The sequence below is a fragment of the Streptomyces canus genome (assembly GCF_030816965.1).
In the GTDB taxonomy this organism is placed as follows: domain Bacteria; phylum Actinomycetota; class Actinomycetes; order Streptomycetales; family Streptomycetaceae; genus Streptomyces; species Streptomyces canus_E.
In genome coordinates this window covers 10,381,050-10,492,800 of record NZ_JAUSYQ010000002.1, presented here as the reverse complement: position 1 = coordinate 10,492,800, position 111,751 = coordinate 10,381,050, and the positions used below count along the sequence as shown (strand labels likewise).

Here is a 111,751-nt window from a genome sequence, read left to right as displayed (position 1 = left end):
GTCGGCTACTCGATCTGGCGCGACATCCCGGGCCACCGCATCAAGCGGGCCCTGTGGCGGCTGCGGGCCCTGCAGCGGGATGGAAGCGGCCCCGGCGCACTGAGCTGATCTTCAACCCCGCTGTCACCTTCCAAGCGCCGGTGCAGTTCGGGAACGACGGCGCGAGCGTTGAGCTGCCCTTCGTGCTGAAGCCCGGCTCCATGCTGTCTCTCCCCCTCATGGGGATGGAAGTGCCCAACCGGATAGGCCGCCAGCTGCGGGTGTCGCTGCATCTGGGGACCGGCCGCATCATCCGGGCCGACGTCCAGGAGGCCAATGCGCTGGAGCCGCTGCGGATCGACCTGGACGAATTCACCGGGCACTGGTCGCTCCACATAGGGCCGCCCACGGACGACTGACCCAAGCCGTAGCTGCACCGCATCCTCGATCACGCCGCCGTCCGTCAGCGCCCCGGCGCGGCGGCGGCGCCGCCGCGCAAGACCGGCAAGCGCACCCCGATCCCCGGCAGCGCCCGCGCCGCCCATCCCGCCCCTCCCTCATCCTCAACTCCAAGCAGGGCAGGGGCGAAGGGGGTCGCAACGGGGATGTCAGCGGTCCGACCACACCGTACGCCAGTGTTGACCTGGACGGACCTCGGGGCGCTGTGGAGGCCGGCGCAACACCTACCGCAACACTTGGCGCAACCTCTACCGCAACACCTAGCGCAACACCGGGCCTTATGAGGTGAAGCGGCGGGGAGGCGGGCTGGTCACGGTGTCGCCCTGCGATCCGGTGCCCACGATCTGGAGCCAGTCGCCGGTCGCGCGCACGACCAGGTCCAGGACGTCGTCCAGAGCAAGCCGCAGTCCGCGTCCGTCCTGCGACGCGGCACGGGTCGGGGAGGCCAGGATCGCGGCGCACCGCGCTGCGACCGGAGCGAGCCGCCCGTGGGAGACCTCAGGGCCGGCCGCGCGCAGCCCGACGCGTACGGCGTGGGCGCTGGCCGCCCTCGGGCTCAACTGGTCGGCATCGTGGCGCTGTCGGGCGGCCCCGGGCGCTGTGTGCACCCGGGGCCCATCGCTGTCCCGGGCCTGCGGCATCGCACGGCGTCGGCCCCGTGCTGGCCCAGCACATCGTCGACTACCGGACCCAGCACGGCGGCTTCCGCTCGGTGGATGAACTGCACGAGGTCAACGGCATCGGCGAGTCAACGTTGACGGGCTCACCTCGCGCGTGACGGGGCCTCTCTGTTGCCCTCGTCTAGCACTGACGCACCGTCACCGTCGGCGTCGGCGTCGGCGTCGGCGTCGGATCTCCATTACCACCGTCCCCGACCCCGATATACGGCTCGCACTTTGCCGTTGCCGTTGCCGCATTGTCGTTGCTGTTGTGGTTCCTGTTGTCGTTGCCGTCGCCAGGGAAGCCAGCCGACTGGACGCTGCGGAAGCCCAGATTCTCGGCTCCGGCGGTGGATGGAATGGCCAGCAACGCACCGGAGGCCAGCAAGGCACCGGAGGCCAGTAGCGTTGCTGCGGCCGTGCGACCGGCTTGGGACGAGAAGGGCATGGGCACCTCGTTCGTTTGGGTGTGTGGTGTGACGCCCCCCCGGGCAAACACTGACACCGCGCAAAGCGGCCGGGCTACTCGACACGCTCGACCAAGGCGAACGACGTGCAGATGCGCCGGAAGCCCTGGTGTCCCGTCCGGCCCTATAGCCCATGCACTCGACGTCCACGGCCGCGCCGTCCGTCGAGGGCGTCGCCGTCCACTCGCACTTCAACCACTCGGCCTCAAGGGTGATGTCCGTGTCCGGATGCTGCATGATGCGGTGCTGCACATATCTCAGGACCGACCGGGTCACCGTCGCCCCCTCGTGCGGTGCGGGTGGTTGCGGATCTCCACATCGGCGTCGGTCGCGGCCGACAGGTCGCCTCTGTCCCGTGCTTCCTGCCCCTGCTTGGCCAGCGCGGCGCACACGTCACAGTTCGGCCTCGGCTGTGGGGGCTCCGGAGGAAGTTGCAGATTCACCGGTCCGCTCATCGTCGTCTGCTGTCGCATGAGACCCAGGCTGCGAGCGGCGGCAGTCCGTGGGCTACGGAATTGCACGCGATTGCAAGGCAATCACCGGAGCGAGTCCATGGCCGCCCTGATCAGGGCGCGGGCCTTAGCACCGTAGACCGCGTTGTCGGCCAGCTCGGCGAACGTGTCGGCGTACATGGCCACCTCCCGGGGCTGTGTGATCGTGAGGTAGCCGGAAACCAGCTCGACGTTGACCTGTGCCTGGTCGTAGATCCAGAAGCCCTCTACCGGCATCCGTGTCCGGCCCATCCGTGTGCGGACCACGCCCAGGCTGACGTTGGGCAGTGCGGCGACCGTCAGCAGATGCTCAAGCTGCTCCTGCTGCGTGTCCGGCTCACCGGGCGCGTTGGACAGGGTCGACTGCTCGACCAGGAACGCGAAACGGCGGTACCCCTCGTACAGCACGCGCTGGCGCTCCATCCGCGCCGGCACGGCATCGGCCACGTCGTCGATTTCGACGCGCCGCCGCTGGACGGCCCGCAACACGTCCTCCGTGTAGCCGTACGTCTGGATCAGTCCGGGGATGAGCCCCGGCGAGAGGGACCGGAACCAGCGTGTCCACTCATACAGCGGCAAGCGGGCTTCCTGCGCCTGCCGGAGCCCGGCGCGCTCCATCTTGCGCCACTCCACCCACATGCCCTCCACGGCCCGCAGAGAGGCGATGAGGTCATCTGTCTGGTCGTCCGCGCCGCATGCCTGGCACCACACCCGGATGTCGTCGGCGGACGGCGAGGTCTTCGCGGTCGATATCCGCGACACCTTGGACGGATGCCACCCGCACGCCTGGGCGAGCTGTTTGCCGTCCAGTCCGGCGTCCGTCACTCCTCTGCTTGCCGCAGCACAGCGTTACCTGACAGCGGGGTCCATCCCTCTCCAATGGGTGTGAGGGCATCGACGGGAGCAGGCGTGCCAACGGGCGCGCTGTACACCCGCCCGGTGTGCTCCCACGAGGTCGCCTGCAGCACCACTTCTTGATCGAACACCTCAGGCTGGAGCTCAAGGGCTCCGCATTCCTGAAGGGCTCGAACGTAGTTGAGCAGTTCGATCGCTCTGACCATGACCCAGGCGACCAGAGGCGCTGCGGCGCGAAATCGTTCGGTCAGGCCAAATGGGTCAGTTTCCTTGAGCCGTTCCGTGTCGTGGTGAACGACATCACCGTAGATCCACGCCATCGCCAGGCGCTGGTCATCCAGATCGGCAGCCTGGCTGGTGACGGCGTTGCCGATCATGACTTGGTACCCGCTCCCCCTCGTGGGTGCGGATCCTGTTCTCGCTCGCCACTCAGCCCGTGCTGTCCTCACCCACGTCTGGTCGTCCGGCATCGACCGGCAGAAGAACCCCACCCCGGCTAGCGCCTTCAGGTACGAGCAGGCGTCAGTCTCCAAGAGGAGTGGCCTGATCCTCGCGGCAGCAGATTCCACTACCTCTTCGGCCGGAAGATCCTGACGAAAACGCGCTTCCCCATTTTCAAGCACAGTCACTGTGTACGGGGCCCCAGCCAAAGCCACCAGCTCGTCCCACTCGGCCGCCAGCGAGTGCGCTTCCACCCGGCGTGCCCGCAGCACGAACGCCTCAAGGTTGGCACGGTGCCGCGCCAATACTTCTTCCTGTGACCGCACACCCGTCGTTGCCACGTGTCTCTCCAACATCTCGACCGCGACAGTTCCAAGCCGCGCGACGAAAGAAGCATGACGTGCCCAGCACATGGGCATCAACGCGTTTCAGCCGCGGGCACTACAGCTTGATGGCCTCGAGAGTGGCGAGGGCGCTTTTCACAAGGGGGAGAACGGCCTCGCCAGCCGGGGTGAGGCGGATTTGACGACCGGAGCGGTCGAGCAGTTGTTGGCCCAGCTCCAGCTTGGCCACTTGGGTGCTGATGCCGGACTGGCTGACGTGCAGGCGATGGGCGGCAGCGGTGAAGGTGCCCTCGTCCACGATGGCGGCGAAGTAGCGCAGTTGGTGCATCTCCATGCCCAATGACGATAGATGCCATCTGATCCATCTGTTGGACGGATGGATCGGATGATTGAAGGATGGAGGCATGACGACCAGGACTGCGCGAGAGCTTGCCGAGACCTACTTCACCGCCTGGGAGGCGGGCGACTTCGATACCTTGCGGGGGGTGCTGGCCGAGAATGTCGACTTCGTCGGAGCGCTGGGAACGGCATCGGGGGTAGACGAAGCGCTCGCTGGACTGAAGGGGCTTGGCCAGGTGCTGGAGAAGATCGACGTGAAGATGCGGGTGGCGGAAGGTGGTGAAGTGATCACCTGGTTTGACCTGTGCACAAGCGTTGCGCCACCTACCCCGACGGCGAACTGGATGCATGTCGAGGACGGGAAGGTCACCCGCATCCGGGTGACCTTCGACCCCCGGGCACTCCTGTCGGGATTCGAGGCGCAGAACTGATTGGCAGACGCCATGACGGCTGGTGCTGCCGTGCGCGCGCATGCGGGGCAGACGGGCGGCTCGTGGGCTGATGCCGGCGCGGGCCAGGGCACGGTGCGCTCATGACGGTGCACGGTCTGCTCCGGGTGCTGGTGACGGTGGCACAAGAGAGCGGCCCGGTGTCCGGCCTGCCGGCTCTGGCCAGGTCACATGGCGGCCGTCCGGCTTTTGACGGATACCGGCGCCCGCAGGCCAGACAGGGCGGGCTCGGCCGTACGAGGGAAGCGGGAGTAGCCAAAGAGTGACCGGCCTCCCGCTCCCAGCGTGTCGGGCCCAGCGCTGCTACATGTGTGCGCGTGATGACGACTCGCACACGCACGGTCCTGGCGGCAGCCGCCGTCCTCGCTCCGCTGCTGATGACCGCTCCCACTGCCGATGTCACCCCCCGCCCCGTGCAGGCGGCCGGCATCGACTGCCCGGACGGCTACGTCTGCATCTACCGCGAGATCAACTTCGGCGGCCAGCCCTGGGTGAAACGGGCCGTCGACGGCAGCGTCAAGGACCTGCCCTCCGCCATCCGCGACCGCGGCAGCTCCATCCGTAACAACTCCGAACGCACCGCCCGCGTCTACGAAAAGCGCAACTACGCCGGAGGCTGGGTCTGCGTCACCAAGAGCGGCGGCTCCCTCCACGACCTGCGCGGTTACAACCTCAACGACCAGACCCGCAGCCTGAAGATCAACCGCAACGACTGCGGGTGACACCGCATCCAAGATGCCCTGGCCGGTTGGCGAGCTGGGTTGACGCGGACGGTGGCGTGACTGTTGCATCCGCCGACGGCACAAGCAGGTGACGTCGGCCGAAAGCGCAGACGTGTTCGGTGATCGCCAAGCGGATCGGCTGCAAGAGGGGCATGACCTCCTCAAGGACGGATCCGGGACTGGCGGCCGGCCTATGTCCCATCGATCCGGTCTCGCGCACGGTTTATCGGCCCGTCGAACTGGTCCAGCGGGACGTGTGCAAGCTGAAGTTGCTGGTCACAGGGCTGGTGTGCGTGGGGATCGGGATGCTCGCGCTGGCAGGCGGCAGGTGGCAGGTGGCAGGTGACTTTGGTGAAGATCGTCGGTTATCGGGCGACTTCGCGGTTCGTGAGGACCAGCAAGGCCCTGCCATGGGCGGTCGCCCAGGCGGGGTCGGTGCGCACCTTGCTGAGGACGCGCCAGGACCGCCCCCGCTTACTCACCGTAAAACCACCGGCTGAGCACTGTCACGTTGGTTGGCCGGGGGGATGATCTTCTGGTTGATCGTGCTGGAGGGGGCTGTCGGTGGGGGCCGTGTCGCTGTCGTACAAGGGGCACCGGTACCCGGTCGAGGTCATCTCCCACTGTGTGTGGCTGTACTTCCGCTTCCCGCTGTCGTTCCGCGAGGTCGAGAAGCCGATGCTCGAGCGCGGGATCGCCGTCTCGTACGAGACGGTGCGCCGCTGGTGCGCGAAGTTCGGGCAGAACTACGCCACGCGCTGCGCCGCCGGCAGCCGCGGCCCCGGGACAAGTGGCACATGGACGAGGTCTTCATCAAGATCAACGGGGAACAGAAGTACCTGTGGCGGGCCGTCGACCAGGACGGCAACGTCCTGGACATCCTGGTGCAGAACCGGCGGGACAAGGCCGCGGCCAGGCGCTTCTTCCACAGGCTGATGAAGAAGAGCCGAACGGTGCCGCGGGTGATCGTCACCGACAAGCTCCGCTCCTACGGCGCCACCCACCGCGAGGTCCTACCCTCCGTCGAGCACCGCCAGTCGAAGAACCCGAACAACCGGGCGGAGAACAGCCACCAGCCCACCAGACAGCGCGAACGGCCGATGAAGGGCTTCCGCTCAGTGAGCGAGGCCCAGCGGTTCCTGTCCGCGTTCAGCGGCATCTCGCCCCACTTCCGACCCCGCCGCCACCTGATGCCCGCACGCACATGCGCCGTGGTCAGCGCCCCGGCCGCCTCGAGCTCCAGCAGCCGCGCCACCAGCACCGGTCTGGACACCCTCAGCCCCGCCGCGACCTCACCCCACGCGCCCGGCTCCCCCACCCCGCCCCCTTCCGCCCGCGCAAAAACCGACACGGACCACCGTGCAGCCCCTCGGAAGGATCAGAAGTGCCGTTCTCAAGACAGTGGAGCGGAGTGGGGTGTACCGCCCTATGCCAGCCACGCCCGCCCCAGGTACCGCCCCGTGTCAGTGACCACGCCCTCGCTCAACACCCGATCAGCGACAACGCACCGGCCTAACACACCGTCACTGACATCCCCCCACTGACACCAAACCGGCACATCGCACCGACCGTGCCGGAAACACCTCACCGATCCAGCAGGTGGCGTTGCCGCCGCTGCCGTGAGAACAGTGAAGGATCTCCGTCTCAGCCGCGTTCCCGCACCTCACCGTGCTCGGCAACGTCATGGAGGGGCCGGTGCGCGTGCACGCCTCCGGCTGGCGCGCCCGGCGCTGCACCGTGGAGCACGCGCACCACGTGGCAGATACCACCTTCGGTACCGGCGAGTTCAGCGGGCCCGGTCCGCGACCGATGGTGGTGCCACGTCATGCCGTCGGTGACCGAAGCCGTTTTGACAGCGGCGTCAGGCAGCGATGCCGCGGTTGTCCATGGAGTCCTCGACTATGCGCAGCCCGTCCATACCCGGCAGCTTCGCGATGTGCGAGTCGATGTCACGGATGAGTTTGCGGCCCTCGGAACCCGCGAAGAGGTGCGTCATGACGTGAGTGATCTCGTCCTCGGACATGACGCCCGAGCCGACCGGGCCCCAGGCCTTCTCGAGCGCAAAGCGGGCGATCACGCGGGCCTTCTTGCTTGCCGCGAGCCGGTCACGCGCCTGCGACGCGTAGAACGCGACGTGCTTCGTCTCCTGCTGTGCGATCCGCCTCAGCAGCGGTACCAGCACCGGGTGGCTCTCCAGCGCCGCGAGCCTGTGGTACGCCGCGGTCGCCGACCACTCGTTCGCCGCGCCCCACGCCATGTGCACGGCGACGAAGTCGTTTCCGACCAACCGACCCATCGCCGTCAGCTTCACCGGCGCCAAGCGATCCCTCCAGCCGAGCTTCAGACGGGTCGCCTTGAGCTCGTCGAAGTCGACTCGGATGCCGTGGCGCCCCAGCACGGCCGCGAGCGCTTCGCCGTGCCAGAACTCCTCGCGGTTCCACATCGTCATGAAAGCGCCCACCGCGGGCTCGTTGTGAGACGGGGTCGTCAGCAGGTCACGCATGTAGCAGACCGTGTGGTATTCGACGTCGCACATGTAGCGCAGCGTGCGCAGCGTCTCCTCGGACAGCGGGTCGCGCTCGAACTCGTCGAAGTCGAGGTCGGCCCACTGCACGCCGGTGGAGTTCTTCGTGTACTTGTCGATGTCGAAAGCCATCAGTCACTCTTCTCGTCGGTGCGTGTCGGAATCGTCGCCCGTGCCGCGATGACGTCGCGGCGCACGCCCGAACCGCCGCTCTTCCAGCGGTAGATGTTCCAGTTTCTCTTGTGCGACTCGCGCGCCAGTTCGGCGTCGGGGTTGATCGCCGAGGGCTTGCCCAGCAGTGACAGCCACGACAGGTCACAGTGGCTGTCGCCGTAGCCGTAGGAGGCCGCGAGGTCGTAGCCGCCCTCCTCGGCGTACCGCTGAAGCCACGCGGCCCTCGCCTCGCCGACGAGCGGCGGCTTCCCGAGGTAGCCGGTGAGCACACCGTCCTTCACGTGCATGGAACTCCCGACGACCTCGTCGAACAGGTCGGCGAGCGGAGCGGCGAGCAGGCCGACGGAGCCGGTGACCAGGACGGTGCGGTGACCCGCCGCACGGTGCTCGCGGATGCGCGCCACGGCGTCTGCGCTCGTGTGCCGCAGCATCGTGTCGGCGTAGCCGCGCCGCACGACCTCCTCGAGACGGGCGATGGGCATGCCGCGGTAGCGGCGCAGGAACGCACGGATGAACTCGCCGCGGTCACGCTTCTCGGCGCGGAGGTAGCCGGGCAGCGAGGCGAGCAGGTCCGCTGCCTCCTTCGGCCAGGCCGCCTTGCGGAAGCCGGAGGTGCGCACCCATAGGTACTGCTCGACGATGTTGGAGTCGACGACGGTCCGTTCGAGGTCGAAGACGGCGAGTACGTCGGTACGTTGAGGCAGTTCGCGTGCCGGGCGGGCGTTCGCCGGCCGGGCGGCCGCGGCCTTCCGGCGACGGTAGGCCGCTGTCAGCTCGCTGATGGCGGGGAGGTGCACCTTCTGCAGGTACTCTTCCCAGTCGATCCGCTCCACATCGAAGCCACGGTCCTCGCGCACCTCGGCCGGAAGGGCGTTGTTCAGCGCGCGGGCGTTGCGGTCGTCGAAGATGATTTCGGTCTGCGCATATGCGCGGTAGAGGTCGATGAAGTTGCCGAGGGTGGCGATGCCGGCGCGCAGCTTGGCGTTCTCGGTCGCGAGAGCGCGCTTACGCTCGTCGTTCGGCATCAGCCGCAGAGCGGCGTCCCACAGGTCGGCCTTTCTCTTCGCCAGCAGTAGACCTCGGTTGAACTTGCGCTCGCCCGCGAACTTCCAGGTCGGTACTTTGACGAATCCGCCGTCCTTGGGTATCGGGTGCTGCGTGAAGTAGTCGCGTACGTTCTCGTACATGCGGTGGAAAGGCAGCGGATTTGACGCGCCCGAGGCGATGTGGAAGTACTTCGGCTCGTCGACAGGGGTCAGGTTGGCAGCCGCGGCCAGGATGGCGTTGACGACGAAGTCGACGGGGATGACATCGAGGATCGAGTCGGGCAGCCCCGGGAAGTCCGGCAGCTGGCCGCGGCCGTAGGCGAAGATCAGCGGGTCGGCGACCTTGAAGCCGTCGATCCAGCCGGGGAACGGATGCTGGAGGGCGCTCTCGATGATCGCGGGCCGGACCACCGAAAGCCGGTGTCCGGCCTCGCCCCAGAGGTCTTCCGCGGCACGTTCGGCGAGTGCCTTCGTCAGCGTGTAGACGTCGGTCCACCCCAGACTCTGCGCGCGCCGCCGGCCGGCGGCGACGAGCTGGGAACGCACCCACTCGCGCCGCGCGTTCTCGCTCGCGCGGGCCGCCGCGATCGGTCCCTCCTTGCCGTGGTTGCGGCGGGCGCGGGACATGAACCGCTCGAGCATCGCCGGCTCCCGCGAGGTGAGCTCGGTGCGCTCGTGGGTCTGCGTCGCCAAGGTCCACTCGGTGCGCCAGTCGGCGTCGTGCAACAGCTTGGCCTCGGGTACCACGCCGCGACGGAGCCCCCCGACGTAGCAGGTCGACACATGGACGACGTGTGGATCCGATCCGGAGGCGAGCAGGGCCTCGTACAGGCTTACGGCACCGTTGACGTTCGTGTCGAACGCCTCGTGAATGGGCGGGTCGAACGAGACGGTCGACGCCGAGTGGATGACGACGTCAAGGTCGGAAGGCAGCTCAGGAATGCTGGTCATGCTGCCGTCGAGCACGGTGATCCGCTCACGGACGTTGCGCTCGGACTCTTCGGCGCCCACAGCATCCCGCCAGCGCTCGAACACGGGTTTACGCAGAAGCTGCCGGAGCCGGTCCTGCCCGGTCTGGCTGCCCTTCCCGCGCACGAGGAGCGAGATGCGGGTGGCGGGGTGATCGGTGAGCAGCCGCTCAAGCACGGCCTGCCCCACGAAGCCGGTCGCGCCGGTCAGCAGGACGTGCGCGTTGCCGAGTTCGGTCTTGGCACGGTGCGCTGTCACGGAAGGAGCCTCGATTCCACGTTGGATGCGACACCGGGACCGATGCCGGGGAGCGCGGCGACCATCGCGCGGATACGGCCCGCCTCGGCTCGTCCGCTCTGGTCGCCGAAGACATGGCGTTCGAAAAAAGTGCGCTCGTGCTTGGAGCGATCGACCGAGCCGAGCGGCCAGGCGGCGTGCCGGAGGGCGCGACGGGTGATGCGCTGGGCGCGGGCCGAGCGCCCAAGGCGCCGCTCCGCCTCCTCGGCGAGGAAGCGGATGTGACGATGCTTGATCTCCACCACGGGGTTGATGATCGACGCCATGAGGGAGGACACGTCGGCCAGACGCCGGTAGGCCGCCTGCGTGATCCATTCGTCCACCAGGCCCGTCGTCACGTGTTCGGCGACGATCTGCGTACCGGTGATGTTGGCGATGAGGGCGTGACGGATCGGGCCACGGCGCTTGCGGCGCTCCGCCAGTACCCACCGTGCCGGACCGGCGCTCGAAGGGAGGTCGCGGGTGGCGGGAGAAACATCCAGGACGGCGTCGAGGGCGTCGGCGATCCAGAACCTCTCGAACATCCACGTGGTGAGGAACGCGGTGACCCGGGCGTCCTGGTGAGTCGCCGTGAGGAGCAGGTCGCTCATGCGGGGCAGCGTCGCACGTTCCAGGTCGCGCAGCGCGCGAACGAGCCGGACGGATTCGGCGTCGAGCGGCTCTTCGGCGAGCGCCCCGAGATCGAGCGTTTCGCGGTGGCTGCCGTGTGCCGTACGGGCGAACTCACGCACGTCGAAGCCCGCTGTCCCGGGCGGCGCGGTCGTCGCCTCGTCGTTTGAGTTCATGCGTCGGCTTTCTGGGGCGGGAGTGGGAGTGACTCTGCGGAGGCCCCGGAACGTGCGAAAAACTTGTCGGGGTGCCGTCACGTCAGACCGAGCAACCGGCGCATGTGTGACACATGGCCTGAGGCCTGTCCGGTGGATCATGTCGCGGAGGCGGGCTGGCCGACGAGACCGCGCAGCCGTGGTCGTGCAGCTCGCGGTGGGGATTGTGCCGGGGGCGGTGAATCTCTCGGACTGGGCAGTTGCAGGCCCACCACCAGGGTTTGTTCGGGCCGGCGGTGCCCGACTCGACCACCCGCCGGACACTACAGCTGATGGACGCCGTGGTCCTGGCGAGGGTCGCCAAGGCACGGGCGCGGGTACGCCGGCACGCGTGGTCGCTGCTGCATCTGCGGCCGGGCGGCTTCCCCTGGCCGGCGGTCCCCGGGAAGCGGCTGCATGACTGGGTAGTGACCGACATGGACGCGACGATCATCACGGGGACGCTGAGCGCGAACCTCGCCGCCGACCTGGACGCCTGGCTCCGCCCGCACACCCTGCACGATCAGCAAGACCTGGATGACGCCGAGACGGACACCATGCGCTTTTGGCTCTGCCACCTCCCGGCCCGCCGCGCGAAACACGCCCGTCGCCGATGACTGCGGATCGAACCCCCTGGCCATGGGCCGACGCGTTCACCACCGCCTTGGGGCGACTGACCGCCCTCCCAGCCATCACCTGACCACCCATCATCCGCCCCAGCGAGGACCGAAAAGGAGAGGACCGCACCAGCCCGGGAGACGTGGAACCCCGGCGCACCCCGCAGCGTCACGCGACGGCCCACTCTCGAACGGCGGAGGCCATGACGGGCGAACCACCGAGCCGGTCAACGACCTGCCCCAGCTGACGGATCGAGGTCAGAGAGCGATTCCTGAGTCCGTATGAGCACGTGCGGAATCTGGTGTCACAAGACGGATGCGTGCCCGGTCTAACGGGATGAGCCGAGTAAGGAAAGGGGTGTCATGCGCGAGGACTCAGCCGTCGGCGACTGCACGACCGGAGCCATTCACCTGGGTTGGCTCGTCGGTCGGCGAACTCGGAAGGCCGGTGTCGGGTTCGACGACGTGGACCCGCTCACCACCCCAGGCAATAGCTGTGAGCGGGGAACTCGGATGTCGAGTGAATGGCAATGAAACTGTGCTGAGCCGTATAAGGGTCGCACTTGTCACCGGCGCTACGTCGGGTATCGGAGCGGCGTTCGCGCGCGCTCTGGCGGACCGTGGATGGGACCTTGTCCTGGTGGCGCGCGACAGGGAGCGGCTCGGCCGGATGGCGGTCGAGCTCGAGTCCCGGGGCCGTGCCGTCGAAGTACTGCCCGCCGACCTGTCCGATCGCGCCGACGTCGAGCGTGTCGTCGCCCGGCTGGAGGACCCCGCCCATCCGGTGGACATGCTCGTGAACAACGCCGGTTTCGGCGTGCACGCGCCGATAACCTCGGCCGACACCGCTCCGCACGACCGGGCGATCGAGGTCATGGGGCGCGCGGTGCTGGTGCTCGCGGGCGCCGCCGGGCGGGCCATGCGCGAACGCGGGCACGGTGCGATCGTCAATGTGTCGAGCACGGCTGGGTTCGTCACGATGGGGAGTTATTCGGCAGTCAAGGCCTTCGTGACCTCGCTCACGGAGGGGCTGGCGAACGAGCTCCATGGAACGGGCGTCACCGTGACGGCCCTTTGTCCGGGCTGGGTCCGCACGGAGTTCCATGCGCGGGCCGGAATCCGGTCGTCGAGCATTCCGAACTTCCTCTGGCTCGACGCCGAGCGACTCGTCGAGGCGAGTCTGCGCGACGTGCGCCGCGGACGGGTGATCTCCATGCCGAGCTTCCGGTACCGGTTGCTCATCTGGTTCGCACGTCATCTTCCGCGCCACACGGTGCGGTGGATCTCGCGACGGATCTCGTCCAACCGTAATGACAGTCTCATTCACTGAAAGAAGCAGTGCGGGCGAGCCCGCACCGGAAGGAAGCGGATGCATGCGACGATGCGCGACCGTTTCACGTCACGCTCTCACGCCGCGGCGCGTTTCGTCGCGCAGCGGGGGCTGTTGAAGCCCGTCGTCTGGAGCGTGACCAGCGTCACGGTACTTGGGCGCGAGCGCTTGGCGAACGTCGAGGACACCTATGTCGTCGTCGCCAATCACAGCTCGCACCTCGACACACCACTCATCATGGGCGCGCTGCCCCGCCGATTGGCGCGCTACCTCGCGGTGGGAGCCGCCGCCGACTACTTCTTCGACGTGTGGCAGCGGCGCGGCCTCACGGCTCTCTTCTTCAACGCCTTCCCGGTCGACCGCAGCGGAGCGAACACGCGCGGAGTGAGCGCCAAGGCTTTGCTGAACCGGGGAGTGCCGCTCCTGATCTTTCCCGAAGGTACCCGCTCGCGCGACGGATCGCTCGGGACGTTCAAGCCGGGGGTGGCGGCGCTCGCCTCGTCAGCCGAGGTGCCGGTGCTCCCCGTCGCGGTCATCGGCGCGCATGAGGCGCATCCTCGCGGATCGAATTGGCCGAAACCGGGCCGCCTGCCGGTCGGGGTTGTCTTCGGCGAACCGCTCACTGCCCGTCCCGGGGAGTTGAGGAGCGACTTCACCGAACGCATCCGCTCGGCGATCGTCGCCCTGGCCGAGGAGCACTCCGACCACATCCTCGGCGCGAATACCACCTCACGTCGTGTACTTGAAGGAGACCGTTCGTGACCGAATCCCCCCGCCGCACCGACGCGATGCGCACCGGTGAGGTGAAACACATGAAGTGGTGGGGCTGGGGCGTGGAAGGCGTCGGCTTCCACCACGAGGACAAGCCCGGGTTCGCGCCGTTCGTACAGAAGGCCGTCGGTCTCGACCTCTTGGCGGCCGAGCGCACCGAACGGCCCGACTTCTCGCAGTTGAAGGTGCCGGATTCGACGGCACCGGAGGAGTTCGTCACCGTCCTGAGCGGCATCGTCGGAGCAGAGAACACCGTCGTCGACGACCTGTCCCGGGTCGTCCACACGTACGGCAAGAGCCTGCGTGACCTGGTCCGGATCCGAGCAGGCGAGATCGCGCGCAGTCCCGATGTGATCGTCTACCCGGCCGACGAGGCGGAGGTGCAAAGCGTCGTCGACGCGGCCGTCGAGGCGGACGCCGTGATCATCCCCTTTGGGGGCGGCAGCAATATCGCCGGCAGCCTCGAACCGCACCCGGACGAGTCGCGGGTGGTCGTCTCGCTCGACCTCGGCCGCCTCAACCGGGTGCTGGAGATCGACGCCGACTCCGGCCTGGCGCGCATCCAGGCCGGAGCGCTGGGCCCCGATCTTGAGGCTCAACTCAACCGGGACGGCTGGACGATGGGGCACTTCCCCGACTCGTTCACCCACTCGACGCTCGGCGGGTGGGTCGCCACGCGCTCGTCCGGCATGCAGTCGGACAAGTACGGCGACATCGCGGACATCGCCAAGGGACTGCGTGTCGTGCGGGCCGGTGGGATCCTCGTGATCCGTGCCGTTCCGAGTGCGTCGACCGGGCCGAGCGTGCGGGAGATGGTGGTGGGCTCAGAGGGGCGGCTCGGCGTCATCACCGAGGTCACGGTGCAGGTGCACCGGCTCCCCGAGAAGCGTGCCATCTACGCCTACTTCTTCAAGAATCTCGACCACGGCCTCGCCGCGATGCAGGAGATCGCCGAGAGCGACGTCTCGCCCACGGTCACCCGTATCTCGGACGCGCACGAGACCGGCTTCTCGCTGGCGACGGGCAAGGAGTCGAAGGGCATTCAGAAGAAGGCGCAGGCCGGCCTCATGGCGTATCTCAAGAGGCGTGGCTGGAACCTCGACGAGATGTGTCTCTCCTTCATCGGCTTCGAGGGCGGCAAGGCGCACGCGAAACGGCAGAAGTCGCTCGTCGACCGGATCGTGCGCAAGCATCACGGCATCGGCGTCGGCAAGGGACCCGGTGCGCTCTACGACCAGAAGAAGTTCGACACGCCGTACATCCGCGACTTCCTGCTCGACCGCGGTGCCGCCGGCGACGTGAGCGAGACCGCCGGTCCGTGGTCGAAGCTGCGTGGCATCCACGCGGCGGTCTACGAGGCGGCCGACCGTGCCTACGAGAAGATCGGCCGCACGGGCTGGACGATGTCGCACATGTCGCACTCGTACCACTCTGGAGCCTGCCTCTACTTCACTTTCGCCTTCGTGTTTGGTGACGACCCGCTCGGCGAGTACGACACGGTCAAGCGCGCGATCCAGCAGGCGTTCATCGACGCCGGCGGCACCATCTCACACCACCACGGGGTGGGACTGGAACACGCGCCGTGGCTGGAGGAGGACATCTCGGCGCAGGGCGTCGCGGTCATGTCGGGCCTCTTCGACGCTGCCGACCCGGGCGGCAACTTCAACCCGCGCAAGATCGTGGTCTGAGCGCCGCAGGGACTCTCGGGTCTGTCGGGTCTCGTCGAGGGCACGGTGGATTGAGGGCGCGGACGCGGCCGTGTTCCCGAGCGGGCCTGTCTTCGCGTCCGCGGGTCTGGGGGACCCTGCCTCACGCACGTGGGGAGGGGCAGCCGGGGCGGTCGTCCCCGGCTGCCCCTCCGGCGGGCATACTGGCTTCAGTTCGGGGCGCCCACTCCGAACCGCACCCGCGTCAAAGCAGAGTGTAGGCAAACGGCGGCGCCCGGACCCACCAGGAAGCCCGGCCGAGCCACAGCTCCGGTTTCAGTGAGCACCGCTGCTGGATGGTGCTCTGCCAGCACGGCTACTGCTGCCACGAACACGTCTGGATCCATGCCCGCCCTCTGCGTCATCCCGAAACGTCCTCACTCACCGTACTCAAGCTCCTTTCGGCGTGTACCGGCTGGCAGCGGCCCGCAACGGGGAGCGGTTGCGCCGACAGATCTCAGAGAGCGGCCCTGTGCGGCAGCTGCCGCACGGGGCGAGCCGAAAGGCGCCGTACAGTTCGTGCAGTTGACACAACCCCGGCGTTGAAGGTCCTTCTGGATCTTCAACGCCGGAGCCTCCGTCTCGCTGCGGCCGCAGGCCCTGGCTCAGTCACCCCCGATAGCATCGGGCCGGGGCATGGTCCAGGGCCACGCCAAGCGCCGAGCCGGAGCGCCGTAGTGCTGATCGGCAGGTTCGGCTCTGCGTCGGTGCCCGCACACGGGTTCCAAGGAGTCGCATGGAGTTTCGTCCGGTCAAGCGTGCCCCAGGAGCGTTCCAACAGTCGCTGGCCCCGACGAGATCAAGGCGGTGTGCCGCCGGGCCGGCCTTCGGAACCGAGACCCGCCCGCTGTCCGCCGTCGAGTTGGGCATGGGCATGTACAACAGCACGTACAAGGTCGACTGGCCTGCCAGGACAGACCGGTGATATTGCGGCTGGCGCCGGAGCCGGGCAGCCAGTTCCGTTCCGAGGCAGCAGCTGATGCACAACGAATACGCCTCCGTGCCGTGGCTGGCAGTGATTGCGCCGCTTATGCCGCGGGTGATCGCGGCGGACTGGTCATCCCGCACCGCCGCGAGAAGGGCCAGGCCGAACCCCCCGCCTGGAAGGAGGAACACAACACCTCCCACCGCAAGGTCCGCGCCCGCGTTGAGCACGCCCTTGCCCGGATGAAGGCCTGGAAGATCCTCCGCGACTGTCGTCTGAAGGGCGACGGTGTTCACTACGCCATGCTCGGCATCGCCCGCCTCCACAACCTCACCCTGACTGGCTGACGAAGAAGAGGTTGGTCAACGAACACGTCGTCGATCATTTACAGGGACAACTCTTAGGAGTGGCGCCGGTCGCAGGCCTTTTCACAGGCGGGACGTACCTCTTGTCGCGTTGATCGGCGACCGGTACAACGGGAGCGTGACCGACCCTTTCGCGCCATCCCCGGACGGCCAACTCACCCGACCACCCGCGTCCGTCCCGACGGGCAGGAGGCGGCGGACCAAAGAGTCGGACGGAGGCATGTTCGCGGCCTTCGCGGCTTTCTGGTGCACTCAAATGCTGGTCTTCCAGCCTGTCAGCCAGTTGCTTCCGGAATACGAGCACGTAGTCACCGCCCTGACGGGACTCCTTGCCGCAGCAGCTGCCTATCCGCTCGCGATCTGGTGGCTCAAGCGCCTACCTTGTCAGACTCATCCAACCGGCAGGCAGTAGCACAACGACAAGTCGACGGGCCCAGGAACCAGTACGACCACCGCAGCTGTGGACCGGCCGACCCGAGCCGTGGCGACCGCGCCCGCCACCGCACACGCCATGGCTCCAGCCGGCAGTCCCGTCGAAGTGAAGTTGGCTGTGGATCTCGCTCTGAGCTGCAGGTTTGCCAGTTGGTGCGAGACTGCCATGGCTCGGGATTCTCACTGCACCTGCTTCTGTGGAAGTCCAGCGTGGCATGGGTGCGTTTTAGCCCAAGTCGAGGAGATTGTGCTTCGCCGTAGGTGGTTCTTGGCTGTCCATCAGGTGGCGTCGGCTGAGGCGGGTGAAAGCGGTGGGGTTGGGGCGGTGCGGGAGAACCTCCTTGATTCGCTGAGCGCATGCGCGTGGGCCTGCCGTGCTGGTGTCGCACTCCAGGTCGTAGTCGCCGTGGGCGTGAACCAGGTCGTATTGGTGCGCCGCGAGGCCCGGAGGACGGTCGCCCCGGGCCAGCTCGCGGCGGGCCAGCTCGTCCGGCTGGCAGTGGACGCCGACAAACAGTACGTCCTCGGGCGGCAGCACTGTCAGGCAGTCGAGCAGTCGCCACGGCTCGCTCAGCACATGGTCGACCACGATGTCGTTGCCCACCTCAGCCATGGCCGCAATCGAGCGGTGGAAGCCCATCCTGGTCCGCCGCAGCGCGGCGTCGAGTTCCTCCGCCTCGAGCTCCCGCTTACTGCGCATCGCATTGAAGCTGTCGACCGCCAGGTGGAAGAAGACGCCGTCGTCGAGGATGTCCAGAAGCTCCCGAGCGATGCTCGACTTCCCCGAACTGGAGGTGCCGTTGAGGAAGATGATGCGACCAGATGCCATATCGGCATGATCACATGGTGCCGCTCCGGTTCCGCTTTGAGGGTGGGCGGGCAGGCTCCCAAGGGGGCTCAACGGCCTCCCCGAAGGCAGGGCCAAGCACAGATTGTGAAGCCTACGAGGGCGTTCAGCAGGAACCGCGTGGGGCTACCAGGCCGGATTCGTAGGCGAGGATGACGAGCTGAGCGCGGTCGCGGGCGTGGAGCTTGGCCATGGCCCGGTTGATATGGGTTTTCGCGGTCGTCGGGCTGATCACCATGCGGTCGGCGATCTGGCCGTTGGACAGGCCATGCGCGACCAGGGCGACGGCTTCGCGTTCGCGGTTGGTGAGCCCTTCCAGCCCTGTGCCGATGCTGGTGCCCTGCGGCTGGGTGACGTACGTGTTGATGAGCTTGCGGGTGATCGAGGGTGAGAGCAGGGCGTCGCCGCGTGCGGCGACGCGGACGGCGTACAGGAAGTCTTCCGGCAGAATGTCCTTGACGAGGAATCCGGCAGCGCCGGTGCGCAGCGCGGCGAAGACGTATTCGTCCAGGCCGTAGTTGGTCAGGATGACCACGTGCATGGCAGCCAGGTTCGGGTCCGCGGCGATGCGCCGGGTCGTCTCGATGCCGTCGAGGACCGGCATCTGGATGTCGACAAGAGCGACGTCGGGCAGGTGTTCTCTGGCCAGTGCCAGGCTCTCCTGCCCGTCGGCGGCCTCGGCCACCACCTCGATGTCATCTTCAAGGTCGAGAAGCGCGCGGAATCCGCTGCGAATGAGTGGCTGGTCGTCAACCAGCAGGACACGGATCATGCCGTCTGGTCCACGGGAAGCTCGGCCTGAACGGTGAAGCCGCCGCCCTCGCGGCGCGGTTCGGCGCGCAGCCGGCCGCCGAGGGCGGTGACTCGTTCGCGCATGCCGAGCAGCCCGACGCCGGGCGTCGGGGTGGTTTCCGGCGCGGCCTTGCCGTCGTCATCGATGCGGATCACAAGGGCGTCCGGACGGCAGTGGATCCGGACGGAGGCGGTGGCAGTGTCCGCGTGGCGGGCGATGTTGGTGAGCGACTCCTGAATGATCCGGTAGGCGGTCCGTCCCACCGTGGTCGGCACGTCGTGCCGCTGCCCTTCGATCGTCAGCGTCGCGTCCAGGCCCAGGGCACAGGCCCGTTCCACCAGTACCGCCACGTGGTCGAGGCCATGCGGCGGGGTCGTATCGTCGTCGCGCAGCGCCTGAAGGGTCGCTCTCAGCTCCCGGGTCGCCTCGCGTCCGGCCTCCCGGATGGCGAGCAGGGCCTGCGGCACCTGCTCGCCACGCCTGCGGGCCACATGGACGGCGACTTCGGCCTGGACCTTGATGACTGAAATCTGGTGGGTGAGCGCATCGTGCAGCTCCCGCGCGATGCGCAGCCGCTCCTCGTCGGCGCGGCGCCGCGCAGCCTCCTCCCTGGTGCGCTCGGCCTCGTCCGCCGTGTTCTTGCGGTCGCGCAGGAAGCGGTCTTACCTGAGTACCGACTCGCGGGCCTGGGTGGCGGAGATGAGCCCGGCCAGAGAGGTGCGGGTTTCCGACAGTGAGCAGATCCGGTCGTCCAGACCCTGGAGGTGTTCTTGAAGGGTCTCCAGCTTGCATCCGGCGACCGTGCCGTCCTGGCGAACGCACGGCAGCAGGTCGCGGATGACCCGCGTCGGCAGTCCGGCATCCAGCAGCGCGCGAATACGGCGGACCACGGCGGGGGCGCTGTCTTCGTAGCGGCGGTGGCCGCTGTCGAGGCGGTAGGACTCCAGGAGGCTCTGCTCCTCGTAGTACCGCAGCAGTCGGACTGAGGTCCCCGTCGCGGCGGCGAGCTCGCCGATCTTCATGTGGTGCTCCTCACAACCCCTTGAACCTCACATCGGTGTGAGATCCTAGCCTGACGGTCATGCCGAACACAGATCGCCCCATCGCCCTCTACGGTTTCCTGCGGCCCAGGCCGGAACGCGCGGACGAGGTCCGGCGCACCCTCTCCTCCCTCGTGGAACCCACCCGGCAAGAGCCCGGCAACCTGCAGTACCACCTTCACGAGCACGAGGACGGCCGCTTCTTCCTGTACGAGGTCTGGCGCTCCCAGGAAGACCTGGACCGGCACAACGCGACGCCCCCGCTGCGCGCCTTCCTGGAAAACCTGTCGACTTTCCTGGAAGAAGCCCCGGAGGGCCACTTCGACACCATGCTCAGCCCGTACCCCGACACCGAACCGGCTCCCGCCTGAGGGGATGCCCGCGACAGATGCCGTTGTCCTCTGACACTGAACCTTGACCGATTGCCACTGAAGGCTGACCTCTGCGTGAGCAACAGCCCTCGTCTGTTCCCCTTCAGGCCCGCGGATATCCTCGCGTCATGCGACGACAGGGACGAATGATCAAGGCGGCTCGTTGGCTGGTGGTTTGGGCCGTGTTCACCGTCGTCATGCGCTTTGTCACCGGCCTCGCGGACATCTACAGGGGCTGGTTGTCCACTGCGGTGACGTCCGCGTTGGTGGTGGCCTCCTGGTACCTGGTCCCGTGGTTGCGGTCCCGCAGGGAGCGCAAAGCCACAGCACAGTAGCCAGACGACGGGCCCGGAGCGTCGTACCCCCGGATGAAACTCACCGGTCAAGGTTCAGTGAGCTTCTTCGAGTTGGCCACCGATCAGGAGACGGTCCATGCAGCGCAACGAGCGAGGCTCCCGGGCTGTTGATCGAGATGTCTGACGTCTCAACCACGCTGCTCGGGGGCCTCGTTGGTCATCTATCATGCCGCACTCGACCTGCCGCATGCGCTCGTGGAATGGGTGACCATGCTCGTCGTCACCCGCGAGGGTGACCGGCGCTGCAAGCTCCGCCCGTCCCGGCGTGCGATGGTGGCACTGGTGTACCTGCGCGAACACACCACCCTGGCGAAGATCGCCGCCGGGTTCGGGATCAGCGAGTCCACCGCCCACGCCTACACCAGCGCGGTCATCCATCTGCTCGCAGAGAGTGCGCCGGGCCTGTTGAAGGTTCTGCGCGAGGCCGACCCCGACTTCGCCCTGCTGGACGGCACCCTGGCCGAGTGCGACCGGGTCGGCGACGGGCGCGCGGACTACTCGGCCAAGCACCGTCGCACGGCGTGAACGTGCAGGTGGTCACCGATCCGGGCGGCCGGCTGCTGTGGCTCTCACCCACACTGCCGGGCCGCACTCACGACCTGACCGCCGCCCGCACCCACCGAATCATCCGCATCTGTGAGGGCCAGGGCGTCCCCATCCTGGCCGATCTCGCCTACAGGGTGGCGGTCCCTGGGTGAGTACGGGCATCAAGCGCAAGCCCCTGCAGGAACTCACCCTTACCGAGAAGACCCTCAACCGGGCACTGTCCGCGGCACGGGCACCGGTCGAACGCGGTGTTGCGCGGCTGAAGTCCTGGCGGATCTTCGGCAGATCCCGGTGCAGTCCAAACCGCATGACGTCAATCGCGAAAGCCGTCCTCACCCTGGAGCGGCAACGCTGAAGAAGCTCACTGAGTGACGGTGAACGCCCCTTCGATGAGGACGGGAACCGCGGTGCAGGCGTCCAGTTCGGTGGCGACAACGACGTCCTCGACAAATCCCCCGCCGATGAGCTCCCGCCCGGAGGAGCTGGCGGCCACTGCAGCGCTGACGTCCGAGGTCGCCTGGAAGCTGGCCGCTGCCACGGCGGCTTCCGGCGAGAGCGTGTCGCTGAGCCGTTCGTGCAGCGCGGCAACGATGGCTCCCGCGCCGAGCAGGTCTTCCATGGCGGGCCGCAGGCTCCCGTCGGGCCAGCGCTCGCCTGAGGCGATCACCGCGACGGGGCGGTCGGCGGTCCCGTAGCCCTGGCCAACGAGCCAGTGCGCCGCGGCCGTCGCGTTTCGGAGGGCCCCGGCAACCACAGCTTCGTCGATCTCGACCTGACGCAGGACGGCTTCCAGATACTGTTCGAGGCGCAGTGGATCCACCGCCCGGCAAGTGCGCCCGCCCTGGCGCCGGATCTTTCCTGGGATGTGGCGGGCGATCCGGACGCGCTGCGCGCTTGGGCGCTCGCCTGGGACGACGCGGACGGCAACGCGGACCTCTTCCGGCCCGAACTACTCGACGACCCAGCTACCTTCGTGCTCGCCGGACAGTCCACCGACGGTCGAGTGGTCGCCGGAGCAGTGGCGAGCTGCAGTGACCAGGTGGTCGGAATCTCCAATATCTCCGCGCTGGACGGCGGCCCTGACGTGGCCTGGCCGGTAGTACTGGACGCCGTGAACAGGCTGTTCCCCACCCTGTCGGTGGTCGGCTACGAGCAGGGCGAGGACCTGGCGGCTGCCGTCCGCCATGGCTTCGATCCGGTCGGTCCGCTGCGGATCTGGCTGCACGGCCAGTAGCCAGACCGGCTCCAGGGCCGCCCGAGCCCCCTGACTCTTGACCTGCCCCGGAACCAGGCACCTTCGGTGAGAACTCTGGACGCAGCCATCTCACCGTCCTGACACAGCCCAGCTCAGGACGCATCAGCGTCGTAATGATCGACGAGACACACGCCCGGCATCGCCAACACGACCCCCCAAGCACCCCGACAGCCCCGGCGGAAATCCCACTCCTACCTGTCACACCCCAGGTCAGCAGCCCGCCTTCTGCAAGATCTAATGAGAAGGGACACTTGCGACCGCACTCACTTGGCCCGGGGGCGTCTCACGCGTCTCAGGTGGTACTCGGACTTTTGGGGGGTCAAGGAACATCCATGTCGGATCGGGCGCCAATCCTCGTCCGTCCTGGATCTTTGGTCCTGGCCGCCGTCGGGTTCTGGCCCGGCTTGCGGTGGTGAGTGTTCCGGGCAGTTTCGCCCGGAACACTCACGACACCCGAGCAGCAGCTGGCTTACCTGGCGAGTTCAGCCGGTACGTCCAGTCTCGTCAGCTTCCGCGGGTTTCTCACCAGGTAGACCCGGGTGACCTGCCCGTTCTCCACCACGAGGCTCACCGCCGTGGCCAACTCGCCGTCGATCTCGATCCGGCCGGCAGGTGCGCCGTTGAGCCACACGGTCGTCGTGGCGAGCGCGGCCACTTCCAACCGGTTCGTGCGCGCGAGCACCTTCGCCACGAGCTCGACCCCGTGGATCGGAGCCAGAGCGGCGGCCGCCAGCCCGCCACCATCGGCGATCAAGACCACGTCCGGTGCCATGACCTCCACCAGCTCCTGCAACTGCCCGGTGCGCAACGCGAGCAGGAACCGCTCCACCACGGCCTGCTGCTCCGACCGGCTCACCTGCACCCGCGGACGCCGGGCCGCCACATGCTCGCGTGCTCGCCGCGCGATCTGCCGCACCGCGGCCGCGGACTTCCCGATGGCCTCGGCGATCTCGCCGTACGGCAGCTCGAAGACCTCGCGGAGCACGAACACCGCCCGCTCCGTCGGCCCGAGCGTTTCAAGGACGGTCAGCATCGCGATCGAGACGCTCTCCGCGAGCTCTACGTCCTCGGCGACATCAGGGCTGGTCAGCAACGGTTCTGGTAGCCACTCGCCGACATAGTCCTCGCGGCTGCGTGCCAACGTCCGCAGCCGGTTGAGCGCCTGCCGCGTGACGGTCCTGACGAGGTACGCCCGCGCGTCGCTCACCCGCGACTGGTCGACCTCGGCCCACCGCAGCCAGGACTCCTGCAGCACGTCCTCCGCGTCTGCCGCGGAGCCGAGCATCTCGTAGGCGACCGTGAACAGCAGGCTGCGATGGGCGACGAACGGGTCCTCGGTCATGCCGTCGACGCTACGCCGGACGTCTCAGGACGCGCGGCCAGCGGGATCTCGCAGGCATCGGAGTAGCCCTGCGAGGTGATCCCATGCGCCGTGTTGCACCTGGCCGCCAGGTTGGCGAAGCCGATGAACACGGTGAGCTCGACCAGCGCCGCCGGACCGAGCCGGCCGAGCAGACTCGCCGACAGCTCATCGGTGACGGTCGTCGGCGTGTTCGTCATGGCCTCGGCGTACTCCATCACCTCTCGCTCCAACGGCGTGAACACCTCCGCCTCCCGCCAGCGCGGCACCTGGCTCGCCTTGGCCAGGTCCAGGTTCTGGTTCAGTGCCGCGAAGTAGTTGATGTCGAGGCACCAGCTGCAGCCGACCTGCGCCGCGACGGCCATGTGCGCGAACGTCTTGAGGCTCGCGTCGGCCGCGTCCCAGGTGCCCACCTTGGCTGAGAACTCCTGGTTGGCCTCGGCGAGCTTGGGGTTGTTCCACAGCACCTCGCTGGGCTCGGGCACGGAACCGAGCTGCTTGATCAGATTTTCGCGGAGCTCGGCGGGGAGCTCGGCCTTCGGTACGCGTAGCGCCATGGTGTTCTCCTTGGACGTTTGCCTGTTGGGCATGAAGACACCACCGGGCCCGCGAATGTGACAACCACCATCGCCACTGCGCATCGATCGTCAGCGCGCAAAGGCCGACCCGCGGTCACTCTCAGACGAAGTGACCGGAAGGTCATTCCTCCTCACCTGCGCGTCCGGGTCAACGGCTGCCTCGCGCTGGAAGCGGTCAAACCCAACGGCGGAGCCGGACCAGATCACCTGAGACAACACCCGCCATCCCGACTCCCGGGACCAGATCACCTGAGATTCCCAGCACCCCGGCGTCTCAACCGATTTGGTCGCCGCAAGTCACAGCACTGTCCACGGACCAGATCAACTGAGCGGGGACAGCGGGGCGTACGGGCCTTTGCCGGTGGGCTGGTGCGGCGGGCGGTGGGAGCATGTCGACGGCTGCCCCGCAGGTCAGGGGTGGGCCTCCTCGGCGGGTCAGCTGGTGAGGCGGATCGGCATGAGGAGGTAGCGCAGGGCCTGGTCGTCGCTGCCGCACCCGTATGGCGGCCCGTCCAGAACCCCGGCACCAGAGTCAGCTGGATGGAAGCCTGATGGGTCGGACCGGGGGCGTAAACGACCGATTCCGCCCCCGCACGTTTATGAACCAGGAGGAAGCCAGTCGGTGCGCAGGCGGACCTCGGATGGCACCGGGGTACCGACTGCCGCGAGGAGCCCCACCGGTGCGGGGCCAGCCGTTACCTCGAAGGTCATGCTGCCGCCGGAGAACACCGCGCTGCCGAACTCCACTCTGCCGCCGGAGAACACCGCGCTGCCGAACTCCACTCTGCCGCCGGAGAACCTCGCACCGGTGAAGTCCACGCTGCCGCCGGAGAACACCGCATCGGTGAAGTCCATGTTGCCGTCGATGGTGACCCCGGTGAGATCGAGGTTGCAGCCCTGCCAGGATCGGTGATCGCCCTCGGGGATGCGGTAGGGGTCTCCGATAAGACGCAAGATCGTATGCCGGACCTCACGAAATGCGTGATACCGGTCCCTCTTGTCCTGATGGGCGTCGCGCCGTTCTTCAGAGGGCGATGTGTCGCCGGGCAAGGGGTCGGGCAGGTCGCCGGGGTCGGGAGAGAAGGGCAGTCTCAGGTAAGCGCACACCCAACGTCGATGCACGTCTGGCGCAGGCTGTCGTCGGGGGCGTCGTCGGCGAGTCCGGCCAGGGCGTGGACGCCGCCGAGCCGGACGGCGGGTGAGTCGGAGCCGAGTTTGTCGACGGCCTGGGAGAAACGCTCGGTATGCAGCCGGGTGGCCTCCCGGTGCGCGCCGGCCTCATCGACGCGCTGACGGCGGTAGGCGACGACCAGGGCCACGAGCGCACCGGCCCCGGCGACCACGCCGAAGGAAAGCTTCACCAGATCGAAGAGCGTGCTGGCGTCGAGCTTCACGGTGCGGTCGATCTCCTGGACGTCCAGCAGATACACCAGACCGTAGAAGACGCCCCCGGCGACCACAACCGCCACGGCGAAAGTGACGGGCAGAGCCCGGCCGACCCTCCAGAGCCGCAACTCCCGCTCATCCGGGGCCGATCGCGGCCGTCGGTTAACTGTCACGACGAAGAAGACAAAGCCCGAAGATCAGCGGTTGCGCTGCCCAGACGCCATCCACGCGCACCGGTAAGGATCACCTCTTCTCCCGGCTGTCGCCTACGAAGAGGTGTCGGCGTACGAGGGGGACTTGCCCATGCGGTGCGACCTGGTGAACCCCCGCCGTGATGACGCCGGGGGTGCAACTCTCGGTGGGCTTCCCCGTGCACCGGTCGATGCACCCCCGTCCAGGCACCGGTGGGACCTACGAAGGGAGCAACTCCCGGTCCTGGTCAGCTGTCGTTGGCGCCGGCGTCGCCGATGCGGTCGAAGCCTTTCTCAGCCAGCAGCGCTCCGGCAACGACACGACGGACACTGCGCCGTTGACACGGCGAACACGACGAGACCGCGAGGGTATGTACTGACAGGTGTCTGTCTCGGACAGGCGCTGGCCGCGATGCTCGTGGCATGACCAAAACGAGTGTCCCGATCACCGTCTTCGCCCGTACAACGTCCAGCCCCGCGCACACCTACCAGGTCATCGTGCCGATCGACCTCGCCCAGGTGTTCAAGCCGTGGGGACCGTTCCCCGGCGTCGCGGAAGTGCGTGACCAGACCGGCACCTGGAACCGGCCGGGGACGTCGCGCCAGACCTGGTTCACCGACGGCTCCAAGGCCGACGAGCGGCTTACCGAGATCGCGGAGGGGCACGGGTTCGCCTATGAGCTGAGTGGCTTCACCAACGTGCTGGCCAAGCTGATCTCCGGGGTGCGCGGCGAGTGGTCGTTCCTGCCCGATGGGACCGGCACGTCGATCCGGTGGACGTACGATTTCCGGCCGCTGCCGGGCCGCCGCTGGATCGTCGCGGGGCCGTTCAAGCCGCTCTGGGCCCGCTACATGCGCGCTGCACTCACCAGGATGGTGACCGTGGTGCAGCAAACGCCCGGTGGCATCATGGAGGAGTGAGCGACCTGAGCTTCGGCGCCTTACTGCGCGGCTGGCGCGACCGCCTCGACCCGGCCGATGCCGGCTACGCCCGGTCGGCCCGCCGCCGCGCCCCTGGCCTGCGCCGCGAGGAACTCGCCGAGCTCGCCGGCCTCTCCGTCGAGTACGTGCTGCGCCTGGAGCAGGGCCGGGCCACCAATCCCTCCGCGCAGGTGGTCTCGGCCATCGCCCGCGCGCTGCGGCTCACCCCGGCCGAACGCGACCAGCTCTTCCGCGCCGCCGGCCTGCTCGCCCCGCGCGACCACACCGTCGGCACTCACGTGCCGCCGAGCATCCGCCGCCTCGTTGCCCGCCTCGGTGACCTCCCGATCGGCGTGTTCGCCGCCGACTGGGGCCTGCTGTGGTGGAACGACATGTGGACGGCTCTGCACGGCGACCCGTCCGGCCTGCCGCCCGCCGAACGCAACCTCGCCCGCGCACTCTTCGGCACGGGAGAGGGGCGCTGGCACCTGTACCCCGTCTCATCGGCGGCCGGACAGTACGCGTTCGAGACGGCGATCGTCGCGGACCTGCGCGAAGCGGTCGGCCGCTATCCGGCCGACCCGGAGCTGGCCGCGCTCGTGGACGGGTTGCGCAGGGCCTCGCCGTTCTTCGGTGAACTGTGGGCCGTGGCGGGCATGGAGCAGCTGACTGGGGACCTGAAGACGATCAGCCATCCCGAGCTTGGCGACGTCACCCTGGACTGCGACGTGCTGACCTTGCCGGGAGTCGACCTGCGCATCGTCACCTACACAGCGGCCCCGGGAACCCGCGGCGCCGACCAACTCGATCTCATGCGTGCGTCCCGGCTCAGCGAAGCCCGCTGACAATCGGGGCGCTGAGGAACTCATTCGGCATCTGGCCGTTCATCGCAAGCACCAAGTGGTGTGAAAACGCGGGTCTGTTACAGATTACGAGGGAGTGGTCACGGCAGGTGATGCCGCTGTTCGAATCGAGGTAGGGCACAGGCAATGGCGGTTCGCCACCGTGCCGCGCCCCGGGCATCCTTGGCTCAGCCCAGCGCGTCCATCAGGCCGGTGACATAGGCATCCAGCCGCTGCTCCACGGCTCGCGTCGTCAGCTCGGTCCTCCCTGCCTCCCGCCATGGCTGCGCCACCGACTGGACATCCTCAGAGGACGCCAGCGCGTCCCGCACCTGCCAGTACAGCCGCTCGCTCGCGGCCGCGGCCAGCACCCCGCCGGCCTCCTCATACGCCTCAGCGAACCGCAGACCCCACACCGGGCCGTGCAGCAGCGCGAGATTGGTGGAGCAGTGCGCGACATCGAGATCTGCCGGGCCCCAGGAGGTCGCTGCCCAGTCAACGACGCCGGTGATCCGGGCACCTGCCGACCCTGGGAGCGGCACGTCGAAGAGCACGTTGAGTCTCGTTGACCGACTCGATGACCTGCCGCAACGGCTTGAACAGGGGTCCGCCGGGCCGCTGCCGTTCGCCCTTGCGGGTCGGCCGTCGCAACTGGATGCCCTGCTGGGTGAGTTCCTGTTCGACGTCGCGGCCGAAGTAATTCTTGTCGCCGATCAGCGTCTGGCCGGGCCGGACGCTGATCGGCGAGGTGCGGTTCAGCCGCGAGCAGGTCCCGCAGCGGCTTCCGCACATCGGCCTTGGCCCCGGTGAGGGCGAAGGCGATGGGCGGGCCCTGGAGGGTGCACACCAGGTGCAGCCGCAGGCCCCAGAAGAAGCGGCTGTGACTGGCGCCGTAACCGTACTGGGCCCATCCGGCCAGGTCGGAGCGTTTCACGGTCTCTCGCGAGCGGCCGCATTCCACAGGTGTGGAGTCCACGATCCACACGTCGTCGCTCCACGCCGAGGTGCTGGTGGCCAGGATTCGGGTGACCCGGCGAAGCAGTTCGGCGGCCTTGCGCAGCGCTTGTTGTAGCCGGGTCGCTGCGGTAGGCACGGGAAGAGGTGTCGCAGGTGGAGGCGGGCATGCCGGAGCCACCTGGCCTCGGAGGTGAAACCGAGCATGGCCTGCATCATCGCCAGGGCGACCAGCTCGGGGTCGGTGAGCTGCGGCGCGATTCCCACGGCAGGCCGCCACGGCGCCAAGTCCGGACGCTCCTTCAGCAGTTCGTCTGTTGCCGCGTAGAGTGCTGTCGCGAGGGTGTCCAGGTTGTTCGTCACACACGGTCTTGGATGCCCTCGTTCTCGTCTCCGCAGACACATGACTGAGCGCCACACAGGTGGCCGTTTGAGCACCTTCTGGCATCTCCCTTGATCGCGAGGAAGAACCCGCCGGTAGGGTCGGCTTGAGGACGGTGTCACCTGGGGGGACTGATGACAGCAGCGGATGCAGTGCCCATAGTCTTCGTTCACGGGACGCGCTTCAGCGCGGGACAGTGGAGCATGCAGCTTGCCGCACTCCGGGACGAATTCCCGGTAGTCGCCGTCGACCTGCCCGGCCACGGCGAGCGCTCGGCTCAGCCCTGGAGCCTGAGCACTGCGACGGAGATCATCGCTTCCGCGGTGGACTCGCTCGACCGCGGGCCGGCTCTGGTCGTCGGGCACTCGCTCGGCGGATACGCCTCGCTGGAGTTCGCGCGGCGCTGTCCGGAACAACTGCGCGGGCTGATCCTCGCGGGAGCCAGTGCCTCCACCCGCGGCCTCTGGACAGCACCCTATCGGTGGGTCGCCAGGCTGGTCCCTCATATTCCGGCGGGCCGCCTGGCCCGGTGGAACGACCGGTTGCTGCGGCGGCTCTACCCACGGGAAGTGATAGAAGCGACCATCCGTTCCGGCTACGCCTTCCATACCCTGCCCGCAGCCTGGACTGAAGTACTCGGACGCTTCGACGCGGGGGCGATGCGTTATGTGAAGGCTCCGGTCCTCATCCTGAACGGCGAGAAGGACGCCGTCTTCCGCGCCGGGGAGGCGGACTTCGCCCGCGCGCATCCGTACGCTCGCGTCGAATTGATCCCGCGGGCACGACACCTCGCGAACTTCGACGACCCAGATGCTTTCACTGATGCTGTCCGCCGCTTTGCCCGCCAACTCCCTGCCGCCGGCTGAGCGCGCCACAGCCGGGGTCACCTGGCGCCCCTCAACACTTCGACAGCGACCGAGTACTCAGCTGTGATGCTCAGTCACAAGACGCCCCCTTGGAATTGATCATCTCGCTCGTACTTTGGGCCGGCCCCGGTCTGCCGTCGCCGAGCACCCTGACGCCGTTCGTGCCGTCCGGACTCGCAGCGTCCTTCCCAGCGTGGCGCAAGTTCTCCGATCAAGTCGGCGAGGAGTTGGCAGGAGAGGCCGCAGAAGGCGGGATGCGACATGGCAGCGCGGGCTCGCTTGATGTCCACACCACGAGAACCCGCGCGGCCGGTGTCATGTCACGGCCTGCCAGGCAGGGAGGTCAGACCCGATCGAGAGGCCGGTGCGGCCCGCTGGGAAGCTCCGCTTTGATCGTGTCGCCGGGACGCACCACGCCGCCCTCCTTCACGATGCTCATGATTCCCGCCTTGCGCACGATGGTCCCGGCCTCGTCCCGGCCGACGACCTGCTTCAGTAGCCCATCCTGGAAGTTGTCGATCTGCAGGCAAGGATTCCGCAGGCCGGTCACCTCCAACACCACCGTGTCGCCAATGCGCAGCAGGGCGCCGACCGGCAGGCCAAGCAAGTCGATCCCGCAGGTGGTGATGTTCTCGCCGAGCTCACCGGGCGCCACCCGGAACCCTTCTTCGCCAACCTCGGCGAAGAGCTCCTCATGGATGAGGTGGACCTGACGCAGGTTCGGCTGGGTCGGATCCTGCGCGACGCGCGAGCGGTGCTTGACCGTCACACCGGCGTGTACGTCGCCCTCCACACCGAGCCCGGCGAGCAGCGTGATGCTGTCCCGGTTCGGCTTGGTGAACGAGTACTCGCCGTTGCTGCTGACCGCCGTCACTATCCCGCTCATACCTCGAGACTCCCCTCCTCCGTAACAATGATCAGCCACGACGCTACCCCTCGGACCGCCACGTGCAGCAGCCGCCGGTCAATCGCGGGTCAGGCCGTTAGCCCACGAACGTTGTTGCGTAGAGAAGCCCCAGGACGGCCAGGACCGTCCCGATCAGGCGGAAGGCAAGCGCGTTGGACGCTTCGAACCGCCCATTGGACCGACCGCTAAGCGTGGTCGCCATACGCGGGCCCATGAATGCGGTGATCAGCCCGAAGAGAGCGATGAGAATACCCGCGGCGACGTTCATGTCAGCTCTCCTAATTCAGCGACGACGCTTGGCATACATGACGCCGACGAAGATCGCGGCCACGATGAACAGGCCGATAGCCAGGTAAGGAGACCATGAGGGGCCGTCGGGCCGGTCACTGGCGAGGATGAGACCGCGTTTGAGACACGTCGTAGGACAATCGGGCGGTGACGCGATCCCGAAACCGTGGCCGCTCCCTTGAAGAGCTTGAACGCGACCGCTGGCCAGCTCCGCCGACCGACGCCACCCGTCTTGTCGCTACTGCACACGCCTTGCGGCGTCGGCCGATCGACGAGCTGACAGTCGAGGACTTGCGTCTGTTGATCGGGCAAGACATCGGATTGCCCTACAACCACCTGGGCCACTTCCGGCTTGCCACCGGGCTGCGCCGAGCGCTGGCGGCCGCGTCCGGCGCCCGGGTGGTGGTGGTCAGCTCCTCCGCCCAGTCGAAGACCGCCAACGTCCTCTTCGCCGTCGAGGCCGACAAACGGTGGGCCGCCGACGGCATCCGTGTCAACGCCCTGCATCCCGGCGGCATCCTCACCAACCTCTCCCGCCACATGGACCCCGAGGTGCTGGAGCGCAGGACAGTCGACCGCACGAAGCCCACGAAAACCCCCCAACAGGGCGCGGCCACCTCCGTACTGCTCGCCACCTCCCCGCTCCTCGAAGGCGTCGGCGGCCGGTACTTCGAGGACTGCAACGAGGCCGAGACAGCGCAGGACACACAGCCCTACCAGGCCGGAAGCGTCAGCGGCGTGACCTCCTACGCCCTCGACCCCGAAGCCGCCGCACGGCTGTGGGAGGTCAGTCTCGACGCGGCGCGACGCTGACGCGCTCGAACCGCGTCGTGCGCGATTGCCCGAACTGATTTCCCGCCGGTCATCACGCCGGCAGCAAGGACAGACAAACCATGAAGCTCTCCCTCGTCGAAGTGGCCGCCGTCACCCCCGGCACCGACAAGCCGCAGGCCCTTCAGGACGCCGTCGACGCCGCGCGGCAGGCAGAGGAACTCGGCTACCACCGCATCTGGTACGCCGAGCACCACAACACCGCGGCCTGGCCTCCCAGGCACCGGAAATCCTCATCGCCCTGGCGGCCCACACCACCCGGCGCATCCGTGTCGGCTCCGGCGCGGTGCTGCTCAACCACTACAGCCCCTACAAGGTCGCCGAGACCTTCCTCCAGCTCGAAGCCCTCGCACCGGGCCGCATCGACCTCGGCCTCGGCCGGGCCACCGCGGGCCCGCTGGCCGACCTCGCCCTGCGCCGGGACCGCAACGCTTCGCCCGTCGACGACTTCGACCTGCAGATCCAGGAGGTACTCGCCCACCTCCACCGGGACTTCCCCGCCGGCCACGCCTTCGCGCGCCTCGATGCGACCGCCGGCATTCCCACCCGACCCGAGGTGTGGATTCTCGGCTCCTCCGGCAGCAGCGCCCGGATGGCCGGACAACTCGGTCTCGGGTACGCCTTCGCCGGCTTCATCAGCCCCGACGGAGCCGCCCCGGCTCTGCACGGCCACGACGCCTCCCTCAGACCCATCCCCGACAGACCAGCGAAACACCGCGCGATGCTGGCCGTCAGCGCCGTGGTGGCGGACACCGACACCGAGGCGCAGCGGCTGAACTGGTCGAGGCGTGCCCTGCTCGCGCGCATGGCCCGCACCGGCACCGCTCCCCACGTCCCGACCGTCGACGAGGCCGCGCGTGAACTCACCCAGGAGGAGAAGGACGCGCCCACCGTCATCACGGACGGCCGCTGGCCGCGCCAGCTCGCCGGCAGCCCCGCCACCGTCCGGGACCAGATCGAGCAGATGACCAAGGCCACCGGCGTCGAGGAAGTGATGGTCCAAGACGTCATCGCGGACCCCCTGGCCCGGGCGCACTCCCGCGCCCTGCTGGCCCAGGCCCTCGGTGTCGGCCCCGACCGGATGGCCGCTGTCTCCTGATCCGTTGATCCGCCCGCGCCGCCATCGGGTCAAAAAACCGCCCGGCCCGCGTCCTCGCCGTGCCCGACGCAGCCGACCGGGGTCATGGGCTCCCGTGGCCCGCGGTCGCCGCCACGGATACATAGGCCCCGCCTATACGGGGCATCGATTTTTGGTCGTAGACCCCCTCACCTGTGCCCGGTTCACTGTGGCGAAAGCTGGCGCGTACCGATCGGGCTCGGTGTCGCGCGATCAGGGAGGCTGCAATGACGCATACCCCAGGCCACGGTCGAGCCGAGCAAGCCGCGCGTATCGCGGCGAAGCCGTGGTACCGGCAGTTGTACGTCCAGGTGCTGGTGGCGATCGTGATCGGCATCGTGCTGGGCTGGCGTTGGCCGGATCTGGCCACCGACATGGAGCCGATCGGCACGACGTTCATCACCGCGATGAAGATGCTGATCGGCCCGATCGTCTTCCTGACGATCATCGGCGGCATCGCCGGCGTCGCGGACCTGAAGAAGGTCGGCCGCACCGGCATCAAGGCCCTGACCTACTTCCAGGCCGGCACGATCGTCGCCCTGCTCACGGGCCTGGTGGCGATCAACGTCTTCCGGCTCGGCGACGGCGTGCACGCCGACCCGTCGACCCTGAAGACGTCCGGGGACGCGAGCCAGTACATCGAGACGGGCGAGCACCAGCACTGGTGGGAGTTCCTCACGGGCATCGTGCCGAACAGCTTCTTCGGCCCGTTCGTCGAGGGGAACATCCTCCAGGTCATCTTCCTGGCCGTCGTCTTCGGCATCGCGATCAAGATGGTGGGAAAGACGGGCGAGCCGATCATCGCGGCCGTAGGGCGGCTGACCGAGGTCGTCTTCAAGGTCCTGTCCTTCGTCATGAAGGCCGCCCCGCTGGGCGCCTTGGGCGCGATGTCGTACGCCATCGGGAAGTTCGGCCTGTCCACCCTGACCAGCCTCAGCTCGCTGATCGTCCTCTTCTACGTCACCTCGGCCCTGTTCGTCGTGGTCGTGCTCGGCGGGGTGCTCGCCCTGTACGTGCGGCTGAACATCTTCCAGCTCTTCCGCTACTTCAAGGAGGAGTTCTGGCTGATCCTGGGCACCTCGACCGCCGAGCCCGCGCTGCCCGGACTGATGCGCAAGCTGCAGCACATGGGCGCGGAGCGGTCCACGGTCGGCCTGGTCGTGCCGACCGGGTACAGCTTCAACCTCGACGGCGCGGCGATCTACCTCTCGCTGGCCACCCTCTACATCGCCCAGGCCACGGACACCTCCCTCTCCATCGGTCAGCAACTCGGCCTGCTGGCCGTCATGTTGCTGACGTCGAAGGGTGCGGCCGGCGTCGCGGGCGGCGGGTTCATCGCGCTCACCGCGACGCTGTCGACGGTCGGTTCCGTCCCGGCGGCAGGCATCATGCTCATCTTCGGCATCGACAAGTTCATGTCGGAGTGCCGGGCCCTGGTGAACTTCTTCGGCAACGCCGTCGCCACCCTGGTCGTCGCCAGGTGGGAGAACGGCCTGGACCTGGAGCGGGCCCGGGCAGTGCTGGCCGGAAAGGCGGGACAGCCGCCACTGACCAACGAGGCCGAGACCGAAGCCGATGTCGAGGTCGGCCATCCGGCCGTAGCGCCGCCCACCGGACCGTCCGCCGCGCAGACCGCCGAGGTGGCCCCCTGATGGCCGCCTCCGTGTCCTTGGCGCCCTGCGTCCTGGTCGCCCCGGACAAGTTCAAGGGCTCCCTCACCGCCGACGAGGTCGCCCGCGCACTGGAACGCGGGCTGCTGGAAGGCGCCCCGCACGCCCGGGTCAGCCGGCTCGCGCTGGCGGACGGGGGCGAGGGGAGTGTGGCCGCGGCCTGCGCGGGACGGTTCAGCGCCGAGAAGGTCACGGTGACCGGCCCCACCGGGCAGCCCGTCACGGCACCCGTCGCGGTGCGCGGCCGTACCGTCCTCATCGAAGCCGCGGCCGTCTGCGGACTGGGCGCCCTGCCCGGCGGTGTCAAGGCGCCGCTCACGGCCGCCAGCCGTGGCATCGGCCAGGCCGTCCGGTATGCGCTGGCGGGCGGGGCCGACACCATCGTCCTGGCCCTCGGCGGGGTCGCCACCACCGATGGCGGTGCGGGCCTGCTGCAGTCCCTCGGCGCGGTGCTGGCCCGCGCGGACGGCACACCGATCGGGCCGGGCGGCCGAGGGCTGGCCGACCTCCACACGATCGACCTGGCCGAAGCCCGCACCGCACTGGCCGGGGTCGACCTCGTCCTCGCCGCCGACGTGGACAACCCGCTGCTCGGACCAACGGGCACCGCAGCCGTCTACGGGCCCCAAAAGGGCGCCACCGAGGACGACGTACGAGAACTGGACACGGCCCTCGGCACTTTCGTACGGCGTCTGGAGGCGGCCGGTGTCGAGGACGCGGCCCGCCTCGCGCGAATCGCCGGGGCCGGGGCTGCCGGTGGGCTCGGATACGCGGGGATGCTGCTGGGCGGACGGGTGTGCTCAGGCGCCGACTACTTCCTCACCCTGCTGGGCGCCGACGAACTGCTCACGGGCGCCGACTTCGTCGTCACCGGAGAGGGCAGCCTCGACGAGCAGACCCGGTCGGGCAAGCTCCCCATCGCCCTCGCACGCCGGGCCCGCCGGCAGGGCGTCGCGGCGCACGCCGTCGCCGGCCGCTGCACCCTGCCTCCCGAACGCACCGCCGCCCACTTCCGCTCCGTCCAGGCCCTGACGGATCTGACCGACCAGGACTGCGCGAACGACAGCGAGCTGTCCGCGCGGCTGCTCGCGCAGTGCGGACTCAACCTCGCCGACCGCTGGATCGGCGGGCGCACGGACGAAGCGGCCCGGTCGGTCTAAGTTGGCCCTGCCCCAGGACAGATCAACCGGCGGAGGCACCGTGGACGCCCGGCAGCTGGAGTACTTCCTGGCCATCGTCGAGCACGGCGGCTTCAGCAAGGCCGCCGCCGCACTCCACGTGGCCCAGCCCTCGCTGTCGCAGGCCATGGCGAACCTGGAGGCCGACCTCGGCGTAGCCCTCTTCCACCGGGTGGGCCGGGGCGTCGTCCTCAGCGAGGCGGGCACGGAACTGCTGGAGCCCAGCCGACGCGTGCTGCGGGATCTGGCCGCCGTACGCGACACCGCCGCCGCGCTGGTCGGGCTGCACGGCGGCACCGTCGAGGTCGCCACCATGCCCTCGCCGGGAATCGAGCCGCTGACCACCCTCATCCACCGGTTCGCCGAGCTGCACCCGGCCGTGACGGTCAGCACCCAGGCCGCGTTCACCCCCGACGAGGTCGTGCACCTGGTCCGGAGCGGGGCCTGCGAACTGGGCCTGCTGGGCTCGGCGAGCCCCGTCAACCCGTCCGGGCTGGACGTCCTGCACGTCGAGGACCAGCCCTTCGTGGTCGTCGCCGCACCCGGCGGAGCAATCGAGGACGACGTCACGATCCGGCCCGGGGACCTGGCCGGGCACAAGCTCATCGCCTCCCGCACCGGCAGCCTCATGCGCAGCATCGTCGACGACATCACCGCGGGCGGCACCGGCACGGAGATCGTGACGGTCGTCGACCACCGCACCTCGATCCTTCCGCTCGTCCTCACCGGGGTGGGCGTCGCCGTCCTGCCCTCCTCCTGGACCCGGCTGGCCCGCCGCTGCGGAGCCGTCGTGGCCCCCATCGAACCGACCGCCCATCTGCACGTGGCCATGGTCAGCCTGCCCGCGCACCTCACGCCGGCCGCCCGCGCCTTCCTCACCCTCACCAGGTCACTGGCCGACCGACGGGCACGGCACATCCAGCCCACCGACTGACGCGGAACCTATCGGGTGCGCCTATGGGTCGTATCGGAAGCAGGTCTTGGACGCGCCCGGTGAGCGGTGTGTTGACTCGAACCAACCCCACCACAGCGAGCCGGAGGCACCCGTGACCACCGCACCCCGCACGTTCCGCATCGCCGCCATCCCCGCCGACGGCGTGGGCAAGGAAGTCGTCGCCGCAGGACGCGCCGTACTCGACGCCCTGGCCCAGGACTCCCGCGGCACCGACGCCGCATTCACCTTCGCCTGGGAGGAGTTCCCCTGGGGCTGCGAGTACTACGAGCGCACCGGCACGATGATCGACGACGACGGCCTGGACCGCCTCAAGGACTTCGACGCCATCTACTTCGGCGCCGTCGGCTGGCCCACCGTCCCCGACCACATCAGCCTCTGGGGCCTGCGCCTGAAAATCTGCCAGAACTTCGACCAGTGGGCCAACATCCGCCCCGTGCACTTCCTGCCCGGCGTGCAGAGCCCGCTGCGCAAGGCCGACGACACCGAACTCGACTGGGTCGTCGTCCGCGAGAACAGCGAGGGCGAGTACGCCGGTCTCGGCGGCCGCAACCTCTCCGGCCGCGGACCGGGCGGCGAAGTCGCCGTCCAGTCGGCCCTGTTCACCGAGGTGGGCTGTGAGCGGATCATGCGGTTCGCCTTCGACCTGGCCCGCACCCGGCTGCACAAGAAGGTCTCCTCCGTCACCAAGAGCAACGCCCAGCAGTACGGCATGGTCCTGTGGGACGACGTCTTCAAGCGGGTCGCGCTCGACTACCCCGACGTGGAGACGGAGAGCGTCCTGGTCGACGCGATGTCCGCGAAGTTCGTGCTGAAGCCCGAGGACCTCTCCGTCGTCGTCGCCTCCAACCTCAACGCCGACATCCTCTCCGACCTCGGCAGCGCCCTCGCCGGCAGCCTCGGTCTGGCCGCGAGTGCCAACCTCAACCCGGAGCGCCGCTTCCCCAGCATGTTCGAGCCCGTCCACGGCTCCGCCCCCGACATCGCGGGCCAGGGACTGGCCAACCCGATCGGCGCGGTCGGCAGCGCCGCACTGATGCTGGAACACTTCGGCCTCCCCGACCAGGCGGCCCGCCTCAACAAGGCCATCGAGGCCACCACCGCCGCCGGCATCCTCACCCGCGACGTCGGCGGCACCGCCACCACCGAGGACGTCACCAAGGCCCTCATCGACGCGCTGAACCGCTGACCGCGGACAAGCGCGGGATTCCCTCGGACCGCCGATGGGGATCCCCGGCGCCAAGAGCGAGGCCGGCAGCCGCGACGACGGCCACCCCGTCACTGATCTCGCGTGCTGTGTCCAGGGGGCCCTGGGCGACCTCCATCTCCTTGCACTCATCGGTGGGATGCCCCGGTGGTAGGTCTCGTACCGGCGCGGTGCCCAGTAGCGGCGGCCGGCTTCCTCGAGCACCTTGACGGTGTTGTCGACCTTGGTGTCCGCGAACACGAACGCCACCGGCGCCAAGCCCTCCCGGCCGGTCGGCGGGTAGATGCGGCGCCACAGCCGCTTCTCGTGGTCGATGTGCTCGATCGCGTCCGGCCGGGAGCGGGCCAGGGCCGCCGTGTGCTTGTCCGCGTCCGAGGGCAGCAGTCGGCCCCACTGCCAGTACCGGCGCAGCTTGTGCACCAGGTCGTGGGCGTCCTCGGTGCGGCGGTCGATCTCCAGCAGCAGCACCGGCACCTTCGAGGCCGGCGCCCACACCACCAGGTCGGCCCGCTGCACGTACCCGTTGCCGAGCCGGTGGCCGATCTCGGTCTGGAAGCCGAGCCGGTGCCCGATCCCAGCGCGGTGAAGTTCGGCGGCCGTGGAGGTGACCGCCGCGGCGTGGTCGTCATAGCCGGTGCCGAGCAGCTCCCCGGTGACCGGGTCGTACTCCTCTTCGCGCAGCACCGAGACCCGTATGCCCTTCGGCTCCAGCAGCTTCTTCCCCTCGCGGTGTCCTCGCTTGGTGAGCACCCACACCTGCCTCTGGTCGTCCTGGACCAATTCGATCCTCCAGCACAACAGCCCTGACCAGCACAAAGGGCAAGCCGGGCCTGCTCACGCCAGAGCTACCTTCAACGAACCCAGCCCCGTTCGGCACACAAGACACAACCCCAGCTCACACACCCGGCCTCCCCACCGAAGCCGCCCACCTCGCCTGTCAGCGAACCAGCAGCACACCGGGCCAGCCGCCGCTCCGTACACCAATAAGCCCCCTCCGAGTGTCAACTTGTCAGCAAACTGGCCAGTCCCATTGACGTGCTCTTGGCCGAAACTTATCTTCTGGTCGAAGTTGCGCACGGTGTTCGAAATACCGAACCCGCTGGCCGTCAAAGGAGACGTCCGTGTACCGCACCCGTTACCGGGTCACTCTCGTGGCTCCCCGACCGGCCCTGCTGACTCCACGCGTCACCCAGCCTGCCGCCGCGGCGCCTTCGGTCGCTGCCACGCTCGGGCGAAAACTCCCGCTCCTCGGCCGTTGACCGGCCACACGACGTTCCACGTCACGCGACAGCAGGCTCTGACCCGCAGGTACGGAGACCGGCTTCGCCCCCGACTCCACTTTCACTCGTTCATGGCACCCGTAGTACGACAGGAGACGCACATGGCCAGGCTCCTCGGCCGGCTGGCGGCGATATTGGTCGCCGCCTGCCTACTCTTCACGTCCCAAGCCCTGACCACACCCGAGCGGGCCGCTGCCGCCGACCCGGGCTACCTGATGGTGCACTTCACCGGGGATGGGTCGACCAATCAGCAGATGTACCTCTCGCACAGCACGGACGGTCTGCACTGGAACGACCTCAACGGCGGCGGCATGGTCCTGCGCTCCACGGTCGGCACGAAGGGGGTGCGCGACCCCGCATTCGTGAGATCCCCTGATGGCAGCAAGTACTGGATCGTCGCGACCGACCTGTGCATCGGCTGCGGGCAGGGATGGGGTGACTCCCAGACCAACGGCAGCCGCAACCTGGTGGTGTGGGAGTCCACCGACCTGGTCACCTGGTCGCAGCCGCGGCTCCTGAACGTCGCCGACGCGATCCCAGGCGCCGGTGACGCGTGGGCGCCCGAGGCGATCTGGGACCCGGCGAGCAATGACTACGTCCTGTACTGGGCGACGAACGCGCCGCTGAACGGCGTGACGAAGCACCGCATCTACTCCGCCCACACGACGGACTTCCGCACCATCACCACCCCGCAGGTCTACATCGACCGCCCCGGCACCCAGGGCATCATCGACACCCAGATCATCGAGGTGCCGTCCGGCGTGGGCAACTACCGCTACGTGCGGGCCTCCGGCGACGGCCAGATCACTCTTGAAGGCAGCAACTCGATCCTGGGCACGTGGACGAACCTCGGCAACCTCTCCGGCGTCGGCCTCAGCGGCTCCCAGGTCGAGGGCCCGATGTGGATGAAGTTCAACGGCAGCAACCAGTGGGCCCTCTACCTCGACCAGTACGCCACCGGCGGCGGTTACATGCCGGTCCTGACCACCGACCCGTCCAACCCGGCCGCCTACCAGAAGCAGGCGTCGACGAGCTACAACATGGGCGGCACCAAGAAGCGCCACGGCTGGATCATGAACCTGACGGCCGCCGAGGAGAGCCGCGTCCTCGCACGCTGGCCCAACACGACGGCCAACCGGCTCCAGTCGTTCAACTTCCAGGACCGGTACGTGCGGCACACCAACTTCGACGTGCGCATCGACCAGAACGTCAGTACCAGCGAGGACTCCCAGTTCCGGATGCGGACCGGCCTGGCGGGCACCGGCACCGTCTCCTTCGAGTCGGTGAACTTCCCCGGATACTTCCTGCGGCACTCCGCGTTCGACTTCCAGCTCGTCTACAACGACGGCACCGCCGGCTTCGCCGCGGACGCCACCTTCAAGCAGGTCGCCGGGCTCGCCGACGCGACATGGTCGTCCTTCCAGTCCTACAACTACCCCGACCGGTACATCCGCCACTACGCGTACGAACTCAAGCTCGAGCCGATCTCCACGGCGACGGGGCGCGGCGACGCCACCTTCCGCGTGACGAGCTGACCCCACAGGGATGCCGGCGCCCTCGCGGCGACCTTCCGCCTGCCGCCCGCCCTCCGGCGGGGAAGGCGCCGGCATCCCATCACCGAGTGGTTTTTTAGGCGAGAGCAGCGACGGTGAAGAACCTCTCGTATTGGCCGGCGGTCGGACGTATCAGGAGTCCTTAGGCGGCGAGTTGTCGAGCCGGAAGGAAATTGTTCGATTGCCGGTCCCGCGCGGACCCGGGGCGACTAGGGTTCCCCGATCCTGCTCTGCAGTGACAGCTGCTTTCTGGATTGAGTTCGATGTCAGTGGGGCTGTCGAAACCGTTGACGAGAACATGCGCATCCCCTACCTTCTGGCCGAAGTTACGAGCCATGTTCGAAATAGCGGACGGGTGACTTCATAGACCAGTTCAACGGCCACTGGTACCTGTACTACTCCGCAGGCCAGAGCGGTGTCGCCTGCTGCAACTCCCAGCGCACCCACGTCCTGGAGAGCGCCGGAACCGACCCGCTGGGCCCCCTACAAGGGCGCTCTCGCCGGCTCCAACCTCTCGTCGGGCGGCTTGCTGATCGACGCGAGCGTGCTGCAGGCGGGCGGGCAGCTCCACCTCGTCGCCCGCGGGTTCGTGGACGGCAGCAAGCAGAGCCTGCTCATCGCGCCGATGAGCAACCCGTACACCCTCGCGAGCAACACCTTCACCATCGTCTCCAGCCCCACGCTGAGCTGGGAGACCCAGGGCGCCGCGGTGAACGAGGGTCCCGAACCGCTTTACCACGACGGCCGAACGTTCCTCACCTACTCCGCGAGTTCCTGCTCGACCGCCGACTACAAGCTCGGCCAGTTGGAACTGACCGGTTCCAACCCGCTGGACCCGGCCTCCCGGACCAAGAAGCAGACGCCCGTCTTCCAGCGCAGCGACGCGAACGGCGTCTACGTCCGCGGCCACAACGGTGTCTTCACCTCGCCTGACGGCACCGAGAACTGGATCGTCTACCACGCCAACAACACGGCGAACGGCAGCTGCGGCAACGAACGCACGACCAGGGCGCAGAAGTTCACCTGGAACGCCGACGGCAGGCGCCGGCACGCCCGTCGCGCTCGGCACCACGCTGGCCGGCCCCTCCGGCGAGACGGCGGCGACCCCGACGTCGTACACCCTCGTCAACCGCAACAGCGGCAAGTGCCTGGACCTCTCGGGCGGCAACACGGCCGACGGCACCAACGTCTTCCAATGGAGCTGCAACGGCGGCGCCAACCAGAAGTGGAAGGTCGAGGACCTCGCCGACGACACCAACCGGCTGGTGAACGTGGCCACCGGCAAGGTGATCGACACCGCCGACTGCTCCAGCGCCGACGGCGCGGACCTGCGGCAGTGGTCGTGGCTCAACAACAAGTGCCAGCGCTACCGCCTCGTGTACACGGCGACCGGCGACTACGTCCGGATCGTCAACGAGAACAGCGGTAAGGTCGCCGACGTCGCGAATTGCGGCACCGCCAACGGCACCGACGTACGGCAGTGGACGTGGCTGAACAACAACTGCCAGCAGGGGCGCCTCGTGCCCACCACCTGAGCCCCTTTAGAGGTCACGGGGGTGGCCAGCATCGGTTCCGGCGGCGCAGGGCCGCACTGGAGTCCCTGTTCGCCGCCCGTCGGCTGTCGGCGCCGTGGGCGCTGTGCCCGCACAGACAGGCGCAGCAGGCGGCGCAAGGCGGTGATGTCACGGCGGTGAGGTGCGGCGAGCGCGTCATAGGTGGCGTTCCAGGCGTGCTGCGTCTGCACCAGGTCGTCAGGGAAGCGGGTGGCGCCCATACCAGCATTAGATCGCTTATTCGAATTCACTGTCATCTCGGACACGCCGCCCGGCCGAACAGCTGTGATCGAGCGCTTCAGTTGGCCAGTGAGCATTCGAGTTGGCCAACTGGGCGAGGTTGTGCGGTCGGCCACGATGCCCGGTCACGCGTCCGGCAGGAGAAGCCAGACTTCGGAGAAGGCGAGGCCGTGCTCGTGGGTGACCACCCCGCACGGGCAGCCCAGCGAGATCAAACGCCAGTCGCAGGTCACCGTCCACGGGCCGGACTTACCCCCGCACGCCGGGCAGTCGACGGTCTCGGCCGTCCACACCCCGAAGGCCGGTCTACCGTAGCGACGGAAACGGCCCGCGTACCGGACATGCCAGGGCTCGACCGAGGGCGTGAGCGAGACGGTCCCAGGTGGGCTCGCCGAGGCCAGCACGGCGAAAATTTCGATCAGATCGGGGAGCAGGGCCTCGCCCGCCTCTGTCGGTGGCAAGGTCAGGTCGTCTGCCCTCCCCGCCGGGGGCCCGTACTTGGCGCCGCCGCTGCGGCCGGTGGGTTCGGCGCGGCGTGCCAAGGCAGGAATGCTCGGGCGACAGCCGCCAGGAGGGCGGCTGCGGGCGGGCTGACGGCACCTGCGTCGAGGTGGTGGAGGGTAGTGCGCAGGATGCGTTGGAGTCGCCGGTCCCGGTCCATGGCAAGCGTCCGTATGGCCGCTGCCCGCCGGGACGGGAGTGGGGCCGCGAGGCGGGCCAGGACGGCCGCTGCTGCCTTGGAGTCCGCCGCGGCAGGGCGCCACTTCCCGGCGGCCAAGAGATGCCGTGCCCGCCCGGCCTCACGGGTCAGGGCGCGCGTCGGCAGTGAGCCGAAGGCTGCTTCGCGAGGCTCGTGCCCATTCGTCATGGCCCCTCCCCCTCCCCGTACCTGCGGCTGTCGCGACGTATCCGCGCACCGCTGTGAGAGCTAAGGGACATTCCATCAGAAGCATCGGGCCTCTTGGAGACGCTGCGTTCGCGTCAGGCCTCGTGGCCATCTGTGATGCTCAGACCGGCCAACTAATACTCCAGCTGTAGATCGCGATCTTGCTGCTGTCGCTCTGTGGAATGTCCGTGTGGAGGACCGTGTCGGCAGAGCGCACCGCGTACTGCGGCGCGCCCTGCCGGGCTCGATTACTGTCCGGATGGCAGCTGCGCGAATCTCAGGATGTTGCCGTACGGGTCGATGACCTGCAGTGTCGGCCCTCCGGGGGCGTCCGGATCGATTCCGGGACGTGCTGGTGCGTTCGGTCGGGCGAGCAATTCCTTGTGCAGGGCGGACACATCGCGCACCGGGATCCAGGCCACGCTGTTGGGGGCGCCGTCGCCGTGGTGTTCGGAGAGGTGCAGCACGGCTGCCGAGCGCGATATCTGCACATACAGGGGCAGCCCGGGCTCAAACTGGTGCTCCCAGTCCAGGGCGAAGCCCAGGAAGTCAAGGTAGAACGGCAGTGCCTGTGCGACGGACATGACGCGCAGGACCGGCACGCCGGGGCTGATGTCCGGTGTGACAGGGCTTGCTGCGCGGCTCGTCAGGGCGGCGAGCACGTTCCAGTCCTTGGTGCCGAGCTGGTGGGCGATCAGTTCGAGTGCGAGGCTGTGCGGGATCTCGATCCCCGCTGTGGCAAGGTCCTCGCGCAGGAGTCTGGCGAGTTTCTTGGCGTGGTCAGTGGTAGGGGACGTCATCGCGTCGGCTTTCCACGCGGCCCATCCTGCCGATGCTCGCGTTGTCGGCCGGTGCCGCGTTCAGTGAGCCGAGGCGAGGCGACCCACGGTGCATTCACCCAACCTTGAAAGGCGCGAGCGGCCGGCTGCACCAGGCCGCCACCGATCGTACCGGGTGGCCTGACGCGATGGCACCACTGTCGCAGCGCCTCGCCCTCACCTCATGACTCTGCGGCAGGTCAGGGTTGAGTGGTTGCTTGTCGTCGGTAGTGGGAGGTGCGGGCGCGGGCCTGGTGGCGCCGTCGCCACCTCGACCAGCGGAGTCGGTGCGCGAGGTCGTGGGCCGGGTTGATCAGTGCTGCGAACAGATGCTGAATTTCGTTGCCGATCAGGGGGATCAGGTCTTCGGGCGCTGGGTGCTGTCGGCGTTCGGCGGCTGCGGTCACGGCGAGGAAGGCGTGCGCGAGCATGGCGAGGGTGACCCAACGGTGCCAGGAAGTCCAACGACGGACCTGGTGCTCGTCCAGGCCGGCCAAGCCTTTGCTGGCCTGGAACGTCTCCTCGACCGTCCATCTGCGCCCAGCGACCCGCACCAAGGTGGACAGCGGAACGGGGGTGGCTGAGTAGCAGCGGTAGAAGGCGAGTTCACGCGTGCGCCGGTTGCGGCGGACGAGCAACTGGCGGTGGCCGGGCAGGTCGTCGGCGATGTCGGCCAGGGCCAGTCGTAGAGACGGTGCCCTTTGGCTCCGGCGCCAGCGGAGAGGTCCTGCCAGGCCCGCTTCGGCAGCTTCTTGACCAGGGTGTCGGCGCGGAGCTTGCCCGCGCGGGTAGGAGGTCGCAGGCGACGGCGAGTACGTAGCCGATCTTGCGTCTCTCCAGGTTGGTTCGCAGGTGGGGGTTGCCTCCGTAGACCTCGTCGCCGGCCACCCAGGACGTGAGGACGCCGGCGTCCAGTGCTCGGCCGATCATGCGGGCGGCGAGGGCGGGTTTCGTGGCGAAGCCGACGGCGTCGGGGATCCCGGCTGCCCGGCAGCGGGCCGCACCCTCGGTCCAGGAACGCGGGACATACAGCTCACGGTCGATCGCCGCGTGCCCGAGCGGGGTGGAGTAGGCGAGGTAGACGGCGACCTGACTGTTCTCGATGCGTCCGGCGGTGCCGGTGTACTGGCGCTGCACGCCGACCGTGTGCGTGCCCTTTTTCAGATCACCGGTCTCGTCCACGACCAGCACCGCGTCCTGGTGGTGCAACTGCTCGACGATGAAGTCGCGGACGTCATCGCGTACCGCGTCGGCATCCCACCTGGCCCTCGACAGCAGGTGCTGCAGACCGTAGGGGGTCGCATCCCCGGCCTGCTCAGCGATCGTCCAGCAGTTCTTGCGCGGCAGATCCGACAGCAGTCCGAGCACGAACGCCCGTGCCCGGCGCCGGGGTTCCACCCGACCGAACCGTCCCGCGATACGGCCCATCAGGATCTCGAATGCTTCCTGCCAGCGGCCAGGATCTATGCTGTGACCTGCGGCCACCGACTGATCTTCTGTCTTCACACACCGATGATCACCGGTGGCCGCACCTGTTCCCGGGCCAGCCCCGACCAGCAAGATCGCGATCTGCAGCTGGAGTACTAAGAGATCGTCTCAACTGGCTTGATCACTAGGCTGGCGGATGTGATGGCGATGGTGGGGCGTCTGGTGCCGGATGGGTTGTGGGAGTTGTTCCAGCGGGTGGTCCCGGCTGCGCCGGTGCGTCCGCAGGGTGGCGGCCGACGCCGCTACGGTGATCGCGAAGTGCTGGCGGCGATCCTGTTTGTGGCCACGACGGGGTGTACCTGGCGGCAACTGCCGCCGGTCTTCGGCCCGTCCGGGCCGACCGCGCACCGGCGGTTTACCGAGTGGAGCCGGGCCCGAGTATGGGGCAAGCTCCACCGCCTGGTCCTGGACGAACTCGGCGTGCGTGGCGAGTTGGACTGGTCCCGGTGTGCCATCGACTCCATGAACATGCGCGCGACGAAAGGGGGGATCTGACGGGTCCGAATCCCGTAGATCGCGGCAAGAAGGGATCAAAGATCCACTTGATCACCGAGCGGACCGGTCTGCCCCCCTCCATCGGGATCTCCGCCGCGAACACCCACGACAGCCAGGGGCTCGAACCCCTGGTGCGCGGCATCCCGCCCATCCGCTCCCGCCGCGGGCCGCGCCGAAGACGACCCGCCAAGCTCCATGGCGACAAGGGGTACGACTACGACCACCTGCGCTGTTGGCTACGCTCCCGGAACATCACCCCGCGCATCGCCCAAGGGCATCGAGTCCTCCCAGCGCCTGGGCCGTCACCGATGGACCGTGGAACGCACAGTGGCCTGGCTTGCCGGATGCCGCCGTCTGCACCGCCGCTACGAGCGCAAGGCCGAACACTTCCTCGCCTTCGCCGGCATCGCCGCTACGCTCATCTGCTACCGGGCGTCTCGCTGCGTGAGCCGGTTCATGCGACTCCGAGGAACCCCGGATCGGCGCCGTCGAACTGCAGGCACGAGTCGCGGCTCAGCCCCAGGAGTTCCGCCATGGGCACCGCTCGGCGACGGGTCGCCAGCAGATCCTGGCGGGCCTCGGCCGACCACAACGGCGGGAAGAACGACAATCCCTGCCGGCCGTTCAGCACGGACACCTCGCTGCGCCAGCCGTCCCACCGCAGGCCCCCATAGAACTCCTGGAGCCCTCCAGAGAGAATCCAGGACAGCCAGGCCGAGTGCCCGGCGCCCAGCGCCTCCCAGCCAAGGGAATCGGGGGCGAAGTACAGGAGCTCGCCCGGCTCGCCGGGCCGACCGGCCTCACGGGGGTTTCCCCCGTTGAGGGCGAACACCCCGCCCAACACATCATGCGCAACCACGAGTCCCGCCCCCGGCCGCCAGGCAGGATCGAACGTCGAGGGCATCGCGTTGATCTCCGCCAGGCCCGGCAGCCTCTCGGCGTGGGCGGCACCCGGGCTTCCGAAGATCCGCAACCAGCCGCTGTCGACCAGCAGACCGCCGCTATTCAAGACGATCCCGCCCAGATTCGACCGGGCCGAGACCTGGAGCTGCAACAGCGAGGCACGGCCTGTCTCGGCATCTCCGGGCAGCACCTCAACTGGTACGTCAGTGCCGGACAGCTCCTGGAGAAGGAGCGGCCAGGCTGGATCATCGACGTTGAGCAGCTCATCGACCTCGCGCATCCCCGCATCGTCGCACCAGCACTGAAGACGCAGTCCGCCGGGGCACCTTCACTTCGATCCACCAAACGAGATGATCTCTCAGAGGTCTCTTATCTCGGTGTTCTATCCCGGAATCGGCTGTTTGGTATGCGGTGTCGGGCCGCGCCAAGAGATGGTGTTCTCGCCGGTGAGGCGGTGGGCCATCAGGTCAGTCATGGCGAGGTGGATCACGGCTTCGGAGCGGCTGGGCAGGGCCTCGTAATCAGGTTGAACAACGCTCACTGGCTGTAGAAGGTCGCGTCCGCCTTCGCGGCCGTGGTGCCGGCAGGCTGGACGTAGAGCAGGTAGTTGTGGTGGCGGATGTAGCGGCCGGGGTAGTTGTACGACTCGAAGGAGACGCCGGCCGCAGTGTCGGACAGGTCGGCCCGCTGGGTGAAGCTGGCGTCGTTCTTGAAGGTGGTGGTCCCGTCGCTCTTCTCCAGCCACACCTCGAAGTTCTTGTGGCGCAGATAGTGGCCGGGGAAGTTCACCGATTCCAGGGAGACGGTGTCGGTACCGCTCAGTCCGCTCACCACGCGGTGAATCGATCGCGTCGTAGTCGCTCACCGTCCGCCTCCCTTCACCCCGGCCCGGGTGCTGGTGCGCCGGTCGGACGGCAGCGCCTCGCACGCCCTGGTCGGCCCGGACAGCAGGTCCAGAGCGGTGACACCGTAGTCTCCGGCCAGCGTGTCGACGTCACGCAAGGTCCATGATGGGGCCACCGCCAGATGCTCCGGGCGCCACGGCCAGGCCGTGCTGCGGGCCACGACCCCAGCCATCAATCTCCTGCTGTCCGGGCTGGAGCACGACCTGGAGGACGTGCAGGCCGCGAAGGACCTGATGCTGCGCCGCAAGGTGAGCAACCGGCGGAGCGCGATATGCACACCGCAGTTCCGGGGCCCGGCCCAGTCGCGTACGAACCCGCGCGCCCTGGCCCGCTCCTCCGCGTCCAGCACATCGCGGCCGCCGTCCGCCGCGTCGCGGGTCCGCGGAAGGTCGATCAGCCACACCGGCACCGCTCCCGGCGCACCCGCCCCATGAGCGGGCGGCGGGCTCTCGCCATAGCGGAGTAAGCTCTGGGTGGTAGCCATGTCCGGCCCCGGCACTACATTTTGACGGATTGTCATAGCGGGTGGCTGCCCGGAGCCGACCGCACAGTCCAGGTGTCGCCGCGGGCAAGGAGGGCGGCGAGGTCGCCCTTGCCCTGCTGCTCAACAGCGGTGTCGAGCTGCTCGGCCATCTCGGTGTCGTAGACCGGGCGGTCGACCGAGCGCAGCACGCCAATGGGGGTGTGGTGCAGGGTGTCCGGGTCGGCGAGGCGGGAGAGCGCGAAGGCCGTGGTCAGGGACGCCGAGTGGGCGTCGTGGACCAGGATCTGCGCCTCGTTCTCCGGCGTGACATCGACAATCTTCAGGTCGCCGGTGGCAGGATCCCGCACGACGCCCTTGGCGCCCCTTTCGTCCGCAAGAGGCGTGCCGAAGCGGATCGGCTCGCCGTGCTCGAGGCGGATGACGGCCTCCTGGGCCTGCTCCTTGTCCTTGAGGACTTCGAAGGCGCCGTCGTTGAAGATGTTGCAGTTCTGGTAGATCTCCACCAAGGCGGTGCCGGGGTGGTCGGCGGCCTGCCGCAGGACCTCGGTGAGGTGGTTGCGGTCGGAGTCGACGGTGCGGGCGACGAAGGATGCCTCGGCGCCCAGGGCGAGGGAGACCGGGTTGAAGGGGGTGTCGAGGGAGCCCATCGGCGTCGACTTGGTGACCTTGCCGACTTCGGAGGTGGGCGAGTACTGGCCCTTGGTCAGGCCGTAGATCCGGTTGTTGAAGAGGAGGATCTTGAAGTTGACGTTGCGGCGCAGGGCGTGGATGAGGTGGTTGCCGCCGATGGACAGCGCGTCACCGTCACCCGTGGCCACCCATACGCGGCCACGCCGCAGTGAACCGGGAACTCTACGTGCCGCGCTCCTGGACCTCCGACCCCGACCGCTGCCGCGCCGCGGGCCTTGCCGAGGACACCACCTTCGCCACCAAGCCGGAGCTGGCCACTTGTATGGTCGCCCGGTTCCTGGACGCCGGCCATCAGGCTGCCTGGGTTGCCGGCGACGAGGTCTACGGCGGCAACCCGAAGCTGCGAACCGCACTGGAGGAACGCGGCACCGGCTACGTCCTCGCGGTGGCCTGCTCGCACGAAGTCACCACCGGTGCGGGGAAGTTCCGTGCGGACATCTTGGCCAAGAAGGTGCCCAAGCGGGCCTGGCAGAAGCTCTCCGCAGGGGCCGGGGCCAAGGGCCCCCGTTCCTACGACTGGGCAGTCATCGACCTCGCCGACCTCCGCCCCGGGAGTCGGCAGCTGATGATCCGCCGTAACCGCAGCACCGGCGAACTCGCCTACGACCGTTGCTACTCGCCCACGTCCGTGCCGCTGACCGTGCTGGTCAGAGTCGCTGGATCAAGATGGCGGGTGGAGGAGTTCTTCCAGTCGGGCAAGGGCCTGGCCGCACTCGACGAGCACCAGGTCCACCGCTATGCCTCCTGGTCCCGCTGGGTCACCCTGCCCATGCTCGCGCACGCTTTCCTCGCCGCCGTACGCGCAGACGAGCACACCCGCCGCGCACCCGATGCCCTCATTCCGCTCACCTGCAACGAGATCCAGCGCCTGTTCATCACCCTCGACGTCCGACCCGTCCACGACACAGCCCACCGGCTCGGTTGGTCGAATTGGCGACGCCGCCACCAGGCCCGATCCCAAGCCAGCCACTACCGACGACAAGCCACTCAGGAATGAAGATCACGAACTACGGCTGGAGTATTAGTCGGAGCACATATTCAGAAGAAGGCCACTTCTGCGTAGGGCAGTTACCGGCCCGAGGGATCAATTTCGACGCACCATTCGACGCCGGAGGTTAAAGATCAAGCGTGCGCCGGCCAGCGCTGTACAGAAGCCCTGGATGTCGTCGCCGAGCACCTCGTGGATGCTCTGTCCGTCCGCTGCCGACACTTCGAGCAGTCCCATGGCGAAGTCGAGGATCGGTATCAGACTGCGGCCGGTGAAGCGCCAATAGGGAAAGGGGTGGGCGACAAACCCATTGGCGGTTGTCCGGTCAGGTGGAATTGCATTCTTGAACGGGAAGTGTCGTCCGGCTTGTTCCGCCCTTGGCATCCGGTTGGAAACGGAAGACGTAGCAACGGTAGGCCCTCGAGGGTGAGGTACCGAAGAAACTGGTGTCCTCATACGTCGCGAAGAACTCGACGACAGTGGTCAGAGACTGTGCCGACTGCCCGTATGAGATGAGGCTGCTGTGGTTCCGCTGGGCGATGGCACCTGTCCGGTCCTCGCTCGGGTAGCCGTTCTGCGCCTCGTTCTGCACATCGTCCTCGTACGACTTCGCATGCCTCCTTATCTGCTCCAGTGCCTCGTTCTCACGGCGTCCGTTGGCGTCATTCTGGCGGTGGTACATGATCATGAGCGTCCCCGCAGCGAGCAGCACGAGGATGAGGGGCACCATGAGTGCCAGCATGCAGCCGGGGGCCGGTACCCCGCCGCGGTCGGACCGCGACGGAGCACCGGCGGAGGAAAGAGGTGGGTTCACTCGTCCTCTTGTCTGATCGCTGCGGGGCCCAGCGTCATGACCGCCTGTGCGTAGGCGGTGGTGCTATGAGGGGTTCGCCGGTGGGGGTCAGGTCACAAGCTGCCCTCCAAGGGGGCGGGGTGAGAGTTCAGCTGACCAACCTGCCAGGCGGACACCTGTCAGGACTACCCCTCCGATGCCGGAAGGTCGGCGGCGGTAAGGATGCTGCGGACGCCCAGGTCGGCGCGGCAGGCCGGGGTGGTCTGGTCGACTATGACGGTGCAGCCGACCCAGTGGCCGCCGCACTGCTCGACCATCGACCGCACGGCCGACGCCTGGCTGCCCGTCTCGATCCAGTCGTCGACCAGCAGCATCCGGTCCCCGGGGCCCACCGCCCCCCGCTGCAGGCGCAGCTCCTGGCGGGTGTCCCGGTAGTCGGGGTCACTGCGCCGGGTGAGCTTCTCCCCCGGGAAGATTCCCTCGCCCTTGCGTACTGCGGCGAAGCCGACGCCGAGTTCGACGGCCACCGCCGCGCCGAGCAGGAATCCCCGGGACTCGATGCCGCAGACGGCTGTGACGCCGTCGTCCCGGAACGACTCGGCCAGGCCGCCGACCACCGCGGCGAGCGCCCCGGGGTCGCGGAAGATCTGCCAGACGTCGGCATGGCCGCCAATCCACCGGAAGCGTTCAAGGGCGAGGCGACGTGCGTGAGACATCATGATCGCGAGTCTGCGGACGGACTTGCAGTCCGGGCAACCGGATTCTCCGTTCGGGGAAATGCAGACTGGTGGCCGACACTCCACCTTCGCCGCGATCCTGATCTGGACCCGAAGCGGCGACCAAAGTGCAGCCAAGACGGGTGCCGCAGCCGACTCGGGGATGACTGCGGCACCGTCCCGCAAGCCCAGCAGCGCGGCAGGAAGAACACGCCCTGGGGCCAACCGTGCCAGTACCCCGCCCTCCGGCCGCCAGGCTGCGCCGATCGGGTGGCCTGTAGCAGACCCGCGGGCTCATCGATCGTGCGCCGGCGGAAGGCGTCGGACTGGTCGCTACCGCCGGTACCGTCGCCCACGCGTTCAACTCGGTCCGACGGTGAGGTGAACGCCGTGGAGTAACTGAGTCCAGTGCCCGCATGAGCAGTGAAGAAACCAGGGAAATCGACCGTGTGTTCTTGAATTCGCCGGGCACGAGGAGCGACGGAGGTTGATAACTATGGTTCCCCTGCTTGTCGTTCTTCTGCTGGCTCTGATCCTCTTCGGCGCGGGTTTCGCGCTGAAGGCACTGTGGTGGCTCGCGGTCATCGTGTTGGTCGTCTGGCTGCTGGGCTTCGTTATGCGCTCCGCCGACACGGGCGGCCGCAAGGGCCGCTGGTATCGCTGGTAACCCGCCAAGCAGCAACATGCTTGTGGCTCCGGATGCATCCGGAGCCACAAGCATGTCCCGGATCAGGAGATCACTGGGCAAACAGTGTAACTATCACCTTTCCGGGAACCGGCCTCATAACTGGGGCCCGGTGAAGCAGTGAGACCTGCGCCTCCAAACCACCGGACCCCAGTCACAAATCGGCCTAGGTGTGATGTCTCGGGAGATTGGTGCGCGTGAGCGGCGGGTGGCAGTCAGCCGCTGATGTCGAAGACGACGCTTTTCTCGTCGGTGGTGAGCACGCCGCCACAGGTAGCGCAGCGGTAGTCCGTGAAGCCTTCATCGAGCGGTTCGACGGTCATCTCGTCGTGACAGCAGTCTGGAAACCTGGTCGTGTCCCAGATCGTCTCCTGCGCTCAGTTCGCGCCCGTGGATCGTCGGGGTCTACATGTCGACTCCTTTGCTCGCATTGGGTTGGTGCCGTCTCAGCGGCGGGCGGCGGCACGGCGACGGACGGTGTCGGGAAGGGTCTGGCTGCGCCAGGTGGCGAGTTGGGTGTACGCGGGCGAGAGGTCCGCGCTGATGCCGACGCGTCCGATGGACTGCTCGACCAATCCTCCCGACCGGTCACGAGCCCGGCCCGGACCGCAGAGGACAATCGCGGACCTGGTGGAGGCACTGCGGCGGCAGACCAAGCACGGGCCCGCCCGGCTGGCCGCCGACCTCCAACGGCTGCACGGCATCACGGTCGCGCCAGCCACCGCGCACCGCATCCTGGTCCGACGAGGACTCAACCGGCTGCGCGACCTCGACCCGCCGACCGGCGAGCAGCTGCGCGAGATCATCCGCTACGAACACGACCGCGTCGGCGACATGGTCCAAGTCGACATCAAGAAGCTCGGACGCATCCCCACCGGCGGCGGGTGGCGGATGCACGGCGTGGGCACCGACGCCGCCCGCGCCTCCAAACGCCTTGGCCCCGGCACCGGGAAGGTCCGCTACACCTACCTGCATACCGCGATTGACGACCACTTCCGGCTCGCCTACACCGAGGCACTGGAGGACGAACGCGCCGTCACGGCCGCCGCCTTCTGGCACCGTGCCGTCGCATTCTTCGCCGCCCACGACATCACCCCGATCCACCGCGTCCTCACCGACAACGGCTCCTGCTACCGATCCCGGGCCTGGGCAGCCGCACTCGCCACGACCAAGACGAAGCACAAGCGCACCCGCCCGTACACCCCGCGGACGAACGGGAAGGTCGAACGCTTCAACGGGACCCTGGCGCGCGAGTGGGCCTACGTCCGCGACTACGGCTCCGAGCACGAACGCCGCGTCGCACTCGCGGACTTCCTCAACTACTACAACCACGAGGGTCCGCACACCGCCCTCGGTTAGAAGCCACCGATCAGCCGAACTTCCGGCAGCGACTACCGCGTCACCTTCGACCAGCCGCCGGAACCACTCGACACCCTCCCTCGGCAAGCTGACGTTCGAGGACTTCGTGGAACCAACGTCATGAGACATCACAACTAAATGAGTGTTTGGTCCGTCCTGGGGCAGGTTCCGCGCCAGTTCAGGGTGGCTTCGCCGGTGAGTCTGCGGGACATGAGGTCGATCCACGCGAGATGGATCATGGCTTGGAAGCGGTGCGGGTGGCGTTCGTAGTCGCGGGCGAGGCTCGGGACTTCGTTGCGGCCCGCCTCAAGGTGAAGACGGCGCTGGTCAGGCGATGCCCGCCTGCCCGATCCGTGTGGACGATCACGTAATTCCCCAGGGCTGCGGTCACGTAATTCCCCAGGCCGTGGCTTCGCAGCCCGGGTCTGAGTCGGTCGCCATCAGCGGTGGTCCGGAAGACCGGCGTCTCAGGATGTAGGCACCCAGTAGCGGCGTCTCTCGCCGACTGTGTCGATGAACCGGCCCCCGTTCGTTTCGATCACGCGCCGGGAGGCGACGTTCGTCTCGTCGACAGTCAGGAGCGCCTGTGTGATGCCGAGCGAACGAGCGATGGGCAACGCTGCGGCGAGCATCGCGGTCGCGTGTCCCTGTCGGCGCGCGCTGGGTCGCACGTCGTAGCCGATGTGGCCGCCGGCCTTCTCAAGTGCCGGCGTCAGCCGGTGGCGGATGGCCAGTCTGCCCAGCATCTGGTCGCCCTCGGCCCACCACAGCGTGGTCATCGGCACGAACCAATCGGCTCGCCCGGCTGCCTCGTCGCGTTCGCTCAGCACACGCGTCACATAGGTGGCGAAGGCCGCGGTGTCGGTCAGGGCTGGTGAGTCAACGTCGCTGGCAAACCATGGAGTTGGGTAGTCGCGATCTGCGCGGAACTCGGCCACCGCCGCCAGGAATGACGTCCGCAGGCCGGTTGTCGGATCGATCAGCTCGGGCATCTCGCCATGATGCCCGTCGGACTCGCCGTGGGCCCAGCTGTTATTCGGCAGGCTGCCGAGTTCGCGGGGGGTTCGCGTTGCTCCAGATTCAACTCCCCCTGGAGAACGTCCTGTTGGACGAGAAGGGTCTCCCCGGGGCTGTCCGGCTGATTCGAGGGGGCCAAGCTGGTCGCAGGTTTGTGAGGTTTGCCAGCGGGGTCTTGGGGCCTTTGTTCGGCCGGTAGCTGGGGCCGTTCATGATGACCTGGTGACTGGCGTTGATCAGCCGGTCCAGGAGCGACTCGGCGACGACGGGGTTGGGGAAGAGCGGATATCAGTCGCTGGGTACCCTGTCGCTCGTGATGATCAAGGACCGGCCTTGCCGCTCGGAGACGAGTTCGTAGAGGTCGTCGGCCTGGGACGGGGACAGCTGGCGCATGGCGAAGTCATCGAGGATGAGCCCCCACGTCCGCCACGCTTTCATCCCGGCCGGTGCGTGCTTCTCGGGGTGGGGGCGGACTCGGTGACCGCCGCCCCCGCTTCAGCACACGACGGCCCGCATCCCGCGCGAAGCCGTCCCAACGTGCCGGTGACCCAACGAACCGACTGCGCCTCCGTCACTTCGGAGCCCGCGTTTACCGATGCCCGCCCCCTCCGGCCAGGCCTCCAGTTCCGCGCACAGACGCCGAGCTCAACACTTCGTCGGACTGCGGTATCCGGCCTGGGCTCAGGTCAGCGGAGTGTTAGCCAGGACTCGGCGAAGAATGTTCCAGGAGAGGTCGGACTCGGTAGCGAAGGGGCCGCGGTTCTTGGACTCTTCATCGATGTAGTTGAAGGAGTCACGGCTGTAGCTGTCGCCGTCGTCGTCCTGGACGGCGGTCTCCTCGGGGTTGAGGTAGACGTGGAAGCTGGCGCCGAATTCGGCGGTGGAATTCATGTAGCCGGGGCCGGTGGTGCCGCCGCCGCCGTCCATCGGGCAGTACACCCGGTGCACGGCGTAATTCTCCCTGGACAGCCACGCGCACTGGCCGGGGGTGAGGGTGAGCAGGCCGAGCTTGCGGGCGTTCCAGTCGAGGTGTTCGTAGACCATGACGTCGAGCTGGCCGGCGAGGCAGAAAACGATGCCGGTGGTGTGGCCGTGGGAGTGGATGGGCGAATAGTGCTGTGGCGGCCAGATCTCCAGGACGACGGGTGAGCCGATATCGCCCTTCGGGTGGTGGTCGCCCGGGTGGAGGTGGCCGTGTTCGGTGGCCAGGTCGTCGTAATCGCCCCGGCCGGAGCAGGCGACACGGATGTATGGCGGATGGGTGTGGTCCTCCTTGTACTTCTCCACCAGGATCTGGCGCAGCAGCCCCACCTTGTCACCGGGTTGCGCGGCGGGGGCGAGGTGTTTGCGCATCGCTTCGACCTCCCACGCGGACAGGCGCAGGTCCTCGGCTTTGCGTGCAAGGTCCATGACGGTCGGCGGAATCATCAGCTGGCGGGCGTACTCGTCGAAGGAGGTGGCCTGCCCGATCACGAGCGACGGTACGGCCTCGGCGCCCTTGAGGCGCAACTGCCGTTCCTCTTCCTTGGTGATGTGGAAGGGATACTTCGCCTTGCCGTACTCCGGGTGGTCGGCGGGCGTCTGAGCGGCGGTCAAGCTCACGAGATGACTCCTTCGTGTCTCCCAGCCGACGCGGCGCAGGGCGTCCCACGTCGGCTGGGGTGGATGAGCGACTTTCCGGGGCCAACGCATCGGCATGGGTGCGCGTTGGTTGCAGGTGTGCGGGAGGTGATGCCTGGTATCGGTCCGTGACCGAAGTGGTTGTCCGGCGCGGACTTGATCAGCGGCCGGGCAGACGCGTGGCCTTGAGCCCGTCGAGGGGATACTCCTGGGGCAGGTGAGCCGGGTCGCCCGGGACGGTGATCTGTACGGTGATCGGCCGGGACGAGCCCGCGGCGAGGAACTGGTCGTTCTCGGATTCCAGGTATGCCTTGCCGTCCTGGGCGATGACAGCCACGCCGGATGCTTCGGCTTTCGCGCCCTTCACCGTGGGCAGGTCGAAGGAGATCCGGAACCTCTTGACGTCCTCGGCCTTGCTGCCGCTGTCCTTGCTGACGGCGGGGAGCGTGAGCTCGAAGCTGTACACCCTGCCCCGGGGCTCGCTGTTCTCTCCTGTCCGGTTGAACTTCTTGGACACGGCGATCTCGTCGTAGCTGGGCGGGACCGGCAGGGGGGTGATGCGCCTCGCGCCGTTCATGATCTCAACGGCGCCGACGGAAGCCCTTCCCCGTCCGATGCGCTGCGAGTGGTCGGGGATCGTAGCCTTGGTCAGGTCGAGGTGATTGACGTTGCCTGCGGAGTCGACCGCGTAGAAGTTGCCGTCCCTGGTCGAAGAAGGTGGCCGAGTACGACTTGCGCGAGCCTGCCGTGGCGCTGGCTTCCGCGGGCGGGAAGACCCCCTCCTTGAGGGCGGTCTTCATAGGCTGCCGGCTCGGATCGACGAGCAGCAGGTCGCCGTTGTCGCCCTCCACTGAGATCAGCCGCCCGTCCTTGGGGTGATAGGCGAACTCGTCCCACCGGCCGCGTCCCGGTGCATTCCGGGGCATGGCCCGTTCTTCTTCCTTGGTGATGTGGAAGGGATGCTTCAACCTGCGGGGCTCCGGGGGCCGACGGGAGTATCGGTGGCGGTCACGCTCATGAGAAGACTCCCTCGTGTTCTCCGGTGAACGCAGCTCCGACTGCGGGTGACCGCAGTTGCATCACCGTCCCGGGTGACGCCTGGCGGCCACCCGCTGGTGGGGGCCGGCGCGGTTCAGGCAGAACTCCCGCTATGGCGGCGATCATGCACGTGCGGACTCAGCCCTGATCCTCGGACGAGGGGTAGATCCGCCACAGCTGGGAGAGGTTGGGTCCGCCCCACATGCGGGTCAGGCCCACCAGCCGGTCGTTGCCCTGGAGGTGGTCTGCGATGGCCAGGGCGTAGCGCGGGTGCACCACCGAGACCAGGTAGAAGTCATTGCCCCGCTCCGCATGGGAGACCAACCGCCAGTGCTGGTTGAGGCTGTCCGTGCGTTCTCGAAGAGTCACGACGTCGGGCGGGTTGGCCCCCGCGGTGAGACAGCGGTGGTTGGCGTACGACTCGATACGCACGGTGCCGTCGGCGTTCTGCCGCAAAAACCACCGGTGAGAGGTTTTGTCCTTGGCGAAGGGGTCCTGTGCCCAGGTCTGGGTGTGGTTGCCGACACCGTCGTGCCAGTCGTTGCACATGAAGTACGTTCCGGTGACGTGGTGAGTCATCGTCACCGATCCGCCCGCGAGCAGTACGAGGTCGCTCAAGCCATGCTCCTCAGCTTCGAGAGTTCTTCACAGGAGCGGGCGCCCCCACAACTCAGCGTAAAGAGCAGGCGGGTAATCCACAGCAAGATTAACCAGCCGTTTTCCGAGGTCAGGACCTGTCTGGTAGATCTCGAACGGGTAGACGGCGCTACTCGAACTACCTAACCGAGCGTCACTCACATGTCCCGCACGCGGCGCAACGGGGCGGCAGTGCACCGCCGGATTCGAACGGACAGGGTCAACGCCGCGCGGCAGGCGAGTACGGCAAGAGCGAGAAACTGACAGCCGTTCCGACGAACCGCCTGTCTCATACTGCGGAGTGTGATCGCTCACCACGATCTCACGTACTTCACCCGTCCCGGGCCGACTTACATCGTTCTTTCATCAGTCCGCCGTCGCACCGCGATGCGCACTGCTGCTTGCGTGGACAGTGACGTGACGACTGATCAGGGAGACCCTGATGGCGAACGCTTCCGCCGGAGATACGGCCAAGGCCAAGAAGCCCGCCACCCCGACCTGGCACGAGCTGGCCGCGGTCACCGACGCCAAGCGCCGGCTGTGGCTGCTGAGCCGCAGCCGCACCGGCTGGGCGGTGTGCGGCCGGGAGTGGGAGGCGGTGGCCGTCGAACCGATGGCGGCCGGGCTGGACGTGCTCACCGCGATGCGCGCGGGCACCCGCCGCGGCTGCCAGGTCCTCGCCGACCATCTCAGCGACCGGCTGTACGTCGCGGTGCCAGCCGACTCCAGCAACACCTTCGAGAACATCCCCGGTCCGAGTGCTCTCCGACGGACACCAACTGCTCACCCCGAGCACGCCGCAGGACGGCACGATCGCGGCCGACTGGGTCAGCCACCCGCGCGGCGACAAGACGCTGGCGCTCGTCGTGGCCGACCGGTTCGCCGCCCACCTGCGGGAGCTCACCTCCCCCGCCCCTGCGAAAACCTCCGTGTCATGAGCGATCGTCACACCGTGCTGGACGACCCCGAGGGCCGCACCGACGCGGAGCTGCCGCTCGATCGCGTAACGCACGAACGCGTGGCCAGAGTGGTGCTTGCGTGGTCCGATCCGGCAGCTTTGCGGCCCGACGATTACGAGCAGGTCGGGCTGCTGCTCGCCGGGCCGCCCACGCGGTCGCCGCCGATGTGCGCGGGCACGCAAGCAAACTGCCCGACGACGACGGACGGTGTCTTTTCGCTGAGATCGTCTGAGTGAGGCCGACGGCCACCTGTCGCAGCGGTCCCGGAACCTGCACGAGGTCAAGAACAAGGCGCGTCTGCTGCACACGCCTCCCGGACCCCCGCTCGAGCCAGATGTCGACGACTGGCAACGGGGAAACGCCGGAGCAGTAACCGTGGGAGACATCGCCAAAGGCCTGCTGGGAGGCGGTTGGGCCCTGCTGGTGGGGTGGATCCTGGCCACAGCTCTCAACCTTGCCGCGTATACCCTCGCCATTGCCCCGAGTCTGCACCGCCCCACCGTGCTCGATCCTCGGTGGACGGCATCCTACGGCCCCACCGCACTCCTGATGTTCGTGGCCGCCGTCCTGTTCGGACTCGCCCTGAACGCCCTGCAGACACCCCTCTACCGCGTCCTGGAGGGGTACGCCCCTGTGGCCAACTGCCGCATACGAGCGAGGCTGCCGATTGCAGCGATCCCGGCGCCAAAGGACAGCCGACCGCCTCGCCGACCCCGCCTCCACGTCGCCCATCCGACGCGCCCTCCTCCGGGAGAAACTCAACCGCTACCCGGTGGCAACAAGCACGTTCGGCTGCCGCATCACTTGGCGCACGGCCACGAGACGCATCGACGCCCTCCGCCAGGACCTCCGCATCGTCTCCGTCGGCCGTCCGGGAAATGAGGTTCCCCACGCGACCAGCGAAACGACCGTACCGGTGCCACGTCGTCGAAACTGGCGGTCACGCAGTCGAGTAGCGGACGCCGTCGGTGCTCACGTACAACGTCCACGTACGACAGCTCGACGACGCCTCCGCAAGGTCCACCCCAGCCGGTACGGCCACTCGGCGTCGCAAGTACCTCGCCCCGTACGACTAGGTTCGCCGGCAAGGAAGCCGAAACCACTGGGTTCGCTGTCAAACGCCTCGATTGGATGACAGAGCACATTGGACCGATCTCAGGCAAGCTGCACTGATCGGCCTTGTCCGGTCTCAAACGATCTGGTTCCGAGTCGGGTCGCCGACCTGCGGCGACCAGTTCAGTTGAGACGGGAGGAAGCCAGGAATCTCAAGTGATGTGGTCTCGGGCGAGCGGATGCCGGAGACTGTCTCAGTCGATGTGGTCCCACTTCACTGTGGCGTCGGCCGCAACCGGACCGCTGGCGTGGCTAGGACTGACGGCGTGCGAAGAGGACCGCACCTGGAACGCTCTCGTCGGAGTCGATCAGCATGTGGGCCTCGACGGTGAACCCGGCATCGCGTAGCCAGGCCGCCACTTGGTCAGGCCGGCGGCGGTGAACCTGGACGTTCATCGGGTGGCCGCCGTAGCCCTGCGTCTTCAGCCTCGACTCGTCGCCGACGTGGAAGCCGAGCAGCAGTGGTCCTCCGGGACGCACCACGCGCCGGAAGTGGCCGAAGACCGTGGGGACTGCTTCGTCGGGGACGTGAATCAACGACCAAAATGCGAGCAGGCCGACGACTGAAGCATCGGCGAGGTCGAGGTCGGTCATCGAGCCCACCTCGAACCGCAGGCGGGGGTGGTCACGCCGAGCCACGTCGATCATCACGGATGAAAGGTCGATGCCGAAAGCGTCCACACCCAGCTCGTGCAGGTGAGCGGTGACGTGTCCAGGTCCGCAGCCCACGTCCGCCACCGGTCCACCGCCGGCGGCGTGCACCAAGTCGGCGAACAGTGCCAGAGCCGCCCGAAGATACGGCGCCCCGGCCAGAGCCCCGCGGAGTTGGTCGGCATAGCTGACCGCGACCGTGTCGTAGGAGGTCCGGGTGTCTGCCAACCAGCGGTCCGCGTTCATGGCTCGACAGCGTAGTGCAGCGATCAGGATGACGAACCGGATCAACTGAGATCAACGACGAATCGGACCAGGCCACTTGAGACGGAGACCAGATCCTGCGAGACGGGACAGGCCTTCGTCTCAGCGAAGCTTGACGAACTGCTGGTTTGTCTCAGCGAAGATTGACCACTTCGGTCACGTCCGGTGATGAGTCCCGTAGACCGCCGAGCGCCAGAATCGTCATCACCACCACAGCCCCCGCCGCCACGCCGAAACCGCCGTGCGCACCGCCCGCGTCCACCACCCGCCCCGCGACCGCCGCGGCGCCCGCTATTCCTGCCGCGCTTGCGGAGTTGCCCCAGGTGAACGCCTGGGTGAGGACGGCGCGCGGGACCGACGACTCAGTGAGGACGGAGGTGAGGATCAGGAGGACCGGGACACCGAGTCCGGTCAGAGCGAGGGTGGCGCCAACCGCGAGGGGCGCGTCGAGGAAGGTCAGCGGGAGGCTCGCGACGGCGAGGCAGGCGGCGGCTGCGGCCTGGTGGCGCTGGGGTGAGCCGCCGTGGCGCCATGCTCCGTAGGCCCAGCCACCCAACAGATTGGTGCAGTTGGAGGCGGAATAGAGCAGCGCTGCCGCATCCGGTGTGCCGCGTCCGACGGCGTACGCGGCGACGGACACCTGCATCGCGCCGAAGAACACCCCGAGCGCGAGGCCGAGCGCGACCTGTCGCAGGAATGCGGAGCGGAGCAGGGCGCGTCCGGCATTCCGGCGTTCGGCGCGGCCGGTGAGGGACGGCATGGTGCGGCGCTGGGCGGCGAGGACAAGCCCGCCGCCGACGACGAGCGCAGCGGCGAGCAGCACCCCGGAGCCCGGGTGGCCCGCCGCACCGAGGACGCTCACCAGGGCCGGCCCGGCCAGGTAGGACACACCGTTGGCGAGGGCCTCCAGGGCGAAGGCGGTGGGCAGCGCGGCAGCCCGTTCGCCGGACAGCAGGGCGGACCAGCGAGCGGCGGACAGGGCGCCGAGCTCCACCGCACATCGGTGCGCGCCATCGGTCCCGCCGCACCGCACTGGGCACGCGCCACGGGCGGGCGGGCTCTGATCTCAACGGGGCGATGATCGGCCAGATTCTGCTCAGGAGGGCAACGGAGCATCGTCGTCCGGCTTCCGCGGGGAAGGTCGACCTCGGTTACCTGTTTCTGCCGCGGGCGTGGGGATACGGGTATGCCGCCGAGGCGTGCGCGGCGGCACTCGACTGGCTCGAAGGCGTCCTTCCCGGCGAGCCGGTGGTGCTCGCCACCCAGACCGCCAACGCCGGCTCGATGCGCCTCGCGGCAAAGCTGGGGTTCATTGAAGTGGAGCGGTTCCGGGCCTGGGACGCCGATCAGTGGCTCGGCCTGCGGTCCCCAAGAGCGTCTTCCGATTGAGCCCGACAGCTCGGATCCGGGTCACTGAAAACGCCGCCGCGGTGGATCACGACATCGGCAGCGCCGATCACGTCGGTGGCCTCATGGGTCCTGGTCCAGTCGTCGACGATCCGTGCTGCGGGCAGATCGACGCGCTGGCGGACCCGCGCAGTGACCTGCGCGGGCGTGCGGGCGAGCAGCCGGCGTCCCGTCGAGCTGCTGGCACCGATGTCAATGATCTTGTGAACGTCTGGACATAGAACTGGCGTGGGTTGAGCCCGGTGAACGGGGCTATCCAGGACGTCTCCGACGCCGTGATCACACGAGCCACGCCGTGATCATCCCATTCCGGCTGAGCCTTCCAGCCGGGCGAAGGCGAGGATGTCGGGGACCGCTTCGCGCAGGCTCGCGAAGTGACGGTGTACGCCGGTCACCGCAGCCGCGGTGTTGACGCCCCACACCGTCATGCCGGCCCGCAGCCCTGCTTCGACTCCGGAGGGGGCGTCCTCAACGACCAGGCAGTTCTCGGGCCGGACACCGAGCTGCTCGGCGGCCAACAGGTAGGGCACGGGCGAGGGTTTGCCTTCTTCCACTGCGGCGGCGTCCACGATGACGCGCGGGACCGGCAGGCCCGTCCGGGCAAATCGCCCGCGTACCCGGTGCTCGTAGTTGGAGGTCACGAGCGCCCATGCCCCCGACGGCAGGATGCCCAGCAGCTCCGACGCGCCGTCGAAGGCCGTATAGACGCCGGACCGGACGTCCTCGTCCTCCAGTTCGTGCAGCGCAGCCAGGCACTCCCTTGGATCCTGGTCCGGAGCCACCTTGGCGAAGGTCTCCATCGGCCGCGTCCGCAGGGCCACCCGATAGACCTCAGTCGCGTCCAGTCCGTATCGCCCCGCCCACCTTGCCCAGACCCCGCGCTGGTTGTCCACGGCGTCGATCAACGTGCCGTCGACGTCGAAGAGGACACACTTCCTAAGGCCGGGCTGCACACGCTCACTGGTCACGCCATGATCATGCCAGGAGAACCTGAAGATCATGCCACTGAGAACCACAGCATCCAGCCCCACCAGTACCACCCACTTCCATGCCTGCTCCGTCGCGGCCCGCAGCGCGACCCGGGCCGTGAGGATGTCGTACAACTCCGCGGAGTCCAAGGCTGTTGTACCGCCGTCCGTGATCGGCATTTCGTCTGAACGCGCGTTCGCCGGGTGCTCGGAGTCGGGCGTGGTCGCGGTTGAACTGCTGGTAGTGCTCGGGTTGTTCGCTGTGGTGGTAGTAGGGGGTGCGGACGGTGACGCCGGCGCCCTGGTGGGCACGGTCGGCCAGGACGAGGACCTGCCGGGTGAGGCAGGCCTGGATGATGCCGTGGGCGCGGGCGGAGGTCAGGTCGTGGGTGCGGCCGGCTGTCGCGCGGGAGAACCAGAGCAGTGTGCCGTCGGGCCGGGCGATGACCTTCACGTTCATCCCATGCCGACGGTGTTTCATCGGGTAATGCGGCTCGTCCACCTTGACGCGGTCGGGGGGATGAGGGTGCCGTCAACGATGACGTGGTCGCCTTCGCCGAGACCGGTGAGAGCCTCCTGAAGGCCGGGTGCCCAGGATGACAGGACGTCCAACGCCTCGTCGACGTAGCGCCACGCAGTGCTCTCGGATATACCGAAACCCGCGCCAAGCTGGGCGAACGTCTCGTTCTTGCGTAGGTGTACCAGGGCGAGCAGTGCCTGTTGGAAGCAACCGAGCCTGCGCCAGCGGGGGTTGCGTGCGGCGGTGCTCGTACAGCAGCCGGGCAACATGCTCGACGAGCTCGTGCGGCACGTCGAGCATGGCAGGATACGGAACCAAGCTGACGAGCCCATTTCACCCATCAGCACAGGATGAAAGAGGCTCAGTGTCGCTTGCCTGGGCTGGGCAGACTGCTTTGCGCCGTCCGTACGTTCGTTGAGGATTCGTTCACGGAGGGCCGAGCCGCGGGTTGCGGAGCTGATGGTTGCCACGGCCGTAGTTCTGGAACTTCGGTGATGCGCGACAGTTGGCACCTCCGTGCTTGACCACACCTTTGCGCATGCTGCCCCACCCCTTCGCCGCGTCCTGGGGCCGCATGCGCACCCCGCGCGCCTGCGCCCCGAAGCCTGTCGGGACAGGGGGCGATGCGCGGCCGAGTAGCAGAGGAACTGTCAGGCGTCGTTCTCCCGGACAGGGATGACAATCTCGTCGACAAGCCAGCGGGCGGCCTTGTCCGGATAGGGGCGGGGCAGCGCGAGTACGACGTGCCGGATGCCGGCAGCGGCGAGTGCGCGGACGTGGGCGCGGGTGGTGGCCGGGTTGGCGTAGTCGACGATGATCTGCGCGGAGCGGGTGATCTCGGCTGGGTCGCGGCCGATCGCCGTGCAGTGCGCGTCCAGGACGCGGGCGCGCTCGGCGATCCAGTCGGTGCCGTTGTGGGGCGGGCCGGGGACGTTCCAGATGTCGGCGTGCTCGGCGATGATGCGCAGGGTGCGGTCGCCCCAGCCGCCGAGCAGCAGCGGCGGGCCGCCGGGCCGGACCGGGCCGGGGCCGTTGCGGGTGCCACGCAGAGTGGTGAAGAGGCCGTCGTGATCGAAGACCTCCTCGGTCCACATGCGGCGCAGGATGGTGATCGTCTCGGTGAAGCGGGTCAGGCCCTCGCCGGGACTCGGGAGCGGGAGGCCGTAGGCGGCGTACTCGGCGACGGCCGGGTTGGGGCCGTCGGGCTGTCGGGTTCCGCCGACGCCCAGGCCCATGATCAGGCGCCCTTTGGAGATCACGTCCACGGTGGTGGCGATCTTTCCGAGGTGGGCGGGGGTGCGCAGCATGTTGCTGGTGACGAGCAGGCCAAGGCGGAGTCGGGTGGTGCGAGCGGCCAGCGCTGCCAGCAGCGTCCAGCCCTCCAGGACGGCGCCACCGGGCGGCGCGACCAGCGGCATCAGGTGGTCCCACAGCCAGGCGTCGTCGAGTTCGGGCAGTTCGTCGGCGTCCTCCCAGACGCGGAGGATGTCGTCGTAGGCCAGGTGCATGGGCGTCGTCTTGACGCCGAAGCGGAGCGCGCGGTGAGGTGCGTCAATGGGCATGACGATCAGGATAGGTGATCGTCAGAACTGCTGACTATCAGGCACCGGTTAGGATTTTGGGATGGCGGAGAATGACGACGACGGGGCCGCGGTCGAGGAACTGCTGGGCACGCGGCTGGGCTACCTGCTCAAGCACGCGCAGCTGCAGCTGGCCAAGCACGCCGGGCCCGCACTGGCCCCGTTCGGGCTGGACGCGCGGGAGTTGGCGGTGCTCGCGGTGCTGGCGGCAGACCGCCCGCTGTCGCAACTGGAGGCCGCGCGGCGGCTGGGCGTGGACCGTACGACGATGGTCGCGCTCGTCGACGCGCTGGAGGGCAAAGGGTTGGTGGAGCGGCGCCGCAGTGAGGAGGACCGCCGCCGCAACGTCGTTGAGTTGACAGAGCGGGGCAGACGGGCGCGGGCCGATGCGGAGAACGCCCGCGAGGCGGCGGAACGCGAGTTTCTCGCCCCGCTCGGCGAGAAGGACGCGGCGCGCCTGGTAAAGGCGCTGCAGGTGCTGATCAGAACTCCGAACAGACCCTGACAGGCCCTCATTCTGGCGGCCGCCGGTGTTGAGCAGCCCGGCGCTGGGGTCGACCAGGAAAGGCGCGGCAAGCGTCCCGGAGGTCAGGCCGATCGCGGTGGCCAGGAGGGTGAGCAGGAGGTGCTGCGCGAGCAGGGCGGCGGTGACGGTGGCAGGTCCGGCGCCGACGGCCTTGAGCAGTGCGGCACGCCGGTTGTCCCGGGCGGCGCGTGCTGTCGCGAGTGAAGCGAGGGGGACGATCGCGGCGACAGCGAGCAGCCGGCCGCCGACTCCCAGGGCGGGCTGGATGTTCCTGATCATGGCCTTGTCGGTCTGGAGGACGTCCTGCCAGCCATGCGTGTTGACCCAGTCGTCGGCCTCGCTCCAGCCGGCGAACGCGGTCGCCATCCAGTGCTGCGCCGCGGTGGGATCGTTCAGCTTCAGATAGATCAGGTGGACTCCGGGGTCGTCGCTCGACGCCCTACGGGTGTCTGCGGAAGTGAGCCACATCCTGCCGCCGAAGTCGGACGTCCCGGGCCCCTGCGCGTTGTCACTCCACGGATACACCGAGGTGGCTGCGCTGATCGCGGTTCCGACGACCGGGTAGTCACGTCCACTGACGGTGACGTGGTCACCGACGCCTACGCCGAGTGCTTTCGCGAAGCCGCGTTCGAGCACTGCGCCGCCGGGCCGTACCCAGGTGCCGGAGGTCACCAGCGGCTGGTCTACTGCGGCATCTTGAGAGGGGTCGCGCCCTTCGACCGCGGTGTGTGCACTCTTGCCGTGGGCCTTGATGTACGTGTCGAACGCGAAGACGAGGCTGGCCTGTTCGGCCACGCCGGGAGTGTCTGCGAGGCGTGCGGCCACGCCGGACGGATCGGCGGACGTCGTGACGGCGATGATGTCCGGCCCCGCGGTGGCCGCGCGCGTCTGCGCGTACCCGGTGTCGACGGCGTTACTGGTCGCAAGGCCGAGGGTCAGGCTCGTACTTGCGATGGTGACGGCGAGCAGGTAGACACGAGCCCGCGGTCACCCAGCACCAGCATCCCCGGCCCGAGGGAAGGAGCCAGGCCCTCGACCAGGACTCGTTCCTTGACCCGGTAGGAGTCGACGACCGCGTCCACGATCACGTGAATGCCGGCCTCGACCAGGACCGCCAGACGGACCAGCGGACAGCCGGTCGGCCCCTTGTCCGGCCTGGCCCGCACCCGGCCCAAGGCCGTCTCACTCGCGGCGGTGTCGGCCACCGCGAGCGTGGTGCCGTCGATCGCCATCACCCGAAGCCCCGCCAGAACGCACCCGGCGTCCGCTCGTCCGCCACCACCGCACCAGCGTGCACCAGCAGTTCCGGAACGGCTCGACGCCCAGTTTCCGGCGGGCGCGGAAGACTGCGGCCTTGTCCGGCACCCGCCACGATCCCCACCCGTCCTCGTGCCGGGCCGGCTCCGCGAGCAGACGTAATACCTCGTGACAGGGCTCAGGGCAGAACAACGCCCTGGCCAGCACGAAGTACCCCGTCAGCCGCGGAGGCAGCAGCCGCTGCCGCACCTCATGGACTTGAGTCTCCGCCAACACTGCATCCACCTGCTCTGGCGGGGAACACCTGAGTGAGGTCCCCGAGCCCCACACGATCGACCAGCCGAGCAGCCACGGAACACCACCCCTGGTATTCGTTGGACTGCCAACTCAGCCCAAGGTCAAAGGCATTGACGTTAAAGATCAAGCTAGCCGAGGCGCGTTCACCGCGCTGTGCATCCTGAGGAGCTACTCGCGCCTGACGCGCATCGTGCCCAGCATCGGGTTCGGGCGGTGCCCGGTCGGGTCATGCCGGGGTGAGCACGATCTTCTTACCGCCGGCCCGTCCGGTGACCACCCGGGCGAACGCAGCCGGTCCCTCGCTCAGCGGCAGGGATTCCGGGGCGAGTTTCAAGGTTCCCGCGGCGGCCTGCTCCGCCAACTGGACAAGCTGCGCGGCGTTGGGCTCGACGTAGAGGTCCCAACTCGTGATGCCTCGCTCCTCCGCAGGCGCGTCCGAGGTCAGGGAGCACACTCGGCTGCCGTCCCGCACCAAAGGCAGGGCAGCATCCGCCGTGCCGGTGGCGACGATGAGGGCGGCGTCGAACCCGCCGCGTACCGTAGCCGACCAGTTCGCATCGCGGTAGTCGACGACCTCCCTCGCTCCCAGACCGAGCAGGCGCTCTGCAGCGGCAGCAGACGCGGTCGCGGTCACCTCGATCCCCTTGGCCGCGGCGAGCTGGACGGCCAGGGCTCCGGTGGCCCCACCTCCGTTGGTGATCAGGAGCCGCTGGCCTTGGCTAAGGTCCAGCTTCTCCAGGGCCTGCCAGGCGGTGAGTCCGTTGACCGGCAGCGCCGCGGCGTGCACGGCGTCCAGCCCGGGTGGGCAGGCTGCCGCGTGATCCGCGTTGATCAGAACGCGTTCGGCCCAGAAGCCGCTTCCCCCGGGCAGCGGGGCCTCGTGCGCGAGCACCCGGTCACCTACGGCAAACCGGGTGACACCCGCGCCGACGGCCAGCACCTTGCCCGCGCCCTCCACTCCCAGCGCCGCCGGTGGGCGCAGCCCCACGTCCCAGCCAGCGCCGTTGAGCAGTCCGTCCCACGGGCCGACCCCGGCCGCCTCAACCGCGACCAGGATCTGACCGGGCCCGGGAGATGACGGTTCGGGCACCTCCAGCAGGGCGACTTCCTTCTCGGCCCCCGATACCGGAGGTCATCAAGGCTGGGCGAACCGTAGGTGTCGTCGTTCGGCCAGTTCCTCTGCGCTCACCACGGTCAGAACCGGGGTACCCGGCGGCGCGAACATGGTCACCACCAGCTCCGACTGCGCGTCCGGAAGGTTGTTGGCGCCCACATAGTGGATCACGTCGCCCCCGGGCTCGAACACGGCGTCACCGGCCTTGAGCACCCGGGGCGGCTGCCCCTCCAGCTCGAAGAGGATCTCGCCCTGGGTCACGTAGCCGAAGATCGGTCCGGGGTGCCGGTGCGGCGGCGCGCCGGGGTCACCGGGCGACAGGGTGACCCGGACGGTCCTGGCCTCGGAGCCTGCCGGGATCCCGGCCGTCGCCTCCGGCCGGGTAGCGATCACCTCGACGCCTGGGGGCAGGTGTGCCTGCTCAGCGCTCATGTATTTCTCCAATCAGGAAGTGTCCATAGTGGAGACAAGACAGCCTCCCGCTCTGTGACGGCCACGCGGCGAACCGGCCCAGGGCCGCCGCACTGTTCGCCAAGCCCGGCATCCCACCAGCAGCTCCTGGAAGTCATTGCGTCTGGCAGCTGGCAACTGCACCAACCGGCCGCCGAGCCCGCGTCTTCAGCCGTAGTCATGACGGAAGAGCGGTCAGAACCCTTCAGTTGGCCGCTCTGAGTGTCACAGTTGGCCACGTCCCGTGCCCTCAGCCAAAAGGAGTGTGCTTGGTGAACTCGATCGTGCAACCGGACGGAGTCGCAGGCGAGTGGCGGGCTCGAGTGGCCTCCGTACGCCGCGAGCTCACCGAGCACGGGCCGCCGCGGAGTCCCGATGGCGCTCCGGACTTCGCCACCGTCACGCTGCCGGAGCGCGACTGTGATCAGGTACGTGACCTCCTGGTGGATGAGCGAGTCGGCACGGTCGTCGAGATCGGGCTCGCCTATGCCAGCTCGGCGCTGGCGATCAGTGAGGCGCTGCTGTGCACCGGTGCACGGAACCCGCGGCATGTGGTGATCGACCCGTTCCAGTACACGGCGTACGACGGTGTCGGGTGGGAGCTGCTGCGCAGCGCCGGCCTGGACGACATCGCTGAGCTGGTGACCGAACCATCGCAGCGGTTCCTTGCCCGGTTGGCCGACGCGGGTTTCGCCGCGGACGCGGCGTTCGTCGACGGCAGCCACCACTTCCACAACGTGTTCGTCGACCTCCACTTCCTGGGCGAGATCGTCCGACCTGGCGGCGTCGTGCTGCTCGACGATGTCTCGTGGCCATCGGTCGGCGCTGCCGTGGCGTACTTCGAGACCAATCTGGGGTGGCGTTCGATACCGGGCGCTCTGGCCGACGGGACCGCCGACCCGGCCAGCGGTCGACCGCGGATTGGCGCCTACCGGCTGCCCGATCCGCGCCCGACGCCGGACTTCAAGGAGTTCCGACCGTTCTGCTGATTCGGGTGGGCTCGCGAGGCAGGCGTCTCGACCCGCACCGCGCAGCGCTACCGCGCCGGGCAGCTGAAGAAGCCACAGAAGAAGCTCCAAGCCGCACTGGTGGAGGAGACCCAGTCCCAGTGGCAACCGCAGGGCAGGGCGTCCTGGGTCGGACGTCCGTCCATGCTGACGGCGTCCTCTCGCACAGAATCCTGACCACCAGTCGAATTACATCGGCACGAGCGTGCCCGTGGTGGCGCAGCCCATCACACGCACGGGTGGCAGTTCGGCAAGGACCCCATTGTGAGAGAGCCGGTGGCAGATACTGACGCGATGGCGATGAGTGTGGGGTAGGAGCCGTGGCCCTCCGCCTCGCGATGCATCGCACGGGCCGCCGGCCGGGCGGCCTCCTTACGGTTGGTGACCTTCGCGCCCCCGTCCGGGCTCACACTCGCCGCCCCGCCCTCTCAGGCGGAAAAGACGGGGCAGGCGTTTAATCGGATGTGCGCGGGACGCGGGGTTGTTAGGTTCACCGTGTGCCGAAGCTGAATCAGATCATCGCAGTCGAAAAGGGCGTCAAGTCCAAGGCCCTCCAGGAGCTCACCCAGGCTCACCAGGACGTGCAGAAGCCCGCCCTGCTGGCCGGCATCTCCCGCACCTACCAGCCCAAGGACGAGGAGGGCGAGCAGCTGCCGCCCGAGTCCACGCGGGTGCAGATCAAGGCCGAGGATGCTCTGCGGGCGACCGCCGGGACGCTGACGCGGCTCTTCGACGTGACCGCGACGAAGGACTGGGCGAACCGGTCCGCGGTCGCGGACGTGGTGGTCGACGGTACGGTGCTGTTGCCCCAGGTGCCCGTCCCCTACCTGTTGTTCCTGGAGAAGCAACTCACCGACCTGCACACCTTCGTGCGCAAGTTGCCCGTGCTCGACGCCTCCGAGTCTTGGAACCTGGACCCCTCGACGGACTCGTGGAAGACGGACCCGGTGCGGACCATCCGCACGAAGAAGGTTCCGCGCAACCACGTGAAGGCCGAGGCCACGGAGAAGCACCCGGCGCAGGTCGAGGTGTACTACGAGGACGTCCCGGTCGGTTACTGGACCACGGTGAAGTTCTCCGGCGCGCTGCCCGCCCGGCGGGTCAATGAGCTCCTCGACCGCGTTGAGAAGCTCCAGCAGTCCGTCAAGTTCGCCCGCGAGGAGGCGAACAACACCGAGGTCACCGACCAGCGGGTAGGCGACGCGGTATTCGGCTACCTGTTCCGGTAGCCTCCACACACGCCCTCCGTCGCGAGCGGAGGGTGCGCGATGAGCGCAAGCTGAAACTGATGTTGAAGCTGATGAAGGGGTGTCAGTTGGGGGTTCGAATCCCTCTCCCCGCACCACGTGCGGGGGTGGCCCAAGCCTGGCAGAGGCGGCCCCGTGAAACTCAGATTCTCGCTCCAGTCTCAGTATTCGCCGCCGAACACCGGATCGACCGAGCGTGGGCGAACATCGACGGATGGGGGTTCAAGTCCCCTCGGCGCCTCTCTCGTGGCGCTGTAGTTCAAAGGCAGAACACGTCGATCTCAACATGACCCGCGGTTCTTAAACGCCGCCGGTGTGCGCAAATGGGCGGCAAGCTGGAGCCCGGGAGCTGGACATGCTCCCGGGCTCCGTCACGTTCCGGCCCGCGGCTTGTGCTGTGACCGGGAACGTTCACCGGGCTGCAGCAAAATTAGCTCTCGCTGGCCTTCCCCTGTAGTCGATGGCCGGGCCCTTCATCGGACTCAATTCTCTGCGCTGCGCAATGTGCCAGCGGCGGAGAGCAGGAAGTCAGCGAAGTGCTCGGTCAGTGGCTCGTCCGTGAGTGGCTCCAGGAACAGGAACTGGCCCTGTGGGTTCACCTCGAGCCATACCGGCTGCCCGTCCGGCGTGAGCTTTAGATCGACGACGCCCATACGTAGCCCCAGTCGGCGCAGGACAGTGGCCACCTGACGGTGGACGTCCTCGGGAACGGGCCAGGGTGATATGGGTACTTGGAGGTCAGGCCGCCAGTCGAGTTCTTCCGTCTCGATGAGCGCAGCATACATTCGCTCGCCGAAGCAGTTGAGCCTGACGTGCCGACAGCCTTCGATGTACTCCTGGTAAGTGGCGGGACACACCTCGAACGACGGCGCCGGGATCGATTCGGGGTCGTCGACCCAACGTGTCCAGAGGGACGGTCCGCGGGCACCGACAACCGGTTTGACGATGGTTCGCCCGACCTGCCGTGTAAAGGCTATGACGTCCGCTCGAGACTGCGAGATCAGGGTGCGTGGTACTCGGAAGCCGACCTCCCGCGCCACCGCGAGTTGGTACACCTTGTCGGCAGCCCGATCGGTCGCCTCGGGTGGCGAGATCCACTGGCCGTCAAAAGCGGCGGCAAGGATACCGCCGAGAGCACCGCGACAGTCGTTGTTCACGAGGCTGCGCTCATGGGTGTTGCCCGCGTGCGCGGCGATCTCCTGATCGGCCCTGGGGCGCCGCCACCACAAGACAGCAGCCTCCTCAGGCGCGACAGCGACGCCCTCGGAGGTCAGGAGGGTCGCGGTCTGTTTTCCATTGGCACCTTCGTCGCTGTGCGAGTACCAGGACAGCGACGGCCTGCCGGCGATGGTGTCGCTCTCCACAATGTGGAAATCGCGCTTTCCCCGGCTGCGTACCGCATGCTGCACAGCGAGGGCGTGGAGGTCGTCGCGGACCGAGACAGCCAGTATCACGCCAGGCCGCAGTCGTCGCTGTGGCTCGCCTCGCCATACGAGCACCCGGTTTCGGAGGCCACACCTGCGAGATTCTCGGCAACGATCTCAAGCCCTGTGGTCTGCCGAACCGCTTGCTCCCAAGCCCGCAGCTGCTCAGGGGTCTTCAGGAGCACATAGCTATCGGGCTGTGCACGGAAAACGACCGGGGGCGGCATCTTGATGACGTCCTCCGTGTACTCATCCAGCGGATCGCCTAGCTTGAAGTCAGGCATCGTGCCCACCTCGGATCGGTAGTCGACTTCGCTTACTTCTACGAAACCACCGATGGGCCATCCGTGCTCGTTGGGCCCGTCGTGATCTCGGTTGAGGTGCTCTCGGCGGCCGAGGTCTTCGAGGAACCGGACGAGGAGTCCCCGGCCCATTCGGACAGTTCCCATACCCGACTCCACCATTGGGCAGCTCGGCCTCCGGCTTCCGCATGGAGGTCGAGAACGAACAACAGGTGGCCCGGCTGGAGCACTTCCTCGATCAGTACGAGGACTTCAAGGCCGGAGTGCGGATGCCGCCCCGGCTGGCCACGGAGTTCGCCCACGTCCGTGACGAACTCTGCGACTTCCCCGGCCGCACGATCGATGCCGCACGGCAGACAAGCGGGGCCGCGAACCAGCCAGCTCGTCACGCCTGGGTGGGGTCCTTGATGAAGCGGTGCGGGTGGGCGGTCCTGACGTACTTCATCGCGCTGTCGGGTGCGACCCCGAAGACGCGCATCAGGTGGACGGGGTCGGCGGTCTCGTGCGCTCGTCCAGTTTGCCGGCCGCAGGAGCTCGGCTATCGGCTCTGAACTGCGACGATTCATAGAAACGGCTCTCGGCAATCGCGTCCTTGGGCCGCCGCTTGGGCCGGAACCCGTAGGAGACCGGCTTGAAGTCGGCCTCGAAGATCGGTTCCAGCACCAGCTTCAGCGCGGCCTGAACAACCCGGTCGGCGATCACTGGGATCCCCAGCCGCCTCACCTTTCCTGACCCGCCCGGCTTGGCATCGTGCGCTCCCGCACCGGTAGCGGCCGGAACGTGCCCCGTTTGAGCGGGGCACGAAGGGCATTCAGGAATCCGGGGATGCCGATCCTTTCCTCGACGTCGGCGGCGCTGAGGCCGTCGACGCCGGGAGTGTTGGCTCCCCGGTTGTCGGCGACCCGGTCGAACGCCACAAGCAGCGTCGCCGGATCGTGCACGAAGTTGAACAGATCGCCGAACCGGCGGCCAGGGTCAGCCGCCGAGCAACGGTGAAGCTTGGCCTGCATCTCCGATGCCCGCTGACGCGGACCAACAGGGTCTGCGTCCGGCGTAGCACCGCCGTTCGGCGGTGCGTCTTTCGGCATTGCAGCGTTCTTCGCTTCTCGATCCCGCTGCCGCCCTCCTCATGCTCCGGGCTCTCCCTGCTCGGAGTACTAGGGCGGCTCCGCCCCACCTGGCCCGTTCGGCGGTCGACGCACCTATCCCCGATGGCGAACTGGCAGGCCGCCACCGGGGAGTTGAGACCGGATGGTTCCCGTGTTCACTGTGTTTCGCTCGTCGAAGTAGGAGCCCAGCTGTGTCCCTGCGGCATCGCCACGAGTACGCCGTAGTCCTTCCTCGTGGCCTCCCGGACGGTTCGAAATACCGGCCAGGGAGTTCCCACCGCCAACGGCGGTGAGTGCGCACCGCTTCCGGCCCAGATCCACCAGGTTCGAGCCGGTGTAGTCATTAAGAGACGTAAAGACGCCGGTTCCTCGCGTACTCCTCTCCGTCCCGCTCACCGAACCCGCACCATCTGGCAGTACTGGCACGTCCCGGCTTTGTCACGGCCGCTCCCGCCCTCCCCGGCATCACCCGGATCAGACTGCCCCCAGCTCCACCTCCCTGCTACGACAGGTCAGCGGCGAAGGTCTCTCACCTCCACACGAAACACAGCGCCTCACGGCGCAACTCGAAGCAGAGCCAGGCGCCGCGCTCCGCCGCGGTGCTCTTACCCACGGCCAGGTCTCCTTCTTCCACACCTCGACCGCATCGTCGTCCCGCTCGATGGCCCGTCTGGCCGGCTGCTGCCATGCCGCTTCAGTAACCGCCACGTGCCCTCGACGGTGCAGGAGACGTGGAACAGCCGGCCGATCAGCGTCTTGATCCGCGCCAGCGTCCACCGCTGGTCCGCCCAGCCATGGACCAGCGGGCCACGCTCCAACTCTCGCTCCAGCCTGGCGATCTGCGTTTCGCTGAGCCGGGACCGACCCGGAGAGCCCTGCGACAGGACCCCGGCCTCGCCGTGCTCGCGCCAGGCCCGGCGCCACCGTTCCACCGACCGCTCGCTCACCCGCAGAGCGGCGGCGACCTCGCGGTTCGTCTCCCCACCCTCGAAGCAGACGACGGCCTGCAGCCGGATCCCCTCGCGCGCGGCCCTCTCGGCGTCGGTCAGCCCACCACCCTGCGCGTATCTCAGGACCGCGGTCCGGCCGGAGTCTCGAAGCCAGGCTTCGCCCATGCCGCCTCAGCACCGGTCCGGAGACTCTGACGAGCAGCTGTCTGTCATCGACGGCTTGACCGCCCAGCCGTTCCAGGACGAGGAAGGGCGGCCAGGAGAGAACGGCCAGTGGAGCGGGCCTGGCTCAGTGACCTGCACCGGCTGTCAGTTCGGGTCCAGCCGGTGGGCGAGGTCGTGGGCGGTGGCGCCGGTGAGGTCTCCGACGTAGGACCCGACGACCTCGATACGGCCGTCGGTGATCGACGAGGTCACGAAGGGGGTCCCCCAGAGCTTGCCGTCGATGACGATGGCGATTTCGTTGCGTGGGGCCGGGGCCGACGCGATGGAGCCGGTGAGGGCGGCGAAACGGGTCCGGTCGGCGGAGTCGAGGGTCACCTCGACCCGCCAGGTGCCGTCGGCACCGCTCTTGTCGGCCTTCGCGGAGGCGACCTGGACGTCGGTCATGCCTCTGGCCCGGTCGGCCTGGACGCAGAACTCCGGGTGGGTCGCGCTCGCGGGCACGGGGTAGCCGCCGCTGCCCTGGGCGCAGGCGTGTTCGTTGGACGAGGTGACCGGCAGGAAGGAGATCAGGGCCGCCTTCCCGGTGTTCGTGGTGTCGCCCCCCGCGGCGGGCTGACGTACGTGGGCGCGCAGGGTCGCGCCGTCCGCGACGGCCACCCAGGCGGTGGCGACCGCGACGGCGGCGACGACGCCGACACCGGCACGGGCCAGCCGCTGCCGCCGCCGGGCGATCCGCAACGCGCCGTCGGCCAGGCCGACCAGATGGGCTCCGGCGGCGTCACCGCCGCTCCCCCGGACCTGGGCGTGCAGGGCGTCGTGCAACGACGTTTCGTGCAGCGGGTGTTCGGTCGAGTCGTTCATGCGACGACGCCCCTTCCGGAGGCGGTGGAGGAGGCGGCCGACTGCCCCTCCTCGGCCAAGGCGGTACGGAGAGAAGCGAGGGCCTTGTGGGTCTGGCTGCGGACCGTCCCCTGGGCGACACCCAGAATCGCGGCGATCTCCGCGTCCGGCCGGTCCTCGAAGTAGCGCAGCACGACCACCGCACGCTGGCTCTTGGGCAGCCGCCGCAGCGCGGCCATGATGTCCTGCCGCTGGACCACGGTGTCGGCCCAGTCGACGGCCTGCGCGGACGGCTGGTCCGGCAGGGTGTCGGTGACCGTCTCCCGTCCCCAGCTGAGCAGTCGGAAGCGGTCCACCTGGGCGTGGTAAAGCGCCCGGCGCACATAGATCTCCGGCTGCTCCCGGTCGCGCAGCTTCGACCAGCGCCGTGCGGTGGCGGCAAGCGCGGTCTGGAGCAGGTCCCGGCCCTGCTCCCAGTCCCCGGTGAGCAGGTAGGCCGTGTGCAGCAGCGATCTCGACCGTGCCGCCACGAACTCGCGGAACTGGCGTTCCTCGTCGGCGTTCAATGCGCCCTCCCTCGTTCCCCTGTAAAGACGGGCGCGGAAGGAGGTTCGACTGCCCCGCCGGCCAGACTTTCTCGCCCCGAGCCCGCCGGGCTCCTCGCGGGGGCGACGTGACGGCCTCTACGGTCAGAGCATGGACATGATCAGCGGCGTCGTCAGCATCACGTACTCGCACTTCTCCATCAGCGAGCGTGTCGAGCCGTGCTTCGACAACGCCACGCAGGCACCGGACTTCCGTACCGACCACCCAGTGATCCTCACGCCCGGCCGGCTTTACTCGCCAATGTACGGAGCCGGATGGGCAGATCCGGCCCCACCACAGGCCCCGCAATGCCCGCCATGGGCCGGCTCTCCGGCGGGCAGGACGACGACCGCTCGCTGGCGGCTGCAGCCCGTTACGACTCAGCCGCGCGGTCCCGCCCCCTGCAGGAGTGTGTCGATGACGAGCGTGGCCAGGGCGTCCGGGTCCTGTGCGGCGGGATCCTGCTCCGCGTCGGGCCTGTTGATGGCTTCGCCGAGGAGGGCGTAGTACACCTGCCCCGTCCACTCCAGATCTGTGTCCGGGGCGAGCAGCCCCTCGCGTTGCGCCCCGGTTCATGAGATCGACGGTGTGGGTGTTGATCTCGTCCCGGAGGGCGGCTGCGGCGGGGGTGTGAGCCGTGGCGTGACGCCTCGTCGGCGGTGTTCAGGCCGAAGCCGAACGAGACCGAGACCAGAAGCACCGGCAGGACGTGCAGTCCGCTGCCGGGCTTGACGATGCTGAAGAGGCCCACCTCACCGCCGTGCTCTCAGCGCGTGTTCCACCCCACGCGTACTCGCTCAGGGCCGGAGCATCAGGCGCACGGCGGCGGACGCGAACCTCATCCGTGGTAGAGCACGCGAACGGCGTACGCGTCGGCCGGAAGTGCGTCGAGGTAGTCGTTGAAGTAGCGGCGTCGGTCGGCGTTCGCTATGTCCAGCCAGCGCCCGTCCAGAGTCAGCAGGCCGTTCGAGGGCAAGGCGGAGTCCATGGCATCGCGCACCAAGCCGTCGAGGTCGTCGCTCAGGCGGGCGATTGGGTCGCCGCCCACGATCTCTCTCAATTCCGGGTTGTCCCGGAGCGCCGCGACGACCGGCTGCGTGCGGTAGTCCTCCAGGGCCTGCGCCTGCGAATAGTTCTCGGGATCGGCGAAGTGCCGAGCCCGGAAGGCCCCGAAGGCACGGCCGGGCGGGTGGGCAGAGGCGAACTCCTGCCATGCTTCGAAGGCTCGGCGTGCTTCGGCGGCTGCCCGCGTACGCGGCGTTTCGAGGTCCAGCAGCGCGCGTGGTCCGCCGTCGCACAGCTCCGGCGGAACGTTGCGTGGCTCCCCGGACAGGGTCATGGCACCCCGGATGAGACGCGGGTCGTCCTCGTGCCCCGGGACGACCAGGAACTCGCAGCCCCGGCCGCCAATCTGCCAGTAGTCCCACCAGGTCTCGACGTCCGGATCGCCGACCCCGACGTCACGGTTGTAGTCGAACGGCGCCATCGCCGCGGTGATGGCCTGGACGACGTCCCCCGGGTCGCACGGGGGAACACACACCGTCACTCGCTCTTTTGCCATAGCTCTTTCCTCGGTCCGTTTCCACTCATGCCGTCGGCGGCGGATCGCAGGAGACGAGCCACCCGTCGCAGCCCCGCTGCCATGAGCGTGTCGCGTCCCAGATCATGTACAGATCACCGACGACGCCAAGACCGCCCATGAGCCTACCCGCTCTGCTTCCCCCGCCCGACCTGGGTTCGGACGGTGCATCGGGCACGCTGGGAGCCCTCCCAGTGACCTCGCCGGGGGTGATTCGGATGGTCCCACCGTTGACATTGCGGACCAGCGGCTGCACGCGTTGCGTGTCGAAGGCCCCATCCGGCCAGATCACGCGAACATGCTTGTTGCCGACGAATCTGTCTCGGATCGCCTCTGCCTCAGCTTGGCCCTTCGCGACGTAGACGACATTCTGGGTCTGGCCCTTGGCAGTGAGGTTCATTTTGTTGGAAACCGTGTCAGCGACGTTGCCCGCGTTGAACTCCCCCCTGGGATTGCTCTCGTTGGCGTCCCAGGTGTCGACGGCCACGATCTTGCCGTTCTTCCAGGTGACCCTGATGAAGTCCGCCGTGGTGCCGGCCGCGACATGGTCGCCGTTGGGACCGTGCATCAATCCCCTCCTGGGCAGTGCCTTGTCGTCCTGCCACAGGTACCGGGTGCCGCTGCCGTTCTTGGAACCGTCGTAGTATTTGCCGCCGTTGCGCAGGTCATCGTTCATGTAGTCGAACGCGACCTGCTCCGAAACGTTGTTCGTCCGCGCGCCCAGTGTATGCGGGACGCCGCGCTCGTCGTAGATGACCCGGCGATCTCTGACCGTGCCTTCGGTGAGCGCGCGATCCGGGTCGATCTCCGTCGGGGGCCGCGCCGCGATGGGCACTCCCCCGCGGCATACCGCCGTGCCCTCCCAGCACTCGGCGACCTGCAGGCCGTCCGGGTCGCTCTTGGTGACCGGGTTGTTGTCGGCGTAGGCGTAGCCGTTGATCTGCAGCGGGTCGGACGGGTCGATGACCGGGTCGGCGGACAGGAAGCGGCCGGTCGACTGGTCGTACTCGCGGGCGCCGAGGTGGGTCAGGCCCGTGGCCGTGTCGTCGATGCCGGTGCGCAGGTAGGAGCGCCGGTCCGGCCAGCTGGAGGGCTGGGAGCCACGTGTCTCGCCGAAGGGCTTGACGAAGCGGCGGCTCACGGTCTGCCCGCTCGTCTGGTCGACCGAGGTGGTGGAGGTGCCGAGCTGGTCGGTGAGCAGGATGCTCAGCCGGTGGCCGGTCGTGCTGCCGTACTTGGTGGAGCGGACCACTGTGGGCGCTCCGGAGTGGGCGTAACCGCGCGACGCTGCCACGATGTTGCCCTTGATGTCCACGCTCACCTCGGTCTCGCCGAGGTAGAGCACGCTGCCCGCGGCGGTGTGCTCCAGCAGACGGTTGCCCGCGGCGTTGTACACGTACGTCGTGCGGTCGGCCGGCGTCCACTGCTGGGCGGTGGTGCCGTTGCAGTCGTAGAGCTGCAGACCGGTGCTGTCCGCGTCGTTGGAGCTCGGCACGTCGACGCACTTGCCGGACGCCGGGTGGTAGAGGCTCTTGTCGGAGGTCCGGGCGGTGAACTTCTGCGCGCTGCTTCCGTCACAGGTGGCCAGAAGGATCTTGGTGCCGTTCGCGGTGCCGGAGGCGCTCGCGCACTTGCCGAAGATCCGCAGGGTGTCACCGGTCGTCCGCCACTGCTGGGCACGGGAGTTGTTGCATCGGTAGAGCTGGACAGGAGTGCCGTCGGCCGTTGAACCGTTGGCGTCGTCGAGGCACTTGCCGGACAGTCCGACAACTGCTCCGGCGCCGTCGCCGAAGCCCTTGACCTCGGTGACCTTGTCCTCCGCGCTCCAGACCAGGTTCTGCGTGCCGCCGGGCAGCGTCCTGGTCTCGGCGTTGCCGACCGATGTGTAGGTGTAGCTCGACGCGGTGCCCGTGGCCGGTGTGACCTTTGCCAGGGTGTGCGGCTGCGCGAGCGTGCCGCCGGTGCCCTGGGTGCCGTAGCCGTAGACGCTCTTGACGTCCTTCGTCGTGTCGGCGGGGTTGTGCTCGGTGAGGCTCGCCCGGTTGCCGATCGCGTCGAAGGTGAAGGACTGCCAGTAGGCGGTGATGTCGGTGGACACCGTGCCGGAGGCAGGCGCGGCGGCGTTCAGCGAGGCCGCCATGTCGCTGTCGGGCGTGGCGGCGTCCGTGGCGGAGTCCGGTGCCTCGGCGATGGGTCCTGCCGAGGACTGGCCGTCCTCCCGGTAGCCCCAGGCGGTGCCGTTGGCGGACTTGCAGCCGGTGCCGGCCGTGCCGACGGCGACCGTGGAGGTCCAGGCGTGGACCATCTCGCCCAGGTAGTCGTAGGAGAAGCACTGGGTGTCCCAGGTGCTCGTCGACCCGGTGGTCTGCTTACGGGCGCTGGAGGTGACGTTGCCCGCCCGGTCGTAGGAGTAGTAGGAGTCCGAGATCCGGTGGGAGCTGTCGGTCTCCCGGTCCCACACGGTGCGCTGGACGCGGCCGGTGTGCTCGTCGACGAAGTTCGTCGTCCACACGCGGTAGGGCTGCGCGCCGCTGACCGTGCGCAGCGGTTCGCCGTAGGGCGAGTAGGTGACGTCGGAGGTGTACCAGGTCAGGCCCGAGGTGGACTGGGGCAGGCCGTCGCTGTCGTAGCGGGTGACGACCTTTTCCTTGGCGAGGCCGCCGACCGCCGGCAGGGTGACGCTGAGCGGCTTGCCGGTGGGCGTGTAGGTGTACGCGTAGGTGTAGGTGCCCGCCAGACCGGCGGTGTCGGCCTGTGCGGGCACGACGATCTCGCGTCCGATCGGCCGGTACTCGCTGTCGTAGCCGGTGACCGAGTCGACGTAGTCGCCGGTGGCCTCGTGCCGGAGGGAGGAGGCGGGTTTGCCGGCCGCTCCAGGCAGGTCGTAGGTGAACTCCTTGACCGGCGCCGCGGTGGGCGATCCCTCGCGTACGTAGGTGACACGGCCGATGGCGTCGTAGGCGGTGTAGGTCGTCTTCTGGTTCGCGTCGGACGCCTTGGTCTGCCGGTCGAGGTCGTCGTACTCGAAGGACGAGGTGCCGAGGTCGGGGTCGGTGGAGTTGCTGAGCCGGCCGCGGGCGTCGTAGGTGTAGGTCCAGAGGTTGCCCTGGTGGTCCTTGACGGAGGTGCGGTTGCCCCGGGCGTCGTAGCCGTACCAGGTGCTGCGCCAGTCGCTGAGGTCCTTGTTGGTGAAGTGCTGCACGCGGGCGACCCGGCCGAGGGCGTCGGTGATCGTCTTCGTGGCGGGGGTGGCGCCCCCGGCGGGCTTGGCGAGCGTCCAGTCGTCGCCGTAGCTGGTGGAGTCGGAGTAGACGGGGGTGCCGCTGTGCAGCGCGGTCGTCTTCACCGGGCGCTCCAGACCGTCGTACGAGGTCCGGGTCATGCTCGGCACCAGGCTGAGGCTCTTGGGCTTGAACTGGGCGGCTTCCGGCTCGCCCTTGACCAGGTAGTCGCCGGTCTTGTCGCGGACCAGACCGTGGTCGTCGTAGCGGGTGTCGACGATGACGCGGCCGGGGCCGTGCGCCTCGCTCTGGACCTGGAACTGGCGACCCAGGCCGTCGTAGAGCGTGACCTGCCTGCTGTAGGAGCCGTCGTCCTTGATGGTCTGCACGGTGACCGCGCTGGGCTTGGTCGCGCTGGAGGTGACGGCCGCCATCTGGTAGCCGATGATCACGTCCGGGGACTGGTCGCCCGAAGAGCGGGACGCCGACCAGCCCTTGATCAGACGGCCCAGCGCGTCGTACGCACTGCGGGAGACGTGCCCGTTGGTGTCGGTGACCGCCAGGGCCAGGCCCCGGCCCGGGTCGTAGGTGGTGATGCTGGTGTGCCCCTTGGGGTTGATCGTCGTGATCGCGGTGACCGGTCCGCCGATGTCGGCGGGCGTGTACTGGGTCTCCGTGACGCCCTTGAGCGGGTCGGTGATCTTGCGCAGCCTGCCGAGCGGGTCGTAGCTGCGGCCGGTCACCACCGAGTAGCCCACGCCCGTGCCGTCCGGGGTGGCGATGCTGGTGGGCAGACCCTTGGTGGGAATCGCGCCCCAGGCGCCGTTGTCGTAACTCGTGCGGGTGGCGTTCATCAGCTGGGTCGCCGGGGCGGCGTTCGTCCAGCCGTCGCAGGAGGTCGCCGTCAAACGGACCTGCTTGGGCAGGCCGATGAGGTTGGCGTCCTCGTTGGTGACGTAGTCGGTGCGAGCGCAGGTGTAGTCGCTGAGTTTCTCGCCGCTGCCGTCGGGCCTGACGACGGCGGTCTGCACCTGCCACGGCAGCCCGTGGTCGGTCTCGAACTCGGTCTCGGTGCGCACCGCCTGCCAGCTGGAGTCGACCGTCTGGATCGCGTCCGTGCGCCGGACGTCGACCTGGTGGGCGAGGAGCGGGTCGAGTCCGCCGTCCCGGGTGCGGGAGGCCGTCTGGTGCGACCAGGGATAGTTGAGGGTGCGCTTGAGGAGCCGGCCGCCGGTGCCGTCGTAGGTGAGGGTCTCGGCGGTCATGCCGGCATACTGCGGCGCGTCGGCGGCGGCGAGGGTGACGGTGCCGGTGGAGTCCTTCACCGCGCCGCCGGTGCCGCGGAAGTAGCGGGTGACACCGTACGACTGGGTCTGCGGGACGCCCACGGTGGTGCCGCCGTTCTTCGCGCCGCGGTACGTGGACACCTTCTGATAGCCACGCCAGACGCTGTAGGTGCGCAGACTCGGCTTGGTGAGCTCGTCGTCGTCCTGGCTCCAGGCCGCGTCGCTGTAGGCGTACTTGGTGGTGACGCGGTCCGAGACGCCGGAGATCTTGTCGATCTCGGTGACCGAGTCGACGACGTACTTGTTGAACCAGGCGAGCGGGGGTTTGGCCTGTTCCGCGTCCGGTGACCAGCGCACGGGGTAGCAGGTGCCGTGGTTGTCGGCGGGGTCGACGGACGGCTCGCTGCGGCAGCCGCCGCGGTAGACGACCTCGACGTCGCCGCCGTTCTCGGTGGACACCGTGCCGATGCGGGGCCGGGTGAAGCCGGGCCGCGGGTCACCCTTGTAGCGGGGGACCAGGTTGGGCAGCTGCTGGTCCTTGAGGTAGCCGCCGAGCGGGTCGTCCTTGCTGACGACGTACCGCCCGAAGCTGACGCCGGACTCGGTCAGCACGGTGCCGGTGGTGTCGCCGGGCGCGTAGCCGGTACGGGTGACGGAGTCCAGCCACAGACCGGGCGAGGTGTTGTACCAGGCGCGCGGGAAGGAGTGGTGGAGCGTGTAGGAGTCGACGCGCCCGAGACCGCTGACCCCGGGGCGGGCGGCGTAGGTGGTCACACTGCCCAGCCGCATCCGGATCCAGAACGACGGGAAGGCAGGGCACAGCTTGGAGTCGGACTTGCAGTTGAGGTTGCCGGGACTGTCCCACCAGGGGCGGTAGGAGGCGGGGTTCTTGGTGTCGTCGAACTTGTCGGCAGCGCAGGAGCCGTCCGTCTCCAGGCAGCGCTGTTCGGCGTCGAAGACGATCTTCGCGGCGGGGCTGGTGAGGTTGTCGGGGCGCATCCCGTACTCGATGGTGTCCGGGTAGCCCCCGCGGACGTACTTCTCGGGCGTCTTGAACTTCTTGTTGACGGCGTAGTAGTTGGTCGACTTGTGCCAGGTGGCGATCATGGTGTTGCCGTGCACGTCGACGACCTTGTCCAGGCCCCAGCTCCAAGCCTGCTGCTGCTTGGTGCCGTCGCTCGCGGTGCAGCGGGAGTCGGCGAAGGCGTCCTTGTGGCAGGGCTCGCCCGGGTGGTTGCCGAAGACGGGGACGGTGAAGACGGAGTCGGTGTCGGCGTGGCCGCCGCCCACCTTGTTCAGGCCGTAGTAGTACTGCGTGCCGTCGGCAGTGGTGACGATCCAGTACTCGCCGTTGTTGTCGCCGTTGTCGCCGCCGGTCTTCAGCTCGACCCTGGTGCCGTCGTCCTTCTCCAGTCGGTAGCTGTTGGTCTCACCGACCCGCACCAGCTGGGCGGTCTTGCCCCCGAGCGACAGCACGGCGTTGTACGACACCCAGCACAGGTCGGACGTCTTGTACTTCTTGTCCTTGTTGTTGGGCGTGCCCGCGGCGGTGTCCTCGCGGTCGTCCTTGCAGGTCCGGTAGCGGCGCTCGATGTGCCCGGGGTCGTAGTTCCACCCCTCGCCGATCCACGACGACTGGGGCGAGGAGGTGGCCGTTCTGCCGTCCACCGTCTGCGAGTTGTAGTCGAAGGAGATCTCCGGCCGAGGGCCGGCGGGCGCCGGCGGCACCTGGAGCGGGTAGGACCAGGTGAAGGCGCCGGAGGAGTCGCCCGAGGCCCACTTGCCGTCGGTCGTCAGCGGCGTGGCCTTGAAGGTGCCGGCCGGTCCGGACCCGGAGTCGACGGCCCCGACGACGGCGCTGTCACCGCTCGCGGCGGCCGGCTGCGCGTAGGACGCCTGCACGACGCCGGAGCCCGAGGAGCCGGAACCGCTCGTGACGGCCTGGCTGACCGTCCCATCGGCCGCGGTGTCGACGGTGGCCGTCACGGTCTTGGTATCCGGGTCGTTGACCGTGTCCAGCTCGGTGTACTGCCGGCACTCCTCGGCGTCCGGTGTGGTCAGGTAGCACTCGGGGAACTGGACGAACTGCAGCCGGGAGGCCCAGTCGGCGCCGTAGAGGTTCTCGTACGTCTGGTAGCTCAGCTGGACCGAGACCGGTACCGAACCCGTGGCCGGCGCGGTCACCTTGACGAGAGTGCCGTCCACGCCCTGGGCCTCGGGAGCGGCGCGGTCGAAGACCCCGACCTGCCAGGTGCCGCTGGGGGCGGGGGCGTCGGGGACCTGGCCCAACTTGACCGGGAGGGTGCCGGCGGGCACGTAGTCGGTCTGCGCCGCGGTGGCGGAGCCACCGGTACGCAGGGCGGCCTGCTGACCGGTGGTGCCGAAGCTGACCGCGGCGGTGCCGGACGGGGCCGGGGTGGTGGTGCCGGGCGGCGCCTCGGTCTGCTCCGTGGGCTGGTCCGTGCGGATGCTGTCGAGGCCTGGGTCCCGGGTGGTGCCGGCGACCGCCTCGTCGTCGGCGAGCTTCACCAGGTCGACGTCTTCGCGCGGGGCCTCGGCGGTGGTGGGATCCGGCGGCGCGGCGAACGCCTGAGTGGGCAGCAGGGCGAGCGTCACGGCCACGGCCACCGGCGCGAGCACGGCGGAGCGGCGTCTGCGACGGTGCGCGGACAGCAAGAAGGGCACGGCGAAATTCCCCCGGTCGACCCGAAAAAGGTGCAGCGGCGCCTGAGTTGACCGCAGGTGAAGCCACTTCAAGATCGGCCAGATTCTGTGCTCACGCCATGAAGAAATCCAGAGTTCCCTGTGCGGATGTGGTAATGATCACGTCATGTATCCGTCAAGGAGACACCAATCGGGACGCTCCGGCCTTCCGGAAGCCCTGCCGCGGCCGTCAGTTCAGGGCACAGGCGTGACGGGCGCCTTCAGGTAGGTCATGATCTGCACCCTTGTCCAAGGGGGGAAGGAAGACTCGCTCATGACCAGCAAGTGGCGGCGCCCGCGTGCCCGCCGGGCCGCGGTGGCGGCCGTCGTGGCCCTGGCCACGGCCTGCGGCCTTACGTACGCCGGACTGACCGGCACCGACGGGGACCGGCACCACGGCACCGGCCATCCGTCCCCCGTGACCGCACCGGTCACCGAGGCCGAGGCCGGGTCGCGTGCGGCGAGGTCCGGCAGACCGGTCGAGGTGACGGCGCTGCGCACGGCGTACGAGACGACCTGGGCCCGGCCCGACGGGCTGTTGCAGCGGCGCGTGCACGCCACGCCGGTCCGTGCCGAGCTCCACGGTCGCTGGCAGCCGATCGACACCTCGCTGGTCCGCACGGGACATGGCTGGTCGCCGCGCGCCACCAATGTCGGTCTCACCTTCTCGGCGGGCTCCCGCTCCGCCTCTGCGCATGCCGACCGGGGGGCTGGGGTGCGGAGGGTCTCACTGGTCGCCGCGACCGCCGACACCGGTACCGCCCTGGTGACGCTCACCACCGGCGGGCACACCCTCCAGCTGACCTGGCCGGGCACCATCCCGCCGCCGGTGATCGACGGCTCGCGCGCGCTGTACCCGGAGATCATCCCCGGCGCCGATCTGATGCTGACGGCGGACGACGGGGGCTTCGCCCAGCTACTGGTGGTCAAGAACCGACAGGCGGCGGCCGATCCGCGGGTGGCGCAGCTGACCTACGGGCTGACCTCCCCCGACCTGACCTTCTCCCTGGACCCCACCACCGGCATCGTCAGCGGCCGGGACGCCGACGGCGAGGAGGCGGCGATCTCGCCGACGCCGCTGATGTGGGACAGCTCCGGAACTCCTGCCCTGACCGACGGTCAGGCGGGCACGACCGCGTCGCCGACCGCCACCGAGAGCCTGTCCGGCGACGCCAGTGCCGCTCCTGACGACTCGGAGTCGGCTACCACCTCCCCCGAACCCAGCGACTCCGTGAACGACAGCGACAACGGCGACGTCGACGACGAGGTGCTGCCCGACGCGACCGACGAGGCTCCCGACCCCTCGGCCGCGGAGAGCGAGAGCGCCGCACCGTCCGTTCCCGCCGAGCCCTCGCCCGAGCCGACTCACACGGGAGCGGCCGCCACCCTGGACCTGCCCTCGCTGGCCGGACCGCAGCCCGACTCCCGCGGCACCGTGGTGACGGCCGACCTCAACGGTTCCACCTGGTCCCTGACGCCGGACCAGGACTTCCTGACAGACGCCGACACCGTCTACCCGGTCTTCATCGACCCGTCGGTCAGCAAGCACACCAACGACTGGACCACCGCCTACAGCCGCCACCCCAACGCGAACTTCTACAACGGGCGCAACTTCAACAAGGGCACACACGAGGCGCGTGTCGGCTTCGAGTCGGACACCTGGGGGACCTCGCGGTCGTTCTTCAGCATCGACTGGAACCCGGACCTCAAGGGCGCCACCGTCATCAGCGCCAAGCTGCACGCGCTGGAGACCTACTCATGGTCGTGCAGCGCCCGCACCATGAACGTGTATCTGACCGGGGCGATCAGCAACAAGACGACCTGGCGCAGCGCCCCGAAGATGACGGCGGGCAACAAGCTCGCGAGCAAGAGCTTCGCGCACGGTTACCGTTCCTCGGGCTGCCCCGACGACTACGAGGCGTTCGACGTCAAGACGGCCGCGCAGAAGGCGATCGTGCACGGCTGGTCCACTCTCACCATCGGCTTCCGGGCCGGTGACGAGGACTCGGCGTACGCGTGGAAGAAGTTCCAGGCGGACGGCGGCAACGACCCGTACGTCGAACTTGTCTACAACCGGCCGCCGGCCGCCCCCTCGCACCTGGACCTCGACCCGGACCTGTCCTGCGACACCACCTCGCCCTACGTCAACGTCGGCGCGGACTCGATCACCTTCTGGGCGAACAGCAGCGACAAGGACGCCAACCTGGCCTCACTGCGCTTCGAGCTGTGGCCGACCGGCGGCAGCGGCAACCTGCTCGGCAGCAAGGCGAAGGTCACGGTCGCCAGTCAGACCGACTCGGCCCGCGTGCACACCGACCCGTTCTCCACCAGCGGTCTGAAGAACGGCGTCAAGTACTCCTGGCGGGTCAAGGCGGTGGACAAGCGCGGGACGGCCTCGGGCTACTCGCCGTCGAAAACGCCGTGCCGGTTCGTCTTCGACAGTTCCCGGCCCACCCCGCCCGTGGTCACCTCCACGACCTTCCCCGACGCCGACGCGAGGGACGACGGCTTCGGCAACGCCGACGAGGACTCCACCTGGTCCACCGTCAAGTTCGGCACGGTCGGGGCGTTCAGCTTCAAGGCCTCGCAGACCGACGTGGTCAAGTACGAGTACGGCTACAACTCCGCCTCGTACACCGGTTCCGTGTCACGGACGAACGGCGCCGCCACCTCCACCCTGACCGCCTACTCCGGCGCGAAGCCGCCGCTCGCCGGGCCGAACGTCCTCTACGTACGGGCCGTGGACGACGCCGGGAACGTGTCGGACCCGCGGAAGTACTTCTTCTACGTCACCCCGCGCGACACGGCCGACGCCCCGGGAGACTTCACCGGCGACGGTTTCCCCGACCTCATGGTCGTGGACGGCAACGGCAATCTGCGCATGTACCCGGACAGGGGCACTGTCGACGGGTCCAAGGGCACCGGCGCGCTCGGCTACTCCATGTCCGGCGCCTACCAGGAGAACAGCGACAAGGACCCGAACGGCGACGACCTGCCCCTCTACTCCCGTCCGTCCTCCGGCTACTGGAAGAACACCCTCATCACCCACCTCGGCGACGTCTACGGCGGTGACGGCCTGCAGGACCTCATCGCTGTGCGCGCGGGCAGGCTGTGGGTGTACCCGGGGGACGGCTACGGCGCGGTCGACATCGGCAAGCGCCACGAGATCCTGCTGCCGGCCGGTGCACCGGATCCCTCCACGATCACCCAGATCATCTCAGCCGGCGATGCCACGGGCGACGGCAAGCCCGACTTCTTCCTGACGGTGGGCGACGCGTTGTGGGCGCTGATCGGCTACAACGGCGCCACCGTGGACGAGGCCCGGCGTCTGTCCGCGTCGGCCTGGACCGACCGTGACCTCGTCACCGCCCAGGACATCTCCGGCGACGGCGTCACCGACTTCGTCTACCGCTCGGATGCCAGCGGACGGCTGCTGCTGCGCAAGGGGGTCAAGAACACCGCGACCGGCGGGGTCGACATCGGTTCTCTCGGCTCCGCGGCCGCCTCCTCCGGAGGCACGGACACCGAGTACGGTGCCTCCGGCTGGAGCAGTTCCAGCATCAGGCTGCTCTTCGGCACTCCGGACGCCAACGGGGACGGCATCCCCGACATCTGGACGCTCAGGGTCGATGGCACCGTGCGCTTCTACCCAGGCAGCCGCACGGTCCTCAGCGGCTCCGGTACGGAGATCATCGGCAACGGCGACGGCATCGGCTGGAAGAGCAAGCTGACGGTCGGCTGACGCCTGGCCAGTACTGGATGCGGCGCCGACGCGCACAGAGCTTCTTGTGCGCGTCGGCGCCCGTGCGTCAGTGGACAGGCGCGCGTCCTGATCACCACCGACCGACGCCACATCCGGCGGATCCCAGGGGCTGTTTTCAGCTCCGGCGGCTCCGGCAGCTTCTGTGAGCCGACCCGGGAATGACGTTGCGCCGAGACAGCATCGCGTCAGGTCAGAGGCGCTGCTTCCGCCCACACGGCCCGGCGGCACGGACTGCAAAAGGGACGGCCACCCTCGCGGCCAGCATCCGCGCCGACGCCGAAGGCCGGTACGCCTGGCGCGGAGCCGGGGTGGCAGGCCGGTGTCGAGTGGACGCTGCTGTGGATCGAGAACACCGCCAGTCAGCTGACCGAAGGCAGATCGTCGTAGGCCGGTGGCGAATGAGCAGCGCGCTGACCTGCCGTGGTCGGGGTTGTGGTCAGGGGGTGTCGCCGGAGTAGTAGAAGCGGCAGCTCACGCCCGGGCCCGGCGTACGTGCCTCGCCGGGGCGCGGGTCGTACAGGGCGCGGCCGCCGGGGAACTGTCCGAGTTCGGTGGACAGGGCCACCCCGTCGTCGACTTCCACGCTCCGCCATCCGTGGATGTCCAGCAGCAGGCCGTCCAGCGGTCCGCCGACCAGTGCGGCGTAGGTCCGGTGCGGGAGCGGGCCGGGGTTGGGGTCGTCGTGCTCCGCGCCGTAGACGCGGCCGTTCAGCAGCTGCTCGTCTCCGTGCGCCCGCTCGCCGGTGTGTTGCGGTAGGCGTCGTAGCGCTCCAGCTTGGCGACCAGGCGGGCGTAGGACATGGTGCGGTCGCGGGCGGTCAGCCTCTCGCCCCGCAGGCTGGTGTGCTGGCGCTCGGCGGTCTGGAAGGGTGTCTCGGCCAGCTGGTCGGCGCGGTGGACCTTGCGGTTGCGCAGCCACGTTTCCAGCCTCTTGCGGCGGACCCGGCGGAGGGCAGTCGGCGTTTGGTAACCGGTCAGCAAGATGAGCGGGCCGGTGTTGGTGAGGTCGAGTGCGCGCTCCAGGCCGCGGAAGATGCCGGTGAGTTGGGCGCGGAGCCGGTTGACGGTGCGGGTGCAGTCGGCGACCAGGTCCATGCGCCGACCGGTGAGGATCTTCAGATCGGTGACAGTCTCATCGCCAGCCCGTAAGGGGTGCAGGTCGCGGCGGATACGGGCCTGGTCGGCAATGACCGCTGCATCCTTGGCGTCGGTTTCACCTTCGAGAAGAACGTAGGGAAGAAGAACGTAGGGAACTTTGACCAGTCTCAATGAAGTTTGACTGATCTACGGTTGTCTCGCCGAAGTTTGACCGCTGGCCGACCTGGAGGAAAATCACGGCCCGCTCCGTAGTCGCTGCGGCACAATCCCAGGATGATCGGCAACCGGATCACCCATCGCACGGCGGACGGCGTCCGCATACCCGGAACCTGGCGCCACGCCTTCATCCGCAACGGTGGCCACTACTTCCTCACTGACCTCTTCATCTACGCCGACGGGCTCATCGACTGCTGGGGCCTGGTCACCGTCGAGGAGTTCGAGGAGAAGCTGCGCACCGGCTGGGTGGCCACCAGCTTCCCCGAAGGCGGCGACGCCTCCGCGCACGAGTTGGCGGACTGGAAGTTCAGCGAGCCGGAGAGCTGGATCACGCCCGAACTGCTGGTCGCCGAAGTCCGGGACACCATCGACCAACTGAATGGCCGGCCCGATTCGACCGGCCGCTGCCTGGCCGCCGTCGACGTCTTCCTCGCCGACCGGACCGAGGAGAACCGGGCCGCGGCCCGCGAGGCGTTCCTAGCAGTCCCGGAGACACAGCGCCGCTACGCGCTGGGCGACATGGACAGCAAGGACCGGCCACTGCGGATCCTGGTGGCGGGGCCCGGCGGCCAGACCTACCTGCCGTTCGACGGAACGGTCACGCAGAAGGACTACGACAGCGCCCTCGCGTACTTCGAGGAACGGGCCCACTGGAGGTCAGAGAGGGCCACCCGTGTTCCCGGGGACGGACCGGCGACACCGCACGCCCCGGCCCTCCACCTCTACCACTCGTTCCCGACCCAGCCGGTGGACGATCCCGGCAAGCTCGCCCTGCGCCACGACTACCCCGCCCCGATCACCCTCGAAGGCACCGCCTACCCCTCCGTCGCCCACGCCTACTGGGCCCTGTCGGTCGCCGACCTGGAAACCCGGCACGCGATCGCCACGGCGGAGACCGCCACCGCAGCGCGCACGCTCGCAGCCGAGACCCCCCGCCGCGAGGACTGGGAACACGCCCGAACCGCCGTCATGACACATCTGCTGCGCGCCAAGTACGGCCAACACCCCGAGCTGGCCGAGGTCCTGCTCGCCACGGACGATGCCACCCTGATCTACGACGACATGAACTCGTCCTTCTGGGGCGACAATGCCGGACGCGGCCGCAACTGGTCGGGGCGCCTCCTCGAACTCGTCCGCTCCGAACTGCAGGGGCGACGAGCAGGGATTCTCGGGGTGTGAGCGTGGCGGGTGCGCAACCTCGCCCAGCCGGTCAAACATCGCTGAGACTCGTCAAACTTCGGCGAGACGGGACAGGGGTGGTTTGCCCCACGAGCGGCGTTCCCAATCTGGGAACGCCTGACCCGAGTAGGCCGTGTCAGTGCTGATCTGGGCGGGACACGCGGCTGATGCTGACGGGGTCAGGAGCGTTGGCGCAGGCGGTGGTGGGAGCGTGCCTTGCACTGGGAGCGGGAGACCCTCTGGCCGCAGCGCCTGCACCAGGTCGCGGGCGGTAACCCCGGGGGCGCTCTGGAGCGGTGGCGGATCGTGGGCCGGGACGCGATCGTCTTCCCCGAGGTGGTGGCCGGTCGCTGACACGCTGCTGGACCCGGCCATGGCCCAGCTGGCTGGTCTGCTGGGCGCGGCGTCCCGTACAGGCGGCAGTCAGTCGGTGGGGGCAGCATCCGGACTATCCGGCTTGCCGGGCGCAACCGTCCGTCCGGAGGTATCCGCTCCCTAATGATGACGCGTTCGCCGCTTTTCGCCGGTGAAGGAGCCCCGCCCGGATTAGTACTGCAACGGTGCTTGTTCTGAGTGCTGGGCAGTTCAGGGGCTGTGCCCGCGTCGTTCGTAGTGGCTGATGCGGGCTTGGTGCTGGCGTCGTCGTCGCCAGTGGGACCAGGGCAGGATGTGGTCGACCGGGGTGGGACAGCGGTCGGTGAGGCGGGTGATCAGACGTTTGATCTCGGCGAGGCTGAGTTGGATGAGCGGGGAGGATCCGTTTCTGCTTTGCCCGTGTCCAGCTGTCGGGCCCGCAGGACGGTCAGGCAGAGCACCCAGTTCACCCGCCCACAATCTGACATCAGCAAGGTCCCCACCCATAACCACACCAACGACCGAGCTGGCCGGCAGTCACGGCAAAGACCGTTGCAGCACTAACGATCAACTACTGGCGCAGGCCACTAGTTACCCGTATCCGGGCATCGTCATGCTCAACGGGCGGAGCTCTCGCTACTTCAGGTGATAGTCCTCAAGCTGCCCTGCGGCACATGAAACGATCGTCCTACTCTCGTAACCGCCCGAGCAGTTCCGGACGTCGTGTGGCTCTGCTCTTCCGGGCTAAATCATCGTCAGGGGTTCGCATGATCCAGGCGTCGGCCGGTCGTGACCGGATTGGCCGCACTGCTCGCCTCGGCCGGCTGCGTGTCACGAAAGCCGGCCAGGCTCTGTCCGAGGGTGTGTTGGTGGCCGTCGCCGTCGTAGCCGGCGTGGTGGTGGCCGTCGTCGCGCCGGCAGGCATCGCCGTGCCAGCGGCACACGGAGCAGCCGCCGTCTCCCTCCTCGTACGCGCCCGGACCGTCGCGGGCAGAGTCGGTCTACGCCTCACGTTGTCCGCCATCTCGGTTGCCGCAGGGGGCCTTCACTATGTCCTCGTAGATCAGATGGGCGCGGCGCGCCATGCCGCGGGCGTCTTCCCTCCCGTCGTCCGGGTGCTGGCATGCGTCGGGATCGCCGCATGCCTGGGGGGCGCTGTCGCTGCGATGGTCATGGCAGCCACGGAGAACGGTACGACCCTGATCCGGTTGCGGCGGCTGCTGGACGGCTGGCTGATCGCGGGGTCCTTGTTCACGGTGGGCTGGGTCCTGCTGCTGCACCGCGCCGACCGGGGCGGTGACGGATCGGCATCGTTCCTCGGTCTCGGCCGCGTGGTTGCGGACATCCTCGTGTTCGGGCTGCTGGTCGCCCTGCGGTTCTGCCTGCCGCACGCCCAGCGCACGGCGACCACGGTGGCCGTGCTGGCGCTCGCTGCTCTCGCCGCGGGCGACGTGCTTCGGATCCTGCCATCGGAGCCGGGCGCATGGGACGGGATCCCCCTGGCCGCGGCAGGCTCACTTGTCGGGCTGTTCCTCGTCGCCGTGGCCCCGTGGCTGCCGGGCGGCGTGAGCGTCGTGGGGTTCAACCAGCGGATGATGCCCGTCATCGGTGTGGTGGCGGCGTTCGTGCCCGTGGTCTTCTGTGCGCTGGCCATCGCGGCCCACACCGTCGCCGGCGGACCCATCGATACGGTGATGTCGGCATTGGCCGGTTCAGTGCTTCTCGCGCTCGGCGTCCGCCAGGGCGTCATCCACGCCGACCACCTGAGGATCACCCATGAGTCCGTGGTGCGCGAGGATCACTACCGAACGCTGGTCGACCGCACCTCCGACGTGATCACGATCGTCTCCCCGGACGAGCGTGTGCTGTACGTCAGCCCGGCCGCCCTCTGGGTCTACGGCTACCGACCCGAGGACCTTGTGGGCGCTCGCCTGCCCCTGTACACCCACCCGGACGACCGCGAGACGCTGATGCAAGCCGTCCAGATACTGCGGCAGGACGCCGAATCGGACATCCGCGGGCCGGGCCGCCGGGTGTCATGCCGGGTGCAGGGCGCCGACGGAAGCTGGCGCCACGTCGAATCGACGATCAACCACCACCCCGATGGACTGATCTTCATCAGTCGCGATGTCAGCGAGCGGGTTGCTCAGCAGGTGCAGCTGGAGCACCTGGCCTTCCACGACGCATTGACCGACCTGCCCAACCGGGCTCTGTTCGCCGACAGGGTCGCGCACGCCCTGCGGAAGCGGACCACGGATGAAGCTCCGCCCGTGGTGCTCTTCATGGACCTGGACGGCTTCAAGGAGGTAAACGACTCGGCAGGGCACGCGGCAGGGGACACGGTCCTGAGGCATGCCGCTCGTCGGCTCCGGGCATCCGTACGGGCTGGGGACACCGTGGCCCGCCTCGGCGGCGACGAGTTCGCGGCCCTCCTCGAGTGGGAGGCGGGAGCACCACCCTCCAGTGCCAAGGAGGTCGCCGAGCGGATCCTGACAGCGCTGACGCAGCCGTACCCAATCGGCACCATGAAGGCAGAGGTCTCGGCCTCCATCGGCATGGCAGTGGCCGTACCGGGCATCACTTCGGACCAGCTGCTGCACCAGGCCGACCTGGCCATGTACGCGGCCAAAGCCGCCGGCAAGGGCCGCATCCGCCTGCACCACGCAGAGCCCCCGCACGCTCACCGCGGCACACCGAACGGCTGACGAGACGCCGCCGTGCGGAGTGTGCGGCGGCCAGGCCGGTACCGCTGGGAACCGCTCAGCAGGGGAGCGACCCAGCATGCGAAGTCATCGCGATGCCGCGCGGCTGACGGTCGGTCAGCTCTCGTACCCGGTCGGTGATGGACGCGTTCACGCCCGCGCAGTGCGTCGAAGACGGCCACAATCTTCTCCACGACCCACTGTGGCAGCCCCGCCTGTGCCGGCCCGGTCAGCGCCGCATCGTCCGTGACGGCCACATAAGCGATAGGGCGGCCCAGAGCATGCGACAGGCGCTCGGCAACCGCGCCGTAGGTGATGGCTTCGGGGCCAGTGAGGCTGTACGTCCGGCCGTCGAGTGATTGTCAAGAGTTGTGGTTCAAGTGGGCGCCGTTGCGGACGAGGGCGACGAGGTGGGGTGCGGTGATAGCGCGCCAGCGGGACTGGGCGGACTCGACGAGCTTGAACACAATCGCCAGGGCCGCGGCCGGGCTGCCGGCCCCGCGGGGGGGCCTTGGTCCTCAGCTTCACGGTGCTGAAAGTGGACTCGATGGGATTTGTCGTGCACAGGTGTCCCAGTACTCGGCGGGAAGTCGCAGAACGCGAGGAGCTCGTCGGCCTCGTCGGCGAGCTTCTTGATCGCTTTCAGCCACTTCGCTCCGTAGGCACGCTCGAAGTCCTTGATCGCCTTCTCGGCGCGGTCGCGGTCCTCGGCGTTGCAGATCTTCTGCAGGGCCTTCTTCGCGCCGGGCTGAGCCGACTTCGGTAGCGCGTTCATGACATTACGAACCTTGTGAAGCCGTCAAGAATCAACCTGTCGGTGTGTCGTCTTCGCTGTGTGCTGCTGCGAGGAGGTCGGCGGCGGTGCGGTAGCGGGTGGTGGCCGGTGGCGGGAGGTGCCCGGCTTCCATGAGCAGGGGTCGGATCTCACGGACGACGTTGCCGATCAAGGACCGGCTCACGTCGCCCAGCGCGTCGGCGAGGACGTCCAGGGTGCAGAGCTTGCGCAGGTAGAGGACGGCGAGGATGACGCGTTCTTTGTCGCCGATCTTCTGGGGGAAGATGCCGCCGCGGCTGCCCGGCTGGCGGTCGGCGCCCCGGCGCTGGTAGGAGGCGCGTTCGATCTGAGCGAGTTGGCGTGGGGCGAGGCGCCGGGCGAGTGTGTCGAGGCCCTCATGGGACATGCCGGTCAGGCGCGGATGGGACAGGCTCTCCATGATCTGGGTGCGCGGCGGAGTCGTTGCCGTGTCGAGGAAGGCCAGCAGCTCGGCCTCGGTGGTGAAGCGGGTGGGGGCGTATCCGGGCTGGTGACCGTGGTCTTCCAGGACGCGCCGGGTTTCGGCGACGAGGTGGCCGATGCAGTTGGGGGTGACCTCCAGCATGTCGCTCAGCAGCTTCATCGAGCAGACCTGCCGCTGGTAGAGGAGGGTGAGTATCACCCGGGCCGCGTCGTCGAACACCGGCTTGCTGCCGCGCAGTTTGCCGGTAGCCCGACGGGCGCGTCCGCCGCGCTGTTCGCTGTAGCGTTCTTGAGCCCGCGCGGCCTGGAGTGGGGCCAACTCGACGCACAAGTCGGCGAGTTGTGTGCTACTCAGTCCTGTCAGCCGCGGGTCGGCCAGACGGGCCAGGAGTGAGTGGCGCCGGTCGGCGACGCCGTGCGCCTCACCGACAGCGGGCTGGGCCTGCGCCGAGGCGGGTTCAGGCAGCAGGGTGTAGTTCCACTGGCCGTGCACCTCATGCTTGACCAGGGGCAGGGCGGCGAAGCGGTCCTTGCTGATCGCGATGCCTGTGGGGTAGTCGCCGGGGTCCAGGCGGGCCTCGATACGCAGTCCGGCCCGGGTCCGGGTGGCGGCAATCGTCTCGATGACGACATCGTGGCTGGTCAGAGGGCGACCACGCCAGTTGTGAGTGATGTGGGAGAACAGCCGGTGCTCGATCTTGTTCCACTTCGAAGTGCCCGGCGGGAAGTGGCAGACCGTGATCGCCAGGCCGGTCTCGGCGGCCAGGGCGGCCAGCTCGCTCTTCCAGACCCGGTAGCGGTAGCCGTTGGAGCCGCCGGCGTCCGCGGTGATCAGTAGCCGGGTGGCGTGCGGATGGTCATCGTGCCCGCGAGCCTTCCACCAGCGGCGGATCGACTCCACGGCGAAGGTAGAGGTGTCGTGGTCGACCCCGACGTTGACCCAGCCGGTGTTGTGGGCGATGTCGTAGATTCCGTACGGGATCGCCTGCTCGACGTTCGGACCGCTGAAGAAGAAGTGATGGTCCTCGACCCGCACCGGGTCGCCCTTCGGACGCCACTCGCGTCCAGCCATGGGCAGGCGTCCGATCTGCTCACGCTTCTTGGTGTCAACGCTGATCACCGGCTCGCCTGCCGCCTGGTGCCGTTTGACCTGCTCGTTGAGGTAATGAAACTGGGCGTCGCGGTCGGGGTGTTGGGTGCCTTCGAGAGTCTTGGCGTTGCCCTGCAGGCTGAAACCGGCCTGTTTGAGCAGACGACCCACCGTCGGCGCGGAGACCGGGTGCCCCTGCCTGGTCAGTTCCTCGGCCAGGTGACGCAGCGACTTCGTCGTCCACCGCAGCGGGGATTCCGGATCACCGCGCTCATCAGGCTCGACCAGGGCCATCAGCGCGTTCACCAGGCCGGGGTCGACCTCCTCGACCGGTTTACGGCCTCCGCCGTCGGCACGGATGCGCCCACCGGGCAGCGGCCCGCTGCCGGCTTCCAGTTCCGTGATCCCCCGGCGCACGGTGGTCTCGCTGACGGCCGCTGCCCGGGCGGCGGCGCGCACCCCGCCGTGGCCCAGCAGTCGTGCCTCGGCCGCCACCGCGAGACGCCGCTGCCTCTCGTTGAGATGGGGCAGCAACACCGCGAAACGGCAGTCGAGTTGGGACAGCATCTCGTCCGTGATCGCCATACCAGGCCAACGAGCCGCTGATCGCGAAGCAACAGGTTGATTCTTGACGGCTTCTGTGAACCCAGCACCTCTGGTGCCTGGCCCGCGGAAATACCTCAGCGAGGAGTTCGATCCGCACGACCGCGGCTACCGCGACATCTGGGAGGCTCCTGGTCTTCACCGGACGCCGCTGCACCGAAGTGATCAGGCTCCGGCTGGACTGCACGGGCCGCTACGGGAGCGTGGCGGTGCTCTGGTACGACCAGACGAAGGTGGGCAACTACAACGAGGCCGCCGGGTGAGCTGCTGTCCGGCTTCTGCACTTTCCGGCCCGTCGCCGACGGCGGGGCCTGCCCCTGGAACCTGGACTGCGAGAACTGCGACAAGGTCGTGCTCTCGGGCGACGGCCTCGTCTACTGGCGGCGCAAGCAGCAGCAGTGGAGCTCGCTCGCCGAACGGGCTCCCGACGACGCCACGGCCGACTACCTCCACAGCGTCTTCGAGCCGACCGCCCGCGCCATCGCCGGCCTGGAGCGGGCGCTGGCCGGCATGGGCCCGCTCGAAGAAGCGCTCTCCTTGGACCTGCGACGGCCCCAGGACTACTTCGAGCGCGTGTGGAGCACCGCCTTCCGAGCCTCCGACCTTGCGAAGCTCAAGGACGCCGACGACACCGAGCTGGACGCGCTGAACCTTGGGAGGTTGCGTGACCACGCAGCCCGAGCCACGCACCGCCGCCGCGGTCGCGACCCGTCGGCAAGCCGCCGCCGTCATGCTCGACCGGGTCCGCGACGTCCTCGGGCAGCTGCGCCGCGAACGATCCCGGGTGGCCTTCGCCGCGGTCGCCCGCGGGGCGGACGTCTCACGCACGTTCCTCTACCAGAAGGGCGAAGCGCGACGGCTCGTAGAGGACGCGGCCGAGTCGGCCGCGGGCCAGACGATCAAGGACCGGCCGGAGAAAGCCACCCCTGGCTCGCTCGCCACCCTCCTGTGGCGCCGCATCCTGCACCAGCACGACACCCAGGCCGATCTCGGCCACTTCACCCGGCTCGGCCTGGTGACCGTGCCGACCACGCTCCTTGCGTCCACTGTGGCGTTGTGGGGGATGCCGCACACCATCGGCACCTGCCGAAGTCACAACCCCGGAGCCGCCCATGAGCGTCGTCGTCTGGATCACCGAGGGCACCTGGCCCGCCCGCGTGGACGCCACGCTCACCCGCGCGGGCGCAGGCGAGGAGATCGTGCAGCTGTACGTGTACGACGACACGCTCGCCGAGACTGCACACGGCGCCTTCGCCGGCCTCCTCGGCCGCGGCCACCCGGAACGCGACCCAGGTCACCACATCGAGCAACTCTCCGAGTCCGCAGGCCGCGATCTCCTCGACAGCACCGCCCGGCAGCTCGGCCGCCCGGCCCGCACCCTGCTGACCCCCGGCCGAGGCCGGTAAGGGCTTCATGGAGGCCGGGCGCCCAGGAGGCCAGCACCTCCAGGGCTTCGTCGACGTACCGCCAGGCAGTGGCCTGGGATATCCCGAATCCGGCCCCGAGCTGCGAGAACGTCTCATTCTTGCGCAGATGGACAAGGGCGAGCAGCGCCTGCTTGAAGCAACCGAGCTTACGCCAGCGGGTGTTGCGGGCCCGGCGGTGCTCGTACAGCAGCCAGGAAACATGCTCAACCAGCTCGTGCGGGACGTCGAGCATGGCTCGATACGGAACCAACAGGGCCCCTTCGGTCGCCGGTGTGCTGAGTGGAATCACACGCCAACGACGAGGGGCCCTGTCTGGTCACCGCACCAGCTGACCAGCCCATTTCACCCTCCAGCACAAGATGAAAGAGGCTCAGTAACTCACACTCGCCGCGTGATCAATAACCGCGTGCCCACCTTCACGGGGGAAGGCCCAAGAACTCGGGCGCTGATCCTTCGTCACCTGTGCGGTGAATTTTTCAATCTCGCCCTCGGGGTCGCTCACCTGCGTAAATGAGCAAAGGAGTGCGGTCGCTGGGTGGGGCCGGGTAACCCATCCGTCCGTATGTCGTGTTGCAGCCCTGACGGTCTGTCGATGTTCTCATGAGCGGAACACAACCACGTGCCGCGCATTCCGGCCGGCCACTGCTTCCCCGGAGGAACTTCATGCATATCAAGTGTGCAGGCGCCGGCATCGGTCTGGTTCTCGGTGCCGTCGTTCTGTCGAGCCCAGCCGCAGCAGCCGGGAGCGGCCCCATTGGAGATTCAGGTATCCACATCAGCACGAGACACGCCGCCCCAGGCTCTACCGTCAGCGTCAGCACCACAGCCTGTGGCTCGGAAACCTATGGGAAGGGCGAGGCTGAGGCAGGAGGGAAGTTTCACCTCTTCCCAGACGACCGCAAAGGCGTACTGACCGGCGAATTCCAGGTGCCGAGTGGAACCGAGCCCGGTGCTTACACCGTCACCCTGAAGTGCCCGCCCCGCGTCAAAGTCACAGGCACGTACCTCGTCGGCACCGGCAACCCCAGCGGAGCGGTCAATGCTGGTTTCGGGGCGGGCAACGACAAGGGCACACAGCTTGCCCTAGGGGCGCTGCTGATCGCCGGAGCCGCCGCCGGAGGAGTGATCAAGGTGCGCCGCCGCCCGGCCGGTGCCCGCACCTGACGCTCCCCTCTATCGGCTCAGCCCCCGGGCCCGTGTCGGTTCGGGGGCTCGAGTCGCACCCCGTCTCCACTCATTTCGGCCGCGAAGCGGAGGCGCCAGAGCGATGGCACCCGGCGACGAACCCGTCGATCCTTCTCCCCCGTTCACCCCCTCCATCAAATTTCTCGCCTACACCATGCTGGCGGGCTTGATGCTGGTGATAACGGCGCTCCGGGGCGGACAGCCTCCGCAGCCTTCGCCCGCGCAGTCCTACTCCCCCTCCCTACGGTCCGGTCCCAGCAACACCGCCTCGGCCCACTACTCCTCCGTGTCGGCGCTGCCCCCGTCTGAGCCTGTCCGGCTGCGGATCCCCGCCATCGGCGTGAATGCCCCAATGACGGAATTGACCCTCGACGGGACAGGGGCACTGCGTCCACCATCGGCAGATAAGCCGGCCTTTGCCGGGTGGTACGGCGACGGCACGACTCCCGGCTCAGTGGGGACAGCCATCACGACGGGACATGTCGACACGCAAGAAGGCCCCGGGGTTTTCTACCGGCTCGGGGCACTGGCCAAGGGCGACACTATCGAGATCACCCGGGCAGACCGGCGCACAGCAGTCTTCGCGGTCGACGCCGTAGAGCTCTACGACAAGGAGGCGTTTCCGGACGAGAAGGTCTACGGCAGATCCCACCGGCCCGAACTACGCGTGATCACCTGTGGGGGTGAATACGCGGAAGGAATTGGTTACCAGGGCAATGTCGTGGTCTACGCGACGCTGACCGCGGTGACGTGACCACACCGAACCAGCCTGTTCGTCACGCCCCGACCCAAACGGCGGACGAGCTGCGCCTGCATGCCCCCGTGTGAGGAGTGCGTACATCGTTCCCCAGGAGGGGAAACTGCAGTAGGACGGGTGGTGAGCAGCGCAGGCGCGGGAATTGCATGCAGCAGCCGTGCACAGATCTAGCGTGGAACATCGCAGATTTGCGATGTTATGCAGCCCTCAGGATGTGCTCCCACCGTGCTGGCGGCCTCGAAGCCCAGCCGCCGGCGGGGTGCCAGGGTCCACCGCTGATCTTCCCAGCCGTGCTCGGCAGGCCCGAGCGCCAACTCCTTCTCCAGTTCGGCGAACTGGCCCGGTCGGCGTCGCTCACCAGTACTGCGGTGCGCTGGGCAAGCAGGCCAACTGCCAGGTTGCGGTCAGCGTGCACGCGGTTTCCGACACGGCCTCCTGCCCGCTGAACTGGCGGCTGTTCCTGCCCAAGGAGTGGGCCAGGGACACCGTCCGTCGCCGGCGGACCGGAGTCCCGGAAGACGTCGGGCACCGGGAGAAGTGGCGGCTGGCACTGGACGCCCTGGATGACCTGGCCACCTGGCAACTGGTGCCGCCGGTCGTGGTGGCCGACGCCGGCTACGGCCAGAACGCCGACTTCCGTGCCGCCCTGGCCGAGCGGGACATCGCGTATGTGGTCGGCATTCGTGGCGATCTGACCGTCCAGCCGCATGACGCGCACCCCGCCGCCCCGGCGTTCTCCGGCACCGGACGCCCGCCGGTTTCCCGCTACCGGCAGCCACCGGTGACGGTGGCGGAACTCGCCGCGGCCGCTGGACAGGGAGCCTTCCTGAGGTGACCTGGCGGGAAGGCTCTCGCGGCCTGATGACCTCCCGCTTCCTCGCGGTGCGGGTCCGGCCGGCTGGAGTGCGGCCGCGTCGGCTGGCCCAGCAGGCCGCGGTGGCCGAGCACGGCCGGTGGGACGGAGTCCTGCCCCAGGCGCGACTGCCGGCCGAGGGCCCGAGGGTGAGGACGGGCCGACCCGCTTCTGGCTGTCCGACCTGCCTGATGGCACTCCGGTCGCCGACCTGGTCCGCCTGGCGAAGATCCGCTGGCGCATCGAGCACGACTACCGAGAACTCAAGCACGGCCTGGGCCTGGACCGCTTCGAGGCTCCTGGCCGGACTGGCACCACCACGCCCCCCTGGTCACCGCTGCCCACGCCTTCCTCACCGAGCAGCGGCTGGTCCCAAAAGCCGACACACCGGACTCACCCTCCACCAGATCCTCGACACCCTCCAAGACCTGCTGAACTGCTGGGACCGGCATCTGCACCACCTGCCACCGACCTCTGCCCAGCAGAACGACACCAAGACCGCTCGTGGCCCTGCCTTGCAGGCAGGACCGGCCCCTGCTGCGAAGACAACCAGGAGGCCGTGACCGTGCCTCTGCGACGTGGGCGAAGCCAGCGGCGTTGCGGCGCACCTGTAAGTTCAGCAGTCGCAGACCGCCTGTGGGACGACGCCGCTGACGTCTCGCTGCAACTCGCGCGGACCTGGCTGCACCACCGCGCAACCCGGGGTGGTACGGCCGTGCACCCCGGCCTATCCCGGTCAGCAAGTCTTCTGCGCGGCCCGCCAGCGAAGCTTCTCTGGCGCATGGGGAACGACTACCGTGAGATGAAACAGACCCTGGACATGGCCCACTTCGAAGGCCAACCTGGCAGGCTGTCACCACCACGTCACCCTCGTCTCAATCGCCCATACCTTCTGCACCCTGCAGCAACTGAGCCAATCCCCAAAAGAGACGGCGCTGGCCTGAGCCTCCACCGAGTCGTTCACGAGCGGCAGCTACTCCTCGTGATTTGGACCGGCGCCCGCCCCACCTGCCACCGCGACATGCCGAACCTCACACCAACATGACCAAGCACTACTGGAGGCGCGCCTCGATCTCCCTGGTCCGCTGACTGCGGGCGCCGGGTATTCTCGACAGGCGGCGCGCGCAGTCGCTGCATTAAAAGATCCATGAAATTTGGATCGCAACACAGGTTGGACTGTATGGACGTGACCTTTGGCGGCTCTGCAGGTAAGGACGCTTACGAGCATGTGCGGGGTCTGTTGCACCCTGCTATTTTTAATCACAGCATCCGAGTTTGGATAATCGCCAATAATGCCGCTGCCGGTCTTTCTCTTACAACGGAGGAGTGTGATGCCCTGGCCGTCGCATGCCTCTTCCACGATGCCGGTACAGCGACCGAATATGACGGGCCTCAGAGATTCGAAGTTGAGGGGGCCGATGCGGCTTCTGATTTCCTAGCCGAACGAGGTTTCGATCCTACGCTTCGCAAACAGGTGTGGGAAGCCATCGCTCTGCATACTTCTCCAGGAATTGCTGAGAGGATGGGCCCGTTGACCCGGCTCGTCCGCTTGGGAGTCACAGTAGATTTCAGCGGCAACGTCGGCGAAGCTGATAAAGAACTGCTCGGTCTCCTTCGACAGTTTCCCCGCGCCGATATCGAGCTCGTGCTCGGCAATGCTGTTGTTGCACAAGCCGTGATGCGTCCCAGCAAGGCCCCGGCGGCCAGTTGGCCAGGTGGGCTGCTCGCTGCCCACCTGGCCAATCCCAAGAACCCAGGTGTGAACGAGGCGTTCTGAATCACCTCGCTGGTTTCGGCAGCAGACCTCGGTCACAGTATGGGGTTCACCCTGCGTGGCCAAGTCACCGGCATCTGTGCCCTGACGCTGCCAGACTGGGTAGCGCCGGAGAGACGCGGACTCAGGCGCCCTCGGGGAACGCGGTGGTTACGGGGGCGAACAGACCGGCAACGGCCGTCGCTTGCATTAATACATCGAAACAACCTTGATGGTTGGAGTGCAGAACGAGGCCATACCGTCGAAATCACGCTCGTTGCAACGCTGCAAATAGGATAGATACAGGGACCGGTATTCGTCGCTCTTGTTCACAAGATGTCCTCGCGATTCGTGTGAAGACTTGGGGCGCAGTCTTGGCGAGCACTCACGTTGACAGTGTCCGAGTGGCTGCCGTAACCCACTGTCGACTCGACATGCCGTGCCTGCCAGTGGCCCGGCGGGGAGGCCGCCGGGCCACTGCGTTGGCTATGCATGTCGCTGCCTGCCTCGCATCGCCGTTCAGTAGATGCGCGACTGGGGGCCGTGTCGACCGGTGGTTATCGCCCGAGGAGTACGGGTGCGCTTCGCCGTAGCCTGTTTTCGCTGCCGCGGTGCTGTTGGCGCCGGGTGGCGGACGCGCCGATTCGGGAACTGGTACTCAGTGACCCTCGGGCACCGGTTCCAGTACAAAGACCGGAATCTGGCGGTCGGTCTTTGTCTGATAGTCCGCGTAGTCGGGCCAGGCCTCGACCGCGCGCTCCCACCACAGGGCCTTTTCCTCGCCGTGTACCTCGCGTGCCTTCATGTCCCAGCGGTCAGGGCCGTCCTGAACCTCGACCCTGGGATCCGCAAGGAGATTGTGGTACCAGACCGGGTGCTTCGGCGCGCCTCCCAGCGACGCTATCGCGGCGTAGCGCCCGTCGTGTTCTACACGCATAAGGGGAGACTTGCGGATTTTTCCGCTCTTTGCGCCGCGCGTCGTCAGAAGGATCACGGGCTTGCCGCGCAGCGTGGTTCCCTCCTTGCCGCCAGAGCTTTCATAGAGTTCGACCTGCTCGCGCACCCAGGCCTCCGGACTCGGTTCGTACTCGCCCACCAGTGGCATTTGAGCCTCCTTCTTCTGTGCGGTGTGCAACGCTCGCATGTCCATTGATCACGCAGCGCGTATGATCTGAGACACCTGCATACTGTCATGTATGTGGAGTATCTCGGCTTGTCACCCATGTGCAAACCTGGCCTTCACATGTATCGCTCGACATGGTCGGCCAGTTGCGCCAGGTTGTTGTGGCGGGTGGACGGTCAGCGACTTTTGCAGGGTCTCCATGGTGCGCGGGAGGTCGGCACGCATCGAGCGGGGCCGGGTCCTAGCGGTGGAGCAGCCGCACCCAGTTGGCGGGTACCCGTCCTGCCGGTCCTGGGGCGGGCTGGTTGTCGGGGTGGCTGGTGGGCGGGGCGAGGACGGGTCCGGAGTCTCGCACGTCGTTCTCGGCATAGTCCCAGAACCAGTCCTCGCCAGGTTCGAAGCTCTGGACAATTGGGTGTCCTGTCGCTTTGTAGTGAGCGGTGGCATGCTGGCCCTGTGAGCTGTCGCAGCAGCCGACGTGCCCGCACAACGCGCAGCGTCTGAGGTGGAACCACCAACCATTCGTCGCTAGGCACTCGACACAGCCGGTGCCACTCGGCGCAGCGGTGGGATCGATTGCGGTGTTGCTGGTCATGCTGGCTCCTGGGTCGGGTCCGGTTGAGCAACGGTGATCGGAAGTAGTACCTGGAAGCGCGTGTCGCCGGGACTGGACTCAACGTGAAGGCTTCCATGGTGCTTGTTGGCGACGATGCGCCAGGTGATGTCCAGGCCGAGACCGGTGCCTTCGCCCACTGGTTTGGTGGTGAAGAACGGGTCGAAGATCCGGTCGCGGATCTCGGCGTCAATACCAGTGCCGGTGTCCTGGATTTCCACCAACAGCTGGTCGTTGGCCCGCGCAGTCCGCACGGTGAGGGTGCCGTCTCGGCCGGTGCTGTTCATGGCGGCGACTGCGTTGTCGATCAGATTGGTCCACACCTGGTTGAGCTCAGCGGGGTAGGCGGGGACCCTCGGGAGCGATTTGTCGTACTGCTTGACGACCCTGATCCGGGATCCGATCTTGCCGGTCAGCATCAGAAGGGTGCTGTCGAGCAGTTCGTGGACGTCGGTCATGCGGAAGGGAGCTCGGTCCAGCTGGGAGTACTGCTTGGCGGCGTCGACGAGGTGCGAGATGCGAGCGGTGGAGTCCGTGATCTCGTCCATGAGCAGTTCGGTCTCGACGGCGGAGTGGAGCCAGCCGATCGCCGCCGGCAGGGTTTGTTTGTCCACCATCGTTGCGACGCGGTCCAGCCATTCATTGTCCAGGCCGGCCTGAACGAAGGTGGGCGCCATCTGCCAGCTCTGCTCGATGTCGTGGTCCTCCAGCCACTTGGTGAGGGCGTCCTCCCAGTCGGCTGCTTGCAGCGGACTGAGTGACGGCGTTGTGTCTGTCCGTTCGGCGGCCTGCTCCTGCAAGCGGATCAGTTCCGCGAGCGCCTCTCGAGTGAACGGACCTTCGGTGACCACGGCGAGTTTGTGACGCGTGTTGGCCAAACGTTCACGCAGCGTGGCGGTGGCCCGGGCGGCCGCCGCGGCCGGATTGTTCAGTTCGTGGGTGAGGCCTGCTGACAGCGATCCCAACGCCAGCAGCCGTTCTCGTTGTCCGATGGCCTGCTGCGTGTTTTTCACCCCGAAGAACAGGCCCTCCAACAGGTGGACGGCCATGGGGAACCATTCCTGGATGACGCCCGCGAACGTGTGGGCCGGCAGCACGAAGAACCGCGTCGGCTCGGTGATACGCAGGGTGTTGTTGTAGACCTGTGGCGTCCGGTCCCCGAGGTAGGCCTGCATGGCGCCCGCATACACACCGGGGCGGCTGGTGCGGTTGACTTCTATGTCGTCTCCGCCGACTCTGCGAGAGAGGACGACGGTGCCCTCGAGCAGTACGTAGAAGCACGTTGCGGGCTGCCCCTCGGTGTAGACGAGGCCCGGCTCGAACAGCTCCACCCGGCCTTCGGCGCAGAGCCGTCCCAGTTGCTGGGGCGTCAGCTTCTCGAACAGGAACAGTTGCCAGATCTCATGGACGCTGCACGGCATGGGCCGCCTGCTCATGACTGCTCCAGGTAGCGGTGGACGAGCATGACGGCCATGGCTCCCTCGCCGACGGCAGAGGCGACGCGTTTGGCGGATTCTGCGCGTGCGTCGCCCGCGACGAAGACGCCGGGAATGCTGGTTTCCAGGTGATACGGCGGCCGGTCCAGCTCCCAGTTGGCGGGGGGCCGTCCGTCAGGGGTGAGGTCGGGCCCGGCCAGGATGAAGCCGCGCTTGTCCCGCAGCACGGTGTCGTTGAGCCAGTCGGTGCGCGGGGCGGCGCCGATGAAGACGAACAGCCATTGAGCGTCGACGAGTTCGCTGTGACCGGTCTGCGTGTCACGCAAGGTGAGCTGCTGCAGGTGGCCGGAGCCGTGTGCGGCCTCGACGAGCGTGCCGCAGCGGACTTGGATGTTGGGGGTTTGCTCGATCTGCTGGATCAAATAGTGCGACATCGATGCTGTCAAGGACGATCCACGCACCAGCAGTGTCACCGACTTGGCGTTGCGTTGTAGGTACATTGCTGCCTGGCCTGCGGAGTTGGCGCCGCCAACGATGTACACGTCGTGGCCTTCGCAGGAGGCTGCCTCGGTCAGCGCCGAGCCGTAAAAGACGCCGCGGCCGGTCAATTCGTCCGCGCCCCGGGCGGGAAGCTGTCGGTAGGACACGCCTGTCGCGAGGATGACGCTGTGGGCGGCGATCGCTGAGCCGTCGGAGAAGCGCACGATGCGCGCCGCGCCGTTGGCCTCGAGTCCTGTCACCTCGCGGGCGGTAAGGATCTCGGCACCGAACTTGGCCGCCTGCCTGCGTGCACGGTCGGTGAGCTGGCCGCCGGAGACACCGTCGGGAAAGCCCAGGTAGTTTTCGATCCGTGAGCTCTGCCCGGCCTGCCCGCCGGTCGCCGAGCGCTCCACCAGCACTGTCCGCAGCCCTTCGGAGGCTCCGTAGACGGCCGCGCCCAGGCCGGCCGGGCCGCCTCCGATGACAATCAGGTCGTAGAAGTCGGTGGCCGGGGTGGTTGCCAGGCCCACCCGGGCGGCGAGGTCGCGGGTGTCCGGCTCGACCAGCGGCGTGCCGTCCGGGGTAATCACGACGGGCAGTCGTTGCCCGTCCTGGTCCGCGGCGGACAGCAGCCGCTGCCCCTCGGGTTCATCGGCCGAGTACCAGCGGTAGGGCACCTGATTGCGGGCCAGGAATTCGCGCGTTTCGGAGGATTGGGCCGACCAGCGGTGTCCGATCAGTTTGATGCTGGGTGCCGACCTGTGGTCGCCTTTGTGCCATGCTTGGAGCAGGTCGTCCAGGACCGGGTAGAGCTTTTCTTCCGGTGGATCCCAGGGCTTGAGCAGGTAGTGGTCGAGGTCGACGACGTTGATCGCATCGATCGCCGCGTTGGTGTCCGCGTATGCGGTCAGCAGGACGCGCCGCGCAGTCGGGTATATGTCCATGGCCTGTTCGAGGAATTCGATGCCGTTCATCTGCGGCATGCGGTGGTCGGCCATGAGTACAGCCACTAGGTCGCCGCGGAGCTTCAGTTCGCGCAGTGCCTGCAGTGCGGATTCGCCGGACTCCGCGCGCACGATCCGGTAGGAAGCGCCGTAGCGCCGCCGCAGGTCCCGGGCGACAGCACGGGAGACTCCCGGGTCATCGTCCACGGTCATGATGACGGTCCGTGGCGTCTCGGTGGCCTGTGTCATTTTCCCCCCATACTGTCGGGCATATAGAGCGTTCATGGAGCTGTGGTATCGGCGTGAATCACCTTGATGATGCGGTCGGTGATTTCCATAAGCAGAACTATTTGACGGGGAGAAAGATGGTCGAAAAATAGCCTGCGAATTTCCTCGGTGTGGCGAGGAGCGGCTACAGTGATAGCCGATCGACCTTTGTCGGTGGCAGCGATAATGGCCCCTCGCCTGTCGGCAGCGTACTCCTTCCTGACGACGAGCCCTCGCTTCGCCATGCGGCCGAGCTGGTGCGAAAGCCGACTTTTTTCCCATCCCAGGTTGCCGACCAGATCGGATATTCGAATCCATCCCTCAGGATCTTGAGTTAACTCCGTCAGCACAGCGCAATCAGCTTCGGACAGTCCGAACTCATTTTGGATGGGACGATTCGTGCGGCTGACCAGCAGTTCGTTCATCTGCAGCAGCCCGCGCCATGCCTGCGTTTGAGTGTCTGATAGCTGAGGAGATTTTTCATCCATATGTCCACCATCCGAGACGGCGGATCCCAACGGTCCCGCTATCTGAAGATATTCAAGAGTGTTCCGCACAGCGTCCACTGTGGTCGCAGAAAGGCTGATTGGCGGACAGGCCGCATCCGCACAGCATGGCCCTCGTCTCATGGCGGTCACCCGCAGATGTCTCTATCTGCAGGTCACCCCGCACGTAAAGTGTTCCGTCCGAATGGCGCTGTATTCGAGTGGGCCGTGATGGTTCCTCATCACGCTCCCCGGCCAGGCGGTACTGCAGAGCTCCGCTGGGACAACGCCGCACTACTGCGGCTATGTCTTCTGCGGGCTCAGCGCCGACGTCGATCCATGGCCTGCGTGCGACGTCGAATACTGTCGGCAGGCCTTTCACGCACTCAGCCTGGTGCAGGCAGATTCGCGACTCATAGCTGACGGCGATGCCAGCAATCTCGTAGCGTTTGGATCCGGTCCGCCATGTGCGATCTTCAGAATCAGGAGGTGGTGCAGACATCAGTCGTTCACTTTGCTTCTGCTGCTGTAGACGAGTTCCCGGTACTCGGGGTGCCGGGCGATCCAGCCTGCATAGAAGGGGCAGACGGGCAGCACAGCAAGGCCGGCAGTACGTGCCGTGTCCAGTGAGGAGCGGACCAACGCTGCGCCGATGCCCTGGCCTTCGTAGCCCGCGGATACCTCCGTGTGCACGAAGGCGATGAGGTTCTTGGTGCGAATGTACTCAGCAATACCGGCCAGCTCACCGTCGACGAAGGCTTCATACCTGTTCGCCTCTACGTTGTCGATAATCTGTGCAGTATGCGTCTGCGAGTCGCTCATGCTGGTCCTAACCGTTGCTCGTCGGGTATTTTCCGTCGCGCCCGCTGGGGGGTGGTGTCGTGGCGGCCGCCTGGGTGGTGTGTGGTGGCCGCCGTCGGGACGGGTCAGGCGGTGGTGTTGAGGGCTTCGTTGAGGCTGGCGACGGCGAGGAGGACGGCGTGCTTGGCGGCTTCGGTGTCGTGCAGGCCGTTGACCATGACGAAGTCGTGGACGATGCCGCCGAAGCGGGCGTTGGTCGCGGCGACGCCGGCCTGGCGAAGCCGGGCGGCGTAGGCCTCGCCCTCGTCGCGCAGCACGTCGGCCTCGGCGGTGATGATCAGTGCGGAGGGAAGGCCGGCGAGGTCCTCGAGGCTGGCACGCAGGGGTGAGACGGTGATCTGGCCGCGCTCCTCCTCGCTGAGGGTGTACTGGTCCCAGAACCACTTCATGCCCTCGCGGGAGAGGAAGTAGCCCTCGGCGAACTGCTCGTAGGAGTCGGTGTCGAACGCCGCGTCGGTCACCGGGTAGAACAGCACCTGCTTGACGAAGCGCACGTCGCCGCGTTCCTTGGCGAGCAGGGTCAGCGCGGTGGCCATGTTGCCGCCCACCGAGTCGCCCGAGACGGCGATCCGTGTGGCGTCCAGGTTCTTGTCCGCGCCGTTGCTGACCACCCACTGCGCCGCCGCGTAGCTCTGCTCGAGTGCGACCGGGTAGCCGACCTCCGGGGAGCGGTCGTACTCGGGGAAGACGACCGCGGCGTTCGCCCCGATGGCCAGGTCCCGCACGAGCCGGTCGTGGGTGTGGGCGTTGCCGAACACCCAGCCCGCACCGTGCACGTACAGGATGACCGGAAGCGTGGCGCCGGTCGAGCCCGCCGGGCGCACGATGCGCACCTTGACGCTGCCGGTCGGGCCGCCCAGTACCTCCACCCACTCCTCATCGATCTCCGGCTTGAAGATCGGGGCGTCCTGGACCTGGTCGACGGTCTTGCGGCCGTCCTCCGGGGTCATCTGGTAGAGGAACGGGGGCTTTGAGGTCGCGTCCACGAAGGCCTGCGCAGCGGGCTCCAGAGCGATGTTGCGAGGGTTACCGGTCATGACGTACTCCCTGGTCAATGTGGGCTTCAACACCCACAATCCTGGTCCCCCACCCCACCGAAAGCCCCTCAGATCAAGGCGGAAACCCCACGGATTGGGACGCGATTCGCCGAGCTTCCCCTCAGGAGATGCGTCGAAAGGCGAGGCAGAAGCCCTGGCGAGGCAGAAGCCCTGGGGGGGTTACGGCCCCTCCCCTGTGCTGCCTTCAGGTCCAAGCCTTGCGGCGGCCGGTTGCCGGTGGCTCCTTTCACAGCACAAGAGGCGGCAACGGGCGCGAGCGGCGCGTCGCCAGAGAGTTCAAGGGTCCGACACGGTTCGCGTTCTGCCGCCTGAATCCAGGGTTGCTCAGGCGAGCTACGTGGAAGTGCTCCCGCACTGGACGACGTAGCCGTGCAGTGCCGCTGAAGGTGGGTCGCATGGCTCGTTCTGCGGCATCAAGGCAAGATAGGTGTCTTGCGATAGGGGGTCACGCAACAGCGGGATCAAACACTGTTGCGTGTCCTCATATGCCACGCACAGCTATGGAACCGTGTCCAGGCCGTCGAGTTCATCCGGCCCCTTCGCTGCTGCCTCAACGCGCGCAGGGTGCTGCCGGGGCAAGAGAGGTGCGCCCTG

102 protein-coding genes and 23 pseudogenes (1 of these 125 running past the window's edge) are annotated in these 111,751 nt (G+C 68.0%); 50 read left to right on the top strand and 75 right to left on the bottom strand.

The features are described from left to right. On the top strand, nucleotides 1-108 hold the 3' portion of the coding sequence (locus QF027_RS49290; protein WP_306972279.1) for a hypothetical protein. The gene continues 81 nt to the left of window position 1, outside the view; the window shows 108 of its 189 coding nt (coding positions 82-189); its start codon lies beyond the left edge, outside the window; it ends in the stop codon at nucleotides 106-108. A 32-nt stretch (nucleotides 109-140) separates the two neighbouring features. Further along, nucleotides 141-398, top strand: a complete 258-nt coding sequence (locus QF027_RS49285; RefSeq protein WP_306972280.1) for a hypothetical protein — start codon at nucleotides 141-143, stop codon at nucleotides 396-398. A gap of 318 nt (nucleotides 399-716) precedes the next feature. Here the strand turns inward: QF027_RS49285 and QF027_RS49280 are convergent, their stop codons facing one another. Continuing rightward, entirely contained in the window at nucleotides 717-1,046 is a 330-nt protein-coding gene (locus tag QF027_RS49280; RefSeq protein ID WP_307082206.1) for a hypothetical protein, read from the bottom strand. Nucleotides 1,047-1,096: 50 nt separating this feature from the next. Here QF027_RS49280 and QF027_RS49275 point away from each other — a divergent pair, with 50 nt between their 5' ends. Then, on the top strand, nucleotides 1,097-1,216 hold the full coding sequence (locus QF027_RS49275; RefSeq protein ID WP_373430907.1) for a ComEA family DNA-binding protein: 120 nt from the start codon (nucleotides 1,097-1,099) through the stop codon (nucleotides 1,214-1,216). A gap of 23 nt (nucleotides 1,217-1,239) precedes the next feature. On the opposite strand, the gene QF027_RS49270 is transcribed toward QF027_RS49275, so the two are convergent. From QF027_RS49270 to QF027_RS49250, 5 genes are all read right to left on the bottom strand, one after another. After that, nucleotides 1,240-1,545, bottom strand: a complete 306-nt coding sequence (locus QF027_RS49270; protein ID WP_307082204.1) for a hypothetical protein — start codon at nucleotides 1,543-1,545, stop codon at nucleotides 1,240-1,242. Nucleotides 1,546-1,836: 291 nt separating this feature from the next. Further along, nucleotides 1,837-2,037: a hypothetical protein gene (locus QF027_RS49265; RefSeq protein ID WP_306972283.1), complete on the bottom strand. Its 201-nt coding sequence runs from the start codon at nucleotides 2,035-2,037 to the stop codon at nucleotides 1,837-1,839. A 63-nt stretch (nucleotides 2,038-2,100) separates the two neighbouring features. Further along, complete coding sequence (locus QF027_RS49260) at nucleotides 2,101-2,880, bottom strand: helix-turn-helix domain-containing protein (RefSeq protein WP_307082202.1); 780 nt, start codon at nucleotides 2,878-2,880, stop codon at nucleotides 2,101-2,103. Continuing rightward, on the bottom strand, nucleotides 2,877-3,287 hold the full coding sequence (locus tag QF027_RS49255) for a hypothetical protein (RefSeq protein WP_307082200.1): 411 nt from the start codon (nucleotides 3,285-3,287) through the stop codon (nucleotides 2,877-2,879). Before QF027_RS49255 ends, QF027_RS49260 begins: the two co-directional genes overlap by 4 nt. A gap of 505 nt (nucleotides 3,288-3,792) precedes the next feature. After that, nucleotides 3,793-4,029 (bottom strand): LysR family transcriptional regulator, encoded by a 237-nt coding sequence (locus QF027_RS49250; RefSeq protein WP_307082198.1) that lies wholly within the window; start codon nucleotides 4,027-4,029, stop codon nucleotides 3,793-3,795. Between the two features lie 70 nt (nucleotides 4,030-4,099). Here QF027_RS49250 and QF027_RS49245 point away from each other — a divergent pair, with 70 nt between their 5' ends. The 3 genes and pseudogenes from QF027_RS49245 to QF027_RS49235 all read left to right on the top strand — a co-directional run. Next, entirely contained in the window at nucleotides 4,100-4,465 is a 366-nt protein-coding gene (locus QF027_RS49245; protein WP_306972286.1) for a nuclear transport factor 2 family protein, read from the top strand. Nucleotides 4,466-4,803: 338 nt separating this feature from the next. After that, on the top strand, nucleotides 4,804-5,205 hold the full coding sequence (locus QF027_RS49240) for a peptidase inhibitor family I36 protein (protein WP_306972288.1): 402 nt from the start codon (nucleotides 4,804-4,806) through the stop codon (nucleotides 5,203-5,205). A gap of 564 nt (nucleotides 5,206-5,769) precedes the next feature. Continuing rightward, nucleotides 5,770-6,404, top strand: a pseudogene (locus QF027_RS49235) (IS6 family transposase); the annotation flags it as partial. 662 nt (nucleotides 6,405-7,066) lie between these two features. On the opposite strand, the gene QF027_RS49230 reads toward QF027_RS49235, so the two are convergent. The 3 genes from QF027_RS49230 to QF027_RS49220 are packed head-to-tail and all read right to left on the bottom strand — an operon-like array spanning nucleotide 7,067 to nucleotide 11,000. Next, nucleotides 7,067-7,861, bottom strand: coding sequence for a ferritin-like domain-containing protein (locus QF027_RS49230; protein WP_307082197.1), 795 nt, complete (start codon nucleotides 7,859-7,861; stop codon nucleotides 7,067-7,069). Next, entirely contained in the window at nucleotides 7,861-10,176 is a 2,316-nt protein-coding gene (locus tag QF027_RS49225; protein ID WP_307082196.1) for an HAD-IB family phosphatase, read from the bottom strand. Before QF027_RS49225 ends, QF027_RS49230 begins: the two co-directional genes overlap by 1 nt. After that, nucleotides 10,173-11,000: a hypothetical protein gene (locus tag QF027_RS49220; protein WP_307082194.1), complete on the bottom strand. Its 828-nt coding sequence runs from the start codon at nucleotides 10,998-11,000 to the stop codon at nucleotides 10,173-10,175. Before QF027_RS49220 ends, QF027_RS49225 begins: the two co-directional genes overlap by 4 nt. 311 nt (nucleotides 11,001-11,311) lie before the next feature. Here QF027_RS49220 and QF027_RS49215 point away from each other — a divergent pair, with 311 nt between their 5' ends. The 6 genes and pseudogenes from QF027_RS49215 to QF027_RS49190 form a co-directional block, all read left to right on the top strand. Next, a complete protein-coding gene (locus QF027_RS49215; RefSeq protein ID WP_307082192.1) occupies nucleotides 11,312-11,635 on the top strand; it encodes a hypothetical protein in 324 nt (107 codons plus the stop codon). A 550-nt stretch (nucleotides 11,636-12,185) separates the two neighbouring features. After that, a complete protein-coding gene (locus QF027_RS49210) occupies nucleotides 12,186-12,965 on the top strand; it encodes an SDR family NAD(P)-dependent oxidoreductase (protein WP_373432527.1) in 780 nt (259 codons plus the stop codon). A 39-nt stretch (nucleotides 12,966-13,004) separates the two neighbouring features. Next, complete coding sequence (locus QF027_RS49205) at nucleotides 13,005-13,727, top strand: lysophospholipid acyltransferase family protein (protein WP_307082188.1); 723 nt, start codon at nucleotides 13,005-13,007, stop codon at nucleotides 13,725-13,727. Further along, nucleotides 13,724-15,424, top strand: coding sequence for an FAD-binding oxidoreductase (locus tag QF027_RS49200; protein WP_307082183.1), 1,701 nt, complete (start codon nucleotides 13,724-13,726; stop codon nucleotides 15,422-15,424). Before QF027_RS49205 ends, QF027_RS49200 begins: the two co-directional genes overlap by 4 nt. A 754-nt stretch (nucleotides 15,425-16,178) precedes the next feature. Continuing rightward, entirely contained in the window at nucleotides 16,179-16,367 is a 189-nt protein-coding gene (locus QF027_RS49195; protein WP_307082181.1) for a hypothetical protein, read from the top strand. A gap of 125 nt (nucleotides 16,368-16,492) precedes the next feature. Next, nucleotides 16,493-16,714, top strand: a pseudogene (locus tag QF027_RS49190) (transposase); the annotation flags it as partial. 676 nt (nucleotides 16,715-17,390) lie between these two features. Here the strand turns inward: QF027_RS49190 and QF027_RS49185 are convergent. The 4 genes and pseudogenes from QF027_RS49185 to QF027_RS49170 form a co-directional block, all read right to left on the bottom strand. After that, on the bottom strand, nucleotides 17,391-17,993 hold the full coding sequence (locus QF027_RS49185) for a chloramphenicol phosphotransferase CPT family protein (RefSeq protein WP_307082179.1): 603 nt from the start codon (nucleotides 17,991-17,993) through the stop codon (nucleotides 17,391-17,393). A 124-nt stretch (nucleotides 17,994-18,117) separates the two neighbouring features. Further along, complete coding sequence (locus QF027_RS49180) at nucleotides 18,118-18,783, bottom strand: response regulator (protein WP_307082178.1); 666 nt, start codon at nucleotides 18,781-18,783, stop codon at nucleotides 18,118-18,120. Continuing rightward, nucleotides 18,780-19,439: pseudogene (locus QF027_RS49175) on the bottom strand (sensor histidine kinase); the annotation flags it as partial. The pseudogene QF027_RS49175 and the gene QF027_RS49180, both read right to left, overlap by 4 nt. 27 nt (nucleotides 19,440-19,466) lie before the next feature. Beyond that, complete coding sequence (locus QF027_RS49170) at nucleotides 19,467-19,826, bottom strand: MerR family transcriptional regulator (protein WP_307082177.1); 360 nt, start codon at nucleotides 19,824-19,826, stop codon at nucleotides 19,467-19,469. A 59-nt stretch (nucleotides 19,827-19,885) separates the two neighbouring features. Here QF027_RS49170 and QF027_RS49165 point away from each other — a divergent pair, with 59 nt between their 5' ends. The 3 genes and pseudogenes from QF027_RS49165 to QF027_RS49155 all read left to right on the top strand — a co-directional run bounded on the left by QF027_RS49165 (nucleotide 19,886) and on the right by QF027_RS49155 (nucleotide 21,472). Continuing rightward, nucleotides 19,886-20,215, top strand: coding sequence for a putative quinol monooxygenase (locus QF027_RS49165; RefSeq protein WP_307082176.1), 330 nt, complete (start codon nucleotides 19,886-19,888; stop codon nucleotides 20,213-20,215). Nucleotides 20,216-20,343: 128 nt separating this feature from the next. After that, nucleotides 20,344-20,550, top strand: a complete 207-nt coding sequence (locus tag QF027_RS49160) for a hypothetical protein (RefSeq protein WP_307082175.1) — start codon at nucleotides 20,344-20,346, stop codon at nucleotides 20,548-20,550. A 174-nt stretch (nucleotides 20,551-20,724) separates the two neighbouring features. Next, a pseudogene (locus QF027_RS49155) lies at nucleotides 20,725-21,472 on the top strand (transposase family protein). A gap of 6 nt (nucleotides 21,473-21,478) precedes the next feature. On the opposite strand, the gene QF027_RS49150 reads toward QF027_RS49155, so the two are convergent. Further along, nucleotides 21,479-21,937, bottom strand: a complete 459-nt coding sequence (locus QF027_RS49150) for a 2-phosphosulfolactate phosphatase (RefSeq protein WP_373432486.1) — start codon at nucleotides 21,935-21,937, stop codon at nucleotides 21,479-21,481. Between QF027_RS49150 and QF027_RS49145 the strand changes: the two genes are divergently transcribed. Beyond that, a complete protein-coding gene (locus tag QF027_RS49145; protein ID WP_373432485.1) occupies nucleotides 21,830-22,351 on the top strand; it encodes a hypothetical protein in 522 nt (173 codons plus the stop codon). The two genes, QF027_RS49150 and QF027_RS49145, sit on opposite strands and share 108 nt — an antisense overlap. A 490-nt stretch (nucleotides 22,352-22,841) precedes the next feature. Here the strand turns inward: QF027_RS49145 and QF027_RS49140 are convergent, their stop codons facing one another. From QF027_RS49140 to QF027_RS49125, 4 genes are all read right to left on the bottom strand, one after another. Continuing rightward, nucleotides 22,842-23,714, bottom strand: coding sequence for an RNA polymerase sigma-70 factor (locus QF027_RS49140; RefSeq protein WP_307082173.1), 873 nt, complete (start codon nucleotides 23,712-23,714; stop codon nucleotides 22,842-22,844). Then, entirely contained in the window at nucleotides 23,711-24,289 is a 579-nt protein-coding gene (locus tag QF027_RS49135) for a carboxymuconolactone decarboxylase family protein (protein ID WP_306986399.1), read from the bottom strand. The genes QF027_RS49140 and QF027_RS49135 overlap by 4 nt, the downstream gene beginning before the upstream one ends. A gap of 618 nt (nucleotides 24,290-24,907) precedes the next feature. Then, nucleotides 24,908-25,264 (bottom strand): pentapeptide repeat-containing protein, encoded by a 357-nt coding sequence (locus QF027_RS49130; RefSeq protein WP_307082171.1) that lies wholly within the window; start codon nucleotides 25,262-25,264, stop codon nucleotides 24,908-24,910. A 137-nt stretch (nucleotides 25,265-25,401) separates the two neighbouring features. Then, on the bottom strand, nucleotides 25,402-25,779 hold the full coding sequence (locus QF027_RS49125) for a hypothetical protein (RefSeq protein WP_307082170.1): 378 nt from the start codon (nucleotides 25,777-25,779) through the stop codon (nucleotides 25,402-25,404). 531 nt (nucleotides 25,780-26,310) lie between these two features. Between QF027_RS49125 and QF027_RS49120 the strand changes: the two genes are divergently transcribed. Then, entirely contained in the window at nucleotides 26,311-26,808 is a 498-nt protein-coding gene (locus QF027_RS49120; RefSeq protein ID WP_307082168.1) for an SRPBCC family protein, read from the top strand. Next, entirely contained in the window at nucleotides 26,805-27,653 is an 849-nt protein-coding gene (locus tag QF027_RS49115; RefSeq protein ID WP_307082167.1) for a helix-turn-helix domain-containing protein, read from the top strand. Before QF027_RS49120 ends, QF027_RS49115 begins: the two co-directional genes overlap by 4 nt. A 185-nt stretch (nucleotides 27,654-27,838) precedes the next feature. On the opposite strand, the pseudogene QF027_RS49110 reads toward QF027_RS49115, so the two are convergent. Beyond that, nucleotides 27,839-28,207: pseudogene (locus QF027_RS49110) on the bottom strand (phosphotransferase); the annotation flags it as partial. Continuing rightward, a pseudogene (locus QF027_RS49105) lies at nucleotides 28,164-28,967 on the bottom strand (IS982 family transposase); the annotation flags it as partial. The pseudogenes QF027_RS49105 and QF027_RS49110, both read right to left, overlap by 44 nt. 153 nt (nucleotides 28,968-29,120) lie before the next feature. Between QF027_RS49105 and QF027_RS49100 the strand changes: the two are divergent. After that, nucleotides 29,121-29,852, top strand: a complete 732-nt coding sequence (locus tag QF027_RS49100) for an alpha/beta fold hydrolase (RefSeq protein ID WP_306972315.1) — start codon at nucleotides 29,121-29,123, stop codon at nucleotides 29,850-29,852. 343 nt (nucleotides 29,853-30,195) lie between these two features. On the opposite strand, the gene QF027_RS49095 is transcribed toward QF027_RS49100, so the two are convergent. Then, the gene (locus QF027_RS49095) at nucleotides 30,196-30,738 is read right to left on the bottom strand and encodes an MOSC domain-containing protein (protein WP_306972316.1); all 543 of its coding nucleotides are present in this window, start codon (nucleotides 30,736-30,738) and stop codon (nucleotides 30,196-30,198) included. A gap of 97 nt (nucleotides 30,739-30,835) precedes the next feature. Further along, a complete protein-coding gene (locus QF027_RS49090) occupies nucleotides 30,836-31,027 on the bottom strand; it encodes a hypothetical protein (protein WP_307082164.1) in 192 nt (63 codons plus the stop codon). Between the two features lie 167 nt (nucleotides 31,028-31,194). Between QF027_RS49090 and QF027_RS49085 the strand changes: the two genes are divergently transcribed. The 11 genes and pseudogenes from QF027_RS49085 to QF027_RS49040 all read left to right on the top strand — a co-directional run. Further along, nucleotides 31,195-31,860, top strand: a complete 666-nt coding sequence (locus QF027_RS49085; protein ID WP_307082162.1) for a contact-dependent growth inhibition system immunity protein — start codon at nucleotides 31,195-31,197, stop codon at nucleotides 31,858-31,860. A gap of 80 nt (nucleotides 31,861-31,940) precedes the next feature. After that, nucleotides 31,941-32,072, top strand: a pseudogene (locus tag QF027_RS49960) (LLM class flavin-dependent oxidoreductase); the annotation flags it as partial. Beyond that, nucleotides 32,057-32,977: an MsnO8 family LLM class oxidoreductase gene (locus QF027_RS49080; protein ID WP_373432526.1), complete on the top strand. Its 921-nt coding sequence runs from the start codon at nucleotides 32,057-32,059 to the stop codon at nucleotides 32,975-32,977. The pseudogene QF027_RS49960 and the gene QF027_RS49080, both read left to right, overlap by 16 nt. Nucleotides 32,978-33,222: 245 nt before the next feature. Then, nucleotides 33,223-34,647 (top strand): C4-dicarboxylate transporter DctA, encoded by a 1,425-nt coding sequence (gene dctA, locus QF027_RS49075; RefSeq protein WP_307082158.1) that lies wholly within the window; start codon nucleotides 33,223-33,225, stop codon nucleotides 34,645-34,647. Beyond that, a complete protein-coding gene (locus QF027_RS49070; protein WP_307082156.1) occupies nucleotides 34,647-35,825 on the top strand; it encodes a glycerate kinase in 1,179 nt (392 codons plus the stop codon). The genes dctA and QF027_RS49070 overlap by 1 nt, the downstream gene beginning before the upstream one ends. Before the next feature lie 40 nt (nucleotides 35,826-35,865). Then, nucleotides 35,866-36,777, top strand: a complete 912-nt coding sequence (locus QF027_RS49065; RefSeq protein ID WP_307082155.1) for a LysR family transcriptional regulator — start codon at nucleotides 35,866-35,868, stop codon at nucleotides 36,775-36,777. A gap of 112 nt (nucleotides 36,778-36,889) precedes the next feature. After that, the gene (locus QF027_RS49060; RefSeq protein ID WP_306972323.1) at nucleotides 36,890-37,984 is read left to right on the top strand and encodes a tartrate dehydrogenase; all 1,095 of its coding nucleotides are present in this window, start codon (nucleotides 36,890-36,892) and stop codon (nucleotides 37,982-37,984) included. Between the two features lie 432 nt (nucleotides 37,985-38,416). Continuing rightward, nucleotides 38,417-38,809, top strand: coding sequence for a hypothetical protein (locus QF027_RS49055; protein WP_307082153.1), 393 nt, complete (start codon nucleotides 38,417-38,419; stop codon nucleotides 38,807-38,809). A gap of 314 nt (nucleotides 38,810-39,123) precedes the next feature. Further along, a complete protein-coding gene (locus QF027_RS49050) occupies nucleotides 39,124-39,261 on the top strand; it encodes a hypothetical protein (protein ID WP_306972325.1) in 138 nt (45 codons plus the stop codon). Between the two features lie 122 nt (nucleotides 39,262-39,383). After that, entirely contained in the window at nucleotides 39,384-40,817 is a 1,434-nt protein-coding gene (locus QF027_RS49045) for a glycoside hydrolase family 43 protein (protein ID WP_307082151.1), read from the top strand. Nucleotides 40,818-41,207: 390 nt separating this feature from the next. Then, a pseudogene (locus QF027_RS49040) lies at nucleotides 41,208-42,370 on the top strand (RICIN domain-containing protein); the annotation flags it as partial. Nucleotides 42,371-42,753: 383 nt separating this feature from the next. Here the strand turns inward: QF027_RS49040 and QF027_RS49035 are convergent. From QF027_RS49035 to QF027_RS49020, 4 genes are all read right to left on the bottom strand, one after another. Then, complete coding sequence (locus QF027_RS49035; protein ID WP_307082149.1) at nucleotides 42,754-43,170, bottom strand: hypothetical protein; 417 nt, start codon at nucleotides 43,168-43,170, stop codon at nucleotides 42,754-42,756. Between the two features lie 592 nt (nucleotides 43,171-43,762). Next, a complete protein-coding gene (locus QF027_RS49030; RefSeq protein ID WP_306972330.1) occupies nucleotides 43,763-44,314 on the bottom strand; it encodes a glyoxalase superfamily protein in 552 nt (183 codons plus the stop codon). 218 nt (nucleotides 44,315-44,532) lie between these two features. Beyond that, a complete protein-coding gene (locus QF027_RS49025) occupies nucleotides 44,533-44,889 on the bottom strand; it encodes a hypothetical protein (RefSeq protein WP_307082147.1) in 357 nt (118 codons plus the stop codon). Between the two features lie 49 nt (nucleotides 44,890-44,938). Beyond that, entirely contained in the window at nucleotides 44,939-45,838 is a 900-nt protein-coding gene (locus QF027_RS49020) for an IS701 family transposase (RefSeq protein ID WP_307082144.1), read from the bottom strand. A gap of 129 nt (nucleotides 45,839-45,967) precedes the next feature. Between QF027_RS49020 and QF027_RS49015 the strand changes: the two are divergent. Next, a pseudogene (locus QF027_RS49015) lies at nucleotides 45,968-46,747 on the top strand (IS5 family transposase); the annotation flags it as partial. A 22-nt stretch (nucleotides 46,748-46,769) separates the two neighbouring features. Here QF027_RS49015 and QF027_RS49010 read toward each other — a convergent pair. The 4 genes and pseudogenes from QF027_RS49010 to QF027_RS48995 form a co-directional block, all read right to left on the bottom strand. Further along, nucleotides 46,770-47,498 (bottom strand): DUF2625 family protein, encoded by a 729-nt coding sequence (locus tag QF027_RS49010; protein ID WP_306972333.1) that lies wholly within the window; start codon nucleotides 47,496-47,498, stop codon nucleotides 46,770-46,772. 102 nt (nucleotides 47,499-47,600) lie between these two features. Beyond that, nucleotides 47,601-47,741 (bottom strand): annotated as a pseudogene (locus tag QF027_RS49005) (IS5 family transposase); the annotation flags it as partial. Nucleotides 47,742-47,755: 14 nt separating this feature from the next. Further along, a pseudogene (locus QF027_RS49000) lies at nucleotides 47,756-48,058 on the bottom strand (AbfB domain-containing protein); the annotation flags it as partial. Between the two features lie 21 nt (nucleotides 48,059-48,079). Then, nucleotides 48,080-48,238, bottom strand: a complete 159-nt coding sequence (locus tag QF027_RS48995) for a hypothetical protein (protein ID WP_307082142.1) — start codon at nucleotides 48,236-48,238, stop codon at nucleotides 48,080-48,082. 31 nt (nucleotides 48,239-48,269) lie between these two features. Between QF027_RS48995 and QF027_RS48990 the strand changes: the two genes are divergently transcribed. Continuing rightward, the gene (locus QF027_RS48990) at nucleotides 48,270-48,557 is read left to right on the top strand and encodes a hypothetical protein (RefSeq protein WP_306972335.1); all 288 of its coding nucleotides are present in this window, start codon (nucleotides 48,270-48,272) and stop codon (nucleotides 48,555-48,557) included. Nucleotides 48,558-48,639: 82 nt separating this feature from the next. On the opposite strand, the pseudogene QF027_RS48985 reads toward QF027_RS48990, so the two are convergent. Next, nucleotides 48,640-49,443 (bottom strand): annotated as a pseudogene (locus QF027_RS48985) (thiamine pyrophosphate-dependent enzyme); the annotation flags it as partial. On the opposite strand from QF027_RS48985, the pseudogene QF027_RS48980 reads away from it, so the two are divergent. Further along, nucleotides 49,431-50,294 (top strand): annotated as a pseudogene (locus QF027_RS48980) (IS701 family transposase); the annotation flags it as partial. The pseudogenes QF027_RS48985 and QF027_RS48980 overlap by 13 nt on opposite strands. A gap of 87 nt (nucleotides 50,295-50,381) precedes the next feature. Here QF027_RS48980 and QF027_RS48975 read toward each other — a convergent pair. The 3 genes from QF027_RS48975 to QF027_RS48965 form a co-directional block, all read right to left on the bottom strand. Then, nucleotides 50,382-50,669, bottom strand: a complete 288-nt coding sequence (locus QF027_RS48975) for a DUF1048 domain-containing protein (RefSeq protein ID WP_306972336.1) — start codon at nucleotides 50,667-50,669, stop codon at nucleotides 50,382-50,384. Next, entirely contained in the window at nucleotides 50,611-51,015 is a 405-nt protein-coding gene (locus QF027_RS48970; protein ID WP_306986847.1) for a hypothetical protein, read from the bottom strand. The genes QF027_RS48975 and QF027_RS48970 overlap by 59 nt, the downstream gene beginning before the upstream one ends. 248 nt (nucleotides 51,016-51,263) lie before the next feature. Continuing rightward, entirely contained in the window at nucleotides 51,264-51,797 is a 534-nt protein-coding gene (locus tag QF027_RS48965) for a phosphoribosyltransferase family protein (RefSeq protein ID WP_306972337.1), read from the bottom strand. 493 nt (nucleotides 51,798-52,290) lie between these two features. Between QF027_RS48965 and QF027_RS48960 the strand changes: the two genes are divergently transcribed. Next, nucleotides 52,291-52,461, top strand: coding sequence for a hypothetical protein (locus QF027_RS48960; protein WP_020121623.1), 171 nt, complete (start codon nucleotides 52,291-52,293; stop codon nucleotides 52,459-52,461). Nucleotides 52,462-52,925: 464 nt separating this feature from the next. Here QF027_RS48960 and QF027_RS48955 read toward each other — a convergent pair whose 3' ends face one another. Further along, nucleotides 52,926-53,054, bottom strand: coding sequence for a hypothetical protein (locus QF027_RS48955; RefSeq protein WP_307082805.1), 129 nt, complete (start codon nucleotides 53,052-53,054; stop codon nucleotides 52,926-52,928). Here QF027_RS48955 and QF027_RS48950 point away from each other — a divergent pair. Further along, on the top strand, nucleotides 53,023-53,838 hold the full coding sequence (locus QF027_RS48950; RefSeq protein WP_307082139.1) for an IS481 family transposase: 816 nt from the start codon (nucleotides 53,023-53,025) through the stop codon (nucleotides 53,836-53,838). The genes QF027_RS48955 and QF027_RS48950 overlap by 32 nt on opposite strands. A gap of 134 nt (nucleotides 53,839-53,972) precedes the next feature. Here QF027_RS48950 and QF027_RS48945 read toward each other — a convergent pair. The 6 genes and pseudogenes from QF027_RS48945 to QF027_RS48920 all read right to left on the bottom strand — a co-directional run. Beyond that, a pseudogene (locus QF027_RS48945) lies at nucleotides 53,973-54,119 on the bottom strand (IS5 family transposase); the annotation flags it as partial. Nucleotides 54,120-54,305: 186 nt separating this feature from the next. Further along, entirely contained in the window at nucleotides 54,306-54,830 is a 525-nt protein-coding gene (locus QF027_RS48940; protein ID WP_307082138.1) for a GNAT family N-acetyltransferase, read from the bottom strand. 706 nt (nucleotides 54,831-55,536) lie between these two features. Beyond that, nucleotides 55,537-56,457: a hypothetical protein gene (locus QF027_RS48935; RefSeq protein WP_307082136.1), complete on the bottom strand. Its 921-nt coding sequence runs from the start codon at nucleotides 56,455-56,457 to the stop codon at nucleotides 55,537-55,539. 178 nt (nucleotides 56,458-56,635) lie between these two features. After that, complete coding sequence (locus QF027_RS48930) at nucleotides 56,636-57,052, bottom strand: hypothetical protein (RefSeq protein WP_307082134.1); 417 nt, start codon at nucleotides 57,050-57,052, stop codon at nucleotides 56,636-56,638. Between the two features lie 4 nt (nucleotides 57,053-57,056). Further along, complete coding sequence (locus QF027_RS48925; protein WP_307082132.1) at nucleotides 57,057-57,443, bottom strand: hypothetical protein; 387 nt, start codon at nucleotides 57,441-57,443, stop codon at nucleotides 57,057-57,059. Between the two features lie 208 nt (nucleotides 57,444-57,651). After that, on the bottom strand, nucleotides 57,652-58,131 hold the full coding sequence (locus QF027_RS48920) for an RICIN domain-containing protein (protein WP_306972343.1): 480 nt from the start codon (nucleotides 58,129-58,131) through the stop codon (nucleotides 57,652-57,654). A gap of 460 nt (nucleotides 58,132-58,591) precedes the next feature. Here QF027_RS48920 and QF027_RS48915 point away from each other — a divergent pair, with 460 nt between their 5' ends. Next, entirely contained in the window at nucleotides 58,592-59,344 is a 753-nt protein-coding gene (locus QF027_RS48915) for a hypothetical protein (RefSeq protein ID WP_307082130.1), read from the top strand. Between the two features lie 1,129 nt (nucleotides 59,345-60,473). On the opposite strand, the gene QF027_RS48910 is transcribed toward QF027_RS48915, so the two are convergent. Both QF027_RS48910 and QF027_RS48905 read right to left on the bottom strand, forming a co-directional pair. Further along, nucleotides 60,474-61,118: a class I SAM-dependent DNA methyltransferase gene (locus tag QF027_RS48910; RefSeq protein WP_306972346.1), complete on the bottom strand. Its 645-nt coding sequence runs from the start codon at nucleotides 61,116-61,118 to the stop codon at nucleotides 60,474-60,476. Nucleotides 61,119-61,269: 151 nt separating this feature from the next. After that, nucleotides 61,270-62,130 carry a hypothetical protein gene (locus tag QF027_RS48905; protein WP_307082128.1) on the bottom strand — a complete coding sequence of 287 codons (861 nt, stop codon included), beginning with the start codon at nucleotides 62,128-62,130 and terminating at the stop codon, nucleotides 61,270-61,272. Nucleotides 62,131-62,198: 68 nt separating this feature from the next. Between QF027_RS48905 and QF027_RS48900 the strand changes: the two are divergent. After that, nucleotides 62,199-62,525: pseudogene (locus QF027_RS48900) on the top strand (GNAT family N-acetyltransferase); the annotation flags it as partial. Nucleotides 62,526-62,842: 317 nt separating this feature from the next. Here the strand turns inward: QF027_RS48900 and QF027_RS48895 are convergent. The 3 genes and pseudogenes from QF027_RS48895 to QF027_RS48885 form a co-directional block, all read right to left on the bottom strand. After that, nucleotides 62,843-63,511 (bottom strand): HAD family hydrolase, encoded by a 669-nt coding sequence (locus tag QF027_RS48895; protein WP_306972348.1) that lies wholly within the window; start codon nucleotides 63,509-63,511, stop codon nucleotides 62,843-62,845. Between the two features lie 187 nt (nucleotides 63,512-63,698). Next, nucleotides 63,699-64,331 (bottom strand): annotated as a pseudogene (locus QF027_RS48890) (transposase family protein); the annotation flags it as partial. Between the two features lie 350 nt (nucleotides 64,332-64,681). Beyond that, on the bottom strand, nucleotides 64,682-65,593 hold the full coding sequence (locus QF027_RS48885) for an LLM class flavin-dependent oxidoreductase (protein WP_307082126.1): 912 nt from the start codon (nucleotides 65,591-65,593) through the stop codon (nucleotides 64,682-64,684). Between the two features lie 61 nt (nucleotides 65,594-65,654). Between QF027_RS48885 and QF027_RS48880 the strand changes: the two genes are divergently transcribed. Then, a complete protein-coding gene (locus QF027_RS48880) occupies nucleotides 65,655-66,116 on the top strand; it encodes a MarR family winged helix-turn-helix transcriptional regulator (RefSeq protein WP_306986401.1) in 462 nt (153 codons plus the stop codon). A 66-nt stretch (nucleotides 66,117-66,182) separates the two neighbouring features. On the opposite strand, the pseudogene QF027_RS49955 reads toward QF027_RS48880, so the two are convergent. The 5 genes and pseudogenes from QF027_RS49955 to QF027_RS48860 all read right to left on the bottom strand — a co-directional run. After that, nucleotides 66,183-67,076, bottom strand: a pseudogene (locus QF027_RS49955) (ABC transporter permease); the annotation flags it as partial. After that, complete coding sequence (locus QF027_RS48870; RefSeq protein WP_307082124.1) at nucleotides 67,073-67,369, bottom strand: hypothetical protein; 297 nt, start codon at nucleotides 67,367-67,369, stop codon at nucleotides 67,073-67,075. The pseudogene QF027_RS49955 and the gene QF027_RS48870, both read right to left, overlap by 4 nt. Continuing rightward, nucleotides 67,320-67,724: a transposase domain-containing protein gene (locus tag QF027_RS49950; RefSeq protein WP_373431992.1), complete on the bottom strand. Its 405-nt coding sequence runs from the start codon at nucleotides 67,722-67,724 to the stop codon at nucleotides 67,320-67,322. Before QF027_RS49950 ends, QF027_RS48870 begins: the two co-directional genes overlap by 50 nt. A 193-nt stretch (nucleotides 67,725-67,917) precedes the next feature. After that, complete coding sequence (locus QF027_RS48865) at nucleotides 67,918-68,781, bottom strand: NADP-dependent oxidoreductase (protein WP_307082123.1); 864 nt, start codon at nucleotides 68,779-68,781, stop codon at nucleotides 67,918-67,920. A gap of 45 nt (nucleotides 68,782-68,826) precedes the next feature. Next, nucleotides 68,827-69,237, bottom strand: coding sequence for a cupin domain-containing protein (locus tag QF027_RS48860; RefSeq protein WP_307082121.1), 411 nt, complete (start codon nucleotides 69,235-69,237; stop codon nucleotides 68,827-68,829). Nucleotides 69,238-69,527: 290 nt separating this feature from the next. Between QF027_RS48860 and QF027_RS48855 the strand changes: the two genes are divergently transcribed. Beyond that, nucleotides 69,528-70,244, top strand: coding sequence for a class I SAM-dependent methyltransferase (locus tag QF027_RS48855; protein ID WP_307082119.1), 717 nt, complete (start codon nucleotides 69,528-69,530; stop codon nucleotides 70,242-70,244). Nucleotides 70,245-70,759: 515 nt separating this feature from the next. Then, nucleotides 70,760-71,491, top strand: coding sequence for a DUF7873 family protein (locus QF027_RS48850; RefSeq protein ID WP_006376607.1), 732 nt, complete (start codon nucleotides 70,760-70,762; stop codon nucleotides 71,489-71,491). Nucleotides 71,492-71,991: 500 nt separating this feature from the next. On the opposite strand, the gene QF027_RS48845 is transcribed toward QF027_RS48850, so the two are convergent. The 11 genes and pseudogenes from QF027_RS48845 to QF027_RS48800 form a co-directional block, all read right to left on the bottom strand. Continuing rightward, a complete protein-coding gene (locus QF027_RS48845) occupies nucleotides 71,992-72,918 on the bottom strand; it encodes an ATP-grasp domain-containing protein (protein WP_307082117.1) in 927 nt (308 codons plus the stop codon). Between the two features lie 41 nt (nucleotides 72,919-72,959). Then, nucleotides 72,960-73,217, bottom strand: a complete 258-nt coding sequence (locus tag QF027_RS48840; RefSeq protein WP_307082115.1) for a hypothetical protein — start codon at nucleotides 73,215-73,217, stop codon at nucleotides 72,960-72,962. A gap of 38 nt (nucleotides 73,218-73,255) precedes the next feature. Further along, nucleotides 73,256-73,624, bottom strand: a complete 369-nt coding sequence (locus QF027_RS48835) for a hypothetical protein (RefSeq protein ID WP_307082113.1) — start codon at nucleotides 73,622-73,624, stop codon at nucleotides 73,256-73,258. An 88-nt stretch (nucleotides 73,625-73,712) separates the two neighbouring features. Further along, nucleotides 73,713-73,937, bottom strand: a complete 225-nt coding sequence (locus QF027_RS49945; protein ID WP_373432484.1) for a hypothetical protein — start codon at nucleotides 73,935-73,937, stop codon at nucleotides 73,713-73,715. Between the two features lie 17 nt (nucleotides 73,938-73,954). Next, nucleotides 73,955-74,323 carry a hypothetical protein gene (locus QF027_RS48830; protein WP_373432483.1) on the bottom strand — a complete coding sequence of 123 codons (369 nt, stop codon included), beginning with the start codon at nucleotides 74,321-74,323 and terminating at the stop codon, nucleotides 73,955-73,957. A 586-nt stretch (nucleotides 74,324-74,909) separates the two neighbouring features. After that, nucleotides 74,910-75,417, bottom strand: a pseudogene (locus QF027_RS48825) (winged helix-turn-helix domain-containing protein); the annotation flags it as partial. Between the two features lie 186 nt (nucleotides 75,418-75,603). Next, a complete protein-coding gene (locus tag QF027_RS48820) occupies nucleotides 75,604-76,320 on the bottom strand; it encodes a SecDF P1 head subdomain-containing protein (RefSeq protein ID WP_306972356.1) in 717 nt (238 codons plus the stop codon). After that, the gene (locus QF027_RS48815) at nucleotides 76,317-76,865 is read right to left on the bottom strand and encodes a SigE family RNA polymerase sigma factor (protein WP_307082111.1); all 549 of its coding nucleotides are present in this window, start codon (nucleotides 76,863-76,865) and stop codon (nucleotides 76,317-76,319) included. The genes QF027_RS48820 and QF027_RS48815 overlap by 4 nt, the downstream gene beginning before the upstream one ends. Before the next feature lie 399 nt (nucleotides 76,866-77,264). Then, nucleotides 77,265-77,396: a hypothetical protein gene (locus QF027_RS48810; RefSeq protein WP_307082109.1), complete on the bottom strand. Its 132-nt coding sequence runs from the start codon at nucleotides 77,394-77,396 to the stop codon at nucleotides 77,265-77,267. Nucleotides 77,397-77,722: 326 nt separating this feature from the next. Further along, complete coding sequence (locus tag QF027_RS48805; RefSeq protein ID WP_306972359.1) at nucleotides 77,723-78,445, bottom strand: hypothetical protein; 723 nt, start codon at nucleotides 78,443-78,445, stop codon at nucleotides 77,723-77,725. Between the two features lie 25 nt (nucleotides 78,446-78,470). Further along, entirely contained in the window at nucleotides 78,471-85,655 is a 7,185-nt protein-coding gene (locus QF027_RS48800) for a ricin-type beta-trefoil lectin domain protein (RefSeq protein WP_307082107.1), read from the bottom strand. 292 nt (nucleotides 85,656-85,947) lie between these two features. Between QF027_RS48800 and QF027_RS48795 the strand changes: the two genes are divergently transcribed. Further along, nucleotides 85,948-89,415 (top strand): DNRLRE domain-containing protein, encoded by a 3,468-nt coding sequence (locus QF027_RS48795; protein WP_307082105.1) that lies wholly within the window; start codon nucleotides 85,948-85,950, stop codon nucleotides 89,413-89,415. A gap of 457 nt (nucleotides 89,416-89,872) precedes the next feature. On the opposite strand, the gene QF027_RS48790 is transcribed toward QF027_RS48795, so the two are convergent. Together QF027_RS48790 and QF027_RS48785 are read right to left on the bottom strand one after the other, a co-directional pair. Further along, nucleotides 89,873-90,151 (bottom strand): hypothetical protein, encoded by a 279-nt coding sequence (locus QF027_RS48790; protein WP_306986403.1) that lies wholly within the window; start codon nucleotides 90,149-90,151, stop codon nucleotides 89,873-89,875. Between the two features lie 95 nt (nucleotides 90,152-90,246). Beyond that, nucleotides 90,247-90,657, bottom strand: a pseudogene (locus QF027_RS48785) (IS110 family transposase); the annotation flags it as partial. A 150-nt stretch (nucleotides 90,658-90,807) separates the two neighbouring features. Here QF027_RS48785 and QF027_RS48780 point away from each other — a divergent pair. From QF027_RS48780 to QF027_RS48770, 3 genes are all read left to right on the top strand, one after another. Next, nucleotides 90,808-91,929, top strand: coding sequence for an NADAR family protein (locus QF027_RS48780; RefSeq protein ID WP_306972362.1), 1,122 nt, complete (start codon nucleotides 90,808-90,810; stop codon nucleotides 91,927-91,929). 216 nt (nucleotides 91,930-92,145) lie between these two features. After that, nucleotides 92,146-92,283 (top strand): hypothetical protein, encoded by a 138-nt coding sequence (locus QF027_RS48775; protein WP_306972363.1) that lies wholly within the window; start codon nucleotides 92,146-92,148, stop codon nucleotides 92,281-92,283. A 767-nt stretch (nucleotides 92,284-93,050) separates the two neighbouring features. Then, entirely contained in the window at nucleotides 93,051-94,988 is a 1,938-nt protein-coding gene (locus QF027_RS48770; protein ID WP_307082102.1) for a sensor domain-containing diguanylate cyclase, read from the top strand. Between the two features lie 359 nt (nucleotides 94,989-95,347). Here QF027_RS48770 and QF027_RS48765 read toward each other — a convergent pair. Next, nucleotides 95,348-95,778 (bottom strand): annotated as a pseudogene (locus QF027_RS48765) (transposase); the annotation flags it as partial. 13 nt (nucleotides 95,779-95,791) lie between these two features. Next, nucleotides 95,792-97,897 (bottom strand): ISAzo13 family transposase, encoded by a 2,106-nt coding sequence (locus QF027_RS48760; protein WP_307080335.1) that lies wholly within the window; start codon nucleotides 97,895-97,897, stop codon nucleotides 95,792-95,794. Between the two features lie 943 nt (nucleotides 97,898-98,840). On the opposite strand from QF027_RS48760, the pseudogene QF027_RS48755 reads away from it, so the two are divergent. Together QF027_RS48755 and QF027_RS48750 are read left to right on the top strand one after the other, a co-directional pair. Continuing rightward, a pseudogene (locus QF027_RS48755) lies at nucleotides 98,841-98,981 on the top strand (arsenic transporter); the annotation flags it as partial. A 46-nt stretch (nucleotides 98,982-99,027) separates the two neighbouring features. Further along, on the top strand, nucleotides 99,028-99,321 hold the full coding sequence (locus QF027_RS48750; protein ID WP_307082804.1) for a hypothetical protein: 294 nt from the start codon (nucleotides 99,028-99,030) through the stop codon (nucleotides 99,319-99,321). On the opposite strand, the pseudogene QF027_RS48745 reads toward QF027_RS48750, so the two are convergent. Next, nucleotides 99,302-99,574, bottom strand: a pseudogene (locus QF027_RS48745) (helix-turn-helix domain-containing protein); the annotation flags it as partial. The gene QF027_RS48750 and the pseudogene QF027_RS48745 overlap by 20 nt on opposite strands. A gap of 431 nt (nucleotides 99,575-100,005) precedes the next feature. On the opposite strand from QF027_RS48745, the gene QF027_RS48740 reads away from it, so the two are divergent. From QF027_RS48740 to QF027_RS48725, 4 genes and pseudogenes are all read left to right on the top strand, one after another. Beyond that, nucleotides 100,006-100,506: a sortase gene (locus QF027_RS48740; protein ID WP_307082100.1), complete on the top strand. Its 501-nt coding sequence runs from the start codon at nucleotides 100,006-100,008 to the stop codon at nucleotides 100,504-100,506. Nucleotides 100,507-100,681: 175 nt separating this feature from the next. Beyond that, nucleotides 100,682-101,281: a class F sortase gene (locus QF027_RS48735; RefSeq protein ID WP_307082764.1), complete on the top strand. Its 600-nt coding sequence runs from the start codon at nucleotides 100,682-100,684 to the stop codon at nucleotides 101,279-101,281. A 346-nt stretch (nucleotides 101,282-101,627) separates the two neighbouring features. Continuing rightward, a pseudogene (locus tag QF027_RS48730) lies at nucleotides 101,628-102,572 on the top strand (IS701 family transposase); the annotation flags it as partial. Nucleotides 102,573-103,317: 745 nt separating this feature from the next. After that, nucleotides 103,318-103,914, top strand: a complete 597-nt coding sequence (locus tag QF027_RS48725) for an HD domain-containing protein (RefSeq protein WP_307082098.1) — start codon at nucleotides 103,318-103,320, stop codon at nucleotides 103,912-103,914. A gap of 634 nt (nucleotides 103,915-104,548) precedes the next feature. Here QF027_RS48725 and QF027_RS48720 read toward each other — a convergent pair. The 8 genes from QF027_RS48720 to QF027_RS48685 all read right to left on the bottom strand — a co-directional run bounded on the left by QF027_RS48720 (nucleotide 104,549) and on the right by QF027_RS48685 (nucleotide 111,136). Continuing rightward, nucleotides 104,549-104,995: a nitroreductase family deazaflavin-dependent oxidoreductase gene (locus QF027_RS48720; RefSeq protein ID WP_306972369.1), complete on the bottom strand. Its 447-nt coding sequence runs from the start codon at nucleotides 104,993-104,995 to the stop codon at nucleotides 104,549-104,551. Nucleotides 104,996-105,254: 259 nt separating this feature from the next. Continuing rightward, a complete protein-coding gene (locus tag QF027_RS48715; protein ID WP_306972370.1) occupies nucleotides 105,255-105,608 on the bottom strand; it encodes a UBP-type zinc finger domain-containing protein in 354 nt (117 codons plus the stop codon). After that, entirely contained in the window at nucleotides 105,605-107,062 is a 1,458-nt protein-coding gene (locus QF027_RS48710; RefSeq protein ID WP_307082096.1) for an ATP-binding protein, read from the bottom strand. Before QF027_RS48710 ends, QF027_RS48715 begins: the two co-directional genes overlap by 4 nt. Then, on the bottom strand, nucleotides 107,059-108,735 hold the full coding sequence (locus QF027_RS48705) for an FAD-dependent oxidoreductase (protein WP_306972372.1): 1,677 nt from the start codon (nucleotides 108,733-108,735) through the stop codon (nucleotides 107,059-107,061). Before QF027_RS48705 ends, QF027_RS48710 begins: the two co-directional genes overlap by 4 nt. Before the next feature lie 32 nt (nucleotides 108,736-108,767). Then, complete coding sequence (locus QF027_RS48700) at nucleotides 108,768-109,241, bottom strand: MarR family winged helix-turn-helix transcriptional regulator (protein WP_306972373.1); 474 nt, start codon at nucleotides 109,239-109,241, stop codon at nucleotides 108,768-108,770. Nucleotides 109,242-109,293: 52 nt separating this feature from the next. Next, nucleotides 109,294-109,740, bottom strand: a complete 447-nt coding sequence (locus tag QF027_RS48695) for a (4Fe-4S)-binding protein (RefSeq protein WP_306972374.1) — start codon at nucleotides 109,738-109,740, stop codon at nucleotides 109,294-109,296. Beyond that, the gene (locus QF027_RS48690; protein WP_306972375.1) at nucleotides 109,740-110,060 is read right to left on the bottom strand and encodes a GNAT family N-acetyltransferase; all 321 of its coding nucleotides are present in this window, start codon (nucleotides 110,058-110,060) and stop codon (nucleotides 109,740-109,742) included. Before QF027_RS48690 ends, QF027_RS48695 begins: the two co-directional genes overlap by 1 nt. Nucleotides 110,061-110,164: 104 nt before the next feature. Further along, the gene (locus QF027_RS48685; protein ID WP_306972381.1) at nucleotides 110,165-111,136 is read right to left on the bottom strand and encodes an alpha/beta hydrolase; all 972 of its coding nucleotides are present in this window, start codon (nucleotides 111,134-111,136) and stop codon (nucleotides 110,165-110,167) included. Nucleotides 111,137-111,751: the final 615 nt, after the last annotated feature.

What these genes read in the sequence shown, in the direction of transcription:
- QF027_RS49270 (WP_307082204.1), bottom strand. Translation starts at nt 1,545, where the DNA reads ATGCCCTTCTCGTCCCAAGCCGGTCGCACGGCCGCAGCAACGCTACTG.
- QF027_RS49265 (WP_306972283.1), bottom strand. Translation starts at nt 2,037, where the DNA reads ATGCGACAGCAGACGACGATGAGCGGACCGGTGAATCTGCAACTTCCT.
- QF027_RS49255 (WP_307082200.1), bottom strand. Translation starts at nt 3,287, where the DNA reads ATGATCGGCAACGCCGTCACCAGCCAGGCTGCCGATCTGGATGACCAG.
- QF027_RS49250 (WP_307082198.1), bottom strand. Translation starts at nt 4,029, where the DNA reads ATGGAGATGCACCAACTGCGCTACTTCGCCGCCATCGTGGACGAGGGC.
- QF027_RS49245 (WP_306972286.1), top strand. Translation starts at nt 4,100, where the DNA reads ATGACGACCAGGACTGCGCGAGAGCTTGCCGAGACCTACTTCACCGCC.
- QF027_RS49240 (WP_306972288.1), top strand. Translation starts at nt 4,804, where the DNA reads ATGACGACTCGCACACGCACGGTCCTGGCGGCAGCCGCCGTCCTCGCT.
- QF027_RS49230 (WP_307082197.1), bottom strand. Translation starts at nt 7,861, where the DNA reads ATGGCTTTCGACATCGACAAGTACACGAAGAACTCCACCGGCGTGCAG.
- QF027_RS49220 (WP_307082194.1), bottom strand. Translation starts at nt 11,000, where the DNA reads ATGAACTCAAACGACGAGGCGACGACCGCGCCGCCCGGGACAGCGGGC.
- QF027_RS49215 (WP_307082192.1), top strand. Translation starts at nt 11,312, where the DNA reads ATGGACGCCGTGGTCCTGGCGAGGGTCGCCAAGGCACGGGCGCGGGTA.
- QF027_RS49205 (WP_307082188.1), top strand. Translation starts at nt 13,005, where the DNA reads ATGCATGCGACGATGCGCGACCGTTTCACGTCACGCTCTCACGCCGCG.
- QF027_RS49195 (WP_307082181.1), top strand. Translation starts at nt 16,179, where the DNA reads ATGGAGTTTCGTCCGGTCAAGCGTGCCCCAGGAGCGTTCCAACAGTCG.
- QF027_RS49185 (WP_307082179.1), bottom strand. Translation starts at nt 17,993, where the DNA reads ATGGCATCTGGTCGCATCATCTTCCTCAACGGCACCTCCAGTTCGGGG.
- QF027_RS49180 (WP_307082178.1), bottom strand. Translation starts at nt 18,783, where the DNA reads ATGATCCGTGTCCTGCTGGTTGACGACCAGCCACTCATTCGCAGCGGA.
- QF027_RS49170 (WP_307082177.1), bottom strand. Translation starts at nt 19,826, where the DNA reads ATGAAGATCGGCGAGCTCGCCGCCGCGACGGGGACCTCAGTCCGACTG.
- QF027_RS49165 (WP_307082176.1), top strand. Translation starts at nt 19,886, where the DNA reads ATGCCGAACACAGATCGCCCCATCGCCCTCTACGGTTTCCTGCGGCCC.
- QF027_RS49160 (WP_307082175.1), top strand. Translation starts at nt 20,344, where the DNA reads ATGCGACGACAGGGACGAATGATCAAGGCGGCTCGTTGGCTGGTGGTT.
- QF027_RS49140 (WP_307082173.1), bottom strand. Translation starts at nt 23,714, where the DNA reads ATGACCGAGGACCCGTTCGTCGCCCATCGCAGCCTGCTGTTCACGGTC.
- QF027_RS49135 (WP_306986399.1), bottom strand. Translation starts at nt 24,289, where the DNA reads ATGGCGCTACGCGTACCGAAGGCCGAGCTCCCCGCCGAGCTCCGCGAA.
- QF027_RS49120 (WP_307082168.1), top strand. Translation starts at nt 26,311, where the DNA reads ATGACCAAAACGAGTGTCCCGATCACCGTCTTCGCCCGTACAACGTCC.
- QF027_RS49100 (WP_306972315.1), top strand. Translation starts at nt 29,121, where the DNA reads ATGACAGCAGCGGATGCAGTGCCCATAGTCTTCGTTCACGGGACGCGC.
- QF027_RS49095 (WP_306972316.1), bottom strand. Translation starts at nt 30,738, where the DNA reads ATGAGCGGGATAGTGACGGCGGTCAGCAGCAACGGCGAGTACTCGTTC.
- QF027_RS49090 (WP_307082164.1), bottom strand. Translation starts at nt 31,027, where the DNA reads ATGAACGTCGCCGCGGGTATTCTCATCGCTCTCTTCGGGCTGATCACC.
- dctA (WP_307082158.1), top strand. Translation starts at nt 33,223, where the DNA reads ATGACGCATACCCCAGGCCACGGTCGAGCCGAGCAAGCCGCGCGTATC.
- QF027_RS49070 (WP_307082156.1), top strand. Translation starts at nt 34,647, where the DNA reads ATGGCCGCCTCCGTGTCCTTGGCGCCCTGCGTCCTGGTCGCCCCGGAC.
- QF027_RS49045 (WP_307082151.1), top strand. Translation starts at nt 39,384, where the DNA reads ATGGCCAGGCTCCTCGGCCGGCTGGCGGCGATATTGGTCGCCGCCTGC.
- QF027_RS49030 (WP_306972330.1), bottom strand. Translation starts at nt 44,314, where the DNA reads ATGACGTCCCCTACCACTGACCACGCCAAGAAACTCGCCAGACTCCTG.
- QF027_RS49010 (WP_306972333.1), bottom strand. Translation starts at nt 47,498, where the DNA reads ATGCGCGAGGTCGATGAGCTGCTCAACGTCGATGATCCAGCCTGGCCG.
- QF027_RS48975 (WP_306972336.1), bottom strand. Translation starts at nt 50,669, where the DNA reads ATGCCAAGGGCGGAACAAGCCGGACGACACTTCCCGTTCAAGAATGCA.
- QF027_RS48970 (WP_306986847.1), bottom strand. Translation starts at nt 51,015, where the DNA reads ATGGTGCCCCTCATCCTCGTGCTGCTCGCTGCGGGGACGCTCATGATC.
- QF027_RS48965 (WP_306972337.1), bottom strand. Translation starts at nt 51,797, where the DNA reads ATGATGTCTCACGCACGTCGCCTCGCCCTTGAACGCTTCCGGTGGATT.
- QF027_RS48960 (WP_020121623.1), top strand. Translation starts at nt 52,291, where the DNA reads ATGGTTCCCCTGCTTGTCGTTCTTCTGCTGGCTCTGATCCTCTTCGGC.
- QF027_RS48950 (WP_307082139.1), top strand. Translation starts at nt 53,023, where the DNA reads ATGCCGACGCGTCCGATGGACTGCTCGACCAATCCTCCCGACCGGTCA.
- QF027_RS48940 (WP_307082138.1), bottom strand. Translation starts at nt 54,830, where the DNA reads ATGCCCGAGCTGATCGATCCGACAACCGGCCTGCGGACGTCATTCCTG.
- QF027_RS48930 (WP_307082134.1), bottom strand. Translation starts at nt 57,052, where the DNA reads ATGAACGGCGCGAGGCGCATCACCCCCCTGCCGGTCCCGCCCAGCTAC.
- QF027_RS48915 (WP_307082130.1), top strand. Translation starts at nt 58,592, where the DNA reads ATGGCGAACGCTTCCGCCGGAGATACGGCCAAGGCCAAGAAGCCCGCC.
- QF027_RS48910 (WP_306972346.1), bottom strand. Translation starts at nt 61,118, where the DNA reads ATGAACGCGGACCGCTGGTTGGCAGACACCCGGACCTCCTACGACACG.
- QF027_RS48885 (WP_307082126.1), bottom strand. Translation starts at nt 65,593, where the DNA reads ATGCCCATTGACGCACCTCACCGCGCGCTCCGCTTCGGCGTCAAGACG.
- QF027_RS48880 (WP_306986401.1), top strand. Translation starts at nt 65,655, where the DNA reads ATGGCGGAGAATGACGACGACGGGGCCGCGGTCGAGGAACTGCTGGGC.
- QF027_RS48870 (WP_307082124.1), bottom strand. Translation starts at nt 67,369, where the DNA reads ATGGCGATCGACGGCACCACGCTCGCGGTGGCCGACACCGCCGCGAGT.
- QF027_RS48860 (WP_307082121.1), bottom strand. Translation starts at nt 69,237, where the DNA reads ATGAGCGCTGAGCAGGCACACCTGCCCCCAGGCGTCGAGGTGATCGCT.
- QF027_RS48840 (WP_307082115.1), bottom strand. Translation starts at nt 73,217, where the DNA reads ATGCCTGACTTCAAGCTAGGCGATCCGCTGGATGAGTACACGGAGGAC.
- QF027_RS48830 (WP_373432483.1), bottom strand. Translation starts at nt 74,323, where the DNA reads ATGCCGAAAGACGCACCGCCGAACGGCGGTGCTACGCCGGACGCAGAC.
- QF027_RS48820 (WP_306972356.1), bottom strand. Translation starts at nt 76,320, where the DNA reads ATGAACGACTCGACCGAACACCCGCTGCACGAAACGTCGTTGCACGAC.
- QF027_RS48805 (WP_306972359.1), bottom strand. Translation starts at nt 78,445, where the DNA reads ATGGCAAAAGAGCGAGTGACGGTGTGTGTTCCCCCGTGCGACCCGGGG.
- QF027_RS48795 (WP_307082105.1), top strand. Translation starts at nt 85,948, where the DNA reads ATGACCAGCAAGTGGCGGCGCCCGCGTGCCCGCCGGGCCGCGGTGGCG.
- QF027_RS48780 (WP_306972362.1), top strand. Translation starts at nt 90,808, where the DNA reads ATGATCGGCAACCGGATCACCCATCGCACGGCGGACGGCGTCCGCATA.
- QF027_RS48770 (WP_307082102.1), top strand. Translation starts at nt 93,051, where the DNA reads ATGATCCAGGCGTCGGCCGGTCGTGACCGGATTGGCCGCACTGCTCGC.
- QF027_RS48760 (WP_307080335.1), bottom strand. Translation starts at nt 97,897, where the DNA reads ATGGCGATCACGGACGAGATGCTGTCCCAACTCGACTGCCGTTTCGCG.
- QF027_RS48750 (WP_307082804.1), top strand. Translation starts at nt 99,028, where the DNA reads ATGAGCGTCGTCGTCTGGATCACCGAGGGCACCTGGCCCGCCCGCGTG.
- QF027_RS48740 (WP_307082100.1), top strand. Translation starts at nt 100,006, where the DNA reads ATGCATATCAAGTGTGCAGGCGCCGGCATCGGTCTGGTTCTCGGTGCC.
- QF027_RS48735 (WP_307082764.1), top strand. Translation starts at nt 100,682, where the DNA reads ATGCTGGCGGGCTTGATGCTGGTGATAACGGCGCTCCGGGGCGGACAG.
- QF027_RS48725 (WP_307082098.1), top strand. Translation starts at nt 103,318, where the DNA reads ATGGACGTGACCTTTGGCGGCTCTGCAGGTAAGGACGCTTACGAGCAT.
- QF027_RS48720 (WP_306972369.1), bottom strand. Translation starts at nt 104,995, where the DNA reads ATGCCACTGGTGGGCGAGTACGAACCGAGTCCGGAGGCCTGGGTGCGC.
- QF027_RS48715 (WP_306972370.1), bottom strand. Translation starts at nt 105,608, where the DNA reads ATGACCAGCAACACCGCAATCGATCCCACCGCTGCGCCGAGTGGCACC.
- QF027_RS48710 (WP_307082096.1), bottom strand. Translation starts at nt 107,062, where the DNA reads ATGAGCAGGCGGCCCATGCCGTGCAGCGTCCATGAGATCTGGCAACTG.
- QF027_RS48705 (WP_306972372.1), bottom strand. Translation starts at nt 108,735, where the DNA reads ATGACACAGGCCACCGAGACGCCACGGACCGTCATCATGACCGTGGAC.
- QF027_RS48700 (WP_306972373.1), bottom strand. Translation starts at nt 109,241, where the DNA reads ATGGATGAAAAATCTCCTCAGCTATCAGACACTCAAACGCAGGCATGG.
- QF027_RS48695 (WP_306972374.1), bottom strand. Translation starts at nt 109,740, where the DNA reads ATGTCTGCACCACCTCCTGATTCTGAAGATCGCACATGGCGGACCGGA.
- QF027_RS48690 (WP_306972375.1), bottom strand. Translation starts at nt 110,060, where the DNA reads ATGAGCGACTCGCAGACGCATACTGCACAGATTATCGACAACGTAGAG.
- QF027_RS48685 (WP_306972381.1), bottom strand. Translation starts at nt 111,136, where the DNA reads ATGACCGGTAACCCTCGCAACATCGCTCTGGAGCCCGCTGCGCAGGCC.